This window comes from Aeromonas sp. SER (assembly GCF_038739615.1).
GTDB classification, from domain to species: Bacteria; Pseudomonadota; Gammaproteobacteria; order Enterobacterales; family Aeromonadaceae; genus Aeromonas; species Aeromonas jandaei.
The window spans coordinates 114,930-230,272 of sequence record NZ_JBCGFC010000004.1 but is presented as its reverse complement, the minus strand read 5'-3'; the positions used below and the strand labels follow the sequence as shown (position 1 = coordinate 230,272).

Sequence of the window (115,343 nt, the reverse complement as noted above, 5' to 3'; positions counted from 1 at the left end):
CCGCTTCGGCGGCCCGTTCCCGTGCTTCTGCGGCGAGGAAAGCGGCTTGACGCTCCCCTTCTGCTTTCAGGATCTGAGACTGTTTCTCACCCTCGGCTTTAAGGATCTTGGACTGGCGCGACCCTTCGGCTTCCAATACCTCAGCCCGTTTCTGGCGTTCGGCCTTCATCTGAGCGTTCATAGCTTCGACCAGCGCATGCGGCGGGCGCACATCTTTAATCTCGATGCGGGTCACCTTGATACCCCAGGGGGCGGTGGCGGCATCCATGGTGCGTAGCAGCTTCTCATTGATGGTGTCGCGCTGGGAGAGCATCTCGTCCAACTCCATGGCGCCTAACACGGTTCGCATGGTGGTCAAACATAAATTACGGACGGCACTGATGAGATCATTGACTTCGTAACCTGCTTTGCGGGCATCTACCACCTGCACAAAGCTGATGGCGTCGATGGTGACGTTGGCGTTGTCGCGGGAGATCACCTCTTGTGCCGGGATGTCCAGCACCTGCTCCATCATGATGATCTTATGGCCAATTCGATCAATGAAAGGGATAAGTAGATTCAATCCTGGTGTAAGCGTGTAGGTATAACGACCAAAGCGTTCAACAGTCCAATTGTAACCCTGGGGCACAATCTTGATGCCAGCACTCAGGGTGGCTAGCGCCAAAAAAACCAAAATTCCTAGCACAATCAATGATGCACTCATTAAAACATCTCCAAAAAATGTATGGGACCCCATTAAAGACAATCTATCTGCATAGTTGATGTTAAAAAACTTGTATTCAATGGGTTGTGTGAATGTCACTTTTAGAACGACACCGCAAAGCATAAACATTGTACAAGCCACATTCAACATCATAGAGAAGCTAACGCTGGCTATCTTTAATTGATACATTAAAACATTGAACGCAAGATTTTCATCATCTTGACTTGACATTAATCAATAGGGCTGGTCTCTCGTACATCATGCTAATATTGATAGCATCCAACATGCCGATAAGAACCAATACCGCATGATTGTTTAGGTAGTACACCGACAATTTAATTTAGATGAACTCGCCTAGGAGGTGATTTTTCTCACAAAAAAGTTATTTCTTGTGTTGACAGCGATTGGCTGCAAGATCATAATCCTGGTTAATGAAGATGACGACGGAGATAGGTTGTGAAAAAACATGGAACCCTGATGCTCACTTTACTTATGTCGATGCCACAGATGGCATCTGCTGCTCAGATGCCATCGCCGGGATCAGTCTTGGAACTGCTTATGGCGAAACCGTCATCGCAATCGTCACAGCTGACATTTCGTGAAGCAAAAGTCGAGCTTTACAAGATGACAAGAAATCACCCTTATACGATTTATTGTGGGTGTGAGCTCAAATACTCTGGAAGTAAAAATAAGCCCCCGAAGCCTGATTTCCAAAAATGCGGATTTACTCCACGAAAAGAGGACTCCAGAGCATACCGGGTTGAAGCTGAGCACGTGGTTCCCGCCTACACATTGGGACATCAACGCCTGTGTTGGCAGAATGGTGGAAGAGAAAACTGTTCAAAAACAGACCGTGTTTACGCCTATATGGAAGGCGATCTGCACAACCTTTTTCCTGCGATCGGTCAAGTAAACCAAGACCGTTCGAATTACAGGTTCACCGACATGGGGGGCAAGCCCTACCAATACGGTCAATGTCAAATGCTGGTGGATTTCAAGTTGAGGCAGGTCCAGCCACCACGTAATGAGGTCCGAGGCACCATTGCCAGAGCGTACCTTTACATGCGTGACCGGTATTCTTTGCGTATGAATGAGCGCGAACAAGCAATGATGGAGGCTTGGGCAAATCAATACCCCCCTCAACCTTGGGAGTGCGAACGAAGTAAGCTGATTAAAAGCATTCAAGGTAACGGGAATATCTACATCGATTCCCGATGCACCAAATAATGGCAATTTAGTTTATTGCCACATCCTGAAGCAAGAAGCGGAGTAACAACCAAATACTTTTCACATACATTTAAACATTGATTGCCATTGAAGTAAGCTGATGTATTATATTGGCGAAAAATAGTTAACTTTAAATCAAACAGTCTCAGGTCAATTTACGAGGAATTAAGGATGAACAAACTCAAGATCGCTTTCGCAGTATCCGCCATCATGTCTGGCCATGCCTTTGCAGCGGGTTCCAGCTTTGATGCCCGCAATGATGCTATGGGTGGTGTTGGTGTCGCCAGCAGCCACTACAGTGTCGCCGCGCCGGTAAACCCTGCATTGGTAGCCAAGTACAAGAGCGAAGATGATTTCGCTGTAGTTCTGCCCTCCATCGGTGCTCAAGTTTCTGACAAAGACAACCTTGTCGATGTCTTTGACGACATCGACAACCACTACAAGCAGTACAACGATGTGGTGAACAGTGGCGGCAATGCGCAAGCCGCAGCTGGTCAGCTTTCCCAAGATTTCAAAAAGGCCCAGGGTAAATATGCGGCGGGTAATGTAGGTGCAAACCTGCAAGTCGCGATCCCTAACGAGCTCGTGTCTGTATCAATGTTTGGTAATGCGTATGCGGCAGGCCTTGTTGGGAGCAACGTAACTCAGTCTGACCTGGACTACCTCGACGGAGTTGCCTCTGGTGCTCTGGCCGTTGATCCTGCGCACAAATTCAACTCTACTGCAGTTGGAGTGGTTGCAGTTGTTCAGGACTACGGTGTTGCCCTGGCCCATAAATTCGATCTGTCTGGCATGCCTCTGTATGTCGGCGTTACACCCAAGGTCCAGAAAATTGAGACCTTCAACTACAGCGCCAACATCTACGATTACAAGATCGATGACGTGACTGACGATAAATATCGCAGCAGCGAATCTCACGTTAACGCTGATCTGGGTGCCGCACTGGATGTCGGTTCCTTTACCTACGGGGCAACAGTTCGTAACATTATCAGCAAAGACGTGACCACCAAAGATGTTGCTGGTTCACAGTATATTTACCAGATCGCACCGGTCGGAACTATCGGTGCTGCCTACTCAAATGATTGGGTTACTGTCGCAGCTGATGTTGATGTGAACAAAACCAAAACATTCAAGGGCGTGAAGGATTCCCAATACGCAAGCATTGGCACCGAGCTGGATATCGCCAAATGGCTTCAAGTTCGTGCGGGATATCGTGCAGACATCAGTGGTGAAATGCCAAATGTGTTCACCGCAGGCTTGGGTGTTTCACCATGGGATGTCTTCCATATCGACCTGGCAGGCCAGATCGGCTCAGATAACGCTGTCGGTGCGATGCTGACCACTCGCCTGACATTCTGATTAAGAAATCATGAATGTAAAGAAAGCGGCCATCAGGCCGCTTTTTTACATTCTCACACAAGATTTGGATAGGCGATCGCTCTCGCTCCATAGCGAGGCTGGTCGCGCATAGAAGCACAACACTGTTTCTCTTGTGCAGACCCCTTCAGTTCCCACCTTGCTACAACCTGTCTACTTTCCTGCATTCATAACGCTCCATCAGCTTTGACATCTGCCCGTAGGCGTCATGAAGCCCCCACACTAGACCGGCACCATTCACACACTCACTGACCGTTCATCCTACATCTTAGATGGCTTGGCTCTGGTTTGATGCCACTGCAAGGTGGCTGCTATGATCAGCAATAACAGTAAATGTTCCAGGAAAGCATGTGAGTAAAATAAATGAAGGGTTCGTTAAACGAAATCAGAACTCATGGGTAGCTGTCTATTTGGATTATCGAGTTGCGTACAGTGAAAATAGATTCGGGGCGATGGCGGAGCATTTGGCGAATAGAGCATTGACCAGGCTTAAATCAGGCACTTATGACCCTGACCGAGAGGATATGATGTTAAGGCACTCTTGGCCCATGCGAGACGCCATTGTGCCGCTAGGCATATCAATAGGTCAGCTACGCCATTGGATGTTGACAGGAACTATTGAGGGCAAGCCTATCACTCCACCGCGCCGGGACACTAAAGGGGTAGACAGGATTTCTGGATGCGAACTCATAATGGCCATGGAGAGACTTACCATTGCCAGAGCTAAATAACCCACAAACAGCAACACCCCCCTCCTCTCTTCGTTGCATCGTAACAGGCTGTTACTCCAAGATCTCAAAACAAGAGCAAAAAAACACCCTGTCAGCGCAGAGCTGACAGGGTGTTGCAACCATCTTCCTTTGGCCGACCTGTTTAAAGTGGCGCTTGAGGAATAAGCAGATCAGCTATTGATTGCATCCTTCAGTGCCTTCCCAGGCTTAAAGGTCGGGATGTCACTTGCCGCCACAGTCATAGTGGCACCAGTTTGCGGATTACGCCCTTGGCGTTCGGCGCGATGACGTACAGTAAAGGCACCAAAGCCAACCAGGGAGACCTCCTCGCGCTTGGAAAGTGCTTCGGTAATGCCTGCGAGCATCGCATCCAGGGCCTTTTTGGCATCCTGTTTGGAGATGTCAGCTTGTTCAGCAATGTTGTTGATCAGTTCTTGTTTATTCATCAGATTGGCCTCTCGGGGTCTTGGTAAAATTAGTTACAAATTCATTATGAATTTGCTTGATTATTTCCATACGTTCTTCAAAAAAACTCTGGAACATTTTGGCTTCAGCAGCACACTTCGAAACGGATTCGCCATCAATCAATGCCTTTTTATAAGCATCGGTTGATCGTGCTCCGTGATTGCATATTTTGCAGATAAAGCGCAATCGTTCTTCAGTGAGTTGATCGCTCCCACCAGGTGGATAGCATGCTTGGACAAGGTCGAAACTGCGCTTTATATGCAATTTAATTCGAGAGATTGCTTGGCGTGTCAGCACCTGGGAAAATGCTTTTGACACCAAACTACTTTCTTCCCCATTCACTAAAATTGATTTTGCCGCTTTTTGTGCGGTATCAGATTGACGAGTGAAGTGCTCGCAAATTGACTTGAATTGCGCCTCGGTCATGCAGCCGTTTTGCGGTTGTTGCATATGAACCCCATACCTAATATTGCAATAAATATATTATCAATGTTCAATGCATTTGCGTCAACATATGAAAATATAATCCAATTTGACAATTGCGTCTAATTTTAGTTAAATTGTCATGGCTGTGGATTAGACAACCCTTTTGGCTAAAACAGCACCACAGTCATTTTTAATCCGGCTGGCGCATATCGCGTCAGCCATTTTTTTGGCCTAAATTTTGGTGGATAATTGCATTTTTAGAAGTCTTTCCGTGAGCCACGTTAATATCGTCCTCTGCCTCGATTACGGGAAAATGGATTTCTTGGCAGATTGTACATAGAGCGTTTTCTGGATGTCGTTTTAGCTGATGCGCCCATTCCAGATGAAAAAAGCTCCTCGCGCCGCTCAAAAATTGAGACCTCTTCATTGTGTAATGAAAGCAACACTTGGATTTGTGTGTTTAGCTCCAAAACGTTGATAGCACGTGTTACGGCAACATAGGCAAGGTTGAGCTCATCTATGACTTTGAGATCTCCAAGATCTGCATTGAACAGCTCGAGAAAATCATCAGATAACCGCACTACTGGCCACTCCATACCTTTGGCCCGGTGAACTGTAGTCAAAATAACATCTGCATCTCGGGCGCTGGGAACGGTAAACCGATGAATAGTCTCAATGTCAGCCTGAAGGTTTGGATAGTCATCAATGATACGCACATTGCGTCCCATCTCATGATCTCCAGATTCTGAAGCGGCAACTCTATATTGATAAAAATTGCTGTACTCCTTCAAAATCCTCTTATTCTTAATACTGCTATGCTCGTCTTTGCTAAGGAAATAAATATCCAACATATCATCAATGTTATAGCTTTTTATCCCCCCGACCCAGTGCATAGTCTTTTGTGATTTAGCACACGCCAAAGCAGCCTCTATAGTCCCGGCAACAGTGCGTTGCAAACAGGTATAGTGTGATGGCAGCGGATCTAGCCTGCTGACTACCATGCTATTGATGCTCGGCAATCCTTTTAGCGGGTGTTCATTACCCAGGTGCCAAAGTAGTTTATTTGCAAGGTCCGCAATTGCCGGGCCAAAGCGATATGATGTCGTTAAATGATGGAAAGATGGGTTGAGGTGTTCAATCAGCCCAACTGCGTTAACTGCACCTCTAAACCGGTACATCTGCTGGAACTGATCTCCAACAAGGCGCAGTTTGCATTTCGTCTGATTCAGCACAATACGAGCGGTTACAGGATTGGTGTCCTGGAACTCATCCAGTAAAACCGTATCGAAAAGAACACTTAAGTCGAGGTTCTGAAGCTGAAATTGCTTCAAATAGACATCATGGGTAGCAGGGAAGCTAGACCTTGGATCAGCCATCGCCTTCCATACTCGAAAGACCAATTCCACGATACCGGCATTTCCATCACAGTGTTGATCAGATGGCGCATCATCAGCGGAGGCCATAAATGCCTGCACGCCCTCCATGACCTTTTTCACAACGCCCCAGTCACCGATGCCAAGAAAGTCTTTGATGTCACGTAAACGCAAGCTGGCACTCAGCTTATGTTGTATCTCGTGGCCACAATACTGGAACGCAAGCTGATTACATGTAAGGACTGTTGTGTTGTCAGGGAACTTGCGAATAGCTTCATCACGATTGGCACGACCGAAGACCAAGTAGAGGATCCGTTCTTGAGGATTATGTTTCGCATACCCTCGAAGCACAGTTGTTTTGCCAGACCCAGCTTTGCAGTTACCTACGACGACGCGAGAGCGATCTTTTATGAATCCAATTTGTTCAGCTGAATATCGTGCCATCCTGCCCCCTTAAATTTTCAATTTTTGCCTTGTGGGCAAAAACCCTTTTTCCTGCAAAACTCGCTGGCGCTCCACAAGGACCTGCTGGGTCTCCTCATGTTCAATCTGGGCTAACTGTTCTATGAAGTCGTCGGTGAATTTGATAACACCGTCTTTAGATAACCACTGAGGGAAGGATGTCAGTGAATACTTGAAGTGATCTTTGCTAATGCAAACATCTGGCCACTGCTCGTTAATAACGAGAATGGAAGAGGCAACGGTAGTGCGCCGGAAACCAAGTTTTTCCGATATGTCAGTCACACTTGCGGCCCCAACTTTCAAGAGATATCCCATGATAAGAAGGGACCGATTGTATGGATTAACTTTCATGATTCACACCAACGCTTAAAAAGTACCATTAAAATAAAGGTAACAGGGGGCGCTCTATGTGTCAACACATGAAATAAATTTGACGATTACTGATCCCAGCTTAGCTCGCGATTGATTGTGCCATCAGCATTGATGGTAAGAGTACCGGATGCACCATCATGTTGTGATGGATGCGAAGCGGTGCTGTCAGGGCTGGAAAGCTGTGGTAGCAAGACCCCGGCATCATAGCCAAGAGCGAACAATCGTAGTTGATCAGCATTCGGTGATGGCAGTAACTGAACAGCTTGTTGGTAAATGTTCGCTTTAGCCTTGGTCAAAATGGGCGTTGTGAGTGTGAGCACATCATCCCAGGGTGGGATCTGGCTACTTTCATTCGCTTTGCTGCCGAGATAAAAGATTGGACCTTGAACTCGAGGGTCAACATAAAGCGTGATGAAATCATGTATGCGAGTGACATCACTAGCACTACCATCCACGAAGATAGCGTCAAACAGGCTTGGCAATGGGTCTGAGGGTGGCTGGCCAGTTATCATCATTTGCTGTCGACGGCGATCGGGATCGATGATCGCTAATAACCGGGATGGATCCGAATCGTCTTGCTGTAGCCACTCCACTGTCACAGCTAGGTCTGTGCTACGTTGACTCACAGCCTGCATGAACAAATCATGATAACGATGTCCGTTGGCGGTGTCAGGAAGCAACAGCAAGACCTTGTTATGGTGTTGCGCAATCATCTGCCCAACGATCTGTGAAATCTCATCCGCTGGATCTAGCCCCATAAAATAGGTGTTAGATTGCTGACTATGATCGATGTGATTCAGAGCAAGCCATATACGAGGACTAGAACCTGCTTGTGCAAAAGCAGCCACATCAGGTTTGAGCAATGGTCCGATAATCGTGCTACCAGGCGGTAAGGTCGCAGCAACTTGGCTAGGAGCCATCATGTTGGTGTCAATAAAGGTCAATTGCGCAGCAGAGCCCAATGCAGCTTCAATTCCTGATTTTACTGCGCTTGCCATAGCTGAATATTGGCCGCTTAGTGGCAGCAGGACAAAGATAGCTTCAGGATTTGACAGCTCGCCTAATTGATAATCGAGAGATGAATGCTCACCAACCTGGACTGTCGAGTTTGCCTCTTGTGGTTGCAACTGCACCTCAAATATCGCGGTCCCCTGTGGTCGCCAATACTGCCAAGCCGGATGTTCAGGGTTAGCCTGCAACCAGCTGGTAAGAGATGACACATCGTAGACTCCTGACAGGTCTACCTGTTGCTGCCACTGAGAAAGCTTCAGCCAGCCTTCAAATGAAGATCCTTTATACTGAACAGCTGCTGCACGTAACGTTTCCAGCGGCGTAGCCAGCAACAATTGCCATGCTCTTAACTGCAACCTCCCCCGTTGTTCAGCATCAGTGATTTCACTAGCACTTAAGATGCTGCGCGATGCTGATATTGGATCACGACTCGCAAGTGAGATTTCCGCATAAGTCAGGTAGTAAAGTTGTTTTGCAGGTATGGAGGTGCTGGTAGGGTCAAGCAGCTTAAGGTCTGCTAAACCTTGTTTAGGGGATTGTTGGGCTGATTGCCACGCACTGAGTAATGCGGCTACAAATTGCTCATCAGATTTTGAGCTGGCTTTATAAATTAGCGCTCTATCATTTAACCAGCCTTCATCTCTGGCTTGCATAGCATCTTCAATGCGCTGTACTTCATCCTTTTTAATTGATGAGTGCTGAGAGGAACTACATCCGGCCATCAGTAGCGCCCCAAGGAGCACAGAGTGATGGAATTTAAAGTTCATAGAGATATGTCCAGGGCTGATTGAGCAAGCAACACGGTATTGTTACATGCTGGATAACATTTTTCGCATTTCTTCGGCAGGGTTATATTGAGATGATTCCGGTTTTTGTTTTATCTGGTGGTCAATTTTACGTTTGATCCCGATCTGGGTTGTATCAAAAGCTTGCTGGCAGCGATCTAGTGCGACTTCTATATTTATCAACTCTTGAGTTAGCTCTTTATCTGAAAAGTTGAGCTTCGCGTTATTGCAAGCTCCTTTGTACATCACATCAAGAGTATCCTCAGATTTTGCTCTTTTAAAACGGCTTTCATATTCATCAGCTGACTGAGAGACAACCTTAATTGGTTGGGGTAGTTGCTTTTTCATAGTATCCCGATGTCAAGTATGTTACCAACACTCACTAAGTGTCACGTATTTAGTCATGAGAGCTAAATCGGTTGGAAGTAAATACTGCAGGTTACTTGTGTCATTAATATTGATATTCCGCATCAAGTAACCACACAAGACAACCTTGTCACTCAACCTAACATTAGCCTGTTCAGTACCACGCATCAAGACGATACCATGTTGGTAAAAGGTTTCAACAAGCGCGGGCTCCGGAATACAAGAATAAAAACCGCAATCCTCAATCATGAGCGCAGATTTGCTAGACTCGAAGTCTTGAGAGGGACTAGGAGGATGACTGAAGGACTCTTGCCAGTCAGCATTAGGCATAAACAACAGCTCATGGCCATCCTCGGGCTCCTTCCATTCACCTTGCATAACATGAAAGCCAGATGCTTCAATTGCCTGTAAGGCCATGGTGACATCATAACGGGTTGTATGGGGGTGCGTTGCAGTTAAATCACGGTAGTGTGCGATTCCCTGATAAATCCGATCAAATAACTTGGTGGCTGAAGAGCCATTTCGATCGTTAACAAGTAGCTTTTCATAGGTCAACATGACTTCAGAAAGAGCGATTCCAAATCGACGCGAACGAGTGCGCTTACGTAGCCAGTTTAGAATAAAATTTCGCTTGGCAGTATCAGACCATGTCTCTGCCTGGTTTAATCGAGCTTGTTCGGCAGCAATTAGCATTGCTGTGAGCAATGTTTCAAGTCTGTCAATATATGTCATGATTTGAGAAAGATCCACGAGGATTGCAGTCGTGCCGACCGGAGTTAAACGAAAATGGAGTCCCTTCCATTGAACAAAAATCAGATCACTGCATTATGGTTACAGATGCCGGTGTGTGCTCATGACAATTAAGAGCTAAATCAACGGCAACAGAAACATTATTTGGCATGACCTGGTAATGTCGTCTGCATGGTTCAATGCAACCACTTGACGATATGTGATAGCAATACCACGCTTGAGTTTCAATGGAATAGCAAAGCATTCTATCGGAAACTCTATTTTGTGGTAATTGAGCCCGAGTTATTTTATATAAAAACTGAATGAATCCGTCGTCAAAAAAACCTTCATAAGGTATGTCAGTTTGAACAACAATTACGGATTTGTTTTGCTGATTCAGCTCAAAGACGTAGAGTGGCGCATCAACCCCTGGAACTAAGGGCTCCCTCGCCTTAAATAAATCATCAGACAATAATTCCATTACTGTATCCCCCGCCAAGGCGAGCCTTGAGGCCCGCCTTATAGATGCATGGACTAGAGCGCAGCCTATACGCTATGAGACCGGAGCCAAGGCAGGCTCATTACCATTAGGGCCTGCGTCACTTGATGATGGTTTCCCACTTGCTCCAGGGGGTTCAACAGCGGGGGCTGCCACAGGCACTTCGCGGGGTTTGCGCGGTTTGCGCGGTTTTTTTCCGGTGCATGCGGCCAATGCCTTTTCGACATCCTCTTTCCGGTCAACCAATGCCATCGCAATGTCTTCCTGCATGCGCTCATCCAGAGCTGCCATTGCAGGAATAGTGGAAATTACTGCCATGATTTTTTCCATGGCGGCAATTTTTTTATCGTGCGCGTCGGCCTCATTAGCATCAGTAAATGTGCCCACTTCATTCCCCTTGGAATCGGTTACAACGTACTTAACAGTGATCATATAGATTCTCTCTTAAATTGGCTTGCAATGTGTGGTTGGTCATTGCAAGGCAATGATAACGCCAAAGCGCGTTACGGACAATGCAAAAAGATTGCAATTGCAAAGTGTTTGTTCTCGGCATCAATTGGCATTGTTATATCAATCCTTTTCAGCCAAATAGTTACTGACATTGTCAATGCGAGATTGCATGAAAGTCATCACCTGGCTAGATTCGCTAACCAAGGGAATGATGCGGTCAATGTCTGGCATTTTATTGCCATTCATTGACTGTAGTTCCTCCAAGTTTTTGTTGAGAATTTCAGTCGCTTGAGCGTAGGTCATGCCAGGAAGTGAGAAACGAGCCTGGTGGAGATTGTTGATAGCTACGCAGAGTTTCGCCTCAGCATCAGCAACGGTATCCGTTGCAGCCATATCATTAATCAGTTGGCCGAGTTCAGCAATGCATTCGCTGATCAGATCAGCTGCCTGTTGTTTTGGTTTTGATTCATTCATTAACTACCTCCTGCAACATAACTTTGGCATTAATGGTCCCATCCTTAACTAGGATGTGAATTTCATCGTTTGAATTGACTTGCTCCGGGCTTGTAACCAGCACTCCACTAGAGTCCTGCACAAAAGCATACCCTCTGGCCAAGATTGCCAAGGGGTTGTTAATTAATAACTCTTGGGCTTGATGACGTAGCATTACAATCCCTTGCTGAAGTGGCTGCATTGCTATACTCGGCATTAGTTCTCGGCTACGGATCAGTGCCTGGCAAGCTTGCTCTGTGATTGTAATGGCCTGTTGATGTATCACGTCGCCACAGTGGCTTAGTTGCTGACCTTGCTGTTGACAAATTTTCGATGCTTGCGTTTCAAATGCGTATCTCGATGCCATCAGCTGTTGCTGCACTTTATTGAGTAAACCTGTCCTGCATGCAGCTATCATATGCTGTACGCTCACTAAATGCTGCTCAGCCTGGATATGTAATGATTTTGACTGCTGAGCTGTCAAATGGTGTGCAGTGGCTGCAGCTTGCGCTGTAGAGATAATGACATCGCTGATGTGAGCTGCAGCCAAGCTTGGGGTCGGGCATCTTACGCAAGCAAGCTCGTCTAAGATTGTGTTATCCCGGTCATGTCCTATCCCTACCAGTACCGGCACCGGAAACTTGCTGGCTAAATTGGCAACATCAAACCTGTTGAGCTCATTAAGTCCATTCGCATCTCCTCCACCCCGTATAACAACTAAGGCATCAAGCTTTTCACCGCTGGCTAATAGCTGATTGTGAAGCTCAAACGCAGATATGAATGCAGCCTTCATGGAAGGATAAAGGTTGGATCCTTGGAATACGGCTGGAAAGTAATGAAACTCACACAGCCGATGCTTTGCTAACCGATCTGCAACAGTATTAAAATCACCAAGGCCCGCCGCGTTATCAGGAGATATCACCGCCACATGTTTGAAGTCTGACGGTGGAATTAGCGATCGATTCAATGTGAGCAACCCACGCTGCTCAAGCTGCAACCGGAGTTCACGCAGTCTTCTTTCAGCCTCACCCAGGGTGAAGCTGGGGTCTAATTGCTCCAGAATGAGTGTCAACCCAAACTCAGGTTTGAAGTTGCAAGAAAGCTTTCCAAGCACAGACATACCAATGGCCAGCTGTAATCCTGTTTCATTGTAAAACCGTTGGAGCATCACCCTCTTCCCGCCCCAAAGAGCTGCACGAGCTTTGGCAATGCTTTTCCCGTTAGAATCTTTTTCTATCAACTCCAGATAGAGATGGCCACCCGCATTAGGGGTGGCGTTCCCAGTTATATTGGCGATCTCAAATCTCACCCATGCAGAAGACACGTGTGACTCAATAGCCGATTGCACCCTGCCAAGGTATTCGCCCAGGCCCTCGCTTGACGGTGCATGTATCTGTGTATCCCCGGTGGACATGAATACCTCTCGCTCGTTTTCGCCACGCAATATTGCTGTATTAGATCAGCGATTTACCATAGCTTCAATCAGTCTCGCTAGCTCAGCATCAGGGACATCAATGAGAGCCATCATCTTATCGGCAGTGTCGGCCCTTACTGTGGTTGTAAGATGCGATTGATATACTCGAATTGACTGTCCATTGCTTCCTTTAAAGGTCGCGGCTGCTACCTCATCATTCAAAAACTCGGTCAAATGAGCTTCTGGGTTGCCTTCTTCCATGAGTCTATAAGCTAATCTGACAATCTTTTCGAAAGCAGAGATCTGCTCTTTAGGCCCACCATTAACGATTCGGAATGAAAGTTTTACTGGCTTGTCTTGCTCATAAGCTCGATTATCCAGACCATGAAAAAAAACATTTCGCAGCTCACTCTTGAACTTTTCTGCTGCCAGAATTGCACCATTAGCTTTGACATCATCAAGCGCAGCCTTAATCTTTTCAGGAAAAAAGACATGCGCCAGCATAAAGTGATGAAATCCAAAAACCCATTCACCAATAGTCCCATCACGATACCCGAAGATGTGTTCTTTGAATTCAGAAATTAGCTCAGGGGTCAATTCAAAATAGCGACGAAGAGCATCCATGGCGGGCTTAATCGCATCTCTACTGCCAAGAATGGGATACTGATTTTTGAACGCATCATAATCGTTATCAAATAACGCTTTTTTTAGCAATGCTCGGCTGTCATCGTCCAATAAGTGATAATGTCGAACAGATACTGTAAATCGAGGGAGTATCGCTATTTCATCAGACACTTTTGCCAATGATGAAATTGCACTCGGATCGTGTAAAATAAAATCACCATACCGAACGTTAAGCTCTGCAGTCGTTTTGATCACAACATTATCAATGCATTCACCCAAAAATGAAATCAAGGCATTCATTGAAATAATATGCGGCTCACTTACCAATGTTACATTGGAGCGGAAAGCTGGCATAATTTTACGACTAAGCTTATTGACTTCAAGGGCATACCGCATGCCCGCTATGTAGTTATCAGCCCATTGCTTTGCCGCAGCCTGGGCATTCGGGTTTCGCTCAAACGGGTTTTCCGGATAATCAATTTCACTCAAGCGAAGATGACTGTTTCGACGAAGTGAGGTGAATGTGTTTGCGTTGCTCATCTCATATCCCCTTTAAACCGAAGGTCTTGCATGGTCACGGACCATATCCACCAGCAGATCACTGGGGGCATCAAGTAGTGCAAGCAATTTATCTACTGAATCTGCACTCAAAGTTGTTTTAACCACTTCTTTGAACACTCTAACGGACTGTCCATTACTCCCTTTGATGTTTGTTCCAGCTGAGTCATCAGCAGCACTCAGGAACTGAAGCAAATGCTGATTAGGGTTATGCTCCCCCATAATCAGGTAAGCGCACTCAATCAGCCGATGAAGGTTTTTTATTTCTTTGCTTGCAGGATTATTCCAGAGTTTAAATTCAATTCTAACCGGCTTTCCTTGCTCTTGACCGGCTTGAGATATTTTAGACTTGAACTTATCTTGAAGACCTTCTTTAAGCTTTGAGACAATATGCAATGGGGTGGCATCACTGGCCTCTTCAATCAACTCTTTGATTTTTTCAGGATAAAATGCATGCTCAATAGCAAATGAAAACCATTGGAGGTTTCCTTCCATGTTTTTACTCTCAGTCAGAGAGTGAAGCTCCAACATTTTTTCTCGGACTTGATCATCTAACGAGATGTATCGACGAATGGCCAATAAAACCTTGTTGCGCTCTTCATAGGCAATAAAATTGTGAATTCGATGGTTGTCTAGGGCCGAAAGGTCGTTCGCGATTGCAATGGAAAATATTTGTTCCATTTCGCTTGGAGTAGACTCCGCCACTATCATCATGGCAAGCCCCATTGATTGAACAACATCAATTTCTTTTGTTAGCCTTTCAAGCAAGCATGCAACTTTGTGAAATTCCATTCTTGTCACTTCATAAATATGACCGTACTTCTCATTTATTCTGACGATCTCTTTATCTGTTACCTGTAGCACTCGTTCAATCAAAAAACTGTGAGCAGCTCCGCCCTTAAACAATTGCCAAGAGTCAATGACTTCTACATTGCTATGAAATTTAGCCCACCCAGCCATGAAGCACGGCGAAACACGATCGCAGATAGATTGCGCCTTAATTGCGTACATTCCCATCCTGGTGAATTCAGCAGCCCACTCGGTGGCAACGGCGATGGCTTGGGGTGACCGCTCTTTCGATGGGATGATTTGATTGATGGGGGTGGCTGCATTCATGGCGAATCCTCCTAGATCCATAATGGAACTGAAGATAACAGCCACCCCAATAAATGTCAACATAAGGAATAAATAACAACAAGATTACGGATAGAATGGTGGCGGTTGATCACCATTCATCCATCAAATCACCTTCAATAGCCGCTGACTGCTAAGCTTGTAAACAGATTCGCAAAATTCCTCAAGGATCGTATCCATATGTAAGAACTCATCAGCATTGCTCATGCCATCGCCATAATCGAGACCAGCATTGGCTGTTGATGTTTTAAAATCGGCCATTTGTCCAATGTAGTCATCAATACTGCCAGCCAGATGTATACGCTCAACCTGGACTTGTTTTTTTTGCCCCGGACGCGTAGTCCGTTGGATCATTTGCTCTTCCTTTGCGCCGCTCCAGTCGCGATCATATTGCAATATGTAGTCAGCTTGTTCGATGTTCAGCCCGCGTTGAGTAACGCCAGAGGTAGCCAACAAGACAGGACTAGGCCCGAAGCGAAATTCGCTATCTAAGGAGTCAGTCCGCTCTCTAACGCTAATCCCCCCATGGAAGAGCACTGATGGGATGTGACGAGCATTCAATTCCCCCTGAAGACGCTCTGTGACCGCTGGATATTTTGTATAAACAATAATTTTATGTCCTTTGGCAACCAGGCTAGAGATTCGGTCCAGCGTCCAGCGCATCTTTGATGTCAGCGGAGAGTAAACAGCCATGCTGTTCTCTCGTGCGACGAAAGGCACATTTACCGCTGCATTACATGCCTCCAGTCGAGCCAGCACGGTGATCAGGCTCCCCCCCTTCTCCCCTGCAAGTAACTGAAGTCGATTTTGTGTATACCAATCGGCAAAGGTCAGGCTGACTTGCAAATAATGACGAAGATGGTCAGGATCCCAAGAGACATTGGAAATCGGATGATAAATAGGATCCTTGCAACCAGCAAAGGCGATGCAATCAGGTTCATTGCGGACGCGACGTTTAATGAGAGGGGTTAACCAGTCGCGAAATTTAGCCAGATCTTTGATCACCGGGATCTCACGTTTGGCCCCTTTCCGTAACCCATCGGCAAACTCAGCTGTAACCCATTCAAATACGACAAAATCTTCCACAAACGCATCAATGCCACGACGAGCTAGCTCCATACTGTTAATGAGTCGCGGTTCCAAATACGTACCATGCTGCTGATATGGGTGGTGAGCTCGATGGCCATGGCTGAGTTGTACCAGAGGCAAAATATCTCTCGGATAGTTACGGATCGGTGTGCCATCTAGCACATAGAGCTTGCGTGGTGACAATGCCTTGATTGCAGATGTTTGTTTACTGTATCCGTTGCAAAGCATTGAACCTTCGTCAACCACAACAGTATGCAGGTGACGGCGAAGGGCTTTAGCGAATGTCTTGCTTTTGTGGTCCGGCAACACGCTCCGTAATAACGCGACACTGATCAGGTTTACTGTCCGAAGGTCTCGTAATTGGTCTTGGCGCTGAATGTGTTGCCAAACGTCAGCATCCAACCCAATTTTGGCAAGCTCTCGTTTCATTTCTGGGATTAAACCAGGCTCAACCACAATCAAGTTATGCTGCCCACCAGCCAGCGCTAGAGCGATCGCCAATCTGGCTTTCCCAACCCCCATCCCCCAACCAACAATACAACCGGTAGGATGCGAAAGAATTTCTTGGAGATCATCTTGCTGGTAACTCCAAAGCGGAACCTTGGTCTGCTTGTGTACACCACGCCCCCGATTTGGTTTGGCCTGGAACAGCTTTTCCCATTCAAAAGCTGGTGCGTGCTCAGGGTCAGTGTTGATGAATGTGCGAGCGAACGCTTCCGCATGAAAGAGTTGTTCAACATTATTTTTGAAAACATAGTGGTTGCCATCTTCATAGCGATATGACAACGACTCGCCCTTAAAGTAACTAGCGGTTACAGAGCCTTGGCGGAGTAATCCAAAACTGCGAGCAGTCACAGTTTGAGGTATTGCATTTTGAATCAGAGCGACACGAGAGAAGGGGAGATTTGCCTGAGAATGCTCCTTTACACAGCGTTTAAAGAATCTGGCGAAAGTCATGCTGACGTCTGGGGTGCCGCCAGCATTACGGATAATCGCCATCGTGTCTTCGAGTGCTCCATAGGGGTCTTTTTGAAGCAGATACAGATCAATCATAAGACGCCCTTGCCCTTCATACTTGATCCCTTTCGGGTAGCGATGGGCAATTGAACGATCGAGTTTTTCTCGTAAGATTGCATTCATCACTCGCGCCTCTGTCAGGCCACAAAAAAAGCGCAAAACGATATTGCGGTTATGATGATGGATGCCGACTCGAGTATCCCCAGTAACCGGTAGAGTGATCTTGGGACAGCTTGAAGTATCGTCTTTGAAATAAAATGATGGTTCTTGCCCCCGCCGCTTCAGTCTTAACTGTGGAAGAACAAGTACACCGCTCATTTCACCATTTTTACTAACCTTCAGGCGCTGAGGCGCATCGTCATCGTCGCGAGTGCGCTGGCTATCCAGGATGAAGATACTGGTGCTTACATTGGCCCCTTCGTCTTTGAACGTGTCTGCAGGCAACAATATCTCAGCCACCATTTGTGCTGGCCAATGCGTCATTAAAAAATCTCGAGAAGATACAGGCAGGATGGCAAAGACTAAATTTGCGGCCTTCATGGCTTGCTCAATCGCATATTCATCACTTGTTGCTGATGTGTTGGCTCCATGCAGGCCATATCTGGTCGTTACACCAGGGGTGAGGAATGGAGATGACAGGGTTAGCGAGAATGCTGGGTTAATTGTGGCAAAGTCAATTCCGCTTGCATGCAGATCAGCCATTGAACCTGTGAGAAATTGCGCATTAATCTTGGCCACAGCAGCATCAGCATTAAGCGCAGCGATGCAGGCAGGATCAATATCCAACCCAAACAACTGATACTGTGAAGGGTCAGCATAGGCGAGCAGACGACCAGAGCCAACGCTGTTATCCATGACGGAAAACATCTGGCGGCTCACCGAGTCTTGTGCGGTGTCTTTTATTGTGTCAATCCATGACCAAATCAATTTTGAAACCCAGAGTGGAGTGAAAAACTGTCCATCAGTCAATTGTCGGCGAGCATGAAGGTCTGCTAAGCGAGATGCTTTTTTAACGTTCAATCCTTTTGAACGGAGAGTTTCTGATTCCACACGCCAACTATTCATTTTCAGTACCATTCCCATCCAATTTATTGTCAACATAATGAAACAACGACAAACATCTGTCAACACAAGGAATAAAGTTGTTTTTGCCACATCCGAACGGGGTGGTTTTTGAGCCCAGTATGATCGTCGGTCATCCGTGGTAACCACCTGCTGCCGCAACACTTTTACGCGCCCAAAGTACCATGCAGTCTTGCCCGCAGATGCTTATATGATACTATTAAAACATATTTGACACCGCTAGCTGGGGTACAGTGATGAAGTGGATTAACCTTGAGAAGCACGGACTGCATCTATGTCCGCACCGTCTGAATAGTGGCAAGCTAATCTTGTTGATGGTTGGGGAGAATGCGGGTGCAAACTCCCAGTACGCAAAACAACTCAGTGAGTTGCATTTCCGCCCTCTTGCTCAAGAGGGATACTGGTTTACCAGTCATTACAGTAAGGACGACGGCTCTATCGCCGGACTGAAGCAAAAAGAGTTTCTACACCGCTTCCCTCAGATGGTGGTGCAGGAAATGAGCATTGAGCAGCTATCAAGTATCATTGTCACTCATGTGAGCAAACATCAAAATCAACTACGAGACTCATCGCAGTTGGCCGCTGATGCTGCAGAACTCAAGGCTCAACAATCTGGATCGGATGAAAATGGAGCCAATGAGCCAGCCCCCTCCCCCGCAGCCTTTCAGAACGTAACTCAGCTCACAACTCAGCTTTCGCAGAAAAACCTTATTGGTTTTAATTTGGACGGGCAGCGAGTCTACCAAACTGTTGAAGGCCGGTTCATTGAACGTGATGACAATCAAATTGAAGTCGAGCCTGCAGAAGGGGATGACCCTCGATTCTTGCGGGGAATGAGCGATGGAGTCCCAAGCATATCCAAGTTTTCCGCTTGTGCAGAAGGCCTTGTGCAGGCTGCCAAGAACGGCATCAACCTGGATATGGCAATGATTGAACAATCACTTGCCTATGCTCTGGATGGGCAAGTTCCTGCAAATCATGACTTCCCTCAAGACATGCTGCTTGATGTCTATACCAACGCAGTACATAACGGCACAAACCGAGCGCTGTTTAATGAAGCGGCCAATGCTGGGTCCATTCAGCCCTCGCTGATCCAGGCCGCTCAGTCACTATATGACCGTAGACCAACAGCACTCGATGATGACTTGCACCCAATAGCATCCCTCGTGGCTAGCAAATTCATGACTAGCTCACACAAAACAGTGTTGCTGGCCTCTGCTCGAAATAACTCAGCGCTGCTTGCATTGCCACTCGGCGATAGCAGCGGCATGAAGCTCCGCGTCAACACCTATGATGAAGAGAGCGGGATTCAGCTGGAGTACGAGATTGAGAAAACTCTCGGCCACAAAAAGGCAAGCGTGCAAACGCTGCATGAAGCGTCTCAGAATAGCCAGATCCAGAGCCATAGTAGTGATTTTCTGCTTGGCCATTTCACTGGAGGAAGACTAAGTCAATCCGTCAGCCTTTTCGGGACACCAGTTCATTACGCATCCCATTTGCGAGCAATGGATCACTTGAACTCACTACGTGAAAGTGGTGTAGGTATCGTTACCCTGGCAGCAGATAACGATCTGAATGATGGCGATACGACTCAATCACACGATTTTCTGTCCTGGGTGTATACAAACTTCAATGTAGTTGATGCCTTCGACGTAAACGCTTTGGCTTATCGTGGCCGAGCTGAAGCAGCGACCAGAATGTTGATTATCGCTGGGCGCAATCTTTTGCCTGACCCTACTTCTGCACCACAGCGCCTCCCGGTGTGTGAATCTATTGCTGCCATGATGCAGCGGATGTCACTTGCTCAACTCAAAATTTACGACCCTGATGCTGCGGCGATGTTGGATGGTGAACTGTCGAGTGTTGAAGACTCCTTGGCGAGGATGAAAGATACTCATAGCGACATACAGATGAATGAGTACCAGTCTCGCTATGTCCCTATGGCCAAAGTTGGCGACCCTACCTCATTAGTCCCTATTAATCTCCAGTACCCACAGCAAATCGCATTCATGCGTTACCAGGCAGATCCTGTTAATCGTGAGGTGATTGAAGACGAAAATGGTGAGCGCAAAATCAAGCTGATCACTGTTGAAGATAATTTGGCGAAAAAGCTGAATTACAGCCTGGAACAGGTCAATCGCTTCTTTGCCCCAGAGCAAAAAGATGCGATCGCTATGGCCATATGGCGTCACGAAAACAATAAGCCGTTCATTATTGGGGATGCTACTGGTGTGGGGAAAGGCCGAGTCCTTGCTGCAATGGCCCGGTACTTCCATCTGAACCAACTCAAAGTGATGTTTGTCACGAAAAATGACGACCTGTTTAATGATTTCTGGCGTGATGTTCGTGATATCGAGGCTGATGTAGGTAAAGACGCATTGGTGCCGTATGTAGTGAACGACGGAGCTGAAATTCAGGACGCCACTGGCAATGTTCTGTACAGCGGTACAGAAAAAATGAACAACATGCATATCAAGCAAGGGAAGTTCCCCGAGTATGCAAACTGCATGATGTTCACGTACACCCAAATTAACCGTTATTCGACTGAGGGGCTTCGCCAGAAAGGCTTTTACGACCCTCAGGGTCATTGGATGATGCCCAAGCGATATGTGAACCAAAAACCAAGCCCACGGATCGATTGGTTGATGGAAATGGCTAAGCAATCAGTGATCATTTCAGATGAGAGCCACGAAGCATCTGGATTAACATCCAACATGGGGGCCAATATGCGCCTCATGTTAGAGCGCTCTATTTCATCTGTCTTTTCCTCTGCAACATTTGCAGCTAACGAGAAGAAGCTGACTCTCTACAAAGAAATTTTCCCCCGCAGCATGAACATTGATGAGCTATCAAAAACTCTCCGGCGTGGTGGTGAGCATCTACAAGAAGTAATGGCTGCGAATTTGGTATCTGACGGTGCGATGACAGTGCGTAACAACGACTTGTCTACCATGCAACGCACAATGAAGGTCAGCGATGATCAAGAGCGCAACCGGGACCTTAATGACCGCTTCTCTGGCATTATGATGACCGTAAACCGCTTGTTGCAGGATGTTGATGTCAAGCGCGATACGTTCAATCAGCAGTTGCTTAATGCCCAGCAGCAGCAGGCCAATACAACTCAACAAGCTGTAAGCTCCACGCTCAAAGGTGTGAGCGTGAGGGGTACAAAATCCCTGGGCTTGCAAAGCACCGGTATTGGTTCTGTTCTGCAGAATATCTGTCGTCAATTCGTTCTTGCTGTTAACGCAGATTCTGTTGCGCGTGACGCTATCGATGCAGTTCGAAATGGTCAAAAACCAGTGATTTACATGGGGCAGACTGGGGAAACCCTTCTGAAACAGTTGATCACAAATCGGGACGATATCGATGATGATGACGATTCCGAGATCGACTACAACCCGAATGAGGTCAACATGCCGATGTTTCGGGATGCACTTCATCGCATGCTGGACAACACTCTAGTGATGAATAGAACTTTGGCTGATGGGACCAAAGTCAAAGTAAGTGCTCTCACACTCTTCACCGATAAGACAGAGCTGCAGCAATTTAATAACGCTTTACTTGAAGTACGAGCACTGATCGATAGTTTTCCAGATCTGCCCTTCTCTCCTCTGGACACAATTCGTCACTCGCTCGAGAAGAAAGGTGTGTTTGCCGGTGAACTGTCTGGACGCAAATTTGGCCTGACTGAGGATGTTGCTGGTGGATTTAACTTTTACTCCCGAGATTCTGCAAAACTGCAGTTGAAGAATAATCGTTCGATCTCTTGCAATAACAACATCGAATTAGTCAGAGCATTCAATGCTGGAGATTTGGATGCTTTGTTAATCACGAACTCTGGTGCAACTGGTTTAAGTATGCACTCGAGTGAGACGTTCGAAGACCAGAACCAGCGACTACTTATGCTGGCTGAGCCACCGACAAGTGTCATTGCATTGATGCAAGTTTTTGGACGTGTTTGGCGCCGTGGCCAAATGAATAACCCGGAGATCCGATTCAATTGCGCAGGCATTCCCGCAGAATACCGGACTGCAGCCTCACTAAATTACAACCTGGGTAAGATGTCTTCCCAGACATCAGCCAATCGAGATTCTTTTGCCAAATTAGACACTAAGTTCGATTTGCTCAACCCACTGGGTGATCGGGTTGTTCATAGTTACTTAGAATCTCGACCAGACCTCATTAAAGCCCTGAACTTTACTGCAAAAGACATGGGCGAATATGGTGAGTCAAATGAGGTCCGTACAAGCACTATTGATAGTTTGAGTCGTCGTTTCTCCGGGCGCTTGATCATGCTGTCAACTGAGGAACAAGAAGCTATCTACGCGGACCTGGATCTCATGTACAAATCAGCGTTGAACGAAATGGAGCTCCAGGGCCTTTCGCCACGTAAAGGATCCCGTTACGACTGGCAAGCTGTAGAGCTTTACAGAGAGCTGATTATGGGCACCGAGCAGGCAAACTATACCTCCGAGTTCGATCGCCCCATCTATCTGGCTAAATTGCAATATAAGCAACCATTAGTTCAACTCAACAGCTCGCAAGTTATGACCTTGATCGACGCTGGTATGAAGTCGTTGATGATGGATGGTCGTTCCAAGGATGCGGAACTGGAGCAGCCTCTTCATGGTATTCATAAACTGATGGAGAATGAGTTTCCACGGTATATGGAAGACAAGTTTCTGTACTACAAATCTTCCCGCCGTGAAAGTGTCAATATGTCCAACATCGGTGCCGAAATGAAGGCCGTGCTGAACGATGTAAATAATCGCTTTACCAAGGATTATTTGGCCATTCAGGACATTGTTAATTTGGTCGGTCGACTTGCACCCGGTAGCGTGTTTGAGTTGGGTGGACACGAAAATGTAATCACAAAAATCACCCCCCCACGACCGGGGCATGAAATGAATAGCTCTATGTGGATGATCACGTATTGCTCCCCAGGTGATGAGCCTTCAACTCGATCGCTCGACGCGCTGCTGTATTCCAACTCAAATTTCAAAGCTGATCGATTTGATGATTTCCATCCTCTCTATGATGAGTTCAATAGCATCAAAAAGGGGGCCTTCAGCATAGAGAATCGCTACATTTTAGCTGGCAACTTATTCATGGCCGCAGACCTGTGCGTGAAGCTGAAGAAAGGCAAGCCATGTGCTTACAGTGATGTAACGGGTGCATATCATCAAGCTATGCTGATGCCTGAAGATTTTTCACCTAAAACTCTTTTCAACCACCCAGTCAGACTGCAAACCGCGTCATCAGCAATCGCTTATTTGCTTGAAAATAAAAATACAAACAAACTGTTTGGTAATGATGACGAAAAAGGTGGAACTAGCGACTTCAGCATTAGCTATATGCCAAAAAATAAGTGTTTCCAGGTTGTTTTGCCAAAGACACATTTGCATAATGTAACCATGGCTAACATCACCCCTCATGTGACAGCTCCGGGCAAAGACACGGCCAATTACATTTGGTTCCGTGTAGCAGACTCACAAGCTGCAATAGCCGCAGTATTGTCCGAGGCAGTGCAAGCAGGGATCCCAATTTATACAGGTTCTGGTGGTGTAAAATGGTTGCGAGATTACGATGAAAAGCAGCGCCAACTGCAAAACCAATCCTCGCAAACATTGACTGCATAAAATTGAAATGATGGTGCCCTGTAATCAGGGTGCCATTCCTTAAATGGGGAGATTACGATGATTACTTTAGTTGAGATAAACAGTGTTTCAGCACGAATGGAAAAGCTTGCAAAGCTGGTTAATGGTTCCATCAAAGATGATGATGAAGGGGTTGATATCGAGTGTGGAGTAAAAGTTAATGGTGCTCCTTCAAGTATTACTGTTAGCTATCATGAGCTAATTCATGGTGATGGGACCAATCAGGTTACCATCATCGCCAATTGTTCCGCCCCCCACGATAAGGGCGACTCTTGGCTGATGGAGTTAGAGATTGGTGAGCGGAAGGATGATTTTCATGAGCCTGTAATAACGTTGAATCGAGCCGAATATCATGGTTTTCCTGTTGCTGTGGAAGATGCTCATTCAAACATCAATGAGTTGATCAATCAGGCTATGCAACAGGTCTCCGGTTCGATGCTGTCGTGACAGTTAGTCGCTATTTTGTGATATATGGGCTGATGCGGAGACGTTATGACAACGACAAGTAAAAAAAACTTGAGTGAACTCAACGACTCGCTTGCACAAAAACTGCAGTCGTTTGAAAAACGGCATGTAGACTCCCTTGTGCCAAAAGGCTCCATAATTTGGCTGCGTGACGGTGTGTTCAACACCGATGGAGATATTCATCACTTGGTTGTTAAAGAAGATACTCGTTGTAACCATGCAATCGCACTGGATGGAAGTATTTGCTTTACAACATCAAAAGTGATTAAGGAGGCGGTAAAAATCTCCTTGCAAAGCGCAATGAAATTTCTCGAATTGCCAGAACAACTCGATTACTTAGCTCGCATTGAGAAGGACGTCACATCCAGCGATCTCTCCATCATAACTGTGCCTGCAAATCAGTTGGCGTGGCGTGCGATATCTAATGGTAAATCAGAGCTGTCTGCAATTTTGGACGATAAGAACCCTGTGGACTTACATCTCATGACCGTGAGTCCTCTAGGACAGGATTTGATCGCCCTAGTTGGATTTGGCAAACCGGGGAAAGCCGCTCTCAAATCGATTCAGGCTAAATTACAGAGCCATGAATTAACAACTTCATCTAAGACGTCTGCGTCCATGACACACTAATCAAAAGAGGTTGTAATGGATCTGTTTATTGTCGAGTCACCATCAAAAATCAAAAAAATCAAAGAAATTCTTGGAGACAAGGATTTTGATTTCGGAGCGTCCGTTGGTCATGTTGCTCAATTGCCACTTCGCGACCTCGGTGTTGATGTGTCGAATGGTTTTAAACCAAGTTATGAGCTCAGTGAGCGAGGGCGAGAGGTAATTAATAAGCTGAAGCGCCAGGCGGCAAGATGTAGCCGTGTAATTTTGGCAACCGACCTTGATCGTGAGGGGGAGGCAATTGCTTGGCACCTCAAACGCTATCTGGATCTTAAAGACGGTCAGTATGTCCGGGTCGTTTATAACGAGATCACAGCCCCAGCTATCAAAGCGGCAATCGCGAATGCTCGTGACATTGATATGCAAATGGTTGCAGCGCAAGAGTGCCGTGTCGTGCTTGACCGATTGGTAGGATACCCAGTTAGTCAAGCCCTAAATAAGCGTTCAACAATGTTGCTCTCTGCAGGTCGAGTGCAAACAGTGGCCCTTCTCATCATTGTTAAGCGTGAGTTGGAAATTGGTAATTTTTCTCCAACGCCTCATTATGCCCTGCGTACTGATTACCTAACGGATCAAGTAAAGTGGAGTGCATATTGGGATTATCGCGCTTTCGCCACTGCTCTCAATATCAATTTGAATCCAGATAACTCAGCAGCGGATGATGAGGGGGAAAGCCAAGAGGACCCAAAGCAAAAATCTAGCAAGGTAATCTGGACTGATCAGTCTATGCTGAATCAGATCCGTCAGGTTTTGCTGTCAAATCCACAATTTGATGTTATCAGCACAAAATCCAAGATAAATAAACGTTCAGCCCCACCCCCTCTCACCACATCCTTAATGCAGCAAGCTGCAAGTACCAAGCTGGGTTTTGGGTCAGACGAAACAATGAGCCTAGCTCAGAAATTATATGAAGCTGGGATGATTACTTATCATCGAACGGATTCAAAAAATCTATCCGATGAGGCGATTGAAGAGATCCGGGCCTGGATTTCTCAATATGAAGTAGATAAGGGAATTAGCGGCTTGCTTCCAGCAAGTCCACGACACTTTGACAATGGTTCAAATGCTCAAGAAGCCCATGAAGCGATCCGCCCAAGTCATATCAAAAATCTAGGCAATACCATTACAGATCCCAAGCAACGGGCTCTTTACGAACTGATATGGCAACGAGCGGTGGCGTCGCAAATGTCTGCTGCAGAGTACGAGGGAACATCCGTCCGGCTACGTAGTCACGCTATGTTCAATAGCGTGCAGCTTGAATTTGAAGCGAAGGGAAATGTCCAAAAATTTGCCGGGTGGCGGACACTTATCGACGATGATGGCATTGAGGAAAGCGCAAGCAAGGCGGCAGCTCAGTCTCTCCCGGTCATTAACCAAGGACAATCCTATCAATGTGAGACTTTGGATATTGAGCAGCATAAGACATCTCAACCGCCGCGATACACTGAAGCATCCCTGGTCGCAATGCTTGAGCGAAAAGGTGTTGGCCGTCCCTCAACTTATGCCAGCATTATCAAGAAAATTATTGTTCGAAAGTATGTGGCGATAGAGAAGCGTAAATTCCTAGCAACCCCACTTGGAATGGAAATAATAAAAAGTCTTGAGCCAACATTTTCCTTTGTTGATGTTGATTATACCAGTGCGATGGAGTCTCAATTAGACTTGATCGCAAAAGGGCAAAGTAAGTTTGGCGCTGTAATTTCGTCCCTATGGAAGGATCTGAGCGCAGAACTAAACATGTTCGCTAACGAATCAGCCATGTTTAAGTCTACTGGGCCAACGTATACGTGTCATCATTGCCAATCTGTACTCAGAAGGATGCAGAGCAAACAAAAGGAAGGTGAGTTCTATTGGTTGTGCTCAAACAAAGAAAGTTGCGGTCTCAGCCTTCCCGAGATTAATGGTCGCCCACCAAGGATTAATGGTGATTACGGCTGTAAAGAATGTGGTAAGCCATTGATCGTGCGTCGAACTAAAGACAGAGTAATCCGTTTTCGTTGTAGCGATAAGGTTTGCGGTGCTGGGTATGCATATAATGATGGCACACCAGATTTCAGTCAGAATCTGTTTTCAAAAACATCTGACTATAAGTGTCCGACATGCCAGGCCAACAGCAAAGAGGGTTACCTGATACGCAGGATAGGTAAAACATCCCAAAAACCGTTTTGGGCATGCAATACGCCAAATTGTCCGGTTATGTTTCCGGAAATCGCGGATCCAAGCAGTAGTGAAGGCAAACCTAATTTTGACTTTAAGCCGTTGCCAACCACATCAGAGCACGTCTGCCCAGGGTGCCAAAAAGGACGATTAGTCCCTCGCCACAGTACAAAATGGGAGAGAGACTTTTGGGTATGTAACGATGACAAATGCAAGACCTTCGTGGGGGATGTCAATGGTGTGCCAGACCCAAATTTCAAACCACAGCAGACGACATCGGACCACGTATGCCCGCGTTGTTACAAGGGGCGTTTAGTCAAGCGTCATAGCACGACTCACGATAAAGACTTCTGGGTTTGCAACGTTAAAAGCTGCAAGACATTCATAAGCGACGCCAATGGCCAACCAGATCTATCTCAAGACAAGTCCGGTCCTAAATGCCCCCTTTGTGCTGCAGTAGGTCATGAAAACTACCTGGCCCTCAAAAAAACCGGGACTGGGGAGTATTTCCATTGCCAGGGTCTCAACTGTGGTCAGCGCGTTGACAGCGATGGGGGGCAGCCAGACGGGAAATTCATGGCTTGTTTGAACGACATAGGGATGCGTTTTAAGCTTGTTGGTACACGGGAATGCCCAGATTGTAAGGTCGGGGTGATGAAGGTGACAAAAGGTAGTAGGGGGCCATTCCTTGCTTGTAGTAACTATCCAAAGTGTAAGCGCACAGAAAATATCTAACCGGTGATCGTCTGTAGGCCTATAACAAAATGGGTCCGGAAGCTGCAAAGCATCCGGACCCATTGTTTCATATTTAAGTGATTGATTTTAAATTAAATATGCCATGTTTGTATGCGACATTCGCTCATGAAACATGAAAGCATGCTTGCGTGTTTATTCCTGACAGTTACAGCCTCTTGATGCCAGGATCCCCTCCCCTTCTTCTCATGTCACAGATCCGCATCTTCAATCTGTTCTGTCCCGGAAGCTGGGTGGGACTTACTTCCCGCCTTTTGCAGACCGACGTTCAAAAGCCTCGTTTTCTTTCACCTGACGCTTGTAGTCATTGATCGACTCGCGGCTAACCTCATACTGAGAACGGAACCAGGTCGCCATCCCAGGGTCGCTGGCGGCCAGAATCGGAGTTACAAGCCGAGCCTCATAAACGAGCCGGTTTATAGAGCCAAGCACTTTCAATGACATCAGCTGATCGCGTTGAATCGCCTTTCTGACGGCCATGATTTTTGTATGATGAAGGCTGTACCAAGCCGTCGCCGATTGTCGTGTGGTTCTACATGGGATCTCACGAATAAGTGATTCTATTTCAGATGTGGAAGCCTTGCTTGGCTTTGAGGCCAAGCCTACGGCTTGAGGATTCTGGAGGCGAATCGACTCAAATAAGGCAGCTTGAGGATGTCCTGTAGAAGCAAGGATCCGAGCAAATACAGTCAAACGTTGCTGCCTTACTCCACGTAGCTCGTGCCGTGCGGCGACGAGGCTGATTTTGGCGGCTGCTTTAACTGCCTTGACGATGGCGGCCACCGCCTTTTTATTGTCCTCCAGCCAGCGGACATAGTTTCGGTCCATCCCTCTCGGGAACATCAATGAAGCAAAATGTTTCGCAGTCTCCGAATCGCATCCTGCTGTTTGCGTGGGGACTTCCCTAGCAGGCTTCCTGGATATCGGTGTTGATTCGAGATCAAACACATCCTCCATCCCAACTGGTTCATGCTCAATAACGATTGCTTCTTGGGTTGGTTGGGCCTGCTCAAACTTGGTCAGTTTATGTCCAAATCGGTGCCCCAGTAATGTGACGGTACTTTTTGCAGTCAGACGAATGGGTACACCCTTCTTGAAATTTGCATATTCAAGCGAACAGCGTAGCAGACCTTTTTCTTGCATCTCTTTTAAAGCATTAGTCAACATGTCATATGCTGATGTGTCATAACGACGGTCTAACGACGGGAGCGGATGGATTTCACGCAGTATTTTTTCAGCTTTATATGGGGCCAGGTTCAAGACGCGCCAACCATCTGTGTCCAGTTTGCCTTGGTTACCCTGAGAGACGATCCACATTGCTAATAGTCGTGAGAATTGAGTGGTCAGCTGAATAAGGCTAATCCGGTTTACTGGCAGTAGTTTTGTTGTTGAGCGATAGAGGCCCCGGAGCTCTCTCGTCGGCGACATGTGAATGTTCCCGTCCTCCAGCTTGAGCGTGCCTGAAAGGTTAACCATCATCGCTTTAGTGGCTCTGGTGCGGCCCTCAGCCTCTTCGGCTGACGCATAGAACGTCAGGACTACCGACTTGATCCTCTCTAGGGATGCGATAATGCGCCCTATATTATGGCAGTCTGCAGGTAGCTGATCAGGTGGGATCGGTTTATAGAATTCAGCCATAGACATAATCCGAGGCTTAGTGACCATTTGCTCAAATTCGTCCTCACTCATACGTCCAAACCAGTGAACAACGCATAGATAATTAACCAGATCCAACTCAGTATTGAGAGCCGATCCAGACATAGTCATAACGTTATAGTATTTCTGAATTGGCATTGATAAATGATGAATTATCGTCTTATCTAGCGCTGGCGGTTTTGTCGGATTTCGCATAACACGAAACAAACCTCGTCGCATCGTCATTTCAGTGTGAAGGTCTATTGATGCGGGAGGAATGTATGGGTATAGCGATGTTCCATTGTTTGTTTCAGCATCCTGGTCTCCATAATTATCGTCTTCCAGATCATCATAATGATGATCTGGAAATGAATTTAATGGTCTACTTACAGGCTCTTTGATTGGCTGAAATACTTGTTCTTCTGGGCGTTTTGATACCGGCTCAAGGCTTACACCTTGAAGATTTACTTCGCTGGAAGTGTGCTGTGTCTTACCTGTTGACGATGGGCTATACAATTCACTGAGGCTACGAACCCCTTTCTCCATTTCAGGATCTAACAGCACTCCACCAATTGACGCAAATGTATTCCAAAGAGCGGCAATTGCCCCCTGATAAGACAGACTGCTATTGATCATCATTATCGCAGTAACGGCGTCTACAGCCCTGGGGTTCGGCTGCAAAGTAGGCCGAATGATGGGGTGCAGCGCTTGATTGATGCCCATTCGGTTCAGGTATTCATCCAAAATTGCGGACGAGATCACATCCATATTCACTTCCTGCCTGTTGATAAGGCTGTGTAAATGCTGTTTGTATCGTGTGCATAAGCTGTTAATTCAGCAATACATGCACCCAGTGTAGATAATGCATGCACCCAGTATAACCAATACATGCACCCAGTTAAAGCAATACATGCACCCAGTGTAGATAATGCATGCACCCAGTTAAAGCAATACATGCACCCAGTGTAACCAATACATGCACCCAGTGTAGGCAAAATAAACCCCTTATAAAACAATGTCTTGGTAACGCCTTATCTTTAAAGATCTTTGATCTCTCAGTCCTTCCAGATCTCTAACAGATCGAAAGATGATCCTAAAACATTAAAAAGCGAACTTCGCTCAAGTAGATGTAAAGATCTGGCGCGTAAGGATTTTTTGCTTTAAGATCCATTGGATCCAAAGGATCTCCGTTTTGTGTGTGTGTCCACTGACGCTTTATGCACGCAATCAATAAAAACGTGAAGATCAAGCAAGTAGGATCCAAATGTAGTTTTGGCAGAGAAGCGCGGTCATATGGATCACTAAGCGTAAAAAAATGCCAAAATAATTGGGGTTTATAATTGGTTGTAAAAAAGCATTGCAATTAAGCTTTTAGATGCCCCTTTAAAAACATTTAATTTACCATGTTGCAATTTCCTTGTGCAGGATTGCATCGTGGCATAAGACGACCAATTGATATCAACCAGTTGTGAGTCAAAACATATCTTTTATGTAACCATTGATTGGCTCAAATTGGATCTGAGTGGTGGTGATCACGACAAAGGATAATCGGTGATCACAGGTCGGCTCATTGAAGATCAACAGGCCAGCAGGGCAACATTTTAGAGGAAAAACGGATATGTTTATTAAATGGCTATGGATACTAATGTTCGTCGTTGGGATGGTGATTGCAGCTGTTGTCGTGATCGGTGGAATACAGATTTACTGGGGGATCCTAGGGGGCGTGCTGGTCGCTATAAGCATGCAGATCAGACAATATGCCGAGGGGCATCATAGCGACAAGCTAGTTAGCTGACTTGGCTGTCCGTCAGGCAGGATCGCCATATACTTGACCTGACGGAACGGAGTTACCGCCCCATCTTAAGCCTTTCTTCCACTTACGCTGCCTGACCTGATCAGGTTCTTGATCTAATCAAACCTCCTTAACCAATTTTGATCAGATGCTAGATGCAAGCAAAAGTGTTGCCATCGTATGTGGCGCAACAGAGCCGTGCATCTAATGTTGATGCCAATGGTCCATCTGTGCCGCTGTACAGATGAAGAGCGCACTACCCAATGGGTAAGTAGCGGAAACAAGCACGAGTGCCTACACGCGTTGCTAGGAGGCCTTCTGCATTAGAAGGCTACAGCCATTTGACCTGAGTTGTTGTTTTTGCAGTTAGGTCTCTTGCAACCCCTTATTCGGTCGTTACATTCACCAGGCCATATTTTCATGCAGCCACCATGATCCCACCAACCACTTAGGCATTCATGAATAAATGTCAGCGCTTGGCGAATGTCGCACACAATGAGGTTAGGCATGGCGCATGTATGCTCGTTTTGGCCACCGGGTCAGAATGGCCTGACTGTGTAGCTTGGTTGATGCAAGAGCTTCTCCATAATCATCGAGTGCTCTTGCAAAACACTTTTGGGAGCTCGTGCTCTACTGAAGGTATGAGGTTACCAAAGCAACAGCTAGAGTAAGGTCTCCCCCTCCCCTCCCCTCCCCTCCACCCTTCCTGCCAGGAATACACTGGCAAGCTCACATTTCACTCATGCTTGCTTGACAAGCTAATGTGCTGGTGCAATCCTTTGCATGAAGTTTATATAGGTGTAAATAAACATTTAGTGATCTAGCAAGAGTTACATACTCTCAATCAAGACAGGAACATAGTTATGGAACTGAACATTTTTGAAACCCTTGAGGCTGAAGTAGCCTTAGCCAGTGAGTCTAATGAATCTCGCAATATCGCGCTGGAAGTTGAACGGTACGAAGAGATCAATGGTGAGATGTGCGTTATCGGGATTGATATGCTGACCGGTAAGCAGACCCAGGTTGCCCTTTATGAGGATAAAGGTGCTGATGGTCGTTCTTATCCGCGCACCTCTTTGGATGTCCGTGCTGATGGCGGTACAAATCGTCACATCCCTGCTGGAGGGATCATGATTCTGGAGCGAGCTTATGAGCAGCCAGAATCAACAGATGACATGGTGATTGCCAAGGCTGGCTGGACCCATACCGGAACTAGCAGTTTCGACGATGGCATGTATTTCTCCAAGTTCATGACCGTTCAGCTGATCCCGGCAAAACATGGCAAGAAGTGTGGTGCATTCGTTGAGTGGGTGGGTAACTCCGAGGAAGAAACCCGACTCTGTCAAACGATGGAAGATGTGAAAAAAGGTGTTACTGAACTAATCGTTGACAGTGACATCGACTCGATCCGCCCCCATGTTCATGTTCGCCTCATCGATACTGGGAGCAGCAAAAGCATGGTGTTAGCCGATCTGGTTCGTCACAACGGAAATGCGTCTAACAACTTCGCGCGTGAAAGTGTAGAGGCTTACATCAACCGCGTCTTCAATCAGCCCCAGTCTGGCGACAAGTTCGTAAAAATCATTCAGGGCCTCTTTGATCGCTTCAATGGTACGTTGCCACCTCAATTCAAGATGGAACTGCTGCGTGGCGGTTCTATGCCCATGACCAACAACCGTAAAGCGAAGCTGTTCGATAAAAACGGACAGATCCCGATGTTGAAGGGCGATGGTGGAAAACCGGTCGGCCAGGTACTCAAAGATCTGTTCAGTGTTGGAAATGAAGGTAAGCGTGATACCCCGATGTTTACTCAAGGGCATATCACTCTCAAGAACAGTCTGAAACACGAGGGCGTTATGTTCTTGAGCTATGCGAACCCGGTAAAGAGTTATGCTGAGTTTGTTGAGTTGAAGGATATTCCGTCAGTCAATTTCCATCCTGAGCCTGCAAACGTTGTGTTCAAAGATGCGACTATGGAGTCTGAGCCTGAGCCCGATGATGAACTGGGAGCCTCTGCTGCAGAGATCGCAGAGATCACTCAATCTGTCAGCGACAGTGTTGCTCGAGCTCAGGAAGGTTCGACCAAAGAGCAGTCTGCACGTTCGATGAAGGTCTAACCCCTCCCCTACTCATAGGGATATCCGGTTTGAAAAAGCTGAGCCTCTGGCTCAGCTTTTTTTTCAATACGGCATTGAACTCCAGGGGGATTTCAAATCTAATTGTTTCTAGATACCAAATAAACATAAACAAGGTGGCGATCAAGATGACTCAGGCGCACATTGAACTGGATCCAACACACCGAGACTATAACAATGACGAGGATGTTGATATCGACCAGGTCATTGCGAGGTCTCTGTTGAAAGCTGCGGGCTGGACTGGTAGTGAAGCTGTAGATGGAAGTATCTTTGATTGTGATGCCGTCTATTTTTATTGCGCCCAAACTGGCCGTGCCTCTGCTCAGTTTGTGTCGCATTCTTCGCTTCGAGGTGCCGGACATGAACATTTGGTCAAGCGCCAGAGCATTCCCCTTGGAAAGGATGGGTTTGTCCAGATTGATGCTGCTTGCCACAGAGAGCTTGCTCGCGATCTGTTAGTTCAACAGTGGGCATCGCTGCAGAAAGCAAGGCCTTGTGCGTCTGTTGAAGGTGATCGAATGCATGTCGTAGTTCGCTTTGATAAGCGAAAAAAGAACGAGATCGTGGCAAGCGTCAAAGTCTTTACGAATAACGAAACCGTGCTGCCATATTGGGAATTCATTCAAATGGTTGGAACTAATCCCGAATTAAAGCAATTGCGTCACAGTGTAAAAAGCAAAGATGTTTTCGCTCATCAATAGCTTTCCTTAGCTTTTAATTATTCCTTGTGTTGACGTTAATTATTTGGTTGTGTATGCTGCATCTATAGTCAAGGAGCGCAGAATGACAACCACAATCAACACCAAGTTAGGTACAAACAAAAACACTGTTCCTCGTATCTGGATTGAAGGCTATAAACTGCTGCGTGAAGGTATTCATCCCTGCATGAAGTACGTCATGCGGCACGACAGAGAGATAGATAGTTTTGTGGTGACTGTCCATGCTGACGGGGTCCCCATCAATACATCCCATCATGTAAAACAAGGTTCTGTTAGCCGCAGGAAAGTGCGTGGAACAGACGATACTTACCTGCCGTTACTCGAGATCGCGACCCAGGAATTTCGGGATGTTTTTGCGAACAATCCTATTCGCGTCGTGATTACGGGAACAAGGATCACGATCTCAATCGCCAGAGTGGCAAAAGACTTGCTGGAACGTCTTACACGATTCCGGAGCCGCATTTCCAATGGTGAGCCGATGCGAGTCATGAGCCAATTCCATGGCGGTGGAGTCATGGATTTAGCTGCTCATTATGGGATGGCCAAGCACAAGATTGCTTCCTATGTGCGGATGGCGTTTGAGCTCGATGGTAGATACCTTGACTCGTCGTTACAAAACAACCCGGAACTATGGCGAGATGACTCCCTGATTTTTGAAGGATCGATCGAAAATTTCAATCCTGCTGGAGCAAATGTCCCCAAATGTGAATTGCTGATTGTCGGTTTGCCATGTACAGCTATAAGCCTTGCCGGGCGCGCAAAGACTCCGATGATCAATGCTGAGGATCATCAGGATGTTGGTCATATGCTGTTTTATTTTTTGAATGGAGCTCTCGCATCTAACCCAGCAATGATCCTTATCGAAAATGTCCCACAAATGCGCACCAGCCCAACTATGTCGATTATCCGCAACACGCTGCGTAGTCGCGGCTATGTGCTCTCCGAGCGGATTTTGAATGGCAATGACTTCGGTGCCCTTGAATGCAGGGACCGCTTCTTCTGTGTGGCTGTGAGTGAAGGAATGCCAGAGCCCAATTTGGCATTTGTAGCTGGCGAACGTGCTATGCCTGCGAGTTTGGCTGAGGTGCTTGAAGATCTTGGTGAGGAACACTTCCTCGATGTTGGCTACTTGCTTAAAAAAGAAGAGCGTGACAAGAAAAAAGGTTCGCACTTCGAAGCTGTTCTTGTTGGACCTGAAGTTACTTCAGTACCGACCATCTGCAAAGGTTATTCAAAGGTCCGCAGCGGTGAGCCTTACCTGTTGCATCCAGACCGTTCGCTTGTTGGGTTTGCACGCAAATTTTCAGCTGTAGAGCACGCAAGAATCAAAACTATCCCTACCGATATTGTGCGCGGACGTTCACAGACTGTAGCGCACGAGATTATGGGGCAATCTGTAATTTTTGAAGTGGTTCGTTGTTTGATGGGGCACTTGGCCAAGCAGTGGCGCATCTGGATTGACTGGGGACTGGATGGGATTGTTCGCCCCTGTGATTATCTCAAGGCCGATGAGTCTTTGGCTGCGTGAGTACATAAAAAGCACCACTGCAGTGGGCTGATTTGGAGGAGTAAATCATGGAAAATGTAGAAGTTAAAAGTACAAAAACAGCTGACTTTCTGGACAAAGACCTAGCTGAAGTTGTGATACAAAATGCTAACGTCCGCCTGATAGTTAAGGATCATGCTGTCCACGCTGGCTTTGCGGTCCCCCATGAACAATTGAGTGAGTAAAAAATAATGGCGCAGGAATGGATTGTTTTTTTTGTGGTCGTTTCAGTGATTGTTATCTGCTGCTGGCGGCTTAAGCGTAATGGCAAAACCCAAGAGCAACCTACTCATGTTGATGATGAACATTATCAGTTGGGTTGGGAACATGCGTTAGCCGGTAAAAAGCCATCATTGGAAACTGAGGCTTATCAAGACGGCTATAGTGATGGGCGAAAAGCCCTTAAGAAAAAGAATTAAGGGAAGGATCATGCAGTTGACAGCAGAAGGCCAGCTAGCCAACGGGGACAAGATTCAGATTATCGGAAAGTCTAAAAGGGACAGCCAGACCATCACTGTCAAAGAAGTGATAGAAGTTGATGGTCATGAAGAGGTGATTATCAACAAGCACCGGAATTTCTACTTCATCACATCCATGGTGATCAATGGCACTTCTTGGGCCAAATCTGTCACGAAGATTAGTTAAGGGAAGAGTATGGGGTTTGCAACAAAGAAAAATGCTGAAAATTGGGCCAATGAGTACCTAGAGAAGACCGACATTGCCGGGCACTACGTTGACCCGATCTGCGCTGGCACCGTCGAGATTGTGAAGGGACGTCGTTCCTGGACTTTCCCTGGCGGAGATGACTGGATTGATAAAGTTGAGGTGCTTCGGGAAACCCAGACAAAAACAGCCTAAGTAAGGGGATGTACTCAGTGGAATCAGTGAATGTAGTGTGGGAACCGTACTGGAAATGCCCGAAGTGTGGTGAGCGTGCCGAAGGAGACGAAGTTTTGGCAACCCAAGTCACCGACTTCTTGCGCTTGCCAAAAGCAGAGCGTGAAGCTGTGATCGCTGCAATGCAGGATGAAGTGATTGCTCAGCAACATGGTTTTGACCCCTACTAGCTATGGTGTCCAGCCAAACGCTGTTTAAGTAATGGAGATGTATTGTGGTTCATCAACGAGAGCAATTTGAAACGGCAGTTTTACGGTCAGCGTATGCTCTGCTTGCTGAGCCAGAGCAACTGCTCGCGCGAGGTAATGATGACGATTACAAATTTAGCGTCATTCAAGCCGCTTGGTGGGGATGGCAGGTGTCTAAGGCTGGAGATGTCCGTTACGCTGAGTCAGGGATCGATGTGGACTCAGAAGTTGACGTAGACAGTTTGTAGTTGGTCTTCAACATGAATGAGCCACCTAGCTGATCAGTTAGGTGGCTTTTTTTGTTAATCAATCATGCCGAATTCTGCGCAACGTTCGGGCATCACCTCCCCCTCTTTCAGTTCCTGGTACTGAAGTATCACAGTTAACGCATCAAGAGCACTGTAACAGATGGGGCAGTAGTAGCCTTCGCTCGTCAGGAGGTCCAAGTACGCAACTTGTCCGGTCGTGGCTGTGCCATGTTTCTGAGTAGTTGTTTCTGGACGTTTCATTTCTATCTTCAACCCATGATAGATCCCCCGAGCTCTGTCATGGGTTATGTCTGGGTAGCTACTTTTCCCTCCCTCAGCCCGGACTCTGCCTGCTGCTGCCAGTGACCGATACTCCCCCATTGGTACTGCCGATGTGAGTCGATACAGCTCTGGGTGATGCACCTCAAGAAGCCAGAAGAGCAGAGTTTGCTGATAATGTTCAGTGGCCTGGTTTGCCGGGTCTTTATCTAGCCGGTCAAGCTCCCTACGATGAGGGGACCGTTCTTTGTTGGTGATTTTTTTATTTTTGGAACAACGGCGTCTTGCTTTGGCTGTGTCGCTAGTTCGCGCTACAGTGCCATTAGACAGTGCTTGGTCCATCTGAATAGGCTTGCCCACCACTCTGATCTCGAATGGCTTTCCTGAGCCGCTGGTGAGCCCTGCCTCATTCCAGCGTCGCTGCTTAGCCAATCGATCATTCAGAAAACTCTCATCGAAGCATCGTGAACTGGTCATTGCCCTAATTCCCTTTAACTACTTGTTGCTGCACGTCATGGCGGACCCCAGTTTGAACCATATGAGGAACTGTAAGTAATTCCGACAATTTTGGTCCGCTGATGATCTGTACCGTGCTGCCATGAATTGCCTCGAAAGCAGCTTTTGGTGTGCGACCTGTGTGAATGAACAATCCAACGCAATGTTGTTTCTGGCACAATTCAACAAAGTCTCGGATGTGTTCTGTGCTGACAAAGTTTTGATAGCGTTTTGCTTGGATCAGCATTGGGATACCGTCTAAGTATGCGCGGCCATCAATACCTCCGTCATTTGAGTACCGCTTATTGCGCTTGACTTTGACCCCCTGGGCATCGAGCGCGGTAAGGATCACTTCTTCGAAGGTATAGGCGTTGATCTTGCGCAGGTACGCGATCTGTTGTTGCCATGTATCCAGCTGGTGGATTTTTTTCAACACTGTTTTCGACTGATTGATCCGATATTTGTGACGACTGCTATGGCGTGTTCGAGATAAAAGCACTCGGACCAAGTTAATCACAAACGCCGATCCTAATAACACTGTCACTGCTTGCACTGGTTGAGACATATTGACCCACAGGTTAACCACCGAGCCTGTGAAATCAGTAATTGGATTACTCATGCTTAGTCCTTGATATCAATCGTTCCCTAGTGGGTACAGTTCCTTCAGCGAGGAAGGATGGAAGTGGTCTGTTGGGATGTGTTCCAGACGATAAAATGGGTCGTGGTATGCGACAGGTTTTGCGTAGTGATAGAACCGGTTTTTATTGGGAGATTGGCGGATGCCAATGATGCTTTTGCAAAAAAGTCCGCTGCTGTGCTGTCCGTAAGTTTTGCGCAACAGAGAGGCTTGATGTTCATGCCCACCCGTAGTTAGCAGTCTGATTTTTCCTTGAGTGTCGAACAGGTGCTCATTGCTTTCTTTTGTGAAGTACCCAATCCCGGATCTGATTACTTCAAGTTGATAAAGGCCATCTGGTGATGCCAGTACGCGTTGCACTATTTTGCCTTGTTCACTCTGCCAAAATCGGGTCAGCGTGGAATTGACTGATTCGAAGATATAGTCATTGCCATCGCTTGGAGCCAGCTGTTGACGCCACTCGATGGCAAGAGCGTTGCTATCTTGATCAAAAGCTCTGATCACAAATCCAGGTGTTGTAATGGGGCACTGAGCTGTTGTGGTGAGAAATTCTGCGATTGTCTGTTCTAAGGCTGCTAGGCCATCAACTAATCGAGAATTTCGAGTGTCAAGCCAATAGACCTCGCGTACAGGCTTTGTCCTGTTTTCGTTCGTCTCGTAAAGTTTGACTGTTGCAAAGTCGATAATGATATTGCCCATATCAGCACTGCTGAACAGGCTGGTGGCCCAGTTGGCACTTAAAGCCCCATCTGAAGTCTCTATGCATTGTTCAAATACAAGTACGCCACCAGGTCGCACTTGTTTGGGTCCGTCTAAGAAACGTTCTGATAGTTCTGTACGCATTTTTTCAGTCGATGATGATGGCTGTCGAGGAGATAAAGAGGCTTGGATTTCTTTGGCTGGAGTAAGTAAAAGATTGATCCCCAACGTGACAGTGTTTGGGCCATCATTCAGGTAACGGGTCACTTGAACTGGAATGTTGCGAGGCTTGTTACTTGATTTGGCAATTTTAAGCTCGACCTCTAATTCCTCTAGTAATGATAAACCGTTATTTTTTTCATGCATGAGATTGACTCCTGTGTTGGGTGTTTGTGTGCAATCTTGCGTTTTGTGTTTAATTGGTATTAAATTAACAATACACCACGCCGTGTGGAATTGGAATTTTTGGAGTTGCCAATGCTGGTCAATGTAATTGGAAATGTGGTTACGATATCTTCTGGGCAGAAAAAGCTGGTGGGCAACGCTCTACATGTAGGCACTAATGAGTCTGGCCAAGTTAGCCACATTATCTTTGACCGCGATCTTGGACGAGCGTTGGCGGGGATGATGATCGGACCGGAATGGGCGACTCATGATTCTTTCGTGACAGAAATGTGGCGCGTACATGCAGCGGCGTGAGTTCTTGAATAAGAGCATATGCCTTGGCTTAGGGGCCATGGCGTCTATCTCTACACCATTGACCGCTGCGTCAGGCTTTGCGCTCCCCAAAAACTATGCCAGCAAATCTGAGGCTGAGGCTTTTTGGACAATGCCCCGGACACTCAAGCTGCATCGCCCAGATAGTGGTGATGAGGTGACGGCTTGCTACTGGCGAGATGGCGAGCTTGACAAGCATGGTTATCAAGAAATTTGCCAGTTGATGCGTGATGTTCGTTTCAACGAGGCTCACGATATTGACATAAGATTGTTGAATCTTCTTCGCGGTGGCATGGGGTGGTTAAGCCTGAACTACGGTATTGATACTCCTTTTGTCATTACTAGCGGTTACCGGACAAAGGCTCACAATGATCGCCTCGAGGGGGCGGCCAAGAACTCCGCACACTTAAAAGGACAAGCGGTTGATGGGTACATCAAGGGCATCCCAGTTGAATTTATAGGTCGGCTATTTGCGGCTTTTCAGGGGGGCGGGGTCGGTTTTTATCTGAAACAGAATTTTGTACATGTGGATGTTGCTGGTATTCGGTACTGGGTTCGTGGTGCTGGACAATCTAAAAAGTAGTTTTTATCTATCCCCTCCCCTCCCCTTCAGTTGTTAACTAACTCCATCAAAATAGATGGCTGCTGCCAGGGGGTCTGCTTTGATGAGCGGCTCCCAATTAGGAACCCTAACCTGTAGGTGGTGGCAGAGTTTCGCCGCCTCGATAGGTGAACGTTCCGGTAGTCGCAAGTCTATCCCCAGCTGCTTGTCTTGAGCGTTTTTGTGATACAGCACCAAGTGTTCAGGTTCGTGGAGTAGAGATCGTAAGGCTGGATCTGCAATGCTTGCATTGGCAAGTAATGCATCAATGCCTCCGAGCTGTATAAATCTACACATTACGGACCAAGGCATTATGGTCCTATACCTTTTACCCAGCTCGCTAACCACATTCGGATTGCACATCAGAGCGGGGAGCATCTCCACGGTTAGCGGTAACTCACGCTGTAGAATTGGCTTGTACAATTGAGAGGGCTGAAAGAATTTTTGAAAATCATGGAAGGCAGAACCGGCAGGTGCTTCAGCGTTAAATAAATCCGATGGGTAGATCATTACTTCGGTCCAGGGGCTTTAATTTTTGGCGTCAGTTCATTTTCCAGCAACGATTCTGTTGGTTGAGGTTGAGATAGAAAATCCTGACCCAAAAAATTGACATTAAACTTTCTTGCAACCACGTCAAATAGTTCTGAGCCGTCATTTTTCAAATTTTTTGATTTATTTAGATCTGATTGCACCTCGTAAAGCACATGATGATTAAGAACTGCATGAAGATCTTCATGGAACTGATCTAGCTCACCAGAAAAACACAACTCCATCAGGGGGCGTTCACATGCCCCCCTGATGTTGGCTGCTTTGATGTCCAAATCAACCGGTGTGAGTTTCATAGTTAGACTAAAACCGCTTTATTTTTCAAAGTTGGGATTCAGATAATCTTCAATGCTCCCACCTTCATTCTGGATCTTGCTGACCCACTGAGGTTTACGGCCAGCACCACCATTCCACCCTTCTTTTTCGCCTCGTTCATTGGTAAATACATAACGACATTGGGCGGGATCAACTTTTTTACGGATGCGAGAGGACTTATTTTTTTGAGTCATCGCTGGAGCTGCTACACCAGTGAGCTCTTCAACAGAGACCCCTGTCTTTTTGAGCAGTTCATTGAATTCATTGCGAGCTTGTTCGAGTCGAGCCTGTTGCTCTTTTTCAGCTTTTACTTGCTCTTCGAAATGCTCACGAACCTCTGCTTCAATGCTCGCCAGGTTGGATGTGATGTGATCCATGATGGCCGGATCGCCATAACTTTTAAGTGCTTTGGCAAGGCGACGTTTATTTAAGAACAACTGGATCAGGTCATTAGATGTTGGGGCTGGAGCGCTCATATCAGTACCTTTGGTTATTGGCTCATTACAATGCCAGTCTACTGATGGCAAAACCAATTTGCAATTTTTGGCATGATGAATTTGCCATTTTTTACAATGATTAACACGGATATAACTGGCGTTCGAGTTAAAATAGTAGTATATAAGCGTAATTGTGGTGTTAGGCTCATAGATAATGGAGGATGCTAGTGAATAACTACAACTATCGCAATGAAGCAACTCAGCTCTCCAACGCGTCAGTTAGCATGGCAAATGACATGCGAAAGCTCGAGGCTAGTTCAAAAGACCTGAGTGCTGAACTGAAGATCTGGCAAAAAAATGCATTCGCGATGGAGCATTCCATTGCTAAGAGTGCTGATATATCACAGCCGCTATGGCTCCGGACTTTACACAATGTACGTAAAGAGTCGGCAATGATCATGTGGAGATACGGGCTCGCCCTGGGATTTTACAAAACAAAACAAGAAAAGCCCAATTTTGATGGTATGACACTCGGCCATTGCCGCGAATACAACGTGATGGCGTTGGCGTCATTTATCGTCGCATACAACAACAACGTGACAACGAAAGTCATTACATTGCTTTTGAATCAGTTGGGTGTTGACTCGTCACGATATGTGAATGGTTTTGAGACGCCAGAACAAGCTGGAGAACGTCTTCGTAGCGCTTTAGTTATGCATAAGACAATGGACGACCATATTAAGTCCATTAGCTATCAAATTGATGGAAGTATGACCCATTTCGATGCGGCGCTGAAACTATCACGTGAAATAAGATCAAGTTCGGGTTCAGAGTTGTTTAATGGAAGCTCAGGGCTTCGTTTTAAATCTGAGCAGCTTGCACGGTTGCTTCAGCGGTACATTCCTACTTATCTAAAATCCAGTGAGTTTTACGATTATATCGGAGCTAATAGCTCGAACCTGAAGTGGACGTTTTTTAATTATAATGATCGCGCTCATGTCGGGTTTTCTTTAAAGGATTCAGATTACAATCAGTCTAATTTTTTATTTGGTATTATTGATGGATTGATGATTGCTGGTGATTATCCAAATATAATTCATGATTTACCAATGACTGGTGAGCTGGATTTGAATGGCACATCTACACTTGAAAAAGAAAAGATGATAGAAAATGATTATCTGACTGTGAAGGGGTGGCTCAAATGAGTGGCTGGGATGGTTTTATTGAAGGCGCAGAATCCATGCGTCCGCATGTTCAAAATGCGCATTTGAGTCAGTTGTCAGCGCAGTATAATCGTCTTTCAGCAGACTTGGTCGCTTGGCAAGAGCATGTCAACAACTTGGCTGGCCAAGTTAATGAAAAGCACGGTATGTACACTGGCTTGGCATCTGTCGATCGCTCTATGCATTGCGAGAGCGCAAGCCTGGAAGAGAATGCCAAGGCAAAGATCATTAAAATGTGCGCATTGATGTGCCAACAAAGTTTTCAGCATTTCACCAGAACGCGAGATGCTCAAAATCGGATCACGATAGATATGATTCGAGAGTATAACTTAAAAGCAATTTTGGCTTTTTTCCTTGCACATCGAGAAGTGCTTTCATCACATAATCGCGTGTTATTTAGCCGCCATTTAATGCAGGCTAATGGAATCGATATAGAACAAATTAAATCACTGGATCCTGAATCGCTTATTAATAAAAGTAGCCGCGTTTTAAATGTGACCAGTCGTTTGTTTTCTGTTAACGATGACGGTTGTATCGAGGAGGCAGCAGTTTATGCAAATAAGCTTGGGGAGTCTTTATTAGAAAGCACAAAGCTAAATACTTTGCGTTATCTAGCTAATCAAGGTTTTAGTGATGGCTTTTACTCCAAGGATTCACAAATTTGGCCTAATGTTAGAGTGATTCAGGAAATTGCTAGCACATTCAACTTCTTTAAAAATATTGAGCCGCAAGACATGGCCGGATTTAAAGGGGTGTATCCAATCGCGGATATTGGAGTGGATGCTAACAATTGCAATTTTTTTAACTATGAAACTGGTATGCTGAAACCAAATGATGACAATTTTTTCCAGGCGGTCATGTCTCACATGCTAATGCATATTGGTTCAGATGGTTGCGTCAAAATGCCTCAAGGTTCTGAATATAGAATGTTGATGCGAAAAGTATGATTCTAGACTGGGAATAAAAAAGACAACCTGCATCGCAGGTTGTCTTTTTTTTATCAGGTAATTCCACCTGGTGTTTTCGGTGGTGTAGGAGCTCCATTATCCCCCGGAGCACCAGGCGTTTTAATCGCCTCAGGACGCACTGTCCGGTTCATACCCTGCGTCAGCTTACCTGCGATCATCATTGTCGATCTCTGCCCTTCCCCTTCGCCGAGATCGGCATGGTGTGTACCCACACCCATCCACTTTAAGATGGCGTTTGGCAGCTCATACGTGAGTGCATAGGACTTACTGATAATTGCAGCCATTAACGCTGCATAGACAGCTAAATGCCCCAGAACCGATGTTACGTTGAACCCGCCAACGTTAATGATCTCTACAGTGCCAAAAACTGTTTGTTTGAGGAACCAGCCCATGATACGGACGATGGTCATTGCAAATAACAGACCTACAACGATTAACACCGGCCTAAGCACCAAGGTTAACAAGATCGGGTAACCAGATGCCCCTTGCCCTGTGATGCTATGACCCTCAGGAGTGCCATGCATTGCAACCCAAAATGGTGCGGCAAAGTAAGCCTCATATAGGTAAATGAGGTAACCCATGATGGCCATTGAGTACATAATGAATGGAATGGCAGGGACAATGTTTGAAAGCAAAAAGCCAAACAGAAATATGTAGGGGAGAATTGACCCAAACACGGTGTCAACTACCGCACTTACCGTTCTAGTTAGGAATCCAATTGGAAGTTTGCTGACCATGTTGTCCATCCATGATCTTTCCCCATCTTTACTCGTGAGTGCAGCCTGGATCACAACGCCTGCTAAATAGGCAGCCTGAAGTCTGTTACCTAAATGTTTGATTTCCATTAAGGGGTCTGGCATGTCATCACTGTTGTTGGTCCCAACCGTACCGGCCCCGGTAGTGATTTCTGCCAGTTTGGCAGAAACAAATGAAAGTGCTTGGCTTAACTCCCATTCTCCTGCGTTATTTGATGCCACCTCCTGGACACGCTCCAAAGAGTCCTGAGGTGCCTCATATACTGCATAGTCGCTGAGCATTTTGTCTAAAGCCTGCATGCTTCGCGAAAACTCATTTTCTGCGCCATCCATTGTGGCTGCTCTGGTCGCTAAAAAACGTTCAGTCGTTAGTGAGAGTTGGGGGCGAGATTGTTCGATTCCACCATAGATTTGGTCTTGGTGTGCCTGCAACACGTAGAAGAAAGATCCAGCCATTGCAAAGCCAAGTTTTTTGACATCCTTTAATAAGGCTTCATTTGATTTGGCAATGTCAGTGTTTTTGATCACATCACGACCGCTTTGCAGTAGCGCATTATTGTAAGTATTTACAGCAGCAGCATACTTGCTCGAAAGAGCTCTTTTTTGGTCAAGGGTCTTGTTGTCATCGACGATCGTTGGTACTAACCCAGCTAAGGTCCCGTACAGTGCTACATAAGCATCACGTTGAGCGGGCCCCATCTGCTTCATCACGTTTTGGAACACTTCGGTGCTGTTTTGGAAAAAGCTGAATTCTGATTCAGAGCCTTTAAACGGAACGGGGAATGATACTGTACCGCACGATCCGATACGTAAAACACTTTCCACCTTGGTTGTAATCACCGGATTGTTATAATAGCCAGATGAAACCGTCGCCCCTCCAGTGCCAGTTGTGGGTGGCACTGTAGCCTTACCGGTTAGATTTCGGTTTTCAATTGCAGCACAGACTTGTGCCTTCAATGTGTCAGCCGCCAAAGAGCCGATAGATGCAGGCTGGGGAATGATGATTGGAGTGGTGAGTAGCTTCTCAGCACTATATAGCCAAAGGGCTGATCCCATACCAATCCCCAGTAAGCTCAATGCTAATACCACAACTTGTATGTTGGCGAGACCACCAAATCCAGGGGCTGGCAATATTGATGCAGTTGAAATTCCTACTCTAAATGGGGTGTACCATGAATCCCATTTCTGCCCTAGAAACTCGCCATCTCGACCAGTATTGAGTAACCCACCAAAAATGAAATAGAGCCCAAGAATCCCCCCCACTGCTAACGCTATTGATGGCGCAACAGCTAAGACCTCAGCCATTACAGTCATCGACCCTACTGGGCCTTCTGATCCAGGGAGAGGTGTCGCTAAATATCGAGACGCTTTGGCCACCGGGTCGCCCAGTGACATCTGGAGCATCCTGACCATAAGGTCGTCATTGCCTGGCCCTTGCCAAAACCCTGGGATTTGCTTCATCCCCGAGTCTGTGACTGTGCCATCCGGCATCACTATGGGCATCTCATTGCCGTTAGGCAGCGTAGGTGATTTCCCGGCAGCGAATGTGGCGCTTGACGTAAGTAATAACACGCTTAAGCACATGACTGGCCGTACAAGTCGGCTCCAAGCCCGTATCTTATGCCATGACATGGCGAACTGTTGATTGCCCATATAGACCTCTTTGTTGATCCTTGGCGACGTTGAGTGGGTTTTGCTTTTATAGTATCTTAAAACAATTACACTGAAATGGTGAGAGCTGATGATAACTAATGATGATGTGGAGAAATTTCGAGATTCGATCACTCCAAATAGTGATGCTGTCTTACAGGCCATGGTCGAACTTGAAGACTGGGTTGTAGATGGTGAAGATGCTCCACAAATCAGGATTAACGTGCTTTCTGGGCTCCTACGAGAAGATGAGGGGCTTGCTCGCTTCAACGGCATTGATCCAGCCTTACGCTTGCAGGCACTGCTTCACATGAACGCACATAGATTCACAATGCTGTTAAAGGCAATGAGTGAAAGCGACACATCTTCAATTGCAACATTGCTCGAGGACCAACCTGCCCCTAACGGGATCTACGTCTTACGGTATTTGATGCGTTTTATCATGATGCTTCGTCACCAAATGGTTTCGGACATTTTTGGTGTTGAGCGATTGTCTGAAATTAGGCACATGCTGGAGTTGACAACGAATAAAATCACACTGGCCCCGCCGACCAATCAGGATGCAACAATGTCAAATGACATTGGCGTCGAGCCTGACCCTTATGAGGAGAGTGATTCACCATGGCAGTAATAAACCGAAAAGTATTTTTACTCACAGCATTGCTTTGTCAAATGCCAAGCATTGCTCACGCCACTTTAGTTGATTCTGGTGGTAAAGAATCGTGCCCTTCCAGAAGTGAAGAATGGGAGAAGCGCTACAAAAGCGTAGCGATGGAAAGAGCGCCGAGCATGTTTGATAAATGCAATCCGTTTAGTGATATTTTTGTTTCTGATTTCTGGGGGGATTTATTAGATAAAATCGGAATACCTGATTTTGAATTGTGTGGATATGGAAAGGATGAAATATTTGAGGATACGATCGGAAAGTCAGAAAATGGCATCCGTGAATCAGCGAGTAGCGCGATAAAAGGAGAGATTGAAGACACTATCAACAAGGCCATCAAGCCAGTCACAGGGAAGGGTTCTACTGGGTCAGATATCATGAATGGTGGCTCTAATGATGCCATCAAGGACATAATTTTCAATTGACCAATAATTACCTATCCCCATAAGGACTAATAATGGCCAGGAAGATATATGGTGTCTCTGATGAAGCGATAGTTAAAAAGACGCGAACAACACGAGACATTAAAACACCATTTGAACTTATTGCCGAGTTCATAATGCATGAGAACCTCCCGCAAGTTGCGCTTGTTTCGTACATTGCGGGTTTTTTTGTACCTCTGCTCGTTTACTTCAACCTTGTTATCTTGACGCCTATAATGATCTACCGGTACAGAAAGCCAGTAGAGCTGCCAATGTATGTTCCAAAGGGATTTGGGATAGCCAAGGATGCGCATGAGGTTGATTTGACCACTCCTGAAAAAGGTGCTGGAGAACCAAAAGGCATTCACTACTTTGGTTTCGATACAGTCAGAAAAAAACAGGTTTGGTCTACCGATAACGTATTGCGGCAACACCATTTTTATGCGGCAACCACTGGTGGCGGTAAAACTGAATCTATTGCCGGTATTTGTGCAAATTTTTATATATATGGAAGTGGTTTTATATTAATTGACGGCAAGGCTGATCTTAACTTGCCGGTTAAGCTGTTCAGTCTTGCGTACCGTTTTATGAGGGTCAACGATCTACTGCTGGTCAACTACATCCGTGGTGGCCTCGTAATGTGGGAACCGGATGAGCAGCTAATCTCAAATAGATTCAATCAGTTCATGGATTCCACTGAATCGTCAATAGCAGAGCTTATGAAGTCATTGCTATCTGGTGATGGTGATATATGGTCTAAGCGGGCCGATGACTATATCGGCGGCCTGACGCGCCCTCTCACATACTTACGGGACATGGGGCGCTTACAATTTTCAATTCGCTCATACGTTGAGTATATGGAGTTGGAGAGAGTAGGGAAAGATATTGTTGGTAACAAAAACATCCCAGATGAAATAAAAGCATCAACAACCAACTTTGTTCGGACATTGCCAGGCATGGATGGACCTGCATTTGAGGTAATTAAATCAGGCCAATCATTGAAGCAAAATCCACAGGTTTACGAACAGTTTGGTTTCATTACAATGCAAATCATCCCTGTCCTTAATATGATTAAGGGGGATTATGGTCATATATTTAACTGCGTGTATGGTCATATTAATATGAGGGATGTTGTTACATCACGCAGGTCATTGGTTACTCTTTTGCCTGCATTGGAAAAGTCAGCATCAGCTTTGCAGTCATTAGGGCGCGTAGTTATTACTGCGACAAAAGATATGATGTCAATGGGCACTGGCTATCAGCTGGAGGGTGAGAGTCATAAGTTGCTAGCGAAGCGCTTTAGTTCATGCTATTCACCTTATGCCGCAATTTTTGATGAGGCTGCTTATTATGCCGTTGAATTTGCTTTTGCACCTATTTTCGCGCAGGCTCGCGGCCTTGGTTTTGCCGCATTCATTGCGCTCCAAGACATTAACGCTGTAAAGATTGTCAGTGATAAGATATATCATGAAATTAAAACGACAGCTGCGAATGCGGTAACCAAAATTGCCGGTCGTATTGAAGACGTTGATGATACCTTAGAAATGTTTACAAAGCGAGGTGGTAAGAAGCAGGTTGCAGCCATGGATGGTTTAGATCACGACTATGATCCAGTAATAAGTCGCCAAGTGGAGAATAGAATTAGCATTAAAGAAGAAGACCTCCTTACCTTGCATGATTTTACTGCAATGGTTGAGGGTGAGGTTATTATCCTCCACAAGGATTATCGTATTTATTGCGATATGTTTTCTGTGTTGGGTAAATCCAAAGTAAATGTTTTTGAAAAAGCTTTGGTAAAACTCGGATTGTCCAGTAAAACATGGGACGACATAAAACCCATAGATTTGGTCCCTGTTTTACGTGGGCTGCAGTTAAATGACTTTACCCCGGTTGGCAGGTTGGATGAGAAAGAAATTGCCAGGTTAAAAGAGCTTCCTTTGCGATTGACTGCAAACTTGAGGAGAATAATCAACTCAAAAGAGCCTTTTTCCATTGATGATCGCAATCGTGATTGCATCGAGTTCAATGAACGCATCGTGCTAAGGGAGGGCGGAAAACTTGTTCCAATGAAAAAAGCTTGGCAAACAGTTATCAGTGCCAGTGAGGCTCATCGGGATAAGATGCAGGCAGGCTTCAGCCAGCTGACAGGGTCACCCTCCCCCGTAGCAAGTGCCGTGAGCAATGCTGATACTATCAACCAACGGTTATACACGGATGAACAGGACATTGCCTTCGATGATGAAGATGATGACTATGAAATTGACGATGATGAGATGATCTTGGCAACTGGGGCAAACGGTGAAGATGTACCTGTTGCAAAGCGCACAATTGAAAATAGACAACGTAAATTTGATGCGGCCTGGGTTGGTGTTTTAGAAAAAACAGGGTTGTCAGAATCAGACTTTGTTCCTAATATGGTCGCAATAGACAAAGCGCTTGAAAATTGCGTGGAGTTAGATAGATCCGATTCGGCAACTGTTGCAAGAGAAGAGAAATATTCAATCAGTGCCAAATCAACATATGAAGCCATACGTCGCTCTGCAGACTATCCGGGATCATCAATCTTGCTTCCGAAGTCGGTAGAAACAACGACAACATTGTTGGAAAATATTTTGCAGCAAATGGACTCTGATGGCATAACAAGTTAACGAGGATTTGTATATGAACCCAAAAGCTTTGGAATACTCTGTTGGTGGTGCTGAGTTGTTTCAATTCCCGATGACAGTTCAAGAGGAAATTGTGCAAGAACATGAATCGTTGGATGAGGCAGCATCAACTCCGCAAGGTTTTACACAGCAAGGGTCTCACAGCGGCGCTAAGGCTGATTATGCCCAGAAACACCCCCTCCCCATTAACTCTTTCACGTACCGTGAAGAACTGCCACAGGATGGGGTTATGCGTATTCCTTCTGCTATTGGTTATCGTCGAAATCTAGACGAAGAGGCTATAAAGAGCATCAGAGAGGAGGTGCGGCGTTATGCTGAGGAGCTTGCGAAGCGGTATGGGATGCGTTGTAACAGCGTAGGCTACAATCAGGGTGAAGGCTCGCGGTATGGCAGTGACTCCACGTCACTGAATGTTGTCATGTCCTTGAGCCTTGTTAATCCGTTAGGTCTGGATAAATATGCCCGAGACTTTCTGGCTCATGCCCCAGATTTTGGTTTGGCCGCGTCCTTGTACTCGACCATCATTGAATATGAAAGCGTCGAGTATTTTATCTCTGGTCTTGACGTTGATCGTGCAAAAGTTCGCCTCACCAGTACGGATAAGTCTGTTCTCATGACACCAGAGCTTCTGATTGACCTAATGAAAACAGTCCAGGGATAGTTTGTTGATGTAAAAAGGCCCCATTGCGATGGGGCCTTTTTTGTGAGTGCGATACGAGAGTTCACATTTTTGGTTTTGGTATGCCGAAGGCATCCATTTCAGTTTTTATGCGAAGCTGCTGACTGTTTTGGTCTTGAGCAATTGCATTGTTCAACTGATCCAGGAAGTCGCTTTCGCTAAAGCCGATCATTTGAATGGCCTTGCGAGCATCTTCGTCACTTAGTGTCCCCTTCGCTGTCGATGAAAAAAGATGATCTACCTGCTCCCGGTATTTGCGGACTGATTCGGTATTGATACCATAGTGTTCAGTCATCCGTTCCGTGTTGACGGCTAAGCCGCCTTGTCCTTTGATCGTGCAGAACTCATTTCTAGCCATAACTAAAAAATCTTTCTGAAGCTTGACTTGGTTCTCGTCCTTAAAATGCAATGGGTGACTTTTATCCACAAGAGCCTGGCTCAGATCATCAACTTCACCGCCATCGAGACTACATAAAATACGCATGGTAGTTCTCCTTTAACTTCGGTTGATTGCTGCAGCTGTGTGGATTAATCCCCGCTCTATCGGAACTAAGTGAGATGCATCCGGATTATCGCGCACTCCTAGCGTCAGATAGTTAGGATTAATATCACAAAGTCTTTGATAAATTAGGTTGTCAAGATGAAATGCCATCGCAAAAGGCGTCCCGTCAAGGTAGAACATGCACAAACAGCAAGTACCATGTTCAGCATTGTCCTCATAAGCAATTTTCAGCCACTCCATTTCCGCAAGCCAGTTCAATTCAGATGGAAAGAGTATCCCTGGGTTTTTTAAGTCATCCTCTGCATAAGCAAAAGCTCGACTAATGGAGCGATCACAAAAAAACACACGTTCAAATCCATTGATCGCTTGCCAACGTCCGCTGTTGACACTTAGGAGGCGTGAAATCCATTGTGACAGCCGCTCGATGTGATAACGGCGGCGTTTTATGTTGCTATCGATCTGTGAGCCGACGTTACTGGGCCCAGACTGGGTCTGCGTCATGACTACCTTACCCCCTAATCCGCCCGTGTTTGCCTGACCTGAGATCTCTGCTAACGGAGATTGCATATATGTTCTCCAAAAACATTTTTGCCCAACATGATGATAACGACTTCACCATTCAAAATCTAGGTGAGTCCCTTGCCTAGTTCTGCTTTTGATACGATTACCCAACCATAATGCTAGATAAAGCTAGTCTTCTTTGCTTAAATGTATCTATAAAAACATCGTGAGGCATGCTATGGATTTTTGTGTTTTAACACCGGATCAATTGTTGATCCCCGCAATCCGTTGCGCATTGCAACTTAACGACATTGACACGGATTACTATGTCATGGATGGTGAAACCTTTCCGATAGACTCACTTATGAATGAGACGATCATTCGTAGTTATGCGTTCGGGATTGCAGACATCAAAAGTCACATGACACTAGGACGTGAAGCTTTCATTTGCACCCAGGTGGCGACAGATGATGGGGTCGTGATTTCAGATGACGTGAAGTGCCACTCGGGTTCAGAGGCATTAGTCTTAATGACTTCTGTTTGGAGGGATACTCTCCTCTGTGCTGAGTACACACCTGAAAACATTGTTGATCTTACTAGCACTCGCGATCTCTGGTTGAACTACCTTAAGTCCCAATCGGGGACCGTCCTCGATTTTCATAAAATGGGCTACATGTGTTTTATGCAAGAAATATTTAATTGTGAGCTGATCCCGAATTGCGTAATTGATGTCCTGCCATCCGTCCTGAACAGCTTAACGGCTGCCATGGAGGTCACAGCAGAAGGTGTACGGTCGAAAAACGCGAACACGATTTAAAGTTCGTTGGGGGTAAATTTATGGGTGAACTGTTTAGTTCATTGGCACAAGAGGTCAAGCAAGCTCAGCGGCAGAGTGCATTAGACCGTGCAGAGCAGGAGCATCTTGATAGTGTCGGTTTTGATCTCAATAGATGGATGACAGCCTTTAAGTCACTTTTACCCATCATTCAGGCCGCTATTCGTCATGGTAATGTGCAAAGTCTGAGTTATGAAAAAGATATAAATATGGCTGTTGCCAACTACGTCAAATCGGCGATGAAGTTAATGAATGCTTTGCTGAACGATCTTGATGGTGCTGGCGTTGATACAGATTCCTGGGTTAACCGCTGGTCTGTTAGAAAGTTGTTTTCTGCTAGCTGCGCTTTGACGGATATCTATCTCAGTAGGCATCCCGTACTGGATTCTGATGCGTTAGTGCGCTTTGGCTGTTCAGTAATGAGTGTGGCTACGCGAACTGCTTCAGCCACCTTAGTTGATGAGGATAAACGCAATCAGCCATTTTTGAATTCTCTTGCCAAAACATTCCATGGATATCCAGAGATCATGAGCATCCTGGAAGAGGATGAACAGTGGGATGCAAATAATTTCGAATATCAATTGTTCACATCAGAGACCGATGCGCTATTGCGTATGGTGCCGCTTGTGATGGAATACCCTATGGGCATGACTGTTGAGCAGGGGATTGATATTGCGCTTGAGCTGACCCAGGCTGGGGTGGCACATATTTTAGAAAATACGATTTTGGAGCACCAAGTTAAGGTTCCTGAAGAACAATTTCGCATGTTCATGATGTCATCATTTGATAAATCATCGAGAATTTTAGCCTCCGTTTGGCAAACCGCTGCTGAGAAGTCGATAAGGCAGCATGGACCTGATTCAGTTCGCACTATGTCAGCAGCAGAGGGGGCGGAGGCAGTTACCGACATGTACCACACTACGTTAGCTGCATTCCTTGCAGCATGTGGACGTTGTAAGGAGATGGTCGAGCGTTTGACTCAAACATCCATGATCAGCATCCAGAAGACACCCTCGTGATGAAATTTACTAATCCAATCAGTCGGCGCTCATGTATTTACTATGGTGTCATAGGCTCTTTTGTGGTTGCCTCTTTTCTTGATGCAAGGCCTGCACAGGCTGCGTCTCTTCAAGACATTGTAAGAAAAGCATTGGAAAAGGGGATCGCTAAGATTGCTGAATATTACGCTAGGCGATTTGTACATCTAGCAGAAGGAGCAATTAAAGACTGGTCAAAATCAGTCAAGGCCAATGGTGTCAAAAATGCAGATAAGACTGCAGCAGCTATTGGTTCTATGACTGATATGGTAGCAAAGTCCATCCAAGATGCAGAATTGCATAGGCAGAAGCTTGAAAGCATGCCAGCAGTATTGGCGAGGCCATTCACTGGGGGTTTTTTTCATGCAGAAATGGTGGCTGAAAAGGGTGTTCGCGAGCAACTTGCCACTGATACGACTGCTTATTTGGAAGAACTGAATAAAGTGAAGTTTGAAGACATTAAACCAAATATAACGTCATTCCATTCCGTCTTACGTCAACGTACCGCATCTAATGCTATAGCGCGAGATTTAGATCTATCATCACTATTGATGGATGAAGGTTACAAAGGCTTGGAAGAAATGGATTCTGCTAAGTTTCATATTTATTTTCAGCTAGTTGAACTATATGGTTTATTCCCGTTAGCCAAACAAGAAGATCAGCTTGCTTTGATCAGTAAAATTGCAGTTGTCTATGAGGCTTTGCATATAGCTCAAATGAATAGGATTCGTAGTAAGGAGCTTTATAAAGAGTGTGTGAAATCACTGCCTGAAGATACTGGTGAAAGAATTATTTTAAGTCATGATATGGGCGGCGAGCTGCATGGAATTAGCTTGCATGATCTCCGTCGATTCGAGGTTGAGAGACGATGGCTAAATCAAAATTGGCACAATGCTATGGATACACAAACAGGCTTCACAGGATTGATGCAAGAGCTCCTTGAGCAAACAGCCTATGAATCTAGGCTTAATCTTTTGCTTTTGGAGTCGCAGGAGCGCCTTAACCAGCTAGAGGGGATCATAGGCCTTAATGAGATTGAAACTGGACGAAGAGATAGTTTACGGCATGAGGCAACGCAATAATGAGTACACTACCAGGTTCACCAGTGAAATGGGATTCCTCTATTTGGGGTGAGTCTTGGCCAGACGTTACTTTCCCACCTATGCCCCCTACTGACTGGTTCACTGCAATTGGAGACGCCATAGGTGAGCTTTCAGGCCAGGTTTTTGATGCAGCAATGAAGGATGTAACTAGCATTTTCGAGGATGGTGGAACCTCATCCAACGATAAAACCGTGATTTCTATCGGTAGCGCATCCGATATGATCGGGAAAGTTATTGGCAAGAAGAGCGATAGTGACACTCAGCGTAGAACACAGCCCTCCCCTTCTAATTGTATTTCTGGGCAAGTTGCAAGCAGGCAGTTGGGTGCAAAGAAAGCTGGTTCTGAAATTGGTGTCGGTATAAGCGAGGGAATGCGACATCAAGCTATTAAGGCAAATAGCGATCAACAATCATACCTCAGTGAGAGGCTTAAAAAATTTGCATCCTATCAAGCATCTTTCCCTTCAGGGGGAGCTGGAAGTAGCATAACACAACAACTTACAGGTGTTTTTGATGCAAATGCTGCGAGCATTGCATTGTTATTGAACCCATATCATGTTCTTTCTGGTGCCGAGTATGTCAATGCCACAATGGCTGCGGAGTCAATGGTCGGATTTAGTGTCAATAATGGCGCTGGGTCATTAATGAAGTACGCAACAAGCGATAAATTTGATGAGGCAACTAAGGCTGGTCACTCAGTACGAGTGATGACAACACTTCTTGCCGCGCAGCTTCCTTTAACAAAGACGATAGCTTCACATATGGCTACGTTGGACAAGAAAACGAGTTCAAATACACTTCTTTTTGATGAGGTTGAACGTACTTATGGCGCCGAGAGCCAACAATACAGAGACTTAATAAAGTCACTAACACATGAAGTTCCATTGGCAATTGAACTGAATAAGCTTAAGGCATTTGGAAACTACTTACGCTATCTGCAGCTGCAGCAACGTGAAAGACTTGTGATCCTCAAGAGCATAGAGGCTTTGGAGTCTATTCGCTTATTTGCCATGCAAAAATCAAGCAAGTCGGGGGTGAGTTAATGGCGAGACCAGGTTTTTTGGGCAGAATTGCCAAAGCTTGTAAAGGTAATATAGATGAGGCGCGTACAACGGCTCAAAAGGAAGCGTTGATTGCACAGTTACATGCCATTGACGCCGATGAGGTTGAGGTGGATGGACGCAAAGTGAACAAGGCGGCATTAATTGCAGCTATTGCCGGGGCTGGGCTGTTGTTACCAAGGACTGCTTTTGCCGGATGGATGGATGACTTGGCAAATAAGCTAATGAGCGGTATCACCTCTGCAATAAAGCCTATTTTTGATACTTTCGGGAAGGTGTTGGCTGGCGATTTTGGAGCGATTTTTGATAAAACTAGCGAGAAGGTAACGATTGCCATTGGTGGCATGACGGACGTGTTAGGCACTGTTATAACTGACGCTGAAAATAATCGAGTTAAACAAGACACGAAACCAGCACCAGATGAGTGTGCTAGTGATCTTATTGGCAAAGAGTCTACCCAGGCTCAGAATAGAGCTACCGTCCACGCTGTTCAGGAGTCTGTATCAGTTTCTAACAGGATTATGACATCAAGTGCTGGCGCTGGTCGTGCTACGTTACAGCAAATACAAGGCAGGTATGGTGAAATACCCAAGGAAAGCATTAATCCAACGTTGGCGCTAAGTAAACATAACATTGTTGATAAGGCTGAGCTCGATAAGCTCAGAGAGAGCAAAAATATTATGGCTGGTGATACTGCATATGTTGGCAGCCAAGAGCTTATTAAAACCACACTGAATCAGTACGGAGAGCGAGCCGGTCTTGATGCGCAAGCTCGGGTGATGGCTAAAAACCTAAGGCTTCAAGTTTGCTTAGATCCTCAAATTCAAATGTTGGCAGCCCGAGATGGAACGCAAGGTGAGTCAAAGATGTCTTTGTTGCAAAAAGAAATAGAACGTACATATGGTTCAGATGAGGACGGTTGGCGCAAGGAAATTAATTTGGCCGCGAGTTCTGTTCCATTGCTTAAAGATTTGGCTAAGCAGATTTCATTGCAAAATAAACTTATGCTCGAGCAGCTAATGTTGAGTGAAAGGCAAGGGCTGCTGACCTCAGTTAGCATTCTTGAGAAAATGGATCAGAATCGTACAGATAATCTCCGGCATGAGGCCGTTTAAGGGGTTGCATGATGAGTAATGAAAATAAGGTTAATGGGATATCTTTTGCTGTTGATGGAAGTCCCTCCCCTGCCAATGATACGACTTCATCGTTTAATTCGGGAGCGCCTCTTACACCACCGCCATCTTATGACGCAGCTCCAGAGCTAGATCCTGTAACCGAAGCTCGCTTAGCTGCAGAGAAGGCTTATGAGGAGAAAGACACTCCCCTTGATGAGCAGCCTGAGGAGCCCCGTAGAACGGTCACAGGCTTCCAGGCCATCCTTGCTATGCTTCTAAATGCTGGACATCGCACAAAGGCCCCGTCGATGCAGGGTGCGACTTCAATACCTAAGGCCCATTTCAATGCCTTAGATGTAGCCAACAAACAGCGAAAATTAGTTGAAGCAAGAGAAGCTCTGGAATCCAGCTCTTCTTTGTTGACTAATATGCTTAAAGAACGTGGTTATCATGAGCGAGTAATGGCGGAGTTGCATAGCGGTGGCGGGACTCAATATATTGAGCAGGTTATTGCAAACGACCCGGAGATTAAAAAATGCCTCAAGACGGTAAATAATGACCTCAATAGCTTTGATGGGTTGTTAAAGGATGCCGTGTTCCTTGCTCAAAGTACCGAAAAGACGGAAATGAATAGGCAGGCCCTTGAGTCATTGGAAGAAACCATTGGTCTGTTTTCAGCTAAAGACATTGAAGATTGCCCTGTAATGGTTAAGGGGAAATTTGAGTCATTGAAAGATAGTTTTAATGAATTGATTGACCAGTTCAAAATTGATTTTAAAGGAATTATGGAAAGCATTTTTAAAGTATTTAGTGGTAATAGTCGAAGTGCAAGTCCTAAGTTTTGATTTTAATGAAAGCCCCGAGTTTTAAATCGGGGCTTTTGCGATATTTTATGGATGGCGAGGAGTGTAATTCCCATATCCCTCTGTTTTGGCAGAGTAGTCATCACAGCCTAACTCTTCACTTAATTTAGCGAAGTCTATCTCCTGCTCTTCACAGGCCAGCGATACCTCAGCAAAGCCTTTGCATCCAGCTTGCCATTTTGATAATTGCTGTTGCAGGAAGTTGGCATTAGTGCCAGCGCCTAAAATGACTATAGGAGGCAATGACTCAGGGAGTTGGCTTCGTTTTGGGGGGGCAACATCCAGATCGGAAATATACAAAATCCCATCGATGCGAACTTCGTGCTCATGGCTCCAAGCTATGGCTTGCTTTATCGGAACCGTAATGTCAGTCCCCCCTCGCCCAAAGATAGGCATTTCATTACAAAGCTTTTCAACGTTATCCTGCGTGACTTCAATAGGATCGCCGCGTAACTCTGTATCAGCAGACCAAAAATAGACTTTGCTTACGCCGTTCTCATCCTCTGCTTGCTGTAGCTGTTGGTGAAGTTCGCTTAGTGCCTGACCAATTTCAAACTTCCCCATAGAACCGGATGAGTCGACAATGTTAATTAGAACTCCGTGTTCTTTTTTTGCTGGAATGAGACTGTCAAGATAAAGCGGTTCAGCAAACCCAATGCTGGTTGGATCCACATAGTAGATTGGGGCTGGCACGTCATCGCATGACATCACATCAACGCTACCATCTCCCAAGTACAACTCACGCAAAGCGCTTTTGTAAGTCTTTTGGGATCGGTTGCGCATTTGCAAATACTCTTTGGCATAACCTTCACTAGGTCCGCTAGCACCACCGTTTGAAGCTAGTTCTTGGCGTTGTTTGTTTAATGCCTGCAAATCTTCGCCTAGCTGTGCGATCGCCTTGTCTTCAGCCATTTTTATACGGGCATCATCATCCGAGTCCGGTAGCTTGAGTGCGTCCTTGACGTGATGCAGACCCGCATCCTCTAACGCCTTAATCACGGCCTTCATGTCAATAACATGTTCTTCAGGTGCTAGCAGGCTTTGCTTGAGTGAATTTTCCAACTCTTGGGATAGTTCGGGTAGCCCACCCTGGCCGCCCTGGTTGCCTGCTTGTGGCTGGCCGCCCTGGTTGCCTGCTTGTGGCTGGCCGCCCTGGTTGCCTGCTTGCGGCTGGCCGCCCTGGTTGCCTGCTTGCGGCTGGCCGCCCTGGTCGCCTGCTTGCGGCTGGCCGCCCTGGTTGCCTGCTTGCGGCTGGCCGCCCTGGTTGCCTGCTTGCGGCTGGCCGCCCTGGTCGCCTGCTTGTGGCTGGCCGCCCTGGTCGCCTGCTTGCGGCTGGCCGCCCTGGTCGCCTGCTTGTGGCTGGCTATTTTGTTTTTGCTCTTCGCGCCATTTCTTTTGCAGAGCTAATAGTTGGTATGCAATCAGTTCTTCTGAACACCCTAGCCATAGGCGCTTTTCCTCATCAGTCAGGCCGCACCCGCGCATAAGGGTTTCGCCTGGTTCGATGGAATAGCGATATTTTAATGTCAGATTTATTTTCTGATCAGTAGCTATTGCTAATACGGACTTTGGGCACTCTCTCATTCGCCCAGCAGTATGGCCATAGGCAATGTGGCTCAGCTCATGGAGCCCTAGGAATACCGATGATGTCACGCCAGAATTTTCACGACGAGCAATGGCGTCATCTCGCAGACATTTACTTATGAAGTCCGCATGGAAGAATACGTAGTTTCCTTCGGTGAATGCAGTGTTACATCCTATCCGCTTAGTGAACTCGGGGTTGTCATACACAATGAACGGAACCCGGTTTGCTATCTTCGCCAAGATATCAAACTTTGGTAGCCCATTTGGTAGCGTTGCAGTTGAAATGTAGAGGCGTAGCCGATCTGCAGTATCAACCAGAGTCCCATAAGCATCGCCTGCAGAAAGCAATTTGGGAGGGATAGGAAGTTCGGTGTTTGTGACCTTTTGCTGCATAAGATAATCTCCTGCTGGAACTAGAAATGCCGACTGACACGTAAGCGTGTGGCGAGCTCAGGTTGTGACTGTTGGATTGATGTAAGAAGGTCGTTCATTTCGGCGGCTTTTAACTCAATCTTTCGATTGAGAACTTCGCCGAGCAGGGACTGGTGCAGTGCTGTATGCCCTTCTTCCAGTATGATATCGAACAACGATCTTCCGTTGATAGGCATAGACGGGTCGATGTGTTGATCAATGCACATCTTTGATAGTTCGCCCATGGAGTATTGAATGAAATCATTACCAAACTGTTCCCCGAGTCCAGCAGTAGCAAGTTTTGTGGGGATGCTGCTCAATACGCATTTTGTTAACAATGCTGTATCAGATGCTAGTCCGGTTGAGAGTAGTTGGTTCACAATGCCGTAGTTTCCGTTACGGGCCAGTAGGTATGCGGGGTTGTTGTTTCTGGAACCGTTGAATGGGGTTTTCTTCTGCCATTCCAACAATACTTTTTCAGCTACTTCGTCTGCACCAAACGTGGTGATCGCGTAGTTCGGAAGTGCTTTTGCCAGCACAGCGAATGCACATAGTGAAGAGCCTGCAAGTGGAGCGTTTGGGTCAAAGTGAGGGTAGTGTGGTAGTAGTTCATGCAGTGTTCTGACAAGCATATCTTTGTCATTGGTTGACGAAAAATGCTCTATAGCCAGCAGTGACACCGTAAATGGGTCATAGCTCGCGCCCTCAAAGTCTACGAACTTGCTTCCGCACTTCTGATGCTCGGCTATCAGCTTACAAAGCACCAAAGGACTATTTTCGAGAAAATCCATTTAGACACCTCATTGTTTATAATATAGTATATTAGCAAACGAGATGATTGTGTTCTACAAGGGACGGCATATGGCAGCAAAGATTAATGATAAAGGCATGTTGGAGATGACGACTGAAGATGCGGTCGACTCTATCATGGAAAGCACCTTCCAGGCTCTGCACTCACGTGGGGTGAGCCCTGAGAAGGACCGAATGCTTGAAGCAGCCTATCTAAAATACTCGAATGGTGTGCCAATGCTTGTAGAGCCTGCACATACCGTCCGTTACTGGTATCTCCGTGGACCAACTGGTCAGGGTAAAACTCAAAGCCTGCAGGCTGCGTGTCGACGTATCGCCGACTTGATGGGAGTGAACTTTGTGTTTCGCCCCAGCGACAGCTACACACCGAATGGTAATGATTTTGTGTTCAACGTGCTGGAGCTGGCCGGAGAGGTCAGTAACATGTCAACTGCTGGTCTTGTAAACGTTCAAGAGTTTGAGGTGGAAGGCGAGAAGACAAAATTTATCTCCAAAGTCCCGTTAAAAATGATTGCGGGTATGAAGTACGCTGGATTCAGCTTTTTGTTGCTTGATGACTTTGCTAACGCGTCCATCAATGTCCAGACCTCACTTTTGTCAGCTCTTCTTGATAAAAAATTAGGCGCAATGGATCTCGGTGCCACAAGTTGCTTTGGCTTGGCCGGGAATATGGGGACTTCAGACGGCACAAAGGGGATCAGCGATACATCGTCAATTACGTCACGTCTTTACACCGCCTACATCTACGATACGCTTGAAAATTTCGTCACGCGAAATCTTAAATTTTACCAGGAAAACTATCAGGACGATCTTGGAGATGGGCATTACAGCTCATTTCTTGAGGCATATCCGGATGATTTTTTCCAAATTGAAAAAACAAAAGTTGCGGGAGTTCCCTTCCCTACTTCACGGATGCATGAGGCTGTGATTTCAGGATGTCGTCAAGCTCTCCATCTTGTCAAACACCATACTGCCGCTGGGGCTGCTGACCCGTATTCAGACGCGTTGGATAAGCTGTTCAAAAGAGCAGCAGCAGCTGTCGGCGGCGATGTCGCCAACAACCTTAAATCATTTTTCACATGCATGCTTCATTACAAAGCTGCCCCACTTGCCAGGAGCATTATTCTGGAAGGAAAAATTGATGATGTTAAGGTTTTGAACGAAATCAGAGAGCGTATGGGCAATGGCATTGCTTCTGATGAAATGAACTTTAGCACTCGTTTTGCGCAGGCTTGTGGTGATTATGCTTCTGCAGCGATGACTAGCGCCATCAAAGCAAATGACACAGATTTGCAGAGCAAGATTTTGAAAAACCTCTCCACTGCTGTGTTCGGTGCGCTGGTTCCCAATGAAGACCCCTTGGTTTTGGATGAAGGTCATGCGCGTTCATTGATGTCACATTTTGTTCAGCGGCTCGGCGTTTTGGTTAATGACCGTAAGGTCTGTTTTATCGATCCAGAAAAACGAGCCCCGGTAGTACACAACACGCTAGCGGAGCAAATGCTGAAAGTGTTTATGCAAAATCCACTCTCTCTGATCCCAGATCCTGTGCGTAATCAACAGCCCCGGATCAGCACACTTTTCGCAGACGTTATCACTAACTCGTCCTGGAGTAAGACCGGCAGTTTTGATGTTGGCGAAGATACTTTGAACGACATCGCTGCAGTGTTGAATGATCACAAGCCTCAAGAGCAACATGTAGATCAAGAGCCGCCCCGTCGACCCCGTCAGAACTTCAAACCCTGATACACTCCCTGTCCTGTGCTTTGCCCCTCCATGCGAGGGGCTTTTTTATACCAGAAATTTGCCTGAAATGGTCAATTGTGGGACATTGCGTGCCACAATTGCCGCAGGGATATATTAAGCCCCATTTTGATAAATGAGCGGACGCAGAGTCTTCAAGAGTGGTAAAAAATGACAGTGTCAATTGACGAGAATGGTATGGCGCTCATGACAACAGATGATGCTGTTGAGAGCATTATTGAGAGCACCTTTCAATCGCTGCATACCCGTGGTGTTGAACCGGAAAAGGATGCCAAGATTGAAGAGGCATACCTCAAGTTTACTGGCGGAATCCCTATGTTGGTTGAACCGATCATGTCGGTCAGACATTGGTATTTACGTGGGGCTACAGGCCAGGGTAAGACACAGGCTATGCAGTCTGCCTGCCGTAAAATAGCGGCTTGGCTCGGTGCCAATTTTGTATATCGCCCTTCAGATAACTATACCCCTACTCAAGGTGACTTCGTTTTCAATGTTCTCGAGCTTGCTGGAGAAGTGAGCAACATGAGCACCGCAGGTGTCGTGAACGTTCAAGAATTCGAAGTTAATGATGAGAAAATCAAATTCGTTTCAAAAGTCCCTCTTAAAATGTTGGCTGGGATGAAACTTGCTAGTTATGGTTTTCTGCTGCTTGATGATTTTGCCAACGCAGCAATCAATGTTCAAACGTCACTATTGTCGGCTTTACTCGATAAGAAGCTAGGTGCGTTAGATCTTGGTATATCAAGTTGTTTTGGCTTGGCTGGTAATGTGGGCATCAGTGATGGGACTAAAGGCATTGCCAACACGTCCTCAATTACTTCCCGTGTATTCAGTGCGATCATCTATGACACCCTTGAAAATTTCACAGCTAGAACACTGAATTACTATCAGAATGAGTGTGGTGGTGATTTCGGCGACGCCCATTACTGCTCATTTTTGGAAGCCTATCCTGAACATTTTTTCCAGATAGAAAAAACCCGGCAAGGATGGGTCCCCTTCCCTACCTCGCGTATGCATGAAGCGGTTATTGCAGCCTGTCGTCGATGTTTGCACACGGTTGACGTGCAATTGAAGAACGGAGTAGACGATCCATATTCAAAAGCATTGGATCAGCTCTTTACTCGCGCTGTTTGTGCTGTGGGTGGTGATGTTGCCTCAAGCTTGAAGCACTTTTATACCTGCATGCTGCATTACAAGGCGGCTCCCCTAGCCAGAGATATCATTCTTGAAGGGAAAGTCGATGACGAAAGCGTGCTTGATGATATTCAGACGCGATTGGGTGGCATGACTTCCTCTGATGAGATGTACTTCAGCTCTAGGTTCTCTCAAGCTTGTGGTGACTATGCATCTGCTGCAATGGCTTCCGCTATAAAAAACAACGACATGAAAAGGCAGTCGTTTTTACTTGGCAATTTGGCTGTTGCAGTATTTGGTGCATTGCGTTTAGAACAGGAGCCGTTGGTGATGGATGAGGGGCATTCCAGGGATCTCATGAGTCATTTTATCCGGCGTTTGGCCATTTTAGTCGATGACCGAAAACATTGTTTCATCGATCCGATAGCTCGTAAGCCTGTTGTCCATGACTCGCTAGCTAAGTTGATGGAAAGTGTGTTTTCCCAAAACCAGCTAGCGCTGCGTAAAGACCCTGTTAGGGGGGGGGAGGTTCGTTTGATGACTTTATTCGCAGATGTGATAACTAATTCCACTTGGCGTAAGCATGGGGACTTCAATGTTTCTGATGCAACGTTGAATGAAATCAAAAGCGTGCTTCCATCTGATGGTCATCATCCAAATCATGGTGCTATAAAGCAGTGACTCCTCGAAAAAATGCCCCGCACGGCGAGGGCATTTTTGCAGAGGGCTGTCGGTAGATGGCTTTCACGTGTCCCTTCACAAAATGACCTCTGCACAAGCGGTGTAGAAGCGCTCTAGCTGATGCTGTTCCGTAGGACATAGAGAGGCATAGCTATGAGGATCTCCAACGCACACACCGTCTTCCAGCGCCTTCTGGAGCAACTCTACATCATGACTATAAGTGGGGTGGTGTAGGGTGACTATTGAGTGAGTTGCTCTTTCTGATGAGGCGTTTCTGGTGTGCTCGAGAGAATATGCCCTCCCCTTCCCTACATCACACAGTGACATGACCTGCTCGATCATTTTTTCTTGGTTTGTTTCCGAATCCAATCCATAGAGCGAAACGTGAACAAATAGCTGCTTGTTGTAGGTTGCCAACAAACTTTTGAGGTTGAGCAGCTTAAAGTAGCGGCTTGATTCGAGTAGTGAGGAGTGATCGCAGAGAAGCACAACGTCCATTTCGTCGTCTGAGCCAATTATATGCGCCAGAAGCTCTTCTACTTCCTGTGGAATGAGTGTTGAGTCTTGCGAAAAGATCGAGCGCCGCTCAATCTCTAATGGATCACAAGTACGCAGCAGACTCTGGTTAATTCCTATGTCAATAACTAGGGGGCGCGTCCCAGTCCTGACTCGAAGGAGCTGACACAGTACCCACCCCAACATCGTGTTTTTCGTAATATTTCCATTAGCGGCTTGCTGATAAACCAAATGTACCTTGCTCATACTGGGCCTATTTTTTAAAAAAATTTACCGACGATGTTACCGCATACGAAGGACAGAACTGCCAGTAGTGCCATGATGCCGTAGTGGGAACGGGTCTTTTTTAGGTGTCCAATGATGCCGTTGTTTAATTGCTGCTGAAGCTCGCCGAGAAGGATTCGTTGTTCGTGTTGCCCTAACGCGCGTAGCTGGCTATTCATTGCATCTAACGTGGTTTGGTGAATTGAGATGAAGTCTTGGTTTTGTTGATCAAGTGCCCCCAGGGTAAGTGAGAGCGTCTGCGATAATTTGGATAGCTGCTCTATTTGACCGCTAGTACCTTCGGCAAGACAGTGCATCTCGCCGAGCATTTTTAGCATGACATCTTGATCGGGTGCGTTGTTGCGGAGCTGCTCTAAACGTGTGAGCAGCTCGCCAATGTCACCTAAGAGTGCCTCATAGAGCAGCTGATATTGACGCATGCCAAGTTGTGGCACAGAGCTATCAGCTGCACTCATGTTAGGCCCCTTGATTCTGTTTGGTCAGACCAAGGGCATTCCATGCACGGTCGATGTTTTCCATCAGTGGAATTGCGCACATACGGAGACTTTGCATGGCAGTCAGATGCTCGGTTTCCTTGCGTTTTGGCTCCACACCTTTAGCCCTGGCTTCCAGGACTAAAGCTCGTGCTTCAGCTTTATAGTCTCGTGGGTCATCCAGCACTTTGGTGATCGTCAACCCTTGACGTGACATGGTCTCGATGCCGGGGCTTTCGAAAAGAACACATTCTGGTGACATTTGAATTGTTGTTTCCTTTTTCAGGAAGTTCATAAATAAGCGAAATTCATCGGCATCGTAATGACTTTCTTTTACTAAGTTGAAAATCGGGCGGATCCTGTTGTCACTCACACCGAGGCCTTTGAGGGCTAAAATGGTTTGCATCGCTTCTTCTTGATAACGAGACTCTGATGTGAGCGGAACAACAAAAAAGTCAATTTCATCACAAGATCCGCGATATATTTTGAGACCGTCCAGGAAGTAGCGGACATTACTGGCGCCGACGTCAATAATGCAGGTGTCTTCCAGGAACATGCTATTCAACATTTTCTGGAAACCATTGCTGTCAATTTTTGTGATGTCAACACCTAGGGATTCAGCGCCACGATTAATATCTTCCATTGAAAAGAATGTTGCTTCAGGCATTTTTGATTTGAGCAGGTGTGTTGCAATAACAGTTTTGCCGATACCGCCTGATTTTGATACGACTGCAATTTTCATAAACTACCCCTTAGTCATCGTATTTTGATAAGTCGATCTCTTGATCGATGGTCTTTGATGGAAGAACATGTGCAGAATCTGAATTTAAAGTGGTTGAATTCTGAAGCTGCACTGGTTTTGTTATTGCTTCAATTCTTTCTGGACTTCGCTCCTGGCTTATTACTGTTTGAGTAGATGGTATAGGTGTAGCGGTGACATTGGTGCTCGGTAAAGGCTCTGCCCTCACCAACATCCGAACCTTTCGTACAGTGGCACTTAATTTTTCCGCGCTAACATCAACTCCATACTCATTTAGAAGCTCTGCAATATCGCGGAATTTGTAGCCATTATCCAGGGCATTCTCAATCGCAGGCAATAGCACTTTCACCGCCCCCCTCAAAGATGAGGGTAGCTTCTTTGGCGCATTGAGAGCGGTTATTAAGCTTGCCAGATCATTATTCATAGATAACCAACTCCAAATTGCGAACCTTGGTTTTCATCGAGAGAATTGCACATGAAGACATATAAGTCAAAGTCAGGAGAGGTGTTTTTTAATATATTTTTGATAGGCCGCCTTGGTAAGTGCTCGAACGGGTCTGTTTTGGCCCTTTGGGGTCGGTATTGGAACGGTATTGGTCTTTTGTGGTTCGATAGTGGAACGGTAATGGAACGGTAGCGGGTCGAAGGTGGTGCGATTTAGATATGCTGTTTTATGCTTTAACTCTTGTTTTAGTCAAATTCACATAGCTGTTTGCATAGAGAGGTATGGGGGGCTGATATACCATGCATGATGGTTTAGTATGTTTTTCGCTCTGAAATTGCATGGTTCACGGCAAGGGCTAATGATGCTTTAAATTTGTTAATGATAAAGATTTTGCTGGCCAGGTATCTATGTGAAGATCACTGTGAATTTCATGAGGACGCATGTGCTAATACTAGCGATTAATGCAGTGTATTGCGTTGATGATTGTAGGTGCGCATAATTAAGTTACTTAAGTCTCAATTATAAGGTGCTCTCAAATGAAAATTAAGGGCGCGGCAAGGTTGATCTTCTTAAAAAATCTATCTGTATTGATTTGTAGATTCTGGATAGCTGTTCTTTGATTTAGATTGGGTGTTCTATTTACACCTGCCAAATATGAGTGTTCATACTTTTATTGCTGGTAGGTTTTATCTTGCAGACCTTGACTGAGCTACGGCCTTTACTCAACTGCGCATTCCTTTAATGGAGGTCTGAATCATGATAGCCTAATTGGAATTATTTTCAGTGGAATGTATTTATCTAGGACAAGAAAAAGTTAGAGCCGGAGATAATTAAATTATATATAACCGATGTTTTGTATCATATTGCCATAAATTAATTGAAACTAAATTCATGGGTCAACACATTTGACTACAATCTTCTGTTATCCATGCAAAAGTTTAAATGCTGCTATCACAGATAGCGTGGAAGTAAAAAGCGATAGGATGACTAAATAGCTGGTCCTAATAACGCTATAGTTTTAGGGTTCTTATTGGCATAAGGGATTTGTACAATCTGGTGGTCTTGCTGATCAGGTCAGAAGCTGGATAGGCGCCACTAACTCATTCGGACCATTCAACTAGCTGGCTAAATAACCGATCCTAATAGCGCGACATCTTGCCGAAAGCCTTTTGGTGTAAAGCATCTCTACCATCAGGTGGCAGGGCCTGACGTGACAAGACTCAGATCTCGATGTGTGCTCAATGCCTCTTGCCGAGGCTGTACGAGTGCAGTGATCTACTATTCGGAACAACTATTTAGCGCACAGGCATACCAAGCCTCATGACTTTCACGTCAATCAGGAGTTCGTCTAAATGAGTTGTTTGAACCGGGACATAGTCGTCTCGGTTATCGAGCGTTGGTGATAGCCTGGATATTTCTTCCATTGCTTCAATACACCTGCTTTGAGCTCTGCAACCGCTTCGTTGTAGGGATGGCCATCCTCCCACATCGCCGCATTATTTCTCAACGGTATGAGGACGTTGGCTCCCTTCTTTTGCAGTAGTGTATGGCTGCGACAACAGCATGGGGCGTCGCATCTACAGCCAGATGGAGCTTGCGCCACACTCGGTGTTTCTCTTTACCATGCTTGCGAATTTTCTATTCGCCTTCGCTATAGACCTTCAGTCCCTGTGGCGTCAATGATCAGAATTATCGGGTATTGCCTAGATAAGCGGTATTTGATGTTGACGGTCTTGGCTTGCTTGCTGATGCAGCTATAGTCTGGCGACTGCAATAGCACCGCCATCAGCTTGAACAACCTTTTGAGCATTAGGGGTCTCGATGGCAGTGTCACCATAGTGTAAACCCCGGCCTCGACGACCATAGTCGGTCTGGCAATGCCACGGCTTAATAGCCTGCTTGTCCATCCAAATGGTCAGCGAACCACGTTGCACCTGGGCTTAGTTGTACTGTTCTTGTGTTTGGATTTGCCCATCAGGCTCTCTCGGGGTTGGTTCTATAAGATCAGAAAGTATATGAGTTATAGCCAATGCTCCCCCTTGTATGTTTGATGCACCCTGACCTATACAATTAACAATGCTGTTACTTCGTGGTAGGTATTGATTTCCGGTATGAAAATATCAATTGGTACGGACAATAAAGCCTGGCCAAAGCGCTCGACTTAGCCCTCTGGGGCTGGATCAGCGCATTGCGTCACAATCACTGCAAACTGTGTTTGCATAAACCAGAGCTGTCCTCATAGATTGCGAAAGACCGAGCACAGAGAGGGCGATTTAACTATGATCTTACCTTCTGCCAAGCAGACATCTGCTACTGAGCACACATAATCCCCCATTTTCTTGTTTCTTTAAGATCATGCAACCTATCAGGCGATGCAATAGAAGACTCACAGGAAAGTGCCTTTATCAGTTCTAAGTGGTTAGGGTGTCCATAGTAACAGGCTGTTACTGCCCTCTTGCTATTGCCCTATGGCTGGTCTGAGGTAGCAGCAAGGCGTTGTACACCCCCTTGGGGATCTAAGGTGGTTCAGATCAAGCTTTGATTGATATGGCCAGGAGGAGTTATCGTGGTAACAGGCTGTTACTAGCCGTGATCCCTATCTAGGATGTTTACTCGAGGCATTCCCGGAGAATTGGATACACCAACAAAACCAATAATCCAAGGTGCTTGAGTGAACAACCATAAAAAGGTCCGATTAACAGTCTTTGGTCGACAGCTTCTTGTCCAGCGTATTCTTGAGCAGGATCTGCGCGTTGAGGAGGGCGCTCACACTGCCGGGGTCAGTACCCGAACAGCTTACAAGTGGCTCACTCGATATCGCCAGAGTGGTGAGCATCAAAAAGTTGGAGCGTTTCCGTCGTCTCGGTCATCGGGTGATCGGTGACCGCCTCTAGGATTTTTTTGGCGCGTGGCTATTGATGAACATTTCCGTGTAGCATTCCGCGTCCTGTATCCTGATGAAGCTGGACGCTGTGCCTGCCTAGTGCTGTTACAAGCGTTTCGCGATTACGCCGAGTTCTGTCGGCTACTTACTGACAATGGAACCTGTTATCGGTTGATACGCTTCCAGAAGCTGTATCGTCGCTTGGGGCTCAAGCACCAGCGCACCAAGCCTTACACACCCCAAACGAATGGCAAAGCAGAGTGCTTCATTCAGACAGCGCTACGCGAATGGGCTTATTCACGGAGCTATGACTCGCAATAGCAACGGGCAGAACACTTGCAACCGTGTCTGCATGAGTACAACTGGCATCGTCCTCATACCAGTCGGAGCTACCAGTCCCCAACCAGTCGTCTTCAATCTGTGAACAACCAGGTGGGTTTACACAACAAGTCCTGGATGACAGTCCCAAGTCGGCTTTGACAGATCTAGGCGGGCAGGGGCCGTAGTAACAGGCTGTTACAGCCTTCAGGCTTGCTGGTTGGTGTTGCTTGGACAGTTGCAGTCAGGCGCTGTGACAGCCCATTCAGGAGGCGTTGTCGTGGAAACAGGCTGTTACTAGCCTGGCTGACATCCTCAGACGGTACAGGTAAGGTCTTTGGTAGATCTAGGCGGGCAGGGGCCGTAGTAACAGGCTGTTACAGCCTTCAGGCTTGCTGGTTGGTGTTGCTTGGACAGTTACAGTCAGGCGCTGTGGCAGCCCATTCAGGAGGCGTTGTCGTGGAAACAGGCTGTTACTAGCCTGGCTGACATCCTCAGACGGTACAGGAAAGGTCTTTGGCAGATCTAGGCGGGTAGGGGCCGTAGTAACAGGCTGTTACTGCCATCAGGCGGTAGTCTTAGGATGGGTTTGGGGTTGGGTGCTTTTACCCGCTTGTAGAAATGAAAAGAGAGGCCAAAGGACCTCTCTTTATTTACTGATAGAAATACGATCATGTCGTAATAGGTGATTTAATCTGAGAGACAAGAGCTTCAATTCCTTTGATTAAAAGATCTCGCTCATTGTCTGTGAGATCAGTGCCTTTGAGCTGGATGCTGTGGTTACCGGCCTTTGACGTAGTAGATTGTAGAGAAATTACTTTAGAACCCTGTGCTAAAAGTGGTTTTGGTGCTGGTCTTCCGCCTCTGCTTTTTCCGGGAACTAGGTTCTCTGGTGGCAACTTCTCAGCAACTGAAACAATATCAGCAACGATGACGTCGGTAAGCTCGTCGTTCTCAACATTATTAAGCGGCCTCTGACTGTTGTTCGAATTTACAATGGCAGCAACTTCATCAATCTGTTTGCTACTTAACTTGCTAGATGCCTGTGTTAGTTTTGACACAATTGTGTGCGTCAGACAGGAGACATCGGGCAGCAATGAAATCCACTGAGGTGGCAGATTGGCAGCTTTCAACGCTCTGCTGACTGTCATCTTTGTGACACCATAAGCGGCGGCCAATGCAGACCGATCTTTATTAAACGTGCTTTCAAGTAGTTCAGCCCATCGTAACCCGACATCCAAGATGGACAATGGTTTCTGATAATTTGACGCAGAGGAGAGGAACTCTATGTCTGCTGGCTGAAGCATGACTGGGCTTATAAGCACATCGTAAGGATGTTTTGCGACAATACATGCTCGTCTACGGCGTGAACCGGCCAGAATGAGTACCCGCCCATCCTCGGAGCGAACACCGATTGCCGCATAAATCTGTCCACCGAGCCCCAAGCTGTTGACAATATCTGCTACAGAGGATGCAGTGACAAATCGTTGGTCACGGCCATTCAGGTGATTCACAAAGGTTTGTGATTCAATTTCATGTGGTTCAAAACGAACCCGTTCAAAAACAACTTCTCTTCCCTCAAGCAATTTGAGGGTTACCAGGTTCGCATTCCCATTACGAAGCAATGCTTCGTTTTGTGCTTGCAGCTCAACGAGCTTGTTCCTAAGCTGACGGTTATCTTCACGTTCGCGCGCTTGCTGGGCGATCTTTACGGAGATGCTGCTTTGCCCCGTATTCCCATCTTTGGCGCCCTCACCGTTTCCTTTTCCAAAATCTGGAAGAGGGCGATGTTGAATTGAGAGGGTTCTGTCGATTTTTTTAACCACGGATACGCTCCAATTTCCATTCGTGAGATACGGCCAATTCATCAAACACAGAAGATGAAAAACTCTGTGCAGCATGAATAGCTGTCTTCAGTGAGCCTGATGTGTCTCCCTTGTATGCAGAGGGGGGGACAGAAAAAACAGTATCGTAGGTATCGCCGCATTTTCTGAACGGGACGATATCAGGGAGACACTCACGGAGAAAGTCAGCCCCAAAGATGTGTCGAATCAACTTTCGACTGCTCTTGGCGCTATCTGTATCAACAAATTTTGACATAAAACCGATGCAGCTTTGCAGCCTCATCTCGCTGAGATATTCCAGATCTACCTGGTTATCGAGTTCATAGGCATGAGAGACAATTTCCGGTAGTCGCATCATGAAACGAAGTGATGAGTCAAAGTCTACGGATACTGGAGTCATTGGAATAAAAAGGTTCTGGGCCGCTCGAACCGCATTGAGCATGAATGAATCAAGGTGTGGGCCAGTATCTATCAGAATGACATCGTAAAGGTCCTCAAGGGGGCGGATTACTCGATCAAGTAATAGCGTTGTAGAGGATACACCTTGCTCACGAGCAAAGCGCTCCAAGCTGCCTGCCATGAAGCCGTCTGCAATAGCTGCAGGAATGATATCTACGTTTGGGATAGCTGTTTTCTGGACGAAATCTTTGAGTAATTCATCTTGCGTCCGTTCGGAGATCATGGCGAGAGCAGCGGTGTTTACCTCATCACCAATCGATGCTTCATGATGTAAAAACAGCGAAGCTGATGATTGAGGGTCAAGGTCTATTACCAAAACACGTAAGCGCAAAGAGATAAGCGGGTCGTGAAGAACTAGACCGTGAGCGAGGGTGCTCAACACTACGCTCTTCCCCACACCGCCCTTAAGGTTGAAGAGATAACACACTGCAGCTTTCTTATCGGGATTCAGGTCATGAAGAGATGGGATACCGATGTTTTCACAGATGGCATGAATCTGATCCAGCCTGAATTGAGTTGAAGTAACGGCTCCAGATGTCAGTTGATCGAATACGTGCCCTTGGGACGTCAGTGCGCTCACAGCTTCATTAACATGGTGCCGGGTCAAGCGACGATGCAGTTTTTGCAGCCCACCTGTTTTCCAAACTCGATGATATGTGTCCCAATGTTCTTCCTGCTTATTTTGTGTGATCCATTCATGGTTGTCATGCAGGACAGTGTTCGAGTGCGATGCCAAAGTAAACAACTTATCGACGATTGAAAGCATGTTGAACCTCCATTTTATGTATATTCATAAAATACAGCAAAAAACATAAAATGAAACGTTATTTGTGAAAAGTGATGAAATTCTTTCCATCTGAGAGTTTTTTGACAGCTACGCACAAAAAACAGGCTTTGTAGAACGCTCTGTGCGTGCGTTTAGTGGTGGTGGCAATGCTGTTGGATGGGGCTAATGTTGCGAGCTGCTATACGCGCTTACGCTGCGTTGTGTTGGCTGGGTATCCGTTTGAGTGTGGCTTCATTTGTTCTGCGCTTCTACTTGAAAGAAAACAGTGTTGCGTACCTTAGTTTCTTCTGAGGGAGAGGGGCGAAGGTGTCGCCATGGCAAAGCGTTATTATTGACATAATGCATTCATGATGATCTTGGTAATTGCAATAGCGCTCAGGACATATACAATTCTTATAGAGTGTCTATAAACATAGGTCTTGATTGATATGATTATTGAACAGACACAAAGTTTAATTGAACTTGGCTCAATGCGATTTTCCGTGTGCGATGATCCAGAGTTACACACCATGCTGGCTTTGGTCATTGAGGCTCTTCGCCAAGTTCAAAGCGTTGCAAAAGAGCGAAAACTGACGGGTCCTGAATTTTTGCAATACCGGGATGTTTTGATTGACGCTAAGCAATTCATTCTGATTGTTGACGAAGCGAAGCACGTCGCTATAAGGGAGACCGCATGTCTACAGCAGCAGTATTGAGTAAAGTCGTTTGCGCTCGAGTATTGGCCTCTTTTTGTGAGGCGGATATTAGTAAAATTGCTGAGCGTGCAGCAAAAATGGTTGGCGATAAAGACAGAGTGCTACAGACACTGGGGAAATTAGGTGTCGCATGCCCGGCTTTTGAAAAGTCAAAGCTACCTACTGAGATGAATGCAGAAGTTAATGCACCTCACGAACACAGGAGTGGACCAAAGCTGTGATAGCAGATCTATTGCGTGTGAATCAGCTTGCCTATGAGCTGTACAAACAACATGTTGCTGAGGTTGCTACCTATATACATTCCCGGCAACTACATCCATCATTTAGAACCAATGGTCAAAACCTATCATTGGGGTATGCCCCTCCGGGAAACAAATTACTGCAACAGATTAAAAAAACGGGTGATCCATCTTTGCTTGAGGCTGCATTAGATGTTGGATTGATAAAGAAGTCTGATGATGGGCGGTTGTACGATTTTTTCCGTGAGCGTCTGATGATCCCAATTCTAACTGGTTCAGACATCATTGGTTTTGGCGGCAGGGTTGTTGATGTTAATAGTGCGCATTCAAAATATATTAACTCGCAAGAGTCACAGCTATTTGACAAAAGTGGAGCGCTGTTTTGTGTAGATCCTGTTAATTCAATATGTGATCTTACTTTGGTTGTTGAAGGGTACATGGATGCGATTACAGTGGCAAAAAATGGTTTTGGTGCAGGGGCTGGTATGGGAACTGCTCTTACAACAAGGCAATTGGCTGCGGCTCTCGATATGGGCAAACCTGTAGTGTTACTGTTTGATGGCGATGCGGCAGGTCAAAAAGCTGCCAAAAAAGCGGCGATTACCGCATTATCAGAAATTAGCCCTTCACGGAAAGTGGAGGTTTGTCTTTTATATGATGGATTTGATCCTGATGAATTCATTCATGAATTTGGCGCTGAGGCCTTATTAACTCATATTGGATTGAACTCTGTAGATGTCGTTGATTTTGTAGTTCACTCTGATTCTGAAGACATTGATCAATCAATTCGTCATTACACATCAATTCTTGAGATTATCAGATCAACTAAGAATCCCTATGCAGCTAATGCAGTTGCTCAGAGAATGGCTGCTGGGTATCCAAGCGAAATGGTTGGTGAGCTTGCAGAAACATCTCACCAAGATTCACCAGTATCGAGGTGTAGATAATGATTCTCGGCAGAAGTAGCATTGGTATGTGCGACATTCCAATAAACGAAGCATTTACTGAACGCAACTATGCTGGGGTAATTGTTCATGCGAAAATTGGAAACCTTAGGTCTATTAATGATCGACTTGGATATCTTGGTGGTAATCAGGCACTTGACCAGTTACAGCAAACTTTGATTAGAGCTATGCCAATCCAAGGGACTGTATCAAAGCATGCTGGAAATGGTTTTTTGTGTCTCTGTACAACATGGTCTGTTGATTTGGCAATTAAATACATAGAGCATGTAACTAAAGTGTTGGGTATGTGCTTACCACAAGTTGAGTTGCATTTCGGATATGCCAGATTACTGGAGGAAAGCTCTGATATTGAGATTTCAAATCAAAAAGTAATTGCTGAAAAAGCATCTTGGTTGGCAAAGAAAAAGGGTGTCAGGTTCTGCTCTGCCAATGATGGTGATCTTGTTGAATCAGTGTATTGGTTGCGGCAAATTGATCGATTGATCAAGGATGAAAAATTCAAAGTGGTTTTTCAGCCAGTGGTCAATTTGTCAACTGGTGCTGAAGTTTACAAGGAAGCACTATTAAGAATAATTGATGAGCGTGGCAATCTGTTGCCGCCGCAAGCAATGTTACAAGCAGCTGAAGAATCATATGATATTCGTAGGATAGATTTATGGGTTTTTAGCTCTGTTATTGACATGCTTTTGAACGGAGCAATTGACTTTGATGTGGCTGTAAATATCTCTGCAATAACACTTTCTGATGCCAGCCTGGTAAAGATCATCTCTGAGAAGATAAAAGCTTCTGGTTTCGCCGATAGAATTGCAGTTGAAATCACAGAGACTGCAATGATGAAAAATTACGCAGAGGTGAAGCGGAACATTTTGGTGCTAAAATCAGTAGGAGTAAGGATAGCAATCGACGATTTTGGGGTCGGTTTCACATCATTTAAAACAATCCTTGATTTACCCATAGATACCATTAAAGTGGATGGCCTATTCATAACAGGCATTGAGTGCGATGAAAGAAAACACGCACTGATCAGCGGACTGAGAGTGATGACAGAGGCCATGAACTTTAAGATTGTTGCAGAACGCATTGAAACTGAGTCTCAACTCGATGTCTGTCGGTCTCTAGGGATTGATTATGGCCAAGGATTTTACTTCGCGGTGCCTGCATGACTTTTCTTGAAAAAAAGATTGGTAATTTTGCTTACACGCACTTGCGCCTTGCTGGTTATTTGCTATTTCTTCCGGTGCTGTCTGTTGAGCTTATAGGTTTCATCGTTAATATCTCACTGGGTGTTCATCTTCATTCAAGCCTGAGGATGGGATTGTACATAAATGGACTTATTAATGGGGTTGTATTGGGGTCGTATATTAGTCTGCATACACCTACAAGGCTTTGGGCATACCGCATTGTTTACGCGCTCTCCTGCCTTAGCATTGCGCTACTTTTTTATAGGTGAACGGCATGAGTCACTTGAATGAATATATGGCAATGATTGATACCGAGATATCAGATATCGACTTGCTAATGAAACAGTTAGCATCGATTGGTAAGAATGCTCAAGGCGATCAGCTTAAAACCGATGCTTTGAATTCACGCGCGGAGCTGCTGATCCTTCTGTCACACCTCGTGGGGGTTAAGAAAATACTTCAGCAAGCAAAATTGAGTGATGTTCTTGAGCCAGAGGTTGATGTCATGGCTGGGGATTTGATTAGACTTGCTGAGGTGGCTGTTGCCGATTACAGAGAGGCTCTTGAAAATGCGTCGGCGTAAACTGATAGCTGTACTATTTTTTGTGTTGGTGTGCTTGTCGCTGGGAGTGGGTGTTCTGTTTAAATCGAAAGATGATGCTGCGCCATCAAAATTTATCGCACAATTGGATAATAGGGTTAGCTTGAAATTTCGTGTACATATATTAAATGCAATGAATGACGATGTGCCTCTTTTAGATGGAGTCTGGGTTTTTGAAAATAAAATCCGCAACTCAGTCGTGGCTTTTAGGGTGAGCGGAGACGAACTGTTACTTCAAGTATTCCAGCGCAATGGGGATGAAGTTAAAACTCTTTACAAGGAGTCTGGTGCGATTAACCAGTTCGGAAGGGTTTTAGACTTAAGTTCCATTAATGGTGTGAGTGGTATATTTTCTGGCGGAGTCGTTTTATACGAAAGGTTAAGCTCTAATGAAATAAGTGTTCGTGCGGATGGTGAGCTTCCTCTGCTTTTTAAAAAGAAGCTATTGAATTAAGCCTGCTTGCTTCCCAATTCCTGCTGCAATATCTGCTTGAAGTTACAAGTTCTTTCCTCTGGCTCCATTAGCTGTATTTTCTCCTTGTCATTGGTTGTGACAATGTATATTGCACGCTTTGCTCTAGTTAGCATTGTGTAAATGAGTTGCTTGTCTAATTCGAAAGTTGTCTCAAAAGAGGAAATATAGACGATAACGTCAGCTTCAGAGCCAATGAATTTATGTATTGATAACACGTATGCAAGAGCAACATCACTTGGCTTAGCTAATGTGGTTCTGTTTTGTAATCTTATTTTAAGGAATCCATTTTGTTCTGAAACTATTTGACCAATTTCCCCGTTTTTGTATTGGTTGGTGTTCTGGGTTAGTTGTATTTTATCGCCAGGCTTGAAATGAGGCGTGCATGCTAAAGGGGGGGCGGGGTTAAGGCATTCTTGGCAAATGACGTTCAATCGATCAATTCCAATTTGGCCAGAGTATGACGGAGCTAGCAATTGATATTGGTGAATAAGGTCTATGTCATATGCTGCTGGTATTCGTCCTGCATAGGTTGTGAGCATGCCTATCAACTCATCATTGTTTTTAGCTCTGATAGTCTGGATTCCTGGATGATCTAGGCAGAGTGTCCCTGACAAACATTGATGGGTTAAGTCATCAAAGTCAGAATGGGATGTTCTATGGTTGTGTTGTAAGGCTATGGATGGGATGCCTGCATCAATAAGTGATTTCAAGACGCACCCCATTTCGATGCTTTCAAGTTGTTTACTATCACCAAGCAACACAATTTTTGGGCGCGGCTCCATAAGTGAAAGGGACAAAATGAGGCGATAAAAAATTAGAATTCCAATTGTTGATACCTCATCGATTATCACCACCCGTACTGGCGGCAATGAATGTTTTGATTGACCCAGTCGATTGTCATCAGCAAAGTGCAATGCGCTGTGAATGGTTGATGATTTTAGTCCAGTGGCTTCACTGAGCCGTTGTGCTGATTTCCCGGCTAAGGCAAGTAGCAAAATGTCATCTGCAGATAAACACATGGCTTCGATGATGATTTTTGTTGTGAATGTTTTCCCTGTTCCTGGGCCTCCGGTAATTATGCTAATTGATTCTTTTAGCACCATCTCAACTGCAGCCTTTTGAGTGTTGTCAAGCGAGCCTGGCAGAGAGGTTGGGTTCGCTATGGCTGCAGTTGTATTCATAAATGATGCCAGGCTGCGGGAGAGGCTTGATATTATGGAGTGTATGATCGTGCGCTGAACCCACACCCCAAAATCGTCAGACCAAATTGTAAAGTAAGCTGGATCTAGGTCTGACCTCTGTAGTTCTCCAACAAATCTTTTGCAATTCGTTGCGGCCTTGTCAAAGCGCATCATTGTGTTACCCATACGCTCATTGTGTCGTAGCACAGCATAAAGATATGCCTGGGCTCGACTTTGTATAGATTTATTCCGGTTCATTGCATGTAATTCGATGTCTTTAATTCGCGGTGCATCTAACCATGATTGAGTCTCAGATAAATACCAGCCATAGAGGTCAGCTAGGAACGTATCTGGGTGCTGATGTCTTGAAATATCTTGAGCCCATTCATCCGGTAGGTCATCAAGTCGACATGACTCAGGAGCGGGGGGGGCTTTAGGTTGCAGGTGCTCCACCGCAGTGTGTGTCGGAGCATTAAGTGTTTCTATGCCTAAGAAATCTTGGAGTGTTGCGAGTTGCTCTGGTGTGGTCAATGACAGCAGGATACGATCACTTCGTTTAATCGCCTCACCTAAGTAAAACCCAAATTGATTGTAGAGTGCTTCAGCGGTGGAGGTTGGTAATGTGTCAAAGCACATGCGCTGAAGGGCAACTCGATCGATGCTGCCTTTTTGACTTAAAGCACAGAAGTGAAACTGTTTGCCGTATTGGTAGTGGCTCTCCCAAGTGCCATGAACGTGATAGAGGACGTTTTCAAACAGTTTTTGGTCATGCGTCTGGCTAAGGCTGCTATGCAGGTGGCCAACAAGACGGACGTTTTCTCCCTCATGCAAGCAATCGAAAATGATAAACCGGTTGCCCGAATTGAAGTATCTGATCCCCCTTATCGTGACATCAATAGACAAGATGTTTGTTGATTTCATTGTCATGGTCAATTGCTTGCAATCCTGTTAGTCAAATCATGATGTTGATGAAGTTCAATCCAAATTCCACCATAAGTTCACAATGATGCTATCACATTAGTAATATGCTTTCAGCCACTCAGTAAACATTGGTGCTGTGATTGCAATGCAAGATTTGTCGCTGGCAGCATTCACACACTTACAAATGAATGCTAAGCTGGATATGTTTTTATGGTAGCAAAAAGAAAGCCTGGTGGCACTTGTGTGCTGCTTGGCTCGACAAAGAGGGCCTTAGGTGATGTTTGGAAGAAAGAAAGGTGCACAAAGATCAGGTGTGACTGGTGCAAAGGTAGTTGAGTCTGAGCAAGCAATTCTTGTCGAACCTACCGCCGAAGCCCTGGAAGCGCGTGTTGTTCGAAAATCAAACATGATTCTAAGCGGATTTTTGCTGGCGTCCATGACTGTGAACGTAAGCATGGGCTTTGGTATCTGGCTACTGTCTAGTCGAGCTCCTGTGGCTGGGGATACATATGCAATGGACCGGGATGGTGGGCGAGTTAAGTTGCTTACGTTCGAAGGATCGGGCAATTCAACTGCTCGGCTTTTGAATTACACGTCTGAAAGTGCAGCCGAGATATTGACATTTAACTTCCTTAATCTTGATGCTCGCCTTGATTTGCTGAAGGATCGATTTACATCGCGAGGTTATCGACAATACCGGAATGCATTGGAACAAGCCAGGGTGAAAAATTATCTTGAGGCTAATCAAGAAGCTTGGTCAACAGCGATAAATGAAACTCCAGTAATTGCAAATGAAAAAGGGTTTCTTGATGGCGGTGCGAAAAAGTGGTTAATGCAAGTCGGTGTGTTAACTACGCGATTGCCAAAGTCTAAGTCCATTAGTTACGAGACGCGTAAAGTGACAATGGAACTTGTTCAAATTGATGGTAGTAACTTCAAGATCGATAGTGTTGGCTGGGAGAAAATATGATGGCTTTACGTGGAGCCTTGTATGGAACCATGCTGATTACTGATCATTACCACCGAATGAATAAGGTGTATTTCTTGCTGGTGTTAATGAGCATTCTTACAGTCATCTTTGGCTGGAGTGGGTGCCTTAACATTATTAAATACAATAGCAGAATGCCAGATAGGAACGTGTTTACCGAAGGGTTGAACGTTATTGACTTGTATCCTTTTGGTGAAAAAATTCATTCTGATGATGTTTATAAAAAAATGTTTGTTGACTGTGCAAGTGGCTCACTCACTCATGATGTTCTCTCATATCGACAATCTTTCGTCGATATGCAAAAAAAATGTTTTACAAGAAAGGGCTTTGATTCATTCATGAATGAGCTGAATGGTCAGTCCGGTGTATTTAAATCAATTAAAAGCGGGAATATTTGGAACGTTGAACGTGTTAGTGACGTTCAAAAATTGAAAGAGGGCTTTTATAAAGATGCTGTCTACTACCAAACTTGGTCTGCAAAAGTGCATGTGCAGAAGGTTAATATGAAGACAGATGTTAACTATGTCAATGATGTTTTGGAGACAACTTACACGTTAAAAGCCATGATTGTTCGACAAAACAATGTGGATTTTGCTGATGGGATTGCAATTGCAAGGCTGGTGCTTGAATGATTAATAAACAAACTATTGCCATCTTGATTGTGACGTCAATTTGCTCATCGCATATGGCTTACGCAAACAGTTCGGTGGTGCAAAAAACAAAAGGCGAGCGAACTGAAACGACTGAGCCTACCGAGGCTCAGCCGTTGAAAAACATTCCTGAGCTACCACCAGAGATTAATGAAAAAATGTATGGCATAGGTGCTTTGGAAGTTGAGCAGCTAAATGATGATGAATATCGAGATCTTTATCAGCGATCTTCAAATACGGCAAAAACAATGGATGAGTTAAGCGCTGGGCAGTTTAAGCAGCGAAATACATCAGAGGTCGTTGATGAAAGGCCTGGTGCGCCAACTAAAATGATGACTCTAGGACTTGGCCTTGATACAAATGTTGTCTTTGTTGATGCCATGGGGGAGCCGTGGCCAATTCAGGCTGCTGATGTTTCTAATTCTGCTTACGAGATATCCCAGATCGGTGAGCATATAGTAAAGATTAAAGTGAAACGCTCATTTGTTACGGCAAACTTGAGTGTCTTGCTGGTGAATAAGACTCTACCCATGACATTTAGGTTGAGCCATGCCAGAAACCTAACCAGTGAAGTCGATGTTACTAAAACATATAGGGTTTCTGGTATTTCTCCAATGTCAGATGCAAAGCCAACACAAATAAAGGGTGAGCCGATCCCTGATCTCCGCCTTGATTTAAACCCCTTCCTAGATGATTTGGCACCGAAAGAAGCGACAGAGGTGCAGGTGAATGGGCCTGGCGATGTGAAGGTTTGGGTCTATCGAGGGAAGTTGGTTGTTCGCACAAAAAAAGAATTGGTAACGCCAGTAGGGTTGCCGGTTTATGGGGTTTCTGGGTGGCGTGTCTATGAGATTGAGAACGCAATGCCAGTCTTGGTTTTAATTGAAGATGGTGAACAGCATTACGCCTATATTCCGGAAGATTCTATTGCAGGTTTGAATAAGGAATTGACACGATGATGGAGTCAGTTAAGAACTCGGCAGCAGTGAAATCATTTGTTCAACTGCCCAAGAAAAATAGAAAGATTGCTGTTGTCACTTTATTGGCAACCATTTCAATAATTGTGTATTTCGGGTATTCAATATTTGCACCTGTGCCGCATATTTCACCAAATGAAGCTGGTGCGAACGCTGTGGGTGAGCCTACGAATCTGCGAGCGCAGCCTGTTGGCGACTCACAAGCTGGATCCGGAAGCAATGTTAACAATCCACAATTGAGGCCGACTTTAGATGCAAGTGAAAAGCAGAGGAAGGAGCAATCAACAACAGAGGGTGACGGGTCCTATGTTGCTGATAATGAGTTAAAAGAATGGTCATCAAAGCGTCAAGGAGCGTTGTTGGATAACAAGGTTCCTAAGGTAACTCAGACAAAAAATGAGACCTCTCAATCAGATGTCGACGCGAATGTGGTTGATGCCAAACCTGAAAAAGAATCAAAAGTTTACCTGACGGTTACGCCTGAACAATTCGAGTCGTTGCAGCAAAATAAACGTGCAGCAATGCAGCGTGCCTACATCTCATTTAGGACTGCCTCCAAAGGTGATGGGGCTACATCATTTAAGGGAAACTGGAAGCCTTCTGGTAAAGGGGATGCAGATAATCCAGTAAATGTTCGGACTGGACTTAGAGATGACGCTAATGGGACCCCCGTGGGTGGTTTTGTGCCAGGAGATACTCTTATCGCATTCACAACAAGCGAGGTTAATTCTGATACCACTACAATTATTATTGCAGAGGTTGGTGCGGGTCCTTTAGCTGGTGCCAAAGTACCTTTAAAGGTTACTAGGGTAGACGGTTATGTTGTTTTTGAATCTACCAGTATCGCTTGGGATCGAAATTCTGCACCGTTTAAAGCAATTGCGTTAGATCCTGGCGTTGTTGCATCAAATGGATTTTCTACTTCGACTGACCGCCACATTATGTTGCGCTATGGGATGCTTTTCTTTAGTGCTTTTGCTGAAGGAGCAGGAGAGTTGTCACAGGCAGCAATAAATGACGTCACAGTTAATGGTGAGACGATAACTAGCCAATCAAATGCAAAGACCAAAGATTATGTCATTGCTGGCGCGGGGAAAGTGGGACAGAAGCTTGGTACTGTTGCGGAAAAGGTTTTTGATACACCGCCAACCGTCCGGGTTAGGAAGGGCCAAGAGATGGCTCTCGTAGTGATAGATACAGCTCATATTCCTTGGCTGCCAGAGCCATATCGAATTAAGCAAACTGTTGGCTCTTGAGTTTGATATTGCAAAGTTTCGTTGATAGTATAAAAGCATTGATACTCAGGGGTTAGGCCATGCACGATAAACCGCTTACAGATGATGATGTGATTGACGCAAAGACAGTTGCAAGTAGTCACCCTTCCGCCTCGGGGGAGGGGGGTTTCGAGCCGGATTTTGAACCTGATTTTGAAGACGAACAAGATTCCGAGTTTCTTGCGATGATGAATGAGGTGCCAGGCGCTGGCAGCAAGGCGGCTGCCGAGCGTGATATTTCAGATGTCATTGAACAAAGTCACGACAGCAGGTCTAAACCTGAAATCGCTGCTGATCCGCGATCAGCTCGTTCGCGTGGTGCCAGTGGCAAGCCAAAAAGTGCTTTTGTGAAATACATTATCCTTGGCTTGAGTGGTTCAGTATTGGCGTTTGGTATTGTTGTTGGGATGAATTATGCCCTTAGTGGTGGTCGCGGTAGTGATGACTTAGTCGATTTGGTTGATGTAAGCCAGGGAGGGAGCAATATTGAGGTGGCAGGCCCTGTGAAATCAGTGGATCTGGCCCCAGCAGAGGAACCCGTCCAGGTCGTTGAATCTTCTGCGCCCCCACCCGAAAACCTAGGTGAGATCGAGAGACTTAAGAGTCTTTTGAATGAGGCTCAAACTGGTAAGCGGGATGCATTAAGCCGTCTGAGTGTTGCGCAAGGCCGGGAAGCGGAATTAAATCAGTTGCTAGCGGAAACCAATGCAAAGCTTGCCTCAATCAGTGATCAGTATGGCGAGTTGATGTCTGGTGACTATTGCAAAAAACAGGCTGAGTCTAAGGAGTTGACTGTCGGGGCAAAACCTCCAGTTAAGACTGCGGCAGTATCTAGTAAGCCAGCTGTTAATGCAAAGCCATCGCCCAAGGCGCGGCCAAAACCGAGACCTGTTGTAAAGCCGTCAGCCGAATCAGTCCGGTTTGTGAAAACGGCCCCTGCTTTACAAAAGCCAACATATTCCCCTGTTGTAGGTAAAACTTTGAGTGTTATTTCTGTCGTCAACGATCGCGTCGTATTTGTAGATGACTTAAGCGGAAATACCTTTGTCAAAGGTGTCGGAGGCGTTGTTGACGGGAAAGGAAGCATAACCTCAGTGACACCAAATGGGTGTGTAATGTTTAACTCCGGTGCCCGAATCGGTAGATGTAATTAATAAGGTGGTGGTGCCATGGATGTTTTTGAGGCGATAAATTTTTTAACTTTGTTGCCGTCACTAATTCTATCGATGGCTATTGTGACAGGGCTATTTTATGGAATTCAGTTTTTATTCGGAATGAGGTCCTACGGTAGTTCTCAAGCCAGGGGGCAGGGGATTACTACCAAGGAGCTTATAGGTACAATGTTGGGAATGGTTGTAATGATCCAGTTCCCTACGTTTATTCAGGATTCTGTGCTCACTATGACCGGTTCAGCATTGGAGCCGGTTAACCCACTTTCATGGGGTGCAATAGGGAAAACAGATCAAAGTGAAACCTTAATGGCGACATTGTTATATCGATTTTTCCAAGTGTTTGGGATGGTTACCCTATTTAGTTTTGGTACAACTTTGCCAAAACTAAATGATCCACAGCAACGTGGGCAGATAACTTGGGGTAGTTTGTGTGCAAAGTTTGTTGCTGGTGTAATGCTTTTTATGCCATCAGAGACTTCTCAGGCAATAGGAGTGATTTTTCCACTCGTGGGTGCCTTTGGAGAATGGATGTCACAAAACCGCTTGTGACTTCCCAATAAAAACCGGAGAAAATTTTATGGACACCAAAATGGGATTGAAATCAAAAGTGATCGTGGCTGCGATGATGATTATGTCATCACCAGCTATGGCTGCAACTAGCACCACCGGTTTGGGTGGATGGATAGACAACTTGATTGGCTTTATGAAGAAAATCTCTGAAGCGACTATGAATTTCGCTTTTCTGGCGGGGATTATCTTTGGTCTGATTTTTTTGTTCACATGTCGATCTTTGACCAAACCCAATCAGGAGCCTGGTAAAGCAGGCACTGCGTTTGTGTCATTTATTCTGTGCGTGGCACTGATTAGTTACGATCAGTTTGTTAAGGATGGTTCTAAAACGGTCATCGGCACTGATGGCAGTAGTAATAGCAAAGTGGATAAAGGAGATTATGGCCTCTAATGATTATATCCATCTACCGAAACAATGCTGACGGGAGATGGTCGCAGTCAACCGCGCAAGAAGAGCTAACTGATGCGCGGTTGACTGAGTTTCTCTTATTACGCATTCAGCAGCACAAAACAAGGTGTGCATTTTGTGGGTTCAATTCGCCATTGCACCAGAAAGCGATAGATTATAACTGTGGTGTAGGTGAGTTTAAACCAATCATAGTTTGCCCTCTTTGTTATTACTCACAACGGCTTGAAATTGCAGCGAAACATAATGTTGGGCGGCTAATTTTGCTTCCTGGGGTAACGCAAGAAAAATTAAATTTTATTTATCATGGGCTGGAAGGCGTGAGCATTGATGAAACCAGTGCTGAATTGAAAGTCAGCGTGGTTTTGGGGTCGCTAAGAGGTAAATTAAAACAAAGCAACAGCGGGCTTCACGCTATTGGTCCGGGGGCTGATAGTTTAGATGTAATGGCCGAGTCATTAAGGAACCTTTCTGATGGTGAGTATTGCAACCGAGGGAGGGCATTAAAGGATGTACTTTTCTGGCCAGAGCAAGAAAAATTGGGTGAAATCTCCAAATTCTGGAAAGAAAGTATTTACCCTGCTTTGAATAAGTTGGCTCAACAATCACTTTAAAAGGCGCGATATATGGATGGTTTTCCGAACTTTGGGGTCGTTTTTTTTGATAACCCAGAATGCCCTGAGCAAGGCTATGCGTCGGAGGCCGGAGGTATCGTTTTTCGTATTGCCTCAATTGGTGATCTGAAGTCAGATGTGGTCTGGGTTACCAATCTTGAGTATGAACAGATGAGCAGGTTTAATCTTTGGCGTAATCCTAAGCTCAAGAGGTGTTCATTTTTTCGTGAAAATCTTTATCGGGTAGCTAAAGAGTTGGGTTTGTCTGTGAATTCATCCGGGAACGTTCATGTTCGCGTATTGTCTGAATTGGTTGATCGTATTATGCGCATCGCTAGTCGGCATTATCAAATTGATGTTATAGGGAGCACTTTCAAGGACACAGTAAGCCAATCGCTGATTACGCCTCTTGTTGAAGCTGATGCAGGAGGTAGTGGTAACCTGTTGGTCGATGAATGTCTTAATGAAGCACATAATGTCTACCAAATTTGCTATGGGTTGTACCCTTCAGATCACGTCACTGTAAACCTGAAATTCTCAAAAGTGTTTTATGCAAATGAAATTATGGGAATGCCTGTCCCGTTCGGTTCATGGACTGCAGTAAAAGACGCCCCTAGTGGTTGGAGTCCAAGTCATAAGTCTGGCAATAGCCCAGTGTTCGCATTCTTAAGTGAGCTAAGTAAGTCGCGGCCATTATTGTGCAATATCGCAATAAAGAATGTTGATAAAGAATTTGCTGAATTACTTGATATTGCCAATGGCAGCTCGAGGCGTAATTGGGTTACAGGTCAAGAGGCGATGCTTCTAGCATATTACGGTGATATTTGCATAAAAGAGATTTTTTGTGCTGAAGCATATCAAGATCTAACCGAGCGATTGGACTTAAATCTCCCATCGGAAGGCGTTGTGGGGGAATTGTCTGTATCGATGGGAATTCTTGCTGAAAATCATTGGACTTCATTGGCGTCAGAGAGAAAGGTTCAAATACATGGTGTCGAGCGAAAAATAAAACCAGCAAGGGCAGTTTGGATGCGATCTTGGGATCGCTTGATGTGCTGGAAGGCTGCAAAAGCACTCAAGTCTGCAGGCTATTTGGTTAGAGGGTATGGTGTTGGGTCCGTTGACGTATCAGTTTTGCCAGCTCGACTGGGCCCTCTGATGGAGTTTGCTGCGGGCATGGGACTGAGTAGTCCATTATGGCTGATTTCTGCTTATGACCAGTATTTAGAGACCATTAGTGGTGGTGAGATGGGAGGTCTGAATGAACGATTCCGAGTTGAAAAAGCATCATCCAATGGTTGATTTCATCACAAACAGATCTTGCTTCTTTAGTGTCGATGCGCCTAATCGTTGCACGCTCGAAGCTCAAGTCAGATTGAAGGGGTTGGAGATGGTTATTCAGTTTGACCGAGTCATAGAACTTCCACAAGAAATGCGACGGGCAAAAATAACATCCCTTTTTGCGGAGAGTAAAAAATGAGCTTTTTTAATAATTTCTATGGCGCATTAAAGATGTTTATGGGGAAAGACACCCATGATTTTATTGACATCGAATCTCCGGTTAATGAAACCACATTCAAAACCAAAAAAAATAGTTTTGTAACAATAGTCAGAATAGATGGATTTTACAAAATAACAGGTAGAGATGAATATCAGGCGGCAGCATATGCAGTCGGAGAACTGCTGAAGGCAACTTTTGCTAGGCCAGGAAACAGCATCCAGTTTGTTTTTGACTACGATAAGAAATTCACTGAGGTCCATGCTCGTGATAATTTCGCGCCCATTCTGAGCACTTGCAAGCGCTTGGATGTGGATATGGATGATATCTATGAGGAGCAGATAGAGATCACTAAAAAGTGGTGTACATATGAATCATTGCATTTGGCGATTTGGACACACAGCGATGCAATTGATCAAAAGGTTGCGAGTGAAGAAATCAAAGAGATTGAAAAAAAACATGGTGAGTATCACGATATACTTAGACATGTCCCTAGTCCATTCTATATGGAAACGCTTCTAAATGTTCATGAGTCTTCAGTTAGTACCTTTGTTAGCACATTAGAATCTGCTTTTTATAGAATCAAAGTATTAGACTGTCATGAGGCTGCTCATGAAATAAAACGTGAAATAGAGCCAGATTCCTGTAGCCACTATTGGAAGCCCATTCTCTGGGGTGATCGCATTCTCCCTCGTTCTCACCATGATCATGTGGGGAATCTTGGTGCTGCAAACGTAATGGTGCCTCGATTAGATGTCCAAATTAGTAGACAGCCGCATGAGATGAGGTCTGGTGGTACATTCAGAATTGGTGATACGTATTACGCATCACTTTCAGTGGATGTGTTTCCAAGTCGAATTACTTCATTCCAGGATTTTATCTCTAGAGTACATTCTGCTGGGATCCGGCTGCGTGTTTCGTTTACGCTTAATCATGGCTTGGGCCTTGATGTCACAGTTAATGGTCTTCTAAATACATTCCTCGGTTTCGCTCACGGAGATAATAAGCTATTTAAGCAAGCTGTTGAGGATGAGCACACAACAGATGCAAACGGCATAAAAACCGAAATATCCCTTCAAATCATTATGGTGGTTAAACATGACGATGAGAATCGTCTGAGAAAAGATGTTAGTTCGATTATAAAGTTTTACCAGCTGTCGGGTGAGGGGGACTTGGTTCGCGAAATAATTGACCCAAGCGAGTTACATTTGACGTCAGCGGTTGGTACATGTGCAAAAAACGCTGCAGTTTGCGGTTATCCAACATATTATGATGCCGCAAATATGCTCCCGTTAATGCGGAGTGCATCCTTTTGGCCTCAGGGGGGGGTTGTATTCAGAAATAAAGCAGGAAAGGCTTGGTATTGGCAGCCAGGTTCTGGTCAGCAAGAGTCACAGATGGATATGATTATTGCAAAGCCCAGACAAGGTAAGTCGGTTTTGTCCAACTGTATTCAAAAAGCATTTTGTCTGAAAGCTGGTAACGCATCACTACCATATTGCGTCACCTTTGATATCGGTAAAGCAAGCTTTGGATTTGTCGATCTCCTGCGCGATAGTCTGCCAAAAGAGCAAGTGCATTTGACGTTAAGTCATACTTTGACATGGGATGCAGATCATGCAATGAATCAACTTGATATACAGTTGGGGTTGCTTGAGCCACATCCAAAAGAGCGGCAGGACATCATTACATTTCTGATGCTTCTGATTTCAGAGCCTGGAGAAATTAAACCCAAAGAGGGGCTGAGTGACTTGGTGTCAGCCGTTGTTGATGAGGCGTATCGTCATTATGCTGATTATAAAAATGCCAAGCGTTACTCAAGTTATGTTGATCCTAGCGTTGATGAAGTGATTAATGCTGACAGTGATCTTTCGGAGTTGGTAGCTACAGCTGACCCGAGTTGGTACGAACTTAGAGATGCTCTTTTCAAGAAAGGCTACATTGAAATGGCAAACCGAGCTCAATTGCAAGCTGTGCCAGTCATTTTGGATTTGCCTGAGGTTGCTCAAAGTAGTGCATTAATAAACCGTAGCTTCGGAGAGGGTTATGTATCTGGAAACTTGGTTCAGTATTTTGTCACAAAAGTGAATGCTGTAATTCGAGATTATCCTATCTTCCAAGGCGCAACCAAGGTCGATTTTGCTAACGCAAGAGTAATAGCTCTTGATTTGCAATCTGGTTGTGGTGATAACTCCGCAGCGGGAATGAAAAAAACCGCGCTAACGGTTCTTGCCGCACGATATCATGCTACGCGACATCTCTATTTAAAAGTAGATGAAGATATAAGGGCTTTTAATGGGATTTATCGAGGCTATCAAGAGCGTCGATTGCGAGAAATTAATGATGTAGAAAAACGTATCACATATGACGAATTTCATATGTACTCGCCAGTGTGGCAAGTGGTTCAGCAAATTGAACGAGATCAACGTATAGCCGGTAAGGCTAATATGCAGATTTGCGTCATCACTCACATTCTAAAAGATTTGTCAGACTCTATAATCTCAAACTGTACAAATAAGTTCATTTTGGGAGCGGTGCAGGAAAATGACATTACTGAATTTCAGAACAGAATAGGGTTGAGTGAGACTGAGCTCGAGCTGTTACGTGGAAATTATCTCCATGGGCCGAAAAAGGAAGGCTCCTCGCTGTTATACAAATTTGACATTAAGGATGGCAAATATTCTCAGTTCCTACTCTTCTCTGTTGGCCCAATAGAACTATGGGGGTATTCGACCACTAACCAGGACAGGATTATTCGTCAGCATTTGTATGATGCGCTGGGTCGAAAATCGGCTTTGAGGTATTTGGCAAAAAAATTCCCCAATGGTACTGCTATGAAGGAACTTGAGCGCAGAATGTTTGCGCGTGTAGATACAAATGATCTTATTGATGAAGAAGAACGAAAATCACAAGTTGCAACATTACTTGCGCGTGATCTGATAAAGGAATTTAATGGCGGTGCTCTGTGAACCCATTTAAAGTTGCCTGGAGTGTTGTGAGGCCGGGGTTCCCTGGTCTTGCAAAATATTCTGACCCTGCCCAAGGTGCCAAAGAGCTCACTGAAGATATGCGGTCGAAAATCTCTAGTGAGAAAGTGGCTCGCAAGGCGGCCCAAAAAGATAGAGAGTTCATCAAGCAACAGACCCGTGAATTTACTGATGCTGAGATGTACTCGCTGTGGGTTGATGGATTAAATTTAGAACAAGCAGGACTTGAGGTCGGTCTGATACGAAGGTCTACATTTGGCTGGCTATTCATATTTTTTGGTATACTCTTTTTGGGGTATGGTATTGGCCTTGCAAGAGGCCTCTATGTATTGAGTGTTAGTATTTTCCCTGTCTGGTTATGTGCCACGTTCGTTATAACCACATCTATAAGCCTTATCCTCCGGGGGGTAAAATTTCATTATCATGTTTGGTGTATCAAGAATCAAAAGCTACCGAGCTTTTGTAGTTGGATCTCAAAGTTATGGCAAAAATAGTTGTGGTCAAAGGGGGCTTATATGTCTGGTAGAGGAAGTTCTGAGCCGGGGATGCTCGGCCTTAGTGGCCAAGAATGGAATATTGTAATATTCATAATTATTGTTGGTGTCATTCTTTCATTAGAACAGTTTATTCCTGGTGTATATACTGGCGTCTGGGCTTTTGTGAAAAAGCTAGAAATAAAGACTCTTTTGTTGTTCAGTCCAATCCTGACTGACGAGTATGAAACCGCCCTCCGGACTATTCTTGGCCGCCTGGAGGCTGTTGCTCCAGGGACAATTACTATGAATGCCATTACAAGGGTTGAGGCTGAGACGAAGGTCATCACCTCTTTCATATATGGAGCGGTGGGATTCTACTGTGCCCTAAAATTGTTTTTCAGACCAAGGTTTGATAACCCGTTGAACTTGGAAGAGCTGATTGAACAGCAGACCAAAACTGTGTGGCGGTTCAATCGGCACTTGGCAAAAATTAATCCTCTACGATATGGATTAGACATTCGGAAGGGTCCATATCGTATTCGTCAGCGCCCTGCTCATTATTGTCGTGAGCACAACCTGATTAGGCCAAAAGACGAATATGAGCCAAACAGAGGAATGTTTTTCGACCGGGATGCGGCAAAAGTTGTGTTTGAAAGACAGATTGACAAGGAGTTCACATCTTTCGGAGCTTTACCGAGGCACCAGCAATATGTAGCAGCTGGGTTGATCTGCTTCTTATGTGAAGGGTTGAAGCCCGCTGTGGAGTATTTTGGCGATGTGTCATGCTTCATGGCCAAGGAGTTCAGTAAGAAGAAGCTTCATGCAAGAACTGATTTTTTGCTTCAGGAGTATGCGGATCGGGATGAGGTTAAGTTAGCGACCAAATCACATAAGTACGTTTCTGGTGTGCTAAGGCGGCTTCTTAAAGAGGGGAAAAACAATGGTGTTGTTTGCACAGCCCTTTTTACATGGCTTCTGTATACCGATCGATTCCTTTATTTAATGCTGGATGATGATGGCATCCCAGAAACTTCAATTGAATGTGCATACCCTGCAACACATTACAGTGAAGAGCTGCGAGTAGGAAGGCGGCTTGATGATGATAAGATGGAGCATTATATCGATGAGCTTGAAAAAGAGCTGCGCTTCTACAACGTTATAAGTTGATTGTGCAGATTCATGGTCCGGTCATAGGGGGGCATTTTGCAATTGCAATTGCCCCCCTATTTTTCATTTCACCTTCATGAATTGCTCATTTATTGCAATGCATTGCTCCGCAGGAAATGCGATTAGATCTCCGTTTTTAGCACTCGCATAATGATGTCGTTGTGTATCCTCATTGGTATGTCCCATTGCATACTGGATCGCGAGTTTATTAATCTTGCTCCGCTTTAAGTTGGCAGCAAACTGTTGCCTTGTGCTGTATAGACTAACAGAGTCATCACTGCCAAAACATGCCAGTGAGGCTCGGTTGATAAAATTGCGACATCCTGAGTACATTGCCTGGTATTGCACTTGTGATAGATTTGAAAAAGCATCACACAACATTCTAACTGCTGCAAAATCCTCTGAGTTTAGGTGCTGTAACGGGATGTACCTTACCTCCATTGCATCACTGTTTTTAATCACACCTTTGACAATCGTTCTGACCTTTAGAAAAGGCTCACCCAGTTCGTAATGGATTGTTGATGTAAGCCATTCTTGTGGCCTAAGCCCGGTGAGCACACCCGCTCGCAACCACAGTATCGCGATATCTCTATAGCGGGAATTGGATTGGCGCATTTGATCAGTTAGTTGGCGCAATCTAGATGCGTTGCAGTTGTTGCTTCGTTTTCGAGCATTCCGTTTTGGAAGATTTGCCAATGAGACTCCACTCCTGGATATGAGGAGAGAGCTCATAATGTCTCCCAGTGTGTTGGTTACGCTGTAACGATAGGCTCTCCATGTTCTAGGGGCTACTGAGGGGCGCTTAACCTCATTAAGGTACTGAGCAAACACACTAGCGTCATCGATCGTCATGGAATTGATGTTCAAACTCATTGAGTAATGAGAATTGCATTCAGATAGAAGACGCTCAGTTCGATCCTGATAAATTGGTCGATTTGGCGCCAATTCGATGACGTCAGTTGAAGGTTTTTCTACAGGAAGTTCGATTGAAATTGGGTTGAACGACTTGAGTTTGTCCAGATCTATCGTCATAGCTTGTTGCCTTGCTGCAATTTTTATATAGTGTATATTAACACGGAATTAGCCTTGGCAGTGGGAGACAATACGAATGATCCGTCATATTTTGACAATCACGGTAGTAGGGGTGATGTTGGTAGGCTGTCAGGCTAAACCGTCTGTAGATAGCTCCAGCACAACCTCTTTCGAGCCATCACCATATAACGAGCAGACCCAAGAGACGCTCACTGCGATCCAGACCTCATTGAGGGTCCTTGCTGAAACTCAGCGGGAGTCGGTGAAGAGTCATATGACGACAGCGCAGCAGATTGACAAGTACAACGAATCTAGGGCTATGCCGAAAGGGCTCGATGTGACCATCAATGCTGGACGATGGGAAGGTCCAATAGAAAACGCATTGAAATTGATCTCTGAGAAGACCGGGTACAAGTTGCAAGGTCCGCTAGGCAAGCGTCCAGTCACCGATGTAATTGTCACATTCAGTGCAAAAGAGCGCACTGCATACGATGTACTTAGAGACATTGGGGCGCAAGCGGGTGCCAGGGCTAAAGTGTCGGTAATTGTAAATCGCAATGCCAACATGGTTGGCACAATCCAGTTAACGTATCTGTGAAGGGGGTTATATGAAGATAAAGCCCCTGATGCTATTTGTTGTCGCAGTGCTTTCAGCGCCTAGCTTTGCAGACTCAAGTGGTAGATATGAAAAAAAGCATGTTGATGGCAAAGCCGCTTTGCAGTCATTGATGGCTGAAAACATCTCCCGTGATGAAGAGGCTGCTTTGGGATTGGTTGCTGGGAGCGAGTGGGAAAAGGCAATCGAAAGCACTGCATTCACATTGGGCGTGCAATCTGGCGCTCAGTGGCAAGCTAAGAATGTTCAGGACTTCATCACTGCCAATCAGAGAATTTATGATGCAGGTATAAATTTCGATCCTTTGCTCATCAAGCAGAAGAATTACAGTATCCAACCCCCTGTTATCAGTGAAGATAATGGGAGGAATATCATTTCTGAATCGGGTCGAGTTCTTCGTATCTTGGATAAAACGTTCCAGATTAACATTGATTCAAAGTTTGTATATGGAGCTAAATCTTGGCGCGAGTATTTGTATGTTGTACCTGATGAACCAGTTATCCCGAATAGGCAGATGCGGCCAAAAAATGAAAGAGAAAATCAAATTTGGAATGCATCTCTAAAAAGAGGTTGGGAGGTTGGTGTTAAGAGTGTCGAGTACACCATGAAAACTCGTTATGCAAGACTAATTCGTGACTATGTCGGGATGACAAGGTATCACGTGTTGCGTCATTACAATATGGTGTCATTACCTGAAGTAAGTGAGAGCTATAAGGCTGTAACGGGCAATGGTCAGGTAATGAATGTAGGCGATAGGGTTCTTACTATTAAGGCATTGCCTAATCTCAACTTAGATAAACAAGGTTGGATTGCCATCTCTCGATTACCACAAACCGCAGGTTTATTCCCGAGAGGGATTGAAGATCAAAGTATTTCAATGAATGAAATGATTGGCTATGCCGGGCATTTACAGCCAAAACTGTGATGCCATTTAAGGGTGAGATGATTCGATGATTGATAACGATCACAATGGAAAGTTTAGGCTGCAAGCGGTCAAAGGTGCCTTTGGGGGCGATGATATTGATGAAATTCTTCGTCACTGCCACGCTTGTGGTGACTTTTCAGATATATATTTGAGTGATGAAAGTCGGATTGTAGTGAAGTCGCATGGATTGATTTACCCTGTATTTGATCAGCGCCCATTGCGCATGGAAGAGCTAAGCCGTTTTTTTATGAAATTGACGGATGATCCTGCAGCAGCATCTACGGTGTTGCAAGGCAATCCTTACGATGGATCTTATAGCCATCTATCAGTGAAGGACGACAATCGAAGTCGGCCTGTTAGATATCGTGCTAATGCTATTTCATATTTAAATCCTAAGGCGCAAAAAGGAATTCAATTGACCATGCGGACAATTAATTTTGTCCCACCGAAACTGGCTGCCATGGCCTTGGAGAAAGGGATCTTTAATAACATCTCGCCGCGTCAAGGCTTGGTAATTGTGTCTGGAGAAACTGGCTCAGGTAAGACGACACTACTGGCATCTGTTTTACGCTATCGGATGGAAATGAAGAATGGTCATTGCATCATCAATGCTTATGAAGCTCCAATAGAATATTTGCATTCTGAGCTAGCTTATCAAAGTGATCCGACTAACCAGATCTATCAGACGGAAGTTAATCCACTTGGTTGGATTAAGTCATTTGCAGTCGGAATCCGAGCGTCGCTTAGAAGAAATCCAAATGGTTTTTTAATCGGTGAGTGCCGAGATCTTGAAACGATTGAAGCGTCTATTAGGGCCGCATCGAGTGGTCATTTTGTCTATACGACCACTCATGCTAATAGTGTCTCTGATACAATTACTCGTTTTATTAATGAGTTTCCTAGTCATGAACGACAGGCTCGCTACTATGAAATGATCAGCAATCTAAGATTGATTGTTGCACAATATTTGGCTGTGAGTGTCGATGGAAAACGCGTGCCGATTCGTGAGTACCTTGTTTTTTCAAAGGAAGTTCGAGACCAGCTGAAAGCTGTTGAATTCAAAGATTCAGAGAGGATGATAAGAAAGATTATTGACGACCAGGGGCAGTTCGACTCTGAATTTGCGCAATCAACATCACAATCAGCGAAGCATCATCTGGATATCGGTGCAATCAGCCAAGAGACATATGATCTGATAATTTCGGGGGTCTAGTTATGAGTTCATGGCGTAGTTTGAATTTTTACAGCAAAGTTGGTGTTGATAGCCTCAGCATTCCTGCTGCTGCAGTTGCTCCATGGTTTTTCCAGATTTTCATACCGAAACTCTGGGTGGTGTTAGGCCCTTACAGTCTTATTCTGATTTTTTGTCATCTTAAGAAAATTCGGGCCAGGCGATTACTGGCATTAATTAAGAGAAAAATGTTTGTGAGGGAAATAAGAATGGCCAATTCTTCTGGGCATAAAAGTGTACTGGGTATCGTTTTCCTTGTTTCCGGCATTGGATTAGTTGCTGATGATGCGCATGCGGCATTTGAGCTATTGGACGTATCTGGCTCATCCTATACAGCTCCGGCAGCCCATAATGGTGGCGCTACTTACTCAGCAGGTCTTCCTAAAATTCAGGGTAATCGACTCAATGGCTATGGACATCAAACGCCATTGAAAGATGTCATGGTGTTGAGCATACCGGCAACTTGGGATGTTCGTTATAGCAAGCCGGAATTGCGTGACATCAAAATTGATTTTAGAGCTGACAACATATCGACTGACGAGCTACTTCAAGATGTTGCAACTCGTTATGGGGTGACCATCAAAGTAGGGGAGTCGAGTGGTGTAGTGCAGGTTGATTGGACTGGGCAGGCTTGCACATCAGGCAACAACCCCAAGCTAAAGCTTAAAACAATTTGTTAATTTATGCGGTTAGTGAATGCGATCCCAATTGGTCTGCTCGCATTTTCTATGGAAATGGTTATGAACTTACTCGCGAACAATGTTAGGCCGTACATCATTGCATTGGTTATGGCCTTTCTATTGCCTAGCCAGGCTCATGCATCTGTATCATCTCCTGCAGAGTCTTGCCAATTCAGTCATTGGCGAGATAAGGCCTATGACAACAAGATCATGATCCAGTACAAGCCGTATTCACACTGTATAGAGTGGACTGCATGGCAATTTAAGCTTCCAGAGGAGTTGTTGTACTCAGTCATCTATCACGAACGTGGCGATGTGTCAGGTAAAAAATTGACAAACCGGAATGCAACTACTGACTGTGGGCCTGGTGGTATTAATGATGTTCGAATGCCTGAGTTGTCAAAATTTGATTTAACACGGAGTGATATCTGCACAGTGCCATGCAGGAGCATATGGGCGGTTGGTTATCTCCTGCGATATGAAATCGATCGTGCTAAAGGGGATTTCTGGCTTGGAGTTGGGAACTATCATGCAAAACAGCGGCTTAAACCTAAAACACATGCCAGATACGTTAGGGAAATTTATGCTGCTTGGAAGAATCTAATTGGCATTATGAAGCACTGTAGTTAATATGGTATTTAGAAACATTGCGACTTGCTCAGGGAGTCTTATGCGTTATACGAATCTTCTTATCGCGCTCATTGCTGTTCCGTTTGTGACAAACGCATACCTCAGGGCCGACGGAGTTATAGGTGCTGCGGGTCAAGGTGATCTTGGGCGTGTCGCAAGTGAGATTGTGCCGACAGGCTGGAAAGTGAAGTACACAGATCCTTCTCTTGGGCAGGTGCGTGTGGATTTCACTGTCCGTCCTTGGTCTGAGCAGTGGGTATCTATCGCTCGTCAGCATGGGCTCTACGTTTTGCTGGATGGTTATACAAAGACTGCAGTCATCTCCAAAAGTGAGCAAGGTGCTGTCGGCGATGCCTATGTCATAAACAGTAAAAGCCAGGCAGCAAATGATCTTGGTTGGGAAGATCTGTTGGCCAAGTCTTCGGAGTCGAAATTGCCTCCCTTATCAAAATCTGCTGAGCCTAACCCATTTGTGTCCACTGCGACTGCTTCAGATGTTCAGTTGGCAAAGGAAACTGCTAGCGTAAACACACCACGCGCCACGGGTAATTCGCAAGCAATTGTGAAGCAGGACGGTTTTATTCCATTGCGGGATGTGGGTGGAAATGTCCCGACTCTAGGCGCAGTTGCAGCTCCGATAGCTCGTCAGAAAGTTTGGCGTGCCGAAGCTGGTGCAACTCTCAAAGAGGTTTTGACTAAGTGGGGTGCATCCGAAAACATGGTTGTAAAGTGGGAAACAACATCAAATTACAACATTGAAGTCCAATTCGAAAGGACTGGAGATTTTCTTCAGGCAGTAAATGACACGCTTTTTCTTTACAAGAATGCTGAGGTTCCCCTATATGCCGACGCCTTCCCTGGGCAGCGCTTGGTCATAATTTCAGCATCTAAAAAACAGGTCGGGATGAAATGAAAAAAACAATTTTGGCGTTAACGATTTCATCAATTTTCGTTTTGTCCGGTTGCGCTGCTGTCCGGGTCAATGACAGTAATGATGCTGCAAACGGCATCATTGATGACTTGGCTAAGCGCAATGAGGAGGCGGTTAAACCAGCTCCTTCGAGACCTGTTCTTCGAGTTCATCATGATCAGCCGTGGGTGCAAACAAAAGCCATTAAGATTGTACGGCCTGCGGTTGTGGAGCAATATCCCGCCCTGAATTGTGACCTGGTGTATGTAACGGCAAAACCGGCAACACTTGTTGAGTTCGCTCAAAGAGTAACCAGCTTGTGTGGCGTTCCAATTCGACTCACTACGGATGCGCTTACCTATGTGAAAGGTGGGCAGAGCATGGACTCTAGCGGACAGATGGGGGGGGCAATTCCTCCACTGCCTTCATTGCCGGGTATGTCCTCTATGCCAAACTTGCCTTTGCCTGCTACGGCTCCGTCAGTTAGCTCCGGTTACGCAAGCTCAAATGTGGCTTCTCAGTTCATGGTTAACACTAAATTCCAAGGTCAGTTAGCCGGGTTGCTTGATAATGTGACTGCTAATTTGGGCTTGGGGTGGCGGGCTAATGCAACAGGCGTAGAGATTTTCTACCTTGACTCTAAAATCTATACGTTAATGGCGCTCCAGGCGACAACGGAAACCTCATCTGTTGTCCAAGCGAATGTGTCTACTAGCTCTGGAGGCGGCAGTGGTGGTAGTAGCTCATCTACAGGGCAGGGCGGGTCTAATCAATCAACCACAACGTTGATAAAAAATGACCTAATCGCAGATGTTGAGAAAAATCTGCGCAATATGCTAACTCCAGGAGTGGGGCGTCTTAGCATGTCTCCTTCGACTGGTTCTTTGGCCGTTACAGATACCCCACAAGTTCAGACGCGTATTGCGGAGTATATTGCGCGAGAAAACGCGACGATGACTCAGCAGGTGGCATTCCGTGTTGAGGTATATGCAGTTAACTTCCGTGACGATGATTCAGCTAGCCTCGACTTAAATTTAGTCATGAACAAGCTGAAGAAGAATGGATTCACAATTAAAAATTCAAGTGGCATGGCTGCAGAAGCCAGTTCTTCGCTTGGCTGGACAGTTACGGGTGGAGACTTTGACGGTTCAACCGTCTTAGTGAATGCATTGACAGAGCAAGGCAGCGTAAAGGTTGTCAATAAAAGCACTATTTACACAACGAATTTGCAGCCAGCCCCAATACAGGTATCCAAGCAAACCGCGTACCTTGCGTCATCAACTTCAAATAACACTGATTCTGGGGTTTCTACAACAATGGAACCGGCATCCATTACTACCGGTTTTAGTATGACTCTTTTGCCGTATATTTTGCCTGATAGTAATGGCGATATACTTCTTCAGTATGCTGTGAATTTGAGTAACCTGATCCGTCTTGAAACTGTAGAGTCAGGCGATTCTAAAATTCAAACGCCGGAAGTTGATTCACGGATATTTAGCCAGCGCGTCAAGGTTCGTGATGGTGAGATGCTTTTGGTCGGCGGATTTGAGGCCGATGTAGATGATGCAACTGCGCGTGGCACTGGGTCTGCATACAACCCCCTTCTGGGCGGTGGGTTTGCAAGTAAAAAGGGGCGGTCGGTGATTGTTGTTGCCATCACCCCTTCAATGACCTGATCAGGATGGCTGAGCAATGAAAATCAAACATAATCTACAGAGTGCCATCGATTTGGTTTTGCCTAAAATATTTGGCCATAGAAAAAAAAGAGCTGTCATTAAGCGTCAGCAAGAACCTAATATTATTGAAATCAATGGCAAGACTTTTGTTGCAGGACTTGAGTGGATTAACCTGACTCAGCCGTTACATTTTATGGCGGAAGCAAGGAAAATTGGTAAAGAGCGAGGGATGAGTATCGTCGCCATTCGTGAAGGCGACATCATTCAAGCTGGGTATGTTCCTTCGAATAACATTTACGCAGAGAAGGGGATGTACTCTCTGGTTTTGTCGATTGCTTGTTGCCTCCCTGAAAAACACAGAAGGAGTTTTGCAGGCGTATTCCAAATTCCGAATACAAAAAGCTATTTTGTTGCTGCCGTTTATGATGGTGCAGTTGTAACAATGGGAGACTCGATCGTTGAGGGGGAAGTTAGGGCTGCGGAATTAATCCAAGTAGTCAGCAATCTTTATTCATCGGAGTTTTCGGTATTTATTTGCCCGCCAGAAGTCCCTTTCAGTGCAGAAATGCATGTGACGTTAGAGGAACTCCTCAAGCCTGAAATGCTGAGCAAGGATGCACAGCTTAAAAAATTGATGCTAGGTCTATCCCCAAAGGAACTAGCAATGGCAGGAATCATTGGTGCAGGCGCGCTTTCCTTGGCATGGACGTTCAATCAGAAGTACCAAGCAGAGCAAGAAGAAATTAGGCAGCAACAAATTGCCGAAGAAGCGAAAGCCGAAGCATTGAGACGTCAGCTACGAGATGAGGCTATAACGAAAGCGACGCTGGCAAAGCCTTGGATTGAACGGCCTGCATTTCATGATGCGTTGAAAAAATGTGTTAAGCAGCTATCTGGTGCCCCTTTGAGTGTCGCCGGATGGGTATTCATGAACGGTGAATGCTCAGAAAGCAGTGTGATTTGGCGCTTTAAACGAACTGAAGGCGCATCTATAACTGATCTACAGGTCGAATCAGAACTGAATGAACTAGGTCGCCCAAGTATTCACGTTCCTGGTGATGAGGCGGAATTTAATTTCACTTTTCAGTCTATCCATCCTGGTGGGAATGACCCTGTACCAGGTATGAATAAAATGCTTGATTCGCTTATCAGTTATTTTCAGGTGATCAATCATGGACTTAAAGTAGAAGAGGTTAAAAGAGAACCTGTTACTGATTCCAATGGTGAAGTAATTGAACTGCCATGGAAGGTCTACGAATTCAATGTAAAAACTGAATTCACCCCAGATTTCCTCTTTGATCAATTAAGTGGTGTCGGGCTAAGACTTAACTCAATTACAGTAAAGCTGGAAAACCACAAACTAATATGGGAATTAAGTGGAGTCGCATATGCTCAGATTTAAGATTTTTATTTTAACCGTTTTGTTCGCGAGTCCAGTTGCCCCCGTCTTTTCTGCGGAACCATTATGTAATGGGCCCTGTACAGTTGCTGATCTTGCTCGCTTGCAGAGTGAGGTTTTGATGTTGAAGGTTGATGAAGAAAAAAAATCAACAGAAAAACGGATCACTGATTTAGGTAATGGTAAAAGCCCCTCGGTTACAATGCCAAATGAACAAGTGGCAAGCCCGATGTATTCACAACCGTCATTTGGTATGGGTGGGCAAAGCTCGGCACCAAAGCTAGACCCGACACCAAAGCTTGTGAGCATTGTGGGTAAAAGCCAAAATCTATTTGCAGTTATGCGGCTTCCTGATGGTACAGATCTTGAAGCCAAGCGTGGAATGTCGATTGGCGATGGATATACCGTCAAAGAAATATCAGTTGATGGTGTTTTATTGGAAAAAGATGACAAGCTAATCCCGGCTGCTAGCGCGGAATAAATGGTGGACATCATGTTTGACTGCATAAATCCAAATCACCCTCTTTTTATAAAGGATTCTAGTCATCGTGAGCTGTTCGCTTATCACGATGGTGTTATTTTCCTCATTGAAGAGGCGAAGCGCGACTCCGTATTTCAAAAATACTTTCAATTAGCTTGCAAAACTCTTGGTAAAACACCTCGCCTTGAAGAAAAAACACTGCTACAGCTAAAAAATGAGTTTTACAGTGATGACATGTCCTTGCTGGATGATTCATCTATTGAAGATTCATCAAAAATGCAGGAGGAAGTGGTAAATATAATATCTCATGCTGCAAAATCAGGCGCATCGGATGTTCATATTTTAACCAGCAGTCAGGCGCGAGTGACCATTATTTTCAATCGGATAGATGGGGATATGGTACGGGTTAGAGAATTGAACCTGGAGAAAGGGAAGGCTCTTCAGGGGACGCTTTACACAACAATGTGTAGTGAGGGTGAGCCATACCTTATTGAAAAAAAACCTCAAGATGGTCGCATTGGTGCCGAATTCGTTGCTGAATGTGGGCTGAGTGGGTGTCGAGTATCAACAAGGCCAACAGATGATGGCCTTTATATGGTATTGCGGCTGCTTTCCAAGCAAGAGAATAAAAACATATGTTTGACTGATGCTGGTTATTCTATGCAGCAAGAAACGGATCTGTGGTCAATTGCTGATAGACCGTTTGGGCTTATGCTCATGTCAGGGGCTACTGGGTCAGGGAAATCAACCACGATCTCTAATATGCTCAATGCCCAATATCGAAAATATGAAGGAAAGAAAAACATTATCACAATCGAGGACCCTCCTGAATACAAAATTGAAGGCGCAAGGCAAACTCAGATTATCTGCGATAAAAATGATGATGATGCAATAAGCCGTGAATGGGCAAAGTCAATTTCAAGTGTTATGCGGCTGGATCCTGACATCATCTTTATTGGCGAAGTTAGAGACTCATCTTCTGCAATGGGTGCAATTCGTGCTGCTATTACCGGCCACTTTGTGTATACAACATTGCATGTTAACGATGCATTCGGTTGTATCCAAAGGCTTGCCGACATCGGGATTGACGTAGCATTTCTTTATGATCCAAAAGTGCTAACTGGATTGGTAAATCAGTCATTGACAAAGCGTCTTTGCGATAATTGTAAGTTGCCATTTCTTGGGAATGAAGCGCGAGTTTCGGAAGACGTGGTTAGACGTGTAAAACGTTATGCAAATCCAGAGAGTGTTTGCATCATTGGTAACGGGTGTGCTGAGTGCAATAATCGCGGAGTTGTCGGAAGGACCGCTGTTGCTGAAGTTGTCAAAACCAATTCAGCCTTGCTGGAAGTCTACAGACAAAGTGGAAAATTGGCAGCGATGAAGTATTGGGTTGAGCATATGAATGGCATTACAAAATGCCAATCATTAATTGATAAAATCAATAAGGGAATTGTAGACCCATCTATAGGTGAGACCGATGTTTGCCTTCTCGATGAAGATGAAGTGACTCTAGGTGCAATACATCAGGCTGAGCGAGTTGCCAAAGTCAAACAAATATCCAGCGGGGGAGCATCATGATTATCGATGATTTCTTGATGCGTTATCGCGTTAATAGGTTGAAGTCAAAGTTTAACTACGCAGTTAGGCTTGACTTTTATCGTAACCTCCATGTATTGCTTAAAAACAATATGAAAATGGATGCGATTATCAAATCATTTATCGAGGTTTATTCCGGGCGTAGGTTAGGTTCTAATCGGCCTCCTCTTGCTCAGATTATGATGGATGTCAGCGCGAAGATGAATAATGGTAAGTCATTGAGTGAGTCACTTAGTGATTGGATTCCATACTCAGAAATGATGATGATTAAAGCAGGAGAGGGAGCATCAACGCTTACCGCATCAATATCTGATATTATCATTGTCATGAAGAAACAAAAGGCGATCACATCAGCGATAGTGAAGGCTTCGGTGTATCCGACAATACTTATCTTGGGGGCCGCTCAGGTTATAGTGATTATTGCTGAGAAGGTAATACCTAAGCTAGTTAAGGTTTCAGATATTGAAACTTGGCCATTGATTTCCATGATGCTTTACCACATCAGTAATTATGTGAACGAGTACGGAAGAATGACAATGGTGGGCGTAATCCTCTTTTGCATCTTCATCGCATGGACACTTCCAAACTGGAGTAGATACTTACCAATCCTTCGGGTTAGAGCCGAATCCATTCCACCCTATTCGTTGTACCGGATTATTAATGGCGCTACGTTTATGATCAATATCAGCGTCATGCTAAAGGCACAGATTCAGCTTGTTGAGGTGTTAAATGATCTGAAAAATAATGCGTCACCATGGTTGCGTGATAGATTGGCATCTATACAATATAATATTGAGTTGGGCAGTAATCTTGGCCAGGCATTAGAGCGAAGTGGTTATGAATTTCCAGACAAGAGGGCTGTTTTGTTTCTAAAAATGCTTGGTAGCTCAAGTAATTCAGAGACTGCTATTTATCAGTATGCAATGGATTGGCTAGATGATGCTGTCGAGCACGTAAATAAGCTTGCGGCTATCCTGCTAGGTGTAGGTATTTTATTTATTGGTCTTGTCGCCGTCATGATTCTCCTTGGTATTCAGGGGATGAGTGATAGTATTGCAAATATGTAAGGGAGAAAATTCTAATGGTTTCACGTTCTAAAAAATCACGTATTGGGAAGCAAGGTGGCTTTACTCTGATGGAGCTCCTTGTGGTTCTTGCTTTTTTTGCCATGATTTATGCCGCCTTCGGCGATAAGATCACCAGCCTTTTCTCGAATAATGGCGCCCAAGTGGAAACTGATGTGATAACTCAGGCTATCAATGACACCAGGATCAACAAGGGCGCTATGGGATATCCGTCTGGTGAATTGATTACTCCGATCACGAACCAGTGGGGTGGTGTACTCAAATCAACGCAAACCAGTGTTACATCATTCAAGCTAACCGACACCAAGGTCCCAGCAGAAGAGTGTGCGATTATCGTTTCAGCCTTTAGCAAGCAGAGAACTGTCACAAAGGTGTCCATCGGTTCTGCGTCAATCACAGCTCTCCCAGTATCAAAGCCAACAGCTGAGGTGGAATGTAATAAGGCCACAGCGGCAACCGGAAACACGATTGGTTTTGATATAACCGGTTAATAAGGCTTGCGCGTTGTCGTTGCTTTTAATTAATTGTGCAGGCACGAAATAACGTGCCTGCATTTTTTTAGAGGATGAAAAGATGCAGCCTATGGTTGTTGAATCACTGAATTTTATTGATCTATATCTTGTATCAGATGGTCTTGCTGAAGTATGTGACGCTGAAGGGCTTAGGCCTATAAATAGTGAAGAACTGAATGATGATTTAAAAAAGTTGCGAGATGAGTGTATAAAAGCATCTGAAGACATGCAGGAGTTCACGCTATGGCGAAGTGTCGGTGATGAACGTTATATGTATCGTGGAACAAAAATTCAAAGCTCCGAAAGTGAATGTGTGTTTGTTCTTAGGCGAGTAGAGTTAAAAACGCGAGACTTATTATCCATTGGGTTAACAGGCGATATGAGAGCGCTCATAACTGCACCTCAAAGCACAGGCTTGGTTTTAGTCACTGGCCCCATGCAGTCAGGTAAGACTACAACTGCAGCATCCATGCTGAAAGCCAGAATGGATGCGGTTCCTGGTATAAGTTCAGTATTAGAAGATCCACCAGAAACCAGGCTCTCCGGGCGAGTAGGGAAGGGGCGCTGCATCCAAGTGCATGCTGGTCGTCACAACGGTGGTTACAAAGAGCAAATTACGCTTGCATTGAGATCCGGTGCCAACACTATTTTTATTGGAGAGATACGGGACAAATCTACAGCTATAGAGGTCGTTAATGCGGCGTCTTCAGGTCACCTATTGATCAGCACTATTCATGCAGACAGCCTTGGTTCTGCCGTCGAAAGACTTGTTAACTTATCCGGGATGGGGTCTAGTGTTATTGCTGACTGTATTACAGCGGTCACCCATCAAGTCATGCGCAATGCAGGAGTGGGCGCCGCACGCAGATTGGTCCTGAAAGAAGTGATAATAGAGTCCGATATTCGCGCAGCAGTAAAAGATGAAAATTATGAGGCCCTTGATGCAGCATCGGAACAAAAGAGGCGCAATGTTCGTTCATTGGGTGTAGGTAGAGAATAGTCTATAGAGGCGCATGGCCAGGATTGAATGTTACTGTGTAGTCATTCTGGCCATTTGAATTATTTGTAAATTTTCCCATACTTTACGTTGATATATATCATTATATTTTTTTGTCTTTGAATGGTAATTTCCAACGGCCTTCCAAAATTTCTCTGGGTTTGGATTTTCAACCCCCCATTGTCCAGCTCGGATTAAGTGTTTGCTAAGTAACCATGCTGCTGAGCCGATGTTTGTGCATGGGTCGTGTCTTAGCGCGTCTTTGGTTACTCCATGACTTTCTAGCTCCGGGACATTAACGTCGTTGATTTGCCCGTGGCCATAGTCATATGTCCCATTTGACGTATTTTTGTTTCTAGCACCAGCTCCCCCCCCTTCTGTTAGGAGTATTGCTCTAAGCAGATCTGAGTGTATGCGAAATTTGACGGATGCTAACTCTACGCATCTATCAATGACTAAACTGTTTTGCACCGCTCGTGAATTGTCTCGACCTTGAGTAATAGGGCTGGTTGATAGCGCAAGTAAAACGGACAGCGCCACTACAGACTTCATAACACCTCCTAAATGTCACCTAAAAGTTTGAGAACAATCATCCTCATGCTACTGTAGTGGATGTTAAGATGCTATGCTTTAAACAATGTTTTATGGGGGGCGTATGAACTACGCAATGCTATTGGTATTGGCTGGAGTCCTTCTGTTGACTCAAGCTACGCAGGACGATATTGAAGAGCATTACGCAGAACGAAGTAGTGATGAGTTTTATGTCATGGCGGCGAACATGCAATTTTATCATCATACGTTGACCCTATATGCAGAGCGCAACAAATCAATTGTGGGGGCACCCTCTGATGCTGCGTTAAGCCTTCCTTCTTGGTACATAAAACAACCGAGCATTGTGGGGTACGTGGATTCAGGTGCAGCCTTTACTGCTTGTGTAGGCTGTTCCCAGGCTGTTTTGGGCCGACTTATGCAGTTGACAAAAGATAGCTGCTTGGTTGGCACTGTTGAATCAAATGGCAGCATGCGATCAAAAATTCTCGGGACATTAATGAGTTTTCCAGTCTCATCATCATTTCCTGTTGGTTCTGTTGTTTATTTGAGTAAGGGGTACTAAATGAGCGTTCGTGCAATGAATTTGGGGCGAGCCCGTGGCTTTACGCTCATGGAGTTAATAGTTGTTATTGGTTTGCTGGCGATATTGACATCGCAGGCTGTAGGGTTGTTTGCCGATTACACTAGCAAGCAAGTGGCAAGACTAGCAGCCAAACATCATAAAAGTGTTGAGACAGCATCAATTAAGTACCTCGAAGATAATTACAAAACAATCTTGAGTGGTTCACTGCCAAAGACAATTGGAATTGATAGCCTTAAGGGAGACTACCTTCCCCCTTCAATGTTCAATTGTGCTAGTACACCATGTCAATTGTTGAATCAATACGGACAGAATTACAAAATTGTAGTAAGCAAAGCTGGTACTGCACCCAACTTCCGGTTAGACGCAATGCTTTTGACTGAGGGTGGGCAGTCCATTGGACTCCTCGATTCCAAGCTTGTGGCACGAATGATTGGTCCTGCTGGCGGGTATGTGGAGTCTGGCAATGCCACAGGGGCGATGTCCGGCTGGAAGGAGACTGGGATCGTTGCAAAATATGGCGCTGGGGCCAACGTTGGTGATGGCCATTTGGCTAGCATGATGTTTTTTTCAGATGGTCTGAATCAGACTGACTATCTCTATCGCAGCCAGGTCACCGGTAAACCAGAGTTGAATCGAATGAACACTGATCTTGATATGGGGGGGAATTCGATAAATGCCATCGATACTCTAACTGCAACATCAGCAAGTATAGACACATTGAACTCCACTACAGTTAATGCAAAAGATGTTAATGGCGAGCATGGGCATTTCTCACGTGATGGAGCTGGTCAATGTTGCGGAGATAAAGGTTCAATCTCACTGGCTGAAAATACATCAGTAACAGGTCGTTCAGCCTCTATTAGTCTGCATAATGGGGGTGTTTCAGCAGGAACTATCGAGCTTGCAACTAGCGGTGAACGTCGTGTCTTATTCAAAGACAATCAAGGTTCCAAGATTGGGGTGGAAGCAACAGGCAACGTTAGAGCGCAGGGAGACGTTTTTGCATCTGTATTTCGCTCTAATGTCGGCGGTTATATTTACGACAACGGTAGCTACTTTGAAGTAAGTAAGAGAATCCATTCATTGGGAGATGTAACGGCGAATGGCAACATCAGTGGTAACGCGGTCTATGGCAATCTCGTACAGTCGAACGGGAGATTGGTTGCTGGTGAGTATGCTCAGATCAATGGTGTGGCTACTGAGGGGGCTGGGTGCTCACCGAATGGCCTCGTAGGTCGAGATCCGGCAGGCGCACTACTTTCTTGCCAATCCGGTATGTGGAAGAAGGGGGGCTCAGGCAGCTATGTGATCACCGGATTGTTGAGCCACGGCCAGCAGATCCCCCTTCCTCCGGGGTTCAGTCCATCACAGTGTCAATGGAGTGTAGCCAACGCCACAACTTACCATCACGGAAAGCCTTTTTATTACGGAGGGGGGGTAGCGTACTTTGATGGCAACAGGATTGTCACCTGTGGGTTTAGAGACGATTGGAACTTTTACCCATCAGGCCAATGCTCGTATGTAACAACATGCCGTTAGGCTAGTTTCTACACAATGATCTCAAGACTAATATCCTACTGCAAACCATCTAGATGCCTGGGGGTTGCGGTTTCGAAGGGAGTGCAAGTTCATGGAGTCATATTTTAATATGTGCGGTTGTCAACTGATTTTATCATGTGCTCAATAAACAAAGATGCGGAGTTAAAGTAGTTTACGGCAAAGGAAATGGAAATAGTCATCAGCTGAGGTTCTGTATAGCCCAACTATCACTTGACCATCAGGGCATCTAACTGGCCCATCAAAACCATTCCACATGTAGTTATAGCTAACGCCATTTACCATTGTTTCAGGGCCGAACGTCACGGATCCGCCTTGCTTTTTCCACATACCGGATTGGCAATTGCCAATCCGGTAGCTGGGCTAAGCAGTCAGTCGGAAGCTATATATCTGATTTGTGCTATGTTGATGGCGCTCGAATAGCATATAGAGCGCCAACATTATCTGAGGCCACAAACCTATGCAGAGCCATGTGCTCAGCGTCTGCTCCTGGGGTGTGGTATGCGATATATGGTGTCGATGGTGACGAATTTGGAGGAAGAGGATTCGGCAGCGTTGGAGGTAAAGGTGTTGGTAATGGTTCGTGGGAACATGGTAGCGATGACACAGCGGTGTTATGTGCAAAAAAAACATAGCTCTTAATACGATCTATTCATAACTCACGTAACAGCAGTTGTGACTCGCCTCCAGCTGATTATTGTTTTTTAAGGCATATTGCATATGCCTTAGCCGGTAAGTCTGATGAACCAGGAACACCAAAGCAGTTTATTACCCAACCATTCATTTGTGGCTGTGAATGATGGATGAAATGCCTGGCAGGATCCATGCATTCACCACCACCACCCACCACGATTTCATCACTCTCACAACTTTGAAAATCAGAATCAGGGCCGAATAACCCATCGTCACGTATAACAGGTTGCTCAATTTTTTGAGGCTTCTTCCAACTACCGGATTGGCAATTGCCAATCCGGTATGTGGAAAAAACAGTATTCGAGTAAAGGTGGCTTCGGTGTCCTATGGACTTCTGGAACGTGCCTTTATCCAAACCCTGTTACTGGGTCATGCTCATGCCCTGCTGGAAGTTCAGGCTCGACAATCATCATTGCATGCACGAATTTAGGGCCATGTGTAAGTGGAGCATATGTTGATGCGCGTGTTTGCAATTAATGCCCTTGTCAATTGCCGTGGCCTTTCATTAAGAGATCTTAAATCATTTAGAAGAACAAAAATTAGGAAGTACGAAGGGGTTTTGATATGTCATAAAAGATCCAGAGCAACCTACGCCCAACATATTCCACCCTCCGAAATCACCAACCTTTATGGCGGAACCAGAATATACTGGCCAGCGCCCACCACAACTAACGCAAAGTCTTACACCGCCTTCACTTGCTCCTTGCTTTTTCCACATACCGGATTGGCAATTGCCAATCCGGTATGTGGAAGGGGCAGGGTTCTTCTTCTGGAAAATATATCTATTTGGGTGGCTATAGAGGTGATTTTTCAGGATTGAACAGAGGAAGCGGCACTCAGTTTTTGTACGTTAAAGGAGGTAATAGCGGCACTGCAGGAGGGGAATGTGGTAATACTTCACACTTGGAGGGCTATGTTTCTGGTCAGCTTATCAGCGCCAATGCTAGTAACAATCCTGCTTTTGGAAAAATCGCTTTCATCAGCTTTGCCGTGCCCCCTGGAGCGTCATACAAAATTCGATCATACCCAAGGGAGAATAGGCCCTGCGGGCAGGGGGCTTTCACTATCTACGCATATCAGATGTGAAACAATAACATTGCATCGCCTAGCGGCTGGTCATATTTGACACCAATAGTAGTTGCAATCAATAACAAATAGCCTGATTACGACTCCTTGCATATATAACTCCATTGTATATGCCTGACCGTGCAATGCATCGATTATTGCTATAGTCAGATAATCCTAACGCTGTAGGGATCATCTCATTTCTATTCCCAGACTCATATGTCAAACCAACATCAACCCATGAATTGTTTGGCCATGAATCAAAATTTGCAGCTGTTGCAGTTTCACAAGTGACAAGCTTGGTTGGTCTAGGGCAGTTAGAGTAACTTACTCCATTATTTATCATCGGGGAGTATGCAATTTGACCTCGTGATAGTTTTCCTCCTTGCTTCTTCCACATACCGGATTGGCAATTGCCAATCCGGTATGTGGGCCAAGCAGTCAAAATCCTCATACTTTGATTCATTCACAGGTGGATATATCTACACCCCTGGTGGCTGTCTTGTTACCAGCGCTCCTTGTTATGTCAGACTATATACGTTAAAGATAAAATCACCATCAACTGTCATTTCCAGCCTTATAACCAATATCGGCTCAGGGCAGTATGGTTCTTTCGCCACTGCTGGGATCGGAGTTAAAGGGAAACTGTGCGGTTATAATGCAAACATGAGCTATGGTGCGCCTGCACACGTATCATCTGCCTGTGTCATAAACCTTGAACCGGGCGACTATGTTTTTGAGTTTAGTTCAAGATCTGAGTCTGGGTCTCCGTTGGAAAGCTTTAGTGGGTCTATTGCTGTATGGCCTTTATAAGTGGCTATTTTTTCTTCCCAGTTGCCAGCCATCCAAACCGGCTAATTGCCACACTATTCCCTGCAATGCCACAACCGGAACCTCCTGGGCTAGAACCACCGTGCAATCGGAATCCATCCTTTGTAATGTCAGATACGCTATACCCAAACCAATCTAAAACATTTTCGGAGCATGTGGTTGCTGGGAATGGAAGCGAAAGTGATGCTGTTATATTTGGCGGTTCAGAAAAACTTTCATCAAAATAAATGTCCACATAGGGTACGATTTTACAAATGCCTTGTGAGGCATCAAGCCAGCTAACACAATTCGTCGTTGCAAACCCAGTGAGGACAAGACTTTTCTCAACCCCCTTCCAAGTACCGGATTGGCAATTGCCAATCCGGTAGCTGGAAAAAACAGTGGGCTACTAATATGGTTAGGGCTGACGCTCCGTCTTTATCATGTGCCAAGTATTCAACAACCACACATGGCTCACTATCCCAGGCGAACTGCCCAACTGGATATCAGGTCACAGGGGGAGGCGCCAGGATTGAGCATTGGAACCCGGCAAATGAGTGGGCATCTACTTCTCCAGATTCTAGTGTGCCTAACGGAAATGGCTGGGCGGTAATTGCAGGCCCGCAATCAGGTGATTCTTGCTTTAGATCATTTGCTGTATGCGTGAAATGATTAAAATCCATTCATCAAACAGAGTGCTCCAGCAAACACTTTGGCAGTGTCACCAAAGTCTCCACATGCATATCCGTTCAAGCTTGGATTAATGCCCTGTGTATCTATGGCTGCACTCAAATCCGTTCCACAGCTCCCGCTTATAACCTTTTCATTCGAAGCACAATATGCAACGACATAGTCGCCTCCACTTGCAAAACGCCAATTGAATTTGAGTTTATCTTGAGGCTTCCGCCAAGTACCGGATTGGCAATTGCCAATCCGGTATGTGGAAAAAACAGTGGGCTAACAACATGATGAAAGCAGATTCGGTAACATCTTCATGTTCAACTTATGATCCACCAACACAAGGTAACTTAACCGTTGCTACATGTCCGGTTGGTTATCAGGTCACTGGAGGAGGGTACATGATTAGTTCCTGGAACCCAGGAAGCCCATCATCATCAAATGCACCAGATTCAAGCGCCCCTTATGGAAATGGTTGGGCAGTAATTGCGGGCGCTAAAGCTGGTAACTCGTGTTTCCGTGCTTTTGCTGTGTGCGTAAAGTAACTAAATTTATAAAATCATTTTAGGCCATTTTATCACCCCCAAGTATAACAAGTTACATAGCAACTGACAGAGTTGCCGAATGGCTTGATATATATTCGCCATTGTTTACCTGGCATTTCTTGGGCATAACAAGCTCCGTCATCAACAAAAAAGCCTGTTACAACACATGAGTCGTGTGAGCCAATGTTCTTGGTAGCTTCCCCGTATGATGTGAGTCCATCTGTGTAGATTTTTGGTTTGCCGCTTCCCCCCTTCTTCCACGTACCGGATTGGCAATTGCCAATCCGGTAGCTGGAAGGGAGCTGAATCTACCGAGATTATGAGTGGGAGTGTTTACACCAGTAACTGTAGTTCATACTGGTTAAATAAAGATCAATTTATATGCTCAGATTTACCTTATATCGATGTGGTATTTGAAAATAGCATGACATCAATACCCCAGATAATTGTGTCATCATCAAAATTATTTCCTTTCACGCCTTGTACTGCAGGTGCATCAGATGCGATAGATCATGTCGTGGTTAATGTGACAAAAAATGGTTTTAGGCTGTTTGGCGGGGCAAGCCCTTCATCATCAGCTGCGGCAGCATGCGGTTCAACAGCAGTCAATGGACGAGCGGTAAGTGGATTTTCATGGCTTGCGATAAATAAAAAACCGTTAGCGCGGGTGGGTAATTTTTGAGAATTTTAGTTAAAAAACTACCTTAATTCACGCCACCACAAGAGTTGATTTCCACACCAAGAACTAACAGTGTAATTTTTTCCCGCTGCAACAGGGAAAGTAATGGTGCTATACGAAACATTAGTGATGTTAAGCCTGGAAACCTCAACTCCTTCTGAAAAACCTTGGGCGCATACAGTTGGTCCACTTAGTAGTGCGCTCACAAAAATCGTTTTAGATAAATGATTTAGGTAGTCGGTATTTAGCCTTCTTGAGAAGGATACGTCAATCCACGAAGCCGGTTCTGCCCCCAATCCCTTCCAGCTACCGGATTGGCAATTGCCAATCCGGTATGTGGAAGAAGCAAGGGGGAAAGCCATTGCTAGGGCCTGAAGGTGTATTCAATGGCGTGAACTATTACGTCAACATTAATAGTGGAGGAATTGGTCGATGCCCAGATGGATATGTGATGGTTGGGTTGATGGATACTGGTGATGGCCAATTTGGGAGGGGGAAAAGTGACTATCATGAAATTCTTTGCAGACAGCTCTTATAAGCATAATAACAAAGCTGTAGATACAGCATTCTCCCCATTTGATTTTTTACTGCTTTACGCATGTCCTAAACCAGTGTCCATCCGCTGCAAAAACCGCCCGTGGAGCCCAACCGACAGGACAGGATACTGCAGGATTTAGTCCATCACAGTCATGCCATGCACCATGATCTAAATTCGAGTCTCTAACTCCACACATGACCCCGCGAGGTATTCTATCGCCAGATTTTCGCCAACTACCGGATTGGCAATTGCCAATCCGGTAGCTGGAAACGCCAGGGGTCAGCAAACCCCAAGATCAGGCTTTCTACCTACTCTGGAGGGGGTGGGTGCGGAAATAATCCCACAGTGAGTTTAGGCTACCATTCGTGGTGTGTTGTAACGACTAATGAGCCATGTTCTGATCGGGCAACAGGAACATATCTTCAAACCGGTGACTATTCCGTTAATGAAAAAAGGAACTGGTCTATGGTCTCATATCATGTGAATCGGTGGATCGCCACCTGCTATGACTATGAGTAAGCGGAGCCTATTGTTTTGCACATACAGCATAAACCTGTAAATTGTCTCCTACGCCAGGGACCGAATGTCCTCCAGTAACCTTCCATCCCTTTAAATCTGCCGATGGCATACTCCCATCGAGCATTGGGGCAGATGAATTGCCAGACGTATCTCTGAATGAACCTGTATTTCCAGGACAATGCCAGTCACCTCCGAAAGAGGTTCCACCACCGCCCACCACAATTTCATCACTACTACACCTCGCTTCAGCCCAGTCAGCAGAACAAGCATAATTGTAAACAATTCTAAAGGATGCTTTACTCCCCTTCCACGTACCGGATTGGCAAGCTAATCCGGTACTTGGAAAGCACTTGGACGGTCGGGAGGTTATTACCTTATAAGAGAAGACATGACTGTGGCGGGAGATAATTTCCCAAACCCAGTCACCGGATCGTTGAGTTGTCCGCCTGGATTCAATGTGAGTCTATTGCCAATAGTCTTTCAGATCGTGCGCCTTCGAGGAGGAAGCGAAAACCCACATTACTATCTAACTCTCTGCCTATGATTGCCAATTCCGGTAGCTACCGAATGGTCATTTAATTAGATCTACACCAGTAAAGCTGCATGCCACCTTTGCATGCCCCCCAATCATACCAGTCGTAATAAACTTGATACGGAGTGAAACCGCTGGGGCAACTCAACGATCCCGTGACAGGATTCGTCCGAGAGCAATTTCCAGCGACTGTATATAACCCCCCTTCTTGTTTTGTATTCGCCGCCCGCCACATACCGGATTGGCAATTGCCAATCCGGTATGTGGGCATCACCAGGTAAAAAGAGCAGTGGATCAGCCACTTTTCATAAACTTGTGGCTGGCTATGGTTCAACTAACACACAAGCTATACAGCCAATTTCAACACACTATTGCGCTCTATCAATTTCGCAAAGCAGGAACGAAAATCATACAAACATGCAGGTATACCAAAGCGGCGCATACTGGTACTTGAGCGTTTATGCTGTGGGTAACAGCGGAAATGTAACCGGGGGAGCCGTTTGTTGGCCCAAGTAGCTTGGAATTGAACTGCGTCATATTTTTGTCAATAAACTTAGCCATGGTCTTCTAAATGATATTGGCTATTGCTGTTTGTCAGTGATTTGA

At 45.4% G+C, this 115,343-nt stretch carries 99 protein-coding genes and 2 pseudogenes (1 of these 101 only partly in view); 64 read left to right on the top strand and 37 right to left on the bottom strand.

The annotated features are described in order from the left end of the window. Nucleotides 1-703 carry the 5' portion of an SPFH domain-containing protein gene (locus AAHA41_RS08310; RefSeq protein ID WP_136501943.1) on the bottom strand. The gene continues 218 nt to the left of window position 1, outside the view, so only the first 703 of its 921 coding nucleotides appear in the window; its start codon is at nucleotides 701-703; its stop codon lies beyond the left edge, outside the window. A gap of 456 nt (nucleotides 704-1,159) precedes the next feature. Here AAHA41_RS08310 and AAHA41_RS08305 point away from each other — a divergent pair, with 456 nt between their 5' ends. Further along, the gene (locus tag AAHA41_RS08305; protein ID WP_234879128.1) at nucleotides 1,160-1,930 is read left to right on the top strand and encodes an endonuclease; all 771 of its coding nucleotides are present in this window, start codon (nucleotides 1,160-1,162) and stop codon (nucleotides 1,928-1,930) included. Between the two features lie 171 nt (nucleotides 1,931-2,101). Then, the gene (locus AAHA41_RS08300) at nucleotides 2,102-3,289 is read left to right on the top strand and encodes a conjugal transfer protein TraF (RefSeq protein ID WP_136501763.1); all 1,188 of its coding nucleotides are present in this window, start codon (nucleotides 2,102-2,104) and stop codon (nucleotides 3,287-3,289) included. 919 nt (nucleotides 3,290-4,208) lie between these two features. Here the strand turns inward: AAHA41_RS08300 and AAHA41_RS08295 are convergent. From AAHA41_RS08295 to AAHA41_RS08230, 14 genes are all read right to left on the bottom strand, one after another. Beyond that, on the bottom strand, nucleotides 4,209-4,484 hold the full coding sequence (locus AAHA41_RS08295; RefSeq protein WP_136501761.1) for an HU family DNA-binding protein: 276 nt from the start codon (nucleotides 4,482-4,484) through the stop codon (nucleotides 4,209-4,211). Then, on the bottom strand, nucleotides 4,477-4,953 hold the full coding sequence (locus AAHA41_RS08290; RefSeq protein ID WP_323092185.1) for a hypothetical protein: 477 nt from the start codon (nucleotides 4,951-4,953) through the stop codon (nucleotides 4,477-4,479). Before AAHA41_RS08290 ends, AAHA41_RS08295 begins: the two co-directional genes overlap by 8 nt. A gap of 257 nt (nucleotides 4,954-5,210) precedes the next feature. Continuing rightward, complete coding sequence (locus AAHA41_RS08285; protein WP_136501759.1) at nucleotides 5,211-6,746, bottom strand: UvrD-helicase domain-containing protein; 1,536 nt, start codon at nucleotides 6,744-6,746, stop codon at nucleotides 5,211-5,213. Nucleotides 6,747-6,755: 9 nt separating this feature from the next. Continuing rightward, nucleotides 6,756-7,115, bottom strand: a complete 360-nt coding sequence (locus tag AAHA41_RS08280; protein ID WP_136501758.1) for a hypothetical protein — start codon at nucleotides 7,113-7,115, stop codon at nucleotides 6,756-6,758. A gap of 86 nt (nucleotides 7,116-7,201) precedes the next feature. Then, the gene (locus AAHA41_RS08275; RefSeq protein ID WP_136501757.1) at nucleotides 7,202-8,914 is read right to left on the bottom strand and encodes a penicillin-binding protein activator; all 1,713 of its coding nucleotides are present in this window, start codon (nucleotides 8,912-8,914) and stop codon (nucleotides 7,202-7,204) included. Nucleotides 8,915-8,956: 42 nt separating this feature from the next. Beyond that, nucleotides 8,957-9,280, bottom strand: coding sequence for a hypothetical protein (locus AAHA41_RS08270; protein ID WP_136501756.1), 324 nt, complete (start codon nucleotides 9,278-9,280; stop codon nucleotides 8,957-8,959). A gap of 21 nt (nucleotides 9,281-9,301) precedes the next feature. Further along, a complete protein-coding gene (locus AAHA41_RS08265) occupies nucleotides 9,302-10,030 on the bottom strand; it encodes a hypothetical protein (RefSeq protein WP_136501755.1) in 729 nt (242 codons plus the stop codon). Nucleotides 10,031-10,115: 85 nt separating this feature from the next. Continuing rightward, a complete protein-coding gene (locus AAHA41_RS08260; RefSeq protein WP_323071064.1) occupies nucleotides 10,116-10,508 on the bottom strand; it encodes a hypothetical protein in 393 nt (130 codons plus the stop codon). Nucleotides 10,509-10,580: 72 nt separating this feature from the next. Next, nucleotides 10,581-10,958 (bottom strand): YebG family protein, encoded by a 378-nt coding sequence (locus AAHA41_RS08255; RefSeq protein ID WP_136501753.1) that lies wholly within the window; start codon nucleotides 10,956-10,958, stop codon nucleotides 10,581-10,583. A gap of 138 nt (nucleotides 10,959-11,096) precedes the next feature. Next, a complete protein-coding gene (locus AAHA41_RS08250) occupies nucleotides 11,097-11,450 on the bottom strand; it encodes a hypothetical protein (protein ID WP_136501752.1) in 354 nt (117 codons plus the stop codon). Next, complete coding sequence (gene xseA / locus AAHA41_RS08245) at nucleotides 11,443-12,882, bottom strand: exodeoxyribonuclease VII large subunit (RefSeq protein ID WP_323071062.1); 1,440 nt, start codon at nucleotides 12,880-12,882, stop codon at nucleotides 11,443-11,445. Before xseA ends, AAHA41_RS08250 begins: the two co-directional genes overlap by 8 nt. Before the next feature lie 45 nt (nucleotides 12,883-12,927). Next, a complete protein-coding gene (locus AAHA41_RS08240) occupies nucleotides 12,928-14,046 on the bottom strand; it encodes a hypothetical protein (protein ID WP_323071061.1) in 1,119 nt (372 codons plus the stop codon). A gap of 12 nt (nucleotides 14,047-14,058) precedes the next feature. After that, complete coding sequence (locus AAHA41_RS08235; protein ID WP_323071059.1) at nucleotides 14,059-15,180, bottom strand: hypothetical protein; 1,122 nt, start codon at nucleotides 15,178-15,180, stop codon at nucleotides 14,059-14,061. Nucleotides 15,181-15,303: 123 nt separating this feature from the next. Then, nucleotides 15,304-18,369: a helicase-related protein gene (locus AAHA41_RS08230; RefSeq protein WP_323071058.1), complete on the bottom strand. Its 3,066-nt coding sequence runs from the start codon at nucleotides 18,367-18,369 to the stop codon at nucleotides 15,304-15,306. 254 nt (nucleotides 18,370-18,623) lie between these two features. Here AAHA41_RS08230 and AAHA41_RS08225 point away from each other — a divergent pair, with 254 nt between their 5' ends. Genes AAHA41_RS08225 through topA form a run of 4 tightly spaced genes read left to right on the top strand, consistent with a single transcriptional unit; the run spans nucleotide 18,624 to nucleotide 28,073 of the window. Continuing rightward, nucleotides 18,624-24,029 carry a strawberry notch C-terminal domain-containing protein gene (locus AAHA41_RS08225; protein ID WP_323071057.1) on the top strand — a complete coding sequence of 1,802 codons (5,406 nt, stop codon included), beginning with the start codon at nucleotides 18,624-18,626 and terminating at the stop codon, nucleotides 24,027-24,029. Between the two features lie 57 nt (nucleotides 24,030-24,086). Then, nucleotides 24,087-24,494, top strand: coding sequence for a hypothetical protein (locus AAHA41_RS08220; RefSeq protein ID WP_136501746.1), 408 nt, complete (start codon nucleotides 24,087-24,089; stop codon nucleotides 24,492-24,494). 45 nt (nucleotides 24,495-24,539) lie between these two features. Beyond that, nucleotides 24,540-25,142, top strand: a complete 603-nt coding sequence (locus tag AAHA41_RS08215) for a hypothetical protein (RefSeq protein WP_136501745.1) — start codon at nucleotides 24,540-24,542, stop codon at nucleotides 25,140-25,142. Between the two features lie 15 nt (nucleotides 25,143-25,157). After that, complete coding sequence (topA, locus tag AAHA41_RS08210; protein WP_323071055.1) at nucleotides 25,158-28,073, top strand: type I DNA topoisomerase; 2,916 nt, start codon at nucleotides 25,158-25,160, stop codon at nucleotides 28,071-28,073. A 258-nt stretch (nucleotides 28,074-28,331) separates the two neighbouring features. Here topA and AAHA41_RS08205 read toward each other — a convergent pair whose 3' ends face one another. After that, nucleotides 28,332-30,494, bottom strand: a complete 2,163-nt coding sequence (locus AAHA41_RS08205) for a hypothetical protein (protein WP_136501744.1) — start codon at nucleotides 30,492-30,494, stop codon at nucleotides 28,332-28,334. A gap of 1,887 nt (nucleotides 30,495-32,381) precedes the next feature. Here AAHA41_RS08205 and AAHA41_RS08200 point away from each other — a divergent pair. The 7 genes from AAHA41_RS08200 to AAHA41_RS08170 all read left to right on the top strand — a co-directional run bounded on the left by AAHA41_RS08200 (nucleotide 32,382) and on the right by AAHA41_RS08170 (nucleotide 36,776). Continuing rightward, complete coding sequence (locus AAHA41_RS08200) at nucleotides 32,382-33,635, top strand: hypothetical protein (RefSeq protein WP_323070915.1); 1,254 nt, start codon at nucleotides 32,382-32,384, stop codon at nucleotides 33,633-33,635. Between the two features lie 29 nt (nucleotides 33,636-33,664). Next, a complete protein-coding gene (locus AAHA41_RS08195; protein WP_136502158.1) occupies nucleotides 33,665-34,354 on the top strand; it encodes a hypothetical protein in 690 nt (229 codons plus the stop codon). Between the two features lie 82 nt (nucleotides 34,355-34,436). Then, nucleotides 34,437-35,900 carry a DNA cytosine methyltransferase gene (locus AAHA41_RS08190; protein WP_136502157.1) on the top strand — a complete coding sequence of 488 codons (1,464 nt, stop codon included), beginning with the start codon at nucleotides 34,437-34,439 and terminating at the stop codon, nucleotides 35,898-35,900. Between the two features lie 47 nt (nucleotides 35,901-35,947). Further along, the gene (locus AAHA41_RS08185; protein ID WP_168797169.1) at nucleotides 35,948-36,103 is read left to right on the top strand and encodes a hypothetical protein; all 156 of its coding nucleotides are present in this window, start codon (nucleotides 35,948-35,950) and stop codon (nucleotides 36,101-36,103) included. Nucleotides 36,104-36,109: 6 nt separating this feature from the next. Then, nucleotides 36,110-36,337 carry a hypothetical protein gene (locus AAHA41_RS08180; RefSeq protein WP_323070916.1) on the top strand — a complete coding sequence of 76 codons (228 nt, stop codon included), beginning with the start codon at nucleotides 36,110-36,112 and terminating at the stop codon, nucleotides 36,335-36,337. A 10-nt stretch (nucleotides 36,338-36,347) separates the two neighbouring features. After that, complete coding sequence (locus AAHA41_RS08175) at nucleotides 36,348-36,563, top strand: hypothetical protein (protein ID WP_323070917.1); 216 nt, start codon at nucleotides 36,348-36,350, stop codon at nucleotides 36,561-36,563. Between the two features lie 9 nt (nucleotides 36,564-36,572). Beyond that, nucleotides 36,573-36,776 carry a hypothetical protein gene (locus AAHA41_RS08170; RefSeq protein WP_323070918.1) on the top strand — a complete coding sequence of 68 codons (204 nt, stop codon included), beginning with the start codon at nucleotides 36,573-36,575 and terminating at the stop codon, nucleotides 36,774-36,776. A gap of 529 nt (nucleotides 36,777-37,305) precedes the next feature. Here the strand turns inward: AAHA41_RS08170 and AAHA41_RS08165 are convergent. Genes AAHA41_RS08165 through AAHA41_RS08155 form a run of 3 tightly spaced genes read right to left on the bottom strand, consistent with a single transcriptional unit; the run spans nucleotide 37,306 to nucleotide 39,727 of the window. Continuing rightward, complete coding sequence (locus AAHA41_RS08165) at nucleotides 37,306-38,007, bottom strand: hypothetical protein (protein ID WP_136502153.1); 702 nt, start codon at nucleotides 38,005-38,007, stop codon at nucleotides 37,306-37,308. A 4-nt stretch (nucleotides 38,008-38,011) separates the two neighbouring features. Continuing rightward, nucleotides 38,012-38,644 carry a restriction endonuclease gene (locus tag AAHA41_RS08160; protein WP_323070919.1) on the bottom strand — a complete coding sequence of 211 codons (633 nt, stop codon included), beginning with the start codon at nucleotides 38,642-38,644 and terminating at the stop codon, nucleotides 38,012-38,014. Between the two features lie 15 nt (nucleotides 38,645-38,659). Continuing rightward, nucleotides 38,660-39,727, bottom strand: a complete 1,068-nt coding sequence (locus AAHA41_RS08155) for a hypothetical protein (protein WP_136502151.1) — start codon at nucleotides 39,725-39,727, stop codon at nucleotides 38,660-38,662. A 111-nt stretch (nucleotides 39,728-39,838) separates the two neighbouring features. Between AAHA41_RS08155 and AAHA41_RS08150 the strand changes: the two genes are divergently transcribed. Together AAHA41_RS08150 and AAHA41_RS08145 are read left to right on the top strand one after the other, a co-directional pair. Next, nucleotides 39,839-40,060 carry a hypothetical protein gene (locus tag AAHA41_RS08150; protein WP_136502150.1) on the top strand — a complete coding sequence of 74 codons (222 nt, stop codon included), beginning with the start codon at nucleotides 39,839-39,841 and terminating at the stop codon, nucleotides 40,058-40,060. Nucleotides 40,061-40,097: 37 nt separating this feature from the next. Next, nucleotides 40,098-40,661, top strand: coding sequence for a DUF882 domain-containing protein (locus tag AAHA41_RS08145; protein ID WP_205660712.1), 564 nt, complete (start codon nucleotides 40,098-40,100; stop codon nucleotides 40,659-40,661). Nucleotides 40,662-40,694: 33 nt separating this feature from the next. On the opposite strand, the gene AAHA41_RS08140 is transcribed toward AAHA41_RS08145, so the two are convergent. The 3 genes from AAHA41_RS08140 to AAHA41_RS08130 are packed head-to-tail and all read right to left on the bottom strand — an operon-like array spanning nucleotide 40,695 to nucleotide 42,016. Then, nucleotides 40,695-41,189, bottom strand: coding sequence for a hypothetical protein (locus AAHA41_RS08140; protein ID WP_136502148.1), 495 nt, complete (start codon nucleotides 41,187-41,189; stop codon nucleotides 40,695-40,697). Beyond that, nucleotides 41,189-41,521, bottom strand: coding sequence for a hypothetical protein (locus AAHA41_RS08135; RefSeq protein ID WP_323070921.1), 333 nt, complete (start codon nucleotides 41,519-41,521; stop codon nucleotides 41,189-41,191). Before AAHA41_RS08135 ends, AAHA41_RS08140 begins: the two co-directional genes overlap by 1 nt. An 18-nt stretch (nucleotides 41,522-41,539) precedes the next feature. After that, nucleotides 41,540-42,016, bottom strand: coding sequence for an H-NS family nucleoid-associated regulatory protein (locus AAHA41_RS08130; protein WP_323070922.1), 477 nt, complete (start codon nucleotides 42,014-42,016; stop codon nucleotides 41,540-41,542). Between the two features lie 188 nt (nucleotides 42,017-42,204). On the opposite strand from AAHA41_RS08130, the gene AAHA41_RS08125 reads away from it, so the two are divergent. Further along, a complete protein-coding gene (locus AAHA41_RS08125; protein ID WP_323070923.1) occupies nucleotides 42,205-43,182 on the top strand; it encodes a hypothetical protein in 978 nt (325 codons plus the stop codon). Continuing rightward, nucleotides 43,179-44,147 (top strand): hypothetical protein, encoded by a 969-nt coding sequence (locus AAHA41_RS08120; protein WP_136502144.1) that lies wholly within the window; start codon nucleotides 43,179-43,181, stop codon nucleotides 44,145-44,147. Before AAHA41_RS08125 ends, AAHA41_RS08120 begins: the two co-directional genes overlap by 4 nt. A 53-nt stretch (nucleotides 44,148-44,200) precedes the next feature. Here AAHA41_RS08120 and AAHA41_RS08115 read toward each other — a convergent pair whose 3' ends face one another. Next, nucleotides 44,201-46,318: a DotA/TraY family protein gene (locus AAHA41_RS08115; protein WP_168797168.1), complete on the bottom strand. Its 2,118-nt coding sequence runs from the start codon at nucleotides 46,316-46,318 to the stop codon at nucleotides 44,201-44,203. Nucleotides 46,319-46,664: 346 nt separating this feature from the next. Between AAHA41_RS08115 and AAHA41_RS08110 the strand changes: the two genes are divergently transcribed. The 4 genes from AAHA41_RS08110 to AAHA41_RS08095 are packed head-to-tail and all read left to right on the top strand — an operon-like array spanning nucleotide 46,665 to nucleotide 50,986. Continuing rightward, on the top strand, nucleotides 46,665-47,204 hold the full coding sequence (locus tag AAHA41_RS08110) for a hypothetical protein (RefSeq protein ID WP_168797167.1): 540 nt from the start codon (nucleotides 46,665-46,667) through the stop codon (nucleotides 47,202-47,204). After that, a complete protein-coding gene (locus AAHA41_RS08105) occupies nucleotides 47,195-47,662 on the top strand; it encodes a hypothetical protein (RefSeq protein WP_136502141.1) in 468 nt (155 codons plus the stop codon). Before AAHA41_RS08110 ends, AAHA41_RS08105 begins: the two co-directional genes overlap by 10 nt. Before the next feature lie 32 nt (nucleotides 47,663-47,694). Then, entirely contained in the window at nucleotides 47,695-50,307 is a 2,613-nt protein-coding gene (locus AAHA41_RS08100) for a TraM recognition domain-containing protein (protein ID WP_136502140.1), read from the top strand. Between the two features lie 13 nt (nucleotides 50,308-50,320). Then, a complete protein-coding gene (locus tag AAHA41_RS08095) occupies nucleotides 50,321-50,986 on the top strand; it encodes a hypothetical protein (RefSeq protein WP_136502139.1) in 666 nt (221 codons plus the stop codon). 61 nt (nucleotides 50,987-51,047) lie between these two features. Here AAHA41_RS08095 and AAHA41_RS08090 read toward each other — a convergent pair whose 3' ends face one another. Together AAHA41_RS08090 and AAHA41_RS08085 are read right to left on the bottom strand one after the other, a co-directional pair. After that, on the bottom strand, nucleotides 51,048-51,488 hold the full coding sequence (locus AAHA41_RS08090; protein WP_136502138.1) for a hypothetical protein: 441 nt from the start codon (nucleotides 51,486-51,488) through the stop codon (nucleotides 51,048-51,050). A gap of 12 nt (nucleotides 51,489-51,500) precedes the next feature. Beyond that, complete coding sequence (locus AAHA41_RS08085; protein WP_136502137.1) at nucleotides 51,501-52,007, bottom strand: hypothetical protein; 507 nt, start codon at nucleotides 52,005-52,007, stop codon at nucleotides 51,501-51,503. 238 nt (nucleotides 52,008-52,245) lie between these two features. Here AAHA41_RS08085 and AAHA41_RS08080 point away from each other — a divergent pair, with 238 nt between their 5' ends. The 6 genes from AAHA41_RS08080 to AAHA41_RS08055 are packed head-to-tail and all read left to right on the top strand — an operon-like array spanning nucleotide 52,246 to nucleotide 58,003. Next, nucleotides 52,246-52,824: a hypothetical protein gene (locus tag AAHA41_RS08080; RefSeq protein ID WP_136502136.1), complete on the top strand. Its 579-nt coding sequence runs from the start codon at nucleotides 52,246-52,248 to the stop codon at nucleotides 52,822-52,824. Nucleotides 52,825-52,844: 20 nt separating this feature from the next. Next, the gene (locus AAHA41_RS08075; protein ID WP_136502135.1) at nucleotides 52,845-53,861 is read left to right on the top strand and encodes a hypothetical protein; all 1,017 of its coding nucleotides are present in this window, start codon (nucleotides 52,845-52,847) and stop codon (nucleotides 53,859-53,861) included. Next, on the top strand, nucleotides 53,858-54,961 hold the full coding sequence (locus tag AAHA41_RS08070) for a hypothetical protein (RefSeq protein WP_136502134.1): 1,104 nt from the start codon (nucleotides 53,858-53,860) through the stop codon (nucleotides 54,959-54,961). Before AAHA41_RS08075 ends, AAHA41_RS08070 begins: the two co-directional genes overlap by 4 nt. Nucleotides 54,962-54,984: 23 nt before the next feature. After that, on the top strand, nucleotides 54,985-56,025 hold the full coding sequence (locus AAHA41_RS08065; RefSeq protein ID WP_136502133.1) for a hypothetical protein: 1,041 nt from the start codon (nucleotides 54,985-54,987) through the stop codon (nucleotides 56,023-56,025). After that, nucleotides 56,025-57,158: a hypothetical protein gene (locus tag AAHA41_RS08060; RefSeq protein ID WP_136502132.1), complete on the top strand. Its 1,134-nt coding sequence runs from the start codon at nucleotides 56,025-56,027 to the stop codon at nucleotides 57,156-57,158. The genes AAHA41_RS08065 and AAHA41_RS08060 overlap by 1 nt, the downstream gene beginning before the upstream one ends. A gap of 8 nt (nucleotides 57,159-57,166) precedes the next feature. Further along, nucleotides 57,167-58,003, top strand: coding sequence for a hypothetical protein (locus AAHA41_RS08055; protein WP_136502131.1), 837 nt, complete (start codon nucleotides 57,167-57,169; stop codon nucleotides 58,001-58,003). Between the two features lie 45 nt (nucleotides 58,004-58,048). Here the strand turns inward: AAHA41_RS08055 and AAHA41_RS08050 are convergent, their stop codons facing one another. Continuing rightward, nucleotides 58,049-59,998 (bottom strand): hypothetical protein, encoded by a 1,950-nt coding sequence (locus tag AAHA41_RS08050; RefSeq protein ID WP_323070925.1) that lies wholly within the window; start codon nucleotides 59,996-59,998, stop codon nucleotides 58,049-58,051. Between the two features lie 20 nt (nucleotides 59,999-60,018). Beyond that, nucleotides 60,019-60,807: a hypothetical protein gene (locus AAHA41_RS08045; RefSeq protein WP_136502128.1), complete on the bottom strand. Its 789-nt coding sequence runs from the start codon at nucleotides 60,805-60,807 to the stop codon at nucleotides 60,019-60,021. A 70-nt stretch (nucleotides 60,808-60,877) separates the two neighbouring features. Between AAHA41_RS08045 and AAHA41_RS08040 the strand changes: the two genes are divergently transcribed. Together AAHA41_RS08040 and AAHA41_RS08035 are read left to right on the top strand one after the other, a co-directional pair. After that, on the top strand, nucleotides 60,878-62,572 hold the full coding sequence (locus AAHA41_RS08040; protein ID WP_136502127.1) for a hypothetical protein: 1,695 nt from the start codon (nucleotides 60,878-60,880) through the stop codon (nucleotides 62,570-62,572). A 168-nt stretch (nucleotides 62,573-62,740) separates the two neighbouring features. Then, on the top strand, nucleotides 62,741-64,405 hold the full coding sequence (locus AAHA41_RS08035) for a hypothetical protein (protein ID WP_136502126.1): 1,665 nt from the start codon (nucleotides 62,741-62,743) through the stop codon (nucleotides 64,403-64,405). Between the two features lie 75 nt (nucleotides 64,406-64,480). On the opposite strand, the gene AAHA41_RS08030 is transcribed toward AAHA41_RS08035, so the two are convergent. From AAHA41_RS08030 to AAHA41_RS08010, 5 genes and pseudogenes are all read right to left on the bottom strand, one after another. After that, nucleotides 64,481-65,167, bottom strand: a complete 687-nt coding sequence (locus tag AAHA41_RS08030) for a hypothetical protein (protein WP_323070926.1) — start codon at nucleotides 65,165-65,167, stop codon at nucleotides 64,481-64,483. A gap of 14 nt (nucleotides 65,168-65,181) precedes the next feature. After that, a complete protein-coding gene (locus AAHA41_RS08025; protein WP_136502124.1) occupies nucleotides 65,182-65,661 on the bottom strand; it encodes a hypothetical protein in 480 nt (159 codons plus the stop codon). Between the two features lies 1 nt (nucleotide 65,662). Then, a complete protein-coding gene (locus tag AAHA41_RS08020) occupies nucleotides 65,663-66,421 on the bottom strand; it encodes a ParA family protein (RefSeq protein WP_136502123.1) in 759 nt (252 codons plus the stop codon). A 10-nt stretch (nucleotides 66,422-66,431) separates the two neighbouring features. Beyond that, nucleotides 66,432-66,863: a hypothetical protein gene (locus AAHA41_RS08015; RefSeq protein ID WP_136502122.1), complete on the bottom strand. Its 432-nt coding sequence runs from the start codon at nucleotides 66,861-66,863 to the stop codon at nucleotides 66,432-66,434. Between the two features lie 1,316 nt (nucleotides 66,864-68,179). Further along, nucleotides 68,180-68,859: pseudogene (locus tag AAHA41_RS08010) on the bottom strand (transposase). Between the two features lie 696 nt (nucleotides 68,860-69,555). Here AAHA41_RS08010 and AAHA41_RS08005 point away from each other — a divergent pair. Continuing rightward, a pseudogene (locus tag AAHA41_RS08005) lies at nucleotides 69,556-70,248 on the top strand (leucine zipper domain-containing protein). A gap of 509 nt (nucleotides 70,249-70,757) precedes the next feature. On the opposite strand, the gene AAHA41_RS08000 reads toward AAHA41_RS08005, so the two are convergent. Together AAHA41_RS08000 and AAHA41_RS07995 are read right to left on the bottom strand one after the other, a co-directional pair. Beyond that, nucleotides 70,758-71,912: a ParB N-terminal domain-containing protein gene (locus tag AAHA41_RS08000; protein WP_168797165.1), complete on the bottom strand. Its 1,155-nt coding sequence runs from the start codon at nucleotides 71,910-71,912 to the stop codon at nucleotides 70,758-70,760. Next, nucleotides 71,905-73,155, bottom strand: a complete 1,251-nt coding sequence (locus AAHA41_RS07995; RefSeq protein ID WP_136502120.1) for a ParA family protein — start codon at nucleotides 73,153-73,155, stop codon at nucleotides 71,905-71,907. Before AAHA41_RS07995 ends, AAHA41_RS08000 begins: the two co-directional genes overlap by 8 nt. Before the next feature lie 449 nt (nucleotides 73,156-73,604). On the opposite strand from AAHA41_RS07995, the gene AAHA41_RS07990 reads away from it, so the two are divergent. The 6 genes from AAHA41_RS07990 (at nucleotide 73,605) to AAHA41_RS07965 (ending at nucleotide 77,311) form a co-directional block, all read left to right on the top strand. Next, on the top strand, nucleotides 73,605-73,871 hold the full coding sequence (locus tag AAHA41_RS07990; protein WP_136502119.1) for a hypothetical protein: 267 nt from the start codon (nucleotides 73,605-73,607) through the stop codon (nucleotides 73,869-73,871). Next, nucleotides 73,850-74,092 (top strand): hypothetical protein, encoded by a 243-nt coding sequence (locus tag AAHA41_RS07985; protein WP_136502118.1) that lies wholly within the window; start codon nucleotides 73,850-73,852, stop codon nucleotides 74,090-74,092. Before AAHA41_RS07990 ends, AAHA41_RS07985 begins: the two co-directional genes overlap by 22 nt. Further along, entirely contained in the window at nucleotides 74,089-75,057 is a 969-nt protein-coding gene (locus AAHA41_RS07980) for a toprim domain-containing protein (protein WP_136502117.1), read from the top strand. Before AAHA41_RS07985 ends, AAHA41_RS07980 begins: the two co-directional genes overlap by 4 nt. Next, entirely contained in the window at nucleotides 75,057-76,238 is a 1,182-nt protein-coding gene (locus AAHA41_RS07975; protein ID WP_136502116.1) for an EAL domain-containing protein, read from the top strand. Before AAHA41_RS07980 ends, AAHA41_RS07975 begins: the two co-directional genes overlap by 1 nt. Nucleotides 76,239-76,530: 292 nt before the next feature. Beyond that, complete coding sequence (locus tag AAHA41_RS07970; RefSeq protein WP_136502115.1) at nucleotides 76,531-76,839, top strand: hypothetical protein; 309 nt, start codon at nucleotides 76,531-76,533, stop codon at nucleotides 76,837-76,839. Further along, nucleotides 76,826-77,311, top strand: coding sequence for a hypothetical protein (locus AAHA41_RS07965; protein WP_136502114.1), 486 nt, complete (start codon nucleotides 76,826-76,828; stop codon nucleotides 77,309-77,311). The genes AAHA41_RS07970 and AAHA41_RS07965 overlap by 14 nt, the downstream gene beginning before the upstream one ends. Here the strand turns inward: AAHA41_RS07965 and AAHA41_RS07960 are convergent. Beyond that, a complete protein-coding gene (locus AAHA41_RS07960; RefSeq protein ID WP_323069300.1) occupies nucleotides 77,308-79,440 on the bottom strand; it encodes an ATP-dependent RecD-like DNA helicase in 2,133 nt (710 codons plus the stop codon). The two genes, AAHA41_RS07965 and AAHA41_RS07960, sit on opposite strands and share 4 nt — an antisense overlap. Nucleotides 79,441-79,711: 271 nt before the next feature. Here AAHA41_RS07960 and AAHA41_RS07955 point away from each other — a divergent pair, with 271 nt between their 5' ends. The 12 genes from AAHA41_RS07955 to AAHA41_RS07900 all read left to right on the top strand — a co-directional run bounded on the left by AAHA41_RS07955 (nucleotide 79,712) and on the right by AAHA41_RS07900 (nucleotide 92,213). After that, nucleotides 79,712-80,404 carry a DotI/IcmL/TraM family protein gene (locus AAHA41_RS07955; protein ID WP_136502112.1) on the top strand — a complete coding sequence of 231 codons (693 nt, stop codon included), beginning with the start codon at nucleotides 79,712-79,714 and terminating at the stop codon, nucleotides 80,402-80,404. Further along, nucleotides 80,401-81,054, top strand: a complete 654-nt coding sequence (locus tag AAHA41_RS07950; RefSeq protein ID WP_136502111.1) for a DotI/IcmL/TraM family protein — start codon at nucleotides 80,401-80,403, stop codon at nucleotides 81,052-81,054. Before AAHA41_RS07955 ends, AAHA41_RS07950 begins: the two co-directional genes overlap by 4 nt. After that, the gene (locus AAHA41_RS07945; RefSeq protein WP_136502110.1) at nucleotides 81,051-82,031 is read left to right on the top strand and encodes a DotH/IcmK family type IV secretion protein; all 981 of its coding nucleotides are present in this window, start codon (nucleotides 81,051-81,053) and stop codon (nucleotides 82,029-82,031) included. The genes AAHA41_RS07950 and AAHA41_RS07945 overlap by 4 nt, the downstream gene beginning before the upstream one ends. Beyond that, nucleotides 82,028-83,305, top strand: a complete 1,278-nt coding sequence (locus AAHA41_RS07940) for a DotG/IcmE/VirB10 family protein (protein ID WP_136502109.1) — start codon at nucleotides 82,028-82,030, stop codon at nucleotides 83,303-83,305. The genes AAHA41_RS07945 and AAHA41_RS07940 overlap by 4 nt, the downstream gene beginning before the upstream one ends. Before the next feature lie 59 nt (nucleotides 83,306-83,364). After that, nucleotides 83,365-84,477: a hypothetical protein gene (locus tag AAHA41_RS07935; RefSeq protein ID WP_136502108.1), complete on the top strand. Its 1,113-nt coding sequence runs from the start codon at nucleotides 83,365-83,367 to the stop codon at nucleotides 84,475-84,477. Nucleotides 84,478-84,492: 15 nt separating this feature from the next. Then, the gene (locus AAHA41_RS07930; protein ID WP_136502107.1) at nucleotides 84,493-85,044 is read left to right on the top strand and encodes a hypothetical protein; all 552 of its coding nucleotides are present in this window, start codon (nucleotides 84,493-84,495) and stop codon (nucleotides 85,042-85,044) included. A gap of 28 nt (nucleotides 85,045-85,072) precedes the next feature. Continuing rightward, a complete protein-coding gene (locus AAHA41_RS07925) occupies nucleotides 85,073-85,456 on the top strand; it encodes a hypothetical protein (RefSeq protein ID WP_136502106.1) in 384 nt (127 codons plus the stop codon). Next, a complete protein-coding gene (locus AAHA41_RS07920; RefSeq protein ID WP_136502105.1) occupies nucleotides 85,456-86,085 on the top strand; it encodes a hypothetical protein in 630 nt (209 codons plus the stop codon). The genes AAHA41_RS07925 and AAHA41_RS07920 overlap by 1 nt, the downstream gene beginning before the upstream one ends. A gap of 12 nt (nucleotides 86,086-86,097) precedes the next feature. Continuing rightward, on the top strand, nucleotides 86,098-87,387 hold the full coding sequence (locus tag AAHA41_RS07915; protein WP_136502104.1) for a hypothetical protein: 1,290 nt from the start codon (nucleotides 86,098-86,100) through the stop codon (nucleotides 87,385-87,387). Nucleotides 87,388-87,561: 174 nt separating this feature from the next. After that, nucleotides 87,562-90,552 (top strand): ATP-binding protein, encoded by a 2,991-nt coding sequence (locus AAHA41_RS07910; RefSeq protein WP_136502103.1) that lies wholly within the window; start codon nucleotides 87,562-87,564, stop codon nucleotides 90,550-90,552. Then, nucleotides 90,549-91,064, top strand: a complete 516-nt coding sequence (locus tag AAHA41_RS07905; RefSeq protein WP_136502102.1) for a hypothetical protein — start codon at nucleotides 90,549-90,551, stop codon at nucleotides 91,062-91,064. The genes AAHA41_RS07910 and AAHA41_RS07905 overlap by 4 nt, the downstream gene beginning before the upstream one ends. A gap of 21 nt (nucleotides 91,065-91,085) precedes the next feature. Continuing rightward, nucleotides 91,086-92,213, top strand: a complete 1,128-nt coding sequence (locus tag AAHA41_RS07900; protein WP_136502101.1) for a hypothetical protein — start codon at nucleotides 91,086-91,088, stop codon at nucleotides 92,211-92,213. 63 nt (nucleotides 92,214-92,276) lie between these two features. Here the strand turns inward: AAHA41_RS07900 and AAHA41_RS07895 are convergent, their stop codons facing one another. After that, the gene (locus AAHA41_RS07895) at nucleotides 92,277-93,245 is read right to left on the bottom strand and encodes a site-specific integrase (RefSeq protein WP_136502100.1); all 969 of its coding nucleotides are present in this window, start codon (nucleotides 93,243-93,245) and stop codon (nucleotides 92,277-92,279) included. Between the two features lie 76 nt (nucleotides 93,246-93,321). On the opposite strand from AAHA41_RS07895, the gene AAHA41_RS07890 reads away from it, so the two are divergent. The 13 genes from AAHA41_RS07890 (at nucleotide 93,322) to AAHA41_RS07830 (ending at nucleotide 105,989) form a co-directional block, all read left to right on the top strand. Next, nucleotides 93,322-93,843: a DotD/TraH family lipoprotein gene (locus AAHA41_RS07890; protein WP_136502099.1), complete on the top strand. Its 522-nt coding sequence runs from the start codon at nucleotides 93,322-93,324 to the stop codon at nucleotides 93,841-93,843. 10 nt (nucleotides 93,844-93,853) lie between these two features. Beyond that, nucleotides 93,854-94,786: a type IV secretory system conjugative DNA transfer family protein gene (locus AAHA41_RS07885; protein ID WP_136502098.1), complete on the top strand. Its 933-nt coding sequence runs from the start codon at nucleotides 93,854-93,856 to the stop codon at nucleotides 94,784-94,786. 25 nt (nucleotides 94,787-94,811) lie between these two features. Then, nucleotides 94,812-95,999 carry an ATPase, T2SS/T4P/T4SS family gene (locus AAHA41_RS07880; protein ID WP_136502097.1) on the top strand — a complete coding sequence of 396 codons (1,188 nt, stop codon included), beginning with the start codon at nucleotides 94,812-94,814 and terminating at the stop codon, nucleotides 95,997-95,999. 2 nt (nucleotides 96,000-96,001) lie between these two features. Continuing rightward, nucleotides 96,002-96,697 (top strand): hypothetical protein, encoded by a 696-nt coding sequence (locus AAHA41_RS07875; protein WP_136502096.1) that lies wholly within the window; start codon nucleotides 96,002-96,004, stop codon nucleotides 96,695-96,697. A gap of 60 nt (nucleotides 96,698-96,757) precedes the next feature. Next, entirely contained in the window at nucleotides 96,758-97,327 is a 570-nt protein-coding gene (locus tag AAHA41_RS07870; protein WP_136502095.1) for a lytic transglycosylase domain-containing protein, read from the top strand. 40 nt (nucleotides 97,328-97,367) lie between these two features. Continuing rightward, on the top strand, nucleotides 97,368-98,240 hold the full coding sequence (locus tag AAHA41_RS07865) for a TcpQ domain-containing protein (RefSeq protein ID WP_323069301.1): 873 nt from the start codon (nucleotides 97,368-97,370) through the stop codon (nucleotides 98,238-98,240). Then, nucleotides 98,237-99,913, top strand: coding sequence for a PilN family type IVB pilus formation outer membrane protein (locus tag AAHA41_RS07860; protein WP_323069303.1), 1,677 nt, complete (start codon nucleotides 98,237-98,239; stop codon nucleotides 99,911-99,913). Before AAHA41_RS07865 ends, AAHA41_RS07860 begins: the two co-directional genes overlap by 4 nt. A gap of 16 nt (nucleotides 99,914-99,929) precedes the next feature. Beyond that, nucleotides 99,930-101,315, top strand: coding sequence for a type 4b pilus protein PilO2 (gene pilO2 / locus AAHA41_RS07855; RefSeq protein WP_136502092.1), 1,386 nt, complete (start codon nucleotides 99,930-99,932; stop codon nucleotides 101,313-101,315). Beyond that, a complete protein-coding gene (pilP, locus tag AAHA41_RS07850; protein WP_136502091.1) occupies nucleotides 101,302-101,793 on the top strand; it encodes a type IV pilus biogenesis protein PilP in 492 nt (163 codons plus the stop codon). Before pilO2 ends, pilP begins: the two co-directional genes overlap by 14 nt. Nucleotides 101,794-101,805: 12 nt before the next feature. Further along, nucleotides 101,806-103,374, top strand: coding sequence for an ATPase, T2SS/T4P/T4SS family (locus tag AAHA41_RS07845; protein ID WP_168797163.1), 1,569 nt, complete (start codon nucleotides 101,806-101,808; stop codon nucleotides 103,372-103,374). Further along, nucleotides 103,371-104,459 (top strand): type II secretion system F family protein, encoded by a 1,089-nt coding sequence (locus AAHA41_RS07840; RefSeq protein ID WP_323069305.1) that lies wholly within the window; start codon nucleotides 103,371-103,373, stop codon nucleotides 104,457-104,459. Before AAHA41_RS07845 ends, AAHA41_RS07840 begins: the two co-directional genes overlap by 4 nt. A 14-nt stretch (nucleotides 104,460-104,473) precedes the next feature. Beyond that, nucleotides 104,474-104,968: a type II secretion system protein gene (locus AAHA41_RS07835; RefSeq protein ID WP_136502088.1), complete on the top strand. Its 495-nt coding sequence runs from the start codon at nucleotides 104,474-104,476 to the stop codon at nucleotides 104,966-104,968. Between the two features lie 82 nt (nucleotides 104,969-105,050). Further along, nucleotides 105,051-105,989 (top strand): ATPase, T2SS/T4P/T4SS family, encoded by a 939-nt coding sequence (locus AAHA41_RS07830; protein ID WP_323069306.1) that lies wholly within the window; start codon nucleotides 105,051-105,053, stop codon nucleotides 105,987-105,989. Between the two features lie 30 nt (nucleotides 105,990-106,019). Here the strand turns inward: AAHA41_RS07830 and AAHA41_RS07825 are convergent, their stop codons facing one another. Continuing rightward, complete coding sequence (locus AAHA41_RS07825; RefSeq protein WP_323069308.1) at nucleotides 106,020-106,538, bottom strand: lytic transglycosylase domain-containing protein; 519 nt, start codon at nucleotides 106,536-106,538, stop codon at nucleotides 106,020-106,022. A 103-nt stretch (nucleotides 106,539-106,641) separates the two neighbouring features. Here AAHA41_RS07825 and pilM point away from each other — a divergent pair, with 103 nt between their 5' ends. The 3 genes from pilM to AAHA41_RS07810 all read left to right on the top strand — a co-directional run bounded on the left by pilM (nucleotide 106,642) and on the right by AAHA41_RS07810 (nucleotide 113,151). Next, nucleotides 106,642-107,100: a type IV pilus biogenesis protein PilM gene (pilM, locus tag AAHA41_RS07820; protein WP_168797162.1), complete on the top strand. Its 459-nt coding sequence runs from the start codon at nucleotides 106,642-106,644 to the stop codon at nucleotides 107,098-107,100. Continuing rightward, nucleotides 107,101-108,660, top strand: a complete 1,560-nt coding sequence (gene pilV / locus AAHA41_RS07815; protein ID WP_323092174.1) for a shufflon system plasmid conjugative transfer pilus tip adhesin PilV — start codon at nucleotides 107,101-107,103, stop codon at nucleotides 108,658-108,660. 4,128 nt (nucleotides 108,661-112,788) lie between these two features. Then, the gene (locus AAHA41_RS07810; RefSeq protein ID WP_323069310.1) at nucleotides 112,789-113,151 is read left to right on the top strand and encodes a hypothetical protein; all 363 of its coding nucleotides are present in this window, start codon (nucleotides 112,789-112,791) and stop codon (nucleotides 113,149-113,151) included. Nucleotides 113,152-115,343 lie beyond the last annotated feature (2,192 nt).

Excerpts from the sequence above, each read along its gene's own strand:
- AAHA41_RS08300 (WP_136501763.1), top strand. The coding sequence starts at position 2,102 with ATGAACAAACTCAAGATCGCTTTCGCAGTATCCGCCATCATGTCTGGC.
- AAHA41_RS08295 (WP_136501761.1), bottom strand. The coding sequence starts at position 4,484 with ATGAATAAACAAGAACTGATCAACAACATTGCTGAACAAGCTGACATC.
- AAHA41_RS08290 (WP_323092185.1), bottom strand. The coding sequence starts at position 4,953 with ATGCAACAACCGCAAAACGGCTGCATGACCGAGGCGCAATTCAAGTCA.
- AAHA41_RS08285 (WP_136501759.1), bottom strand. The coding sequence starts at position 6,746 with ATGGCACGATATTCAGCTGAACAAATTGGATTCATAAAAGATCGCTCT.
- AAHA41_RS08280 (WP_136501758.1), bottom strand. The coding sequence starts at position 7,115 with ATGAAAGTTAATCCATACAATCGGTCCCTTCTTATCATGGGATATCTC.
- AAHA41_RS08275 (WP_136501757.1), bottom strand. The coding sequence starts at position 8,914 with ATGAACTTTAAATTCCATCACTCTGTGCTCCTTGGGGCGCTACTGATG.
- AAHA41_RS08270 (WP_136501756.1), bottom strand. The coding sequence starts at position 9,280 with ATGAAAAAGCAACTACCCCAACCAATTAAGGTTGTCTCTCAGTCAGCT.
- AAHA41_RS08265 (WP_136501755.1), bottom strand. The coding sequence starts at position 10,030 with ATGACATATATTGACAGACTTGAAACATTGCTCACAGCAATGCTAATT.
- AAHA41_RS08260 (WP_323071064.1), bottom strand. The coding sequence starts at position 10,508 with ATGGAATTATTGTCTGATGATTTATTTAAGGCGAGGGAGCCCTTAGTT.
- AAHA41_RS08255 (WP_136501753.1), bottom strand. The coding sequence starts at position 10,958 with ATGATCACTGTTAAGTACGTTGTAACCGATTCCAAGGGGAATGAAGTG.
- AAHA41_RS08250 (WP_136501752.1), bottom strand. The coding sequence starts at position 11,450 with ATGAATGAATCAAAACCAAAACAACAGGCAGCTGATCTGATCAGCGAA.
- xseA (WP_323071062.1), bottom strand. The coding sequence starts at position 12,882 with ATGTCCACCGGGGATACACAGATACATGCACCGTCAAGCGAGGGCCTG.
- AAHA41_RS08240 (WP_323071061.1), bottom strand. The coding sequence starts at position 14,046 with ATGAGCAACGCAAACACATTCACCTCACTTCGTCGAAACAGTCATCTT.
- AAHA41_RS08235 (WP_323071059.1), bottom strand. The coding sequence starts at position 15,180 with ATGAATGCAGCCACCCCCATCAATCAAATCATCCCATCGAAAGAGCGG.
- AAHA41_RS08230 (WP_323071058.1), bottom strand. The coding sequence starts at position 18,369 with ATGAATAGTTGGCGTGTGGAATCAGAAACTCTCCGTTCAAAAGGATTG.
- AAHA41_RS08225 (WP_323071057.1), top strand. The coding sequence starts at position 18,624 with ATGAAGTGGATTAACCTTGAGAAGCACGGACTGCATCTATGTCCGCAC.
- AAHA41_RS08220 (WP_136501746.1), top strand. The coding sequence starts at position 24,087 with ATGATTACTTTAGTTGAGATAAACAGTGTTTCAGCACGAATGGAAAAG.
- AAHA41_RS08215 (WP_136501745.1), top strand. The coding sequence starts at position 24,540 with ATGACAACGACAAGTAAAAAAAACTTGAGTGAACTCAACGACTCGCTT.
- topA (WP_323071055.1), top strand. The coding sequence starts at position 25,158 with ATGGATCTGTTTATTGTCGAGTCACCATCAAAAATCAAAAAAATCAAA.
- AAHA41_RS08205 (WP_136501744.1), bottom strand. The coding sequence starts at position 30,494 with ATGGATGTGATCTCGTCCGCAATTTTGGATGAATACCTGAACCGAATG.
- AAHA41_RS08200 (WP_323070915.1), top strand. The coding sequence starts at position 32,382 with ATGGAACTGAACATTTTTGAAACCCTTGAGGCTGAAGTAGCCTTAGCC.
- AAHA41_RS08190 (WP_136502157.1), top strand. The coding sequence starts at position 34,437 with ATGACAACCACAATCAACACCAAGTTAGGTACAAACAAAAACACTGTT.
- AAHA41_RS08185 (WP_168797169.1), top strand. The coding sequence starts at position 35,948 with ATGGAAAATGTAGAAGTTAAAAGTACAAAAACAGCTGACTTTCTGGAC.
- AAHA41_RS08180 (WP_323070916.1), top strand. The coding sequence starts at position 36,110 with ATGGCGCAGGAATGGATTGTTTTTTTTGTGGTCGTTTCAGTGATTGTT.
- AAHA41_RS08175 (WP_323070917.1), top strand. The coding sequence starts at position 36,348 with ATGCAGTTGACAGCAGAAGGCCAGCTAGCCAACGGGGACAAGATTCAG.
- AAHA41_RS08170 (WP_323070918.1), top strand. The coding sequence starts at position 36,573 with ATGGGGTTTGCAACAAAGAAAAATGCTGAAAATTGGGCCAATGAGTAC.
- AAHA41_RS08165 (WP_136502153.1), bottom strand. The coding sequence starts at position 38,007 with ATGACCAGTTCACGATGCTTCGATGAGAGTTTTCTGAATGATCGATTG.
- AAHA41_RS08160 (WP_323070919.1), bottom strand. The coding sequence starts at position 38,644 with ATGAGTAATCCAATTACTGATTTCACAGGCTCGGTGGTTAACCTGTGG.
- AAHA41_RS08155 (WP_136502151.1), bottom strand. The coding sequence starts at position 39,727 with ATGCATGAAAAAAATAACGGTTTATCATTACTAGAGGAATTAGAGGTC.
- AAHA41_RS08150 (WP_136502150.1), top strand. The coding sequence starts at position 39,839 with ATGCTGGTCAATGTAATTGGAAATGTGGTTACGATATCTTCTGGGCAG.
- AAHA41_RS08145 (WP_205660712.1), top strand. The coding sequence starts at position 40,098 with ATGGCGTCTATCTCTACACCATTGACCGCTGCGTCAGGCTTTGCGCTC.
- AAHA41_RS08140 (WP_136502148.1), bottom strand. The coding sequence starts at position 41,189 with ATGATCTACCCATCGGATTTATTTAACGCTGAAGCACCTGCCGGTTCT.
- AAHA41_RS08135 (WP_323070921.1), bottom strand. The coding sequence starts at position 41,521 with ATGAAACTCACACCGGTTGATTTGGACATCAAAGCAGCCAACATCAGG.
- AAHA41_RS08130 (WP_323070922.1), bottom strand. The coding sequence starts at position 42,016 with ATGAGCGCTCCAGCCCCAACATCTAATGACCTGATCCAGTTGTTCTTA.
- AAHA41_RS08120 (WP_136502144.1), top strand. The coding sequence starts at position 43,179 with ATGAGTGGCTGGGATGGTTTTATTGAAGGCGCAGAATCCATGCGTCCG.
- AAHA41_RS08115 (WP_168797168.1), bottom strand. The coding sequence starts at position 46,318 with ATGTCACTGGGCGACCCGGTGGCCAAAGCGTCTCGATATTTAGCGACA.
- AAHA41_RS08110 (WP_168797167.1), top strand. The coding sequence starts at position 46,665 with ATGATAACTAATGATGATGTGGAGAAATTTCGAGATTCGATCACTCCA.
- AAHA41_RS08105 (WP_136502141.1), top strand. The coding sequence starts at position 47,195 with ATGGCAGTAATAAACCGAAAAGTATTTTTACTCACAGCATTGCTTTGT.
- AAHA41_RS08100 (WP_136502140.1), top strand. The coding sequence starts at position 47,695 with ATGGCCAGGAAGATATATGGTGTCTCTGATGAAGCGATAGTTAAAAAG.
- AAHA41_RS08095 (WP_136502139.1), top strand. The coding sequence starts at position 50,321 with ATGAACCCAAAAGCTTTGGAATACTCTGTTGGTGGTGCTGAGTTGTTT.
- AAHA41_RS08090 (WP_136502138.1), bottom strand. The coding sequence starts at position 51,488 with ATGCGTATTTTATGTAGTCTCGATGGCGGTGAAGTTGATGATCTGAGC.
- AAHA41_RS08085 (WP_136502137.1), bottom strand. The coding sequence starts at position 52,007 with ATGACGCAGACCCAGTCTGGGCCCAGTAACGTCGGCTCACAGATCGAT.
- AAHA41_RS08080 (WP_136502136.1), top strand. The coding sequence starts at position 52,246 with ATGGATTTTTGTGTTTTAACACCGGATCAATTGTTGATCCCCGCAATC.
- AAHA41_RS08075 (WP_136502135.1), top strand. The coding sequence starts at position 52,845 with ATGGGTGAACTGTTTAGTTCATTGGCACAAGAGGTCAAGCAAGCTCAG.
- AAHA41_RS08060 (WP_136502132.1), top strand. The coding sequence starts at position 56,025 with ATGGCGAGACCAGGTTTTTTGGGCAGAATTGCCAAAGCTTGTAAAGGT.
- AAHA41_RS08055 (WP_136502131.1), top strand. The coding sequence starts at position 57,167 with ATGATGAGTAATGAAAATAAGGTTAATGGGATATCTTTTGCTGTTGAT.
- AAHA41_RS08050 (WP_323070925.1), bottom strand. The coding sequence starts at position 59,998 with ATGCAGCAAAAGGTCACAAACACCGAACTTCCTATCCCTCCCAAATTG.
- AAHA41_RS08045 (WP_136502128.1), bottom strand. The coding sequence starts at position 60,807 with ATGGATTTTCTCGAAAATAGTCCTTTGGTGCTTTGTAAGCTGATAGCC.
- AAHA41_RS08040 (WP_136502127.1), top strand. The coding sequence starts at position 60,878 with ATGGCAGCAAAGATTAATGATAAAGGCATGTTGGAGATGACGACTGAA.
- AAHA41_RS08035 (WP_136502126.1), top strand. The coding sequence starts at position 62,741 with ATGACAGTGTCAATTGACGAGAATGGTATGGCGCTCATGACAACAGAT.
- AAHA41_RS08030 (WP_323070926.1), bottom strand. The coding sequence starts at position 65,167 with ATGAGCAAGGTACATTTGGTTTATCAGCAAGCCGCTAATGGAAATATT.
- AAHA41_RS08025 (WP_136502124.1), bottom strand. The coding sequence starts at position 65,661 with ATGAGTGCAGCTGATAGCTCTGTGCCACAACTTGGCATGCGTCAATAT.
- AAHA41_RS08020 (WP_136502123.1), bottom strand. The coding sequence starts at position 66,421 with ATGAAAATTGCAGTCGTATCAAAATCAGGCGGTATCGGCAAAACTGTT.
- AAHA41_RS08015 (WP_136502122.1), bottom strand. The coding sequence starts at position 66,863 with ATGAATAATGATCTGGCAAGCTTAATAACCGCTCTCAATGCGCCAAAG.
- AAHA41_RS07995 (WP_136502120.1), bottom strand. The coding sequence starts at position 73,155 with ATGCTTTCAATCGTCGATAAGTTGTTTACTTTGGCATCGCACTCGAAC.
- AAHA41_RS07990 (WP_136502119.1), top strand. The coding sequence starts at position 73,605 with ATGATTATTGAACAGACACAAAGTTTAATTGAACTTGGCTCAATGCGA.
- AAHA41_RS07985 (WP_136502118.1), top strand. The coding sequence starts at position 73,850 with ATGTCTACAGCAGCAGTATTGAGTAAAGTCGTTTGCGCTCGAGTATTG.
- AAHA41_RS07975 (WP_136502116.1), top strand. The coding sequence starts at position 75,057 with ATGATTCTCGGCAGAAGTAGCATTGGTATGTGCGACATTCCAATAAAC.
- AAHA41_RS07970 (WP_136502115.1), top strand. The coding sequence starts at position 76,531 with ATGAGTCACTTGAATGAATATATGGCAATGATTGATACCGAGATATCA.
- AAHA41_RS07965 (WP_136502114.1), top strand. The coding sequence starts at position 76,826 with ATGCGTCGGCGTAAACTGATAGCTGTACTATTTTTTGTGTTGGTGTGC.
- AAHA41_RS07960 (WP_323069300.1), bottom strand. The coding sequence starts at position 79,440 with ATGACAATGAAATCAACAAACATCTTGTCTATTGATGTCACGATAAGG.
- AAHA41_RS07955 (WP_136502112.1), top strand. The coding sequence starts at position 79,712 with ATGTTTGGAAGAAAGAAAGGTGCACAAAGATCAGGTGTGACTGGTGCA.
- AAHA41_RS07950 (WP_136502111.1), top strand. The coding sequence starts at position 80,401 with ATGATGGCTTTACGTGGAGCCTTGTATGGAACCATGCTGATTACTGAT.
- AAHA41_RS07945 (WP_136502110.1), top strand. The coding sequence starts at position 81,051 with ATGATTAATAAACAAACTATTGCCATCTTGATTGTGACGTCAATTTGC.
- AAHA41_RS07940 (WP_136502109.1), top strand. The coding sequence starts at position 82,028 with ATGATGGAGTCAGTTAAGAACTCGGCAGCAGTGAAATCATTTGTTCAA.
- AAHA41_RS07935 (WP_136502108.1), top strand. The coding sequence starts at position 83,365 with ATGCACGATAAACCGCTTACAGATGATGATGTGATTGACGCAAAGACA.
- AAHA41_RS07930 (WP_136502107.1), top strand. The coding sequence starts at position 84,493 with ATGGATGTTTTTGAGGCGATAAATTTTTTAACTTTGTTGCCGTCACTA.
- AAHA41_RS07925 (WP_136502106.1), top strand. The coding sequence starts at position 85,073 with ATGGACACCAAAATGGGATTGAAATCAAAAGTGATCGTGGCTGCGATG.
- AAHA41_RS07920 (WP_136502105.1), top strand. The coding sequence starts at position 85,456 with ATGATTATATCCATCTACCGAAACAATGCTGACGGGAGATGGTCGCAG.
- AAHA41_RS07915 (WP_136502104.1), top strand. The coding sequence starts at position 86,098 with ATGGATGGTTTTCCGAACTTTGGGGTCGTTTTTTTTGATAACCCAGAA.
- AAHA41_RS07910 (WP_136502103.1), top strand. The coding sequence starts at position 87,562 with ATGAGCTTTTTTAATAATTTCTATGGCGCATTAAAGATGTTTATGGGG.
- AAHA41_RS07900 (WP_136502101.1), top strand. The coding sequence starts at position 91,086 with ATGTCTGGTAGAGGAAGTTCTGAGCCGGGGATGCTCGGCCTTAGTGGC.
- AAHA41_RS07895 (WP_136502100.1), bottom strand. The coding sequence starts at position 93,245 with ATGACGATAGATCTGGACAAACTCAAGTCGTTCAACCCAATTTCAATC.
- AAHA41_RS07890 (WP_136502099.1), top strand. The coding sequence starts at position 93,322 with ATGATCCGTCATATTTTGACAATCACGGTAGTAGGGGTGATGTTGGTA.
- AAHA41_RS07885 (WP_136502098.1), top strand. The coding sequence starts at position 93,854 with ATGAAGATAAAGCCCCTGATGCTATTTGTTGTCGCAGTGCTTTCAGCG.
- AAHA41_RS07880 (WP_136502097.1), top strand. The coding sequence starts at position 94,812 with ATGATTGATAACGATCACAATGGAAAGTTTAGGCTGCAAGCGGTCAAA.
- AAHA41_RS07875 (WP_136502096.1), top strand. The coding sequence starts at position 96,002 with ATGAGTTCATGGCGTAGTTTGAATTTTTACAGCAAAGTTGGTGTTGAT.
- AAHA41_RS07870 (WP_136502095.1), top strand. The coding sequence starts at position 96,758 with ATGAACTTACTCGCGAACAATGTTAGGCCGTACATCATTGCATTGGTT.
- AAHA41_RS07865 (WP_323069301.1), top strand. The coding sequence starts at position 97,368 with ATGCGTTATACGAATCTTCTTATCGCGCTCATTGCTGTTCCGTTTGTG.
- AAHA41_RS07860 (WP_323069303.1), top strand. The coding sequence starts at position 98,237 with ATGAAAAAAACAATTTTGGCGTTAACGATTTCATCAATTTTCGTTTTG.
- pilO2 (WP_136502092.1), top strand. The coding sequence starts at position 99,930 with ATGAAAATCAAACATAATCTACAGAGTGCCATCGATTTGGTTTTGCCT.
- pilP (WP_136502091.1), top strand. The coding sequence starts at position 101,302 with ATGCTCAGATTTAAGATTTTTATTTTAACCGTTTTGTTCGCGAGTCCA.
- AAHA41_RS07845 (WP_168797163.1), top strand. The coding sequence starts at position 101,806 with ATGTTTGACTGCATAAATCCAAATCACCCTCTTTTTATAAAGGATTCT.
- AAHA41_RS07840 (WP_323069305.1), top strand. The coding sequence starts at position 103,371 with ATGATTATCGATGATTTCTTGATGCGTTATCGCGTTAATAGGTTGAAG.
- AAHA41_RS07835 (WP_136502088.1), top strand. The coding sequence starts at position 104,474 with ATGGTTTCACGTTCTAAAAAATCACGTATTGGGAAGCAAGGTGGCTTT.
- AAHA41_RS07830 (WP_323069306.1), top strand. The coding sequence starts at position 105,051 with ATGCAGCCTATGGTTGTTGAATCACTGAATTTTATTGATCTATATCTT.
- AAHA41_RS07825 (WP_323069308.1), bottom strand. The coding sequence starts at position 106,538 with ATGAAGTCTGTAGTGGCGCTGTCCGTTTTACTTGCGCTATCAACCAGC.
- pilM (WP_168797162.1), top strand. The coding sequence starts at position 106,642 with ATGAACTACGCAATGCTATTGGTATTGGCTGGAGTCCTTCTGTTGACT.
- pilV (WP_323092174.1), top strand. The coding sequence starts at position 107,101 with ATGAGCGTTCGTGCAATGAATTTGGGGCGAGCCCGTGGCTTTACGCTC.
- AAHA41_RS07810 (WP_323069310.1), top strand. The coding sequence starts at position 112,789 with ATGAGTGGGAGTGTTTACACCAGTAACTGTAGTTCATACTGGTTAAAT.